General features: G+C 63.4%; 99 protein-coding genes, 1 tRNA gene and 1 pseudogene (1 of these 101 running past the window's edge). 42 read left to right on the plus strand and 59 right to left on the minus strand.

All coding sequences use genetic code 11. The features are described 5' to 3' along the window. Positions 1 to 111: 111 nt before the first annotated feature. The 4 genes from R2N16_RS13915 to polA form a co-directional block, all read right to left on the minus strand. Positions 112 to 918, minus strand: a complete 807-nt coding sequence (locus tag R2N16_RS13915; RefSeq protein WP_316666340.1) for a ZIP family metal transporter — start codon at positions 916 to 918, stop codon at positions 112 to 114. Between the two features lie 148 nt (positions 919 to 1066). Beyond that, entirely contained in the window at positions 1067 to 1945 is an 879-nt protein-coding gene (locus R2N16_RS13920; protein ID WP_316666341.1) for a dienelactone hydrolase family protein, read from the minus strand. 109 nt (positions 1946 to 2054) lie between these two features. After that, entirely contained in the window at positions 2055 to 3389 is a 1335-nt protein-coding gene (locus R2N16_RS13925) for an NAD(P)/FAD-dependent oxidoreductase (RefSeq protein ID WP_316666342.1), read from the minus strand. Positions 3390 to 3596: 207 nt separating this feature from the next. Further along, a complete protein-coding gene (gene polA, locus R2N16_RS13930) occupies positions 3597 to 6410 on the minus strand; it encodes a DNA polymerase I (protein ID WP_316666343.1) in 2814 nt (937 codons plus the stop codon). Between the two features lie 4 nt (positions 6411 to 6414). Between polA and R2N16_RS13935 the strand changes: the two genes are divergently transcribed. From R2N16_RS13935 to R2N16_RS13950, 4 genes are all read left to right on the plus strand, one after another. Continuing rightward, the gene (locus R2N16_RS13935; protein ID WP_316666344.1) at positions 6415 to 7368 is read left to right on the plus strand and encodes an LOG family protein; all 954 of its coding nucleotides are present in this window, start codon (positions 6415 to 6417) and stop codon (positions 7366 to 7368) included. A gap of 94 nt (positions 7369 to 7462) precedes the next feature. After that, positions 7463 to 7891 carry a hypothetical protein gene (locus tag R2N16_RS13940; protein ID WP_316666584.1) on the plus strand — a complete coding sequence of 143 codons (429 nt, stop codon included), beginning with the start codon at positions 7463 to 7465 and terminating at the stop codon, positions 7889 to 7891. Positions 7892 to 7976: 85 nt separating this feature from the next. After that, positions 7977 to 8981: a homoserine kinase gene (locus tag R2N16_RS13945; protein ID WP_316666345.1), complete on the plus strand. Its 1005-nt coding sequence runs from the start codon at positions 7977 to 7979 to the stop codon at positions 8979 to 8981. Continuing rightward, the gene (locus R2N16_RS13950; protein ID WP_316666346.1) at positions 8972 to 9769 is read left to right on the plus strand and encodes a BPSS1780 family membrane protein; all 798 of its coding nucleotides are present in this window, start codon (positions 8972 to 8974) and stop codon (positions 9767 to 9769) included. Before R2N16_RS13945 ends, R2N16_RS13950 begins: the two co-directional genes overlap by 10 nt. A 31-nt stretch (positions 9770 to 9800) precedes the next feature. Here the strand turns inward: R2N16_RS13950 and R2N16_RS13955 are convergent, their stop codons facing one another. Then, positions 9801 to 12161 (minus strand): UvrD-helicase domain-containing protein, encoded by a 2361-nt coding sequence (locus R2N16_RS13955; protein WP_316666347.1) that lies wholly within the window; start codon positions 12159 to 12161, stop codon positions 9801 to 9803. 151 nt (positions 12162 to 12312) lie between these two features. On the opposite strand from R2N16_RS13955, the gene R2N16_RS13960 reads away from it, so the two are divergent. Together R2N16_RS13960 and galU are read left to right on the plus strand one after the other, a co-directional pair. Then, complete coding sequence (locus R2N16_RS13960) at positions 12313 to 15189, plus strand: valine--tRNA ligase (RefSeq protein ID WP_316666348.1); 2877 nt, start codon at positions 12313 to 12315, stop codon at positions 15187 to 15189. Between the two features lie 36 nt (positions 15190 to 15225). Next, positions 15226 to 16098, plus strand: coding sequence for a UTP--glucose-1-phosphate uridylyltransferase GalU (galU, locus tag R2N16_RS13965; RefSeq protein WP_316666349.1), 873 nt, complete (start codon positions 15226 to 15228; stop codon positions 16096 to 16098). Positions 16099 to 16231: 133 nt separating this feature from the next. On the opposite strand, the gene R2N16_RS13970 is transcribed toward galU, so the two are convergent. From R2N16_RS13970 to R2N16_RS13980, 3 genes are all read right to left on the minus strand, one after another. Next, positions 16232 to 17227: a hypothetical protein gene (locus R2N16_RS13970; RefSeq protein ID WP_316666350.1), complete on the minus strand. Its 996-nt coding sequence runs from the start codon at positions 17225 to 17227 to the stop codon at positions 16232 to 16234. 473 nt (positions 17228 to 17700) lie between these two features. After that, a complete protein-coding gene (gene infA / locus R2N16_RS13975) occupies positions 17701 to 17919 on the minus strand; it encodes a translation initiation factor IF-1 (protein ID WP_004631109.1) in 219 nt (72 codons plus the stop codon). Positions 17920 to 18266: 347 nt separating this feature from the next. Then, positions 18267 to 18560 (minus strand): hypothetical protein, encoded by a 294-nt coding sequence (locus R2N16_RS13980; RefSeq protein ID WP_316666351.1) that lies wholly within the window; start codon positions 18558 to 18560, stop codon positions 18267 to 18269. Between the two features lie 307 nt (positions 18561 to 18867). On the opposite strand from R2N16_RS13980, the gene R2N16_RS13985 reads away from it, so the two are divergent. Continuing rightward, positions 18868 to 19977, plus strand: a complete 1110-nt coding sequence (locus R2N16_RS13985) for a glycoside hydrolase family 191 protein (RefSeq protein ID WP_316666352.1) — start codon at positions 18868 to 18870, stop codon at positions 19975 to 19977. Here R2N16_RS13985 and pobA read toward each other — a convergent pair. After that, the gene (gene pobA / locus R2N16_RS13990) at positions 19955 to 21181 is read right to left on the minus strand and encodes a 4-hydroxybenzoate 3-monooxygenase (protein ID WP_316666353.1); all 1227 of its coding nucleotides are present in this window, start codon (positions 21179 to 21181) and stop codon (positions 19955 to 19957) included. The genes R2N16_RS13985 and pobA overlap by 23 nt on opposite strands. Before the next feature lie 121 nt (positions 21182 to 21302). On the opposite strand from pobA, the gene R2N16_RS13995 reads away from it, so the two are divergent. From R2N16_RS13995 to R2N16_RS14020, 6 genes are all read left to right on the plus strand, one after another. Continuing rightward, on the plus strand, positions 21303 to 22280 hold the full coding sequence (locus R2N16_RS13995; RefSeq protein ID WP_316666354.1) for a LysR family transcriptional regulator: 978 nt from the start codon (positions 21303 to 21305) through the stop codon (positions 22278 to 22280). An 874-nt stretch (positions 22281 to 23154) separates the two neighbouring features. Further along, on the plus strand, positions 23155 to 23646 hold the full coding sequence (locus tag R2N16_RS14000; protein WP_316666355.1) for a fimbrial protein: 492 nt from the start codon (positions 23155 to 23157) through the stop codon (positions 23644 to 23646). Between the two features lie 51 nt (positions 23647 to 23697). Next, the gene (locus R2N16_RS14005) at positions 23698 to 24441 is read left to right on the plus strand and encodes a fimbrial biogenesis chaperone (RefSeq protein WP_316666356.1); all 744 of its coding nucleotides are present in this window, start codon (positions 23698 to 23700) and stop codon (positions 24439 to 24441) included. A 590-nt stretch (positions 24442 to 25031) separates the two neighbouring features. Beyond that, positions 25032 to 27749, plus strand: a complete 2718-nt coding sequence (locus R2N16_RS14010; protein ID WP_316666357.1) for a fimbria/pilus outer membrane usher protein — start codon at positions 25032 to 25034, stop codon at positions 27747 to 27749. 371 nt (positions 27750 to 28120) lie between these two features. Beyond that, a complete protein-coding gene (locus R2N16_RS14015; RefSeq protein WP_316666358.1) occupies positions 28121 to 28978 on the plus strand; it encodes a fimbrial protein in 858 nt (285 codons plus the stop codon). Between the two features lie 476 nt (positions 28979 to 29454). Further along, the gene (locus tag R2N16_RS14020) at positions 29455 to 30120 is read left to right on the plus strand and encodes a response regulator transcription factor (RefSeq protein WP_316666359.1); all 666 of its coding nucleotides are present in this window, start codon (positions 29455 to 29457) and stop codon (positions 30118 to 30120) included. 125 nt (positions 30121 to 30245) lie between these two features. On the opposite strand, the gene pcaC is transcribed toward R2N16_RS14020, so the two are convergent. Genes pcaC through R2N16_RS14050 form a run of 6 tightly spaced genes read right to left on the minus strand, consistent with a single transcriptional unit; the run spans position 30246 to position 35420 of the window. Then, entirely contained in the window at positions 30246 to 30644 is a 399-nt protein-coding gene (pcaC, locus tag R2N16_RS14025; protein WP_316666360.1) for a 4-carboxymuconolactone decarboxylase, read from the minus strand. Beyond that, entirely contained in the window at positions 30637 to 31449 is an 813-nt protein-coding gene (pcaD, locus tag R2N16_RS14030) for a 3-oxoadipate enol-lactonase (RefSeq protein WP_316666361.1), read from the minus strand. Before pcaD ends, pcaC begins: the two co-directional genes overlap by 8 nt. Positions 31450 to 31471: 22 nt before the next feature. Further along, positions 31472 to 32833 (minus strand): 3-carboxy-cis,cis-muconate cycloisomerase, encoded by a 1362-nt coding sequence (locus R2N16_RS14035; protein ID WP_316666362.1) that lies wholly within the window; start codon positions 32831 to 32833, stop codon positions 31472 to 31474. Positions 32834 to 32840: 7 nt separating this feature from the next. Then, complete coding sequence (gene pcaF / locus R2N16_RS14040; RefSeq protein ID WP_316666363.1) at positions 32841 to 34043, minus strand: 3-oxoadipyl-CoA thiolase; 1203 nt, start codon at positions 34041 to 34043, stop codon at positions 32841 to 32843. Positions 34044 to 34065: 22 nt separating this feature from the next. Further along, complete coding sequence (locus tag R2N16_RS14045) at positions 34066 to 34728, minus strand: CoA transferase subunit B (protein ID WP_316666364.1); 663 nt, start codon at positions 34726 to 34728, stop codon at positions 34066 to 34068. Continuing rightward, positions 34725 to 35420 carry a 3-oxoacid CoA-transferase subunit A gene (locus R2N16_RS14050; RefSeq protein ID WP_419177587.1) on the minus strand — a complete coding sequence of 232 codons (696 nt, stop codon included), beginning with the start codon at positions 35418 to 35420 and terminating at the stop codon, positions 34725 to 34727. The genes R2N16_RS14045 and R2N16_RS14050 overlap by 4 nt, the downstream gene beginning before the upstream one ends. A 321-nt stretch (positions 35421 to 35741) precedes the next feature. On the opposite strand from R2N16_RS14050, the gene R2N16_RS14055 reads away from it, so the two are divergent. From R2N16_RS14055 to R2N16_RS14080, 6 genes are all read left to right on the plus strand, one after another. Continuing rightward, positions 35742 to 36533 (plus strand): IclR family transcriptional regulator, encoded by a 792-nt coding sequence (locus R2N16_RS14055; protein WP_316666365.1) that lies wholly within the window; start codon positions 35742 to 35744, stop codon positions 36531 to 36533. 90 nt (positions 36534 to 36623) lie between these two features. Next, positions 36624 to 37202, plus strand: a complete 579-nt coding sequence (locus R2N16_RS14060) for a hypothetical protein (RefSeq protein WP_316666366.1) — start codon at positions 36624 to 36626, stop codon at positions 37200 to 37202. Between the two features lie 379 nt (positions 37203 to 37581). Next, positions 37582 to 38427 (plus strand): ABC transporter substrate-binding protein, encoded by an 846-nt coding sequence (locus R2N16_RS14065; protein WP_316666367.1) that lies wholly within the window; start codon positions 37582 to 37584, stop codon positions 38425 to 38427. 48 nt (positions 38428 to 38475) lie between these two features. Beyond that, entirely contained in the window at positions 38476 to 39171 is a 696-nt protein-coding gene (locus R2N16_RS14070; protein WP_045206031.1) for an amino acid ABC transporter permease, read from the plus strand. Positions 39172 to 39173: 2 nt separating this feature from the next. Beyond that, entirely contained in the window at positions 39174 to 39857 is a 684-nt protein-coding gene (locus R2N16_RS14075) for an amino acid ABC transporter permease (RefSeq protein WP_316666368.1), read from the plus strand. Between the two features lie 21 nt (positions 39858 to 39878). Further along, positions 39879 to 40628: an amino acid ABC transporter ATP-binding protein gene (locus tag R2N16_RS14080; protein ID WP_316666369.1), complete on the plus strand. Its 750-nt coding sequence runs from the start codon at positions 39879 to 39881 to the stop codon at positions 40626 to 40628. Positions 40629 to 40698: 70 nt separating this feature from the next. Here R2N16_RS14080 and R2N16_RS14085 read toward each other — a convergent pair whose 3' ends face one another. The 3 genes from R2N16_RS14085 to R2N16_RS14095 all read right to left on the minus strand — a co-directional run bounded on the left by R2N16_RS14085 (position 40699) and on the right by R2N16_RS14095 (position 43598). Further along, entirely contained in the window at positions 40699 to 41622 is a 924-nt protein-coding gene (locus R2N16_RS14085; protein ID WP_316666371.1) for a glutamate/aspartate ABC transporter substrate-binding protein, read from the minus strand. 112 nt (positions 41623 to 41734) lie between these two features. Further along, entirely contained in the window at positions 41735 to 43003 is a 1269-nt protein-coding gene (locus tag R2N16_RS14090) for a D-amino acid dehydrogenase (protein WP_316666372.1), read from the minus strand. A gap of 130 nt (positions 43004 to 43133) precedes the next feature. Further along, entirely contained in the window at positions 43134 to 43598 is a 465-nt protein-coding gene (locus R2N16_RS14095; protein ID WP_316666373.1) for an Lrp/AsnC family transcriptional regulator, read from the minus strand. Positions 43599 to 43783: 185 nt separating this feature from the next. On the opposite strand from R2N16_RS14095, the gene R2N16_RS14100 reads away from it, so the two are divergent. Further along, complete coding sequence (locus R2N16_RS14100; RefSeq protein WP_316666374.1) at positions 43784 to 44413, plus strand: LysE family translocator; 630 nt, start codon at positions 43784 to 43786, stop codon at positions 44411 to 44413. Between the two features lie 284 nt (positions 44414 to 44697). On the opposite strand, the gene pelG is transcribed toward R2N16_RS14100, so the two are convergent. The 7 genes from pelG to R2N16_RS14135 form a co-directional block, all read right to left on the minus strand. Next, the gene (gene pelG / locus R2N16_RS14105) at positions 44698 to 46068 is read right to left on the minus strand and encodes an exopolysaccharide Pel transporter PelG (protein ID WP_316666375.1); all 1371 of its coding nucleotides are present in this window, start codon (positions 46066 to 46068) and stop codon (positions 44698 to 44700) included. Continuing rightward, complete coding sequence (gene pelF, locus R2N16_RS14110) at positions 46068 to 47693, minus strand: GT4 family glycosyltransferase PelF (protein ID WP_316666376.1); 1626 nt, start codon at positions 47691 to 47693, stop codon at positions 46068 to 46070. The genes pelG and pelF overlap by 1 nt, the downstream gene beginning before the upstream one ends. Beyond that, positions 47690 to 48676: a tetratricopeptide repeat protein gene (locus R2N16_RS14115; protein ID WP_316666377.1), complete on the minus strand. Its 987-nt coding sequence runs from the start codon at positions 48674 to 48676 to the stop codon at positions 47690 to 47692. The genes pelF and R2N16_RS14115 overlap by 4 nt, the downstream gene beginning before the upstream one ends. 26 nt (positions 48677 to 48702) lie before the next feature. Continuing rightward, positions 48703 to 50148, minus strand: coding sequence for a PelD GGDEF domain-containing protein (locus tag R2N16_RS14120; protein WP_316666379.1), 1446 nt, complete (start codon positions 50146 to 50148; stop codon positions 48703 to 48705). Next, the gene (locus R2N16_RS14125; RefSeq protein ID WP_316666380.1) at positions 50148 to 50708 is read right to left on the minus strand and encodes a penicillin-binding protein activator LpoB; all 561 of its coding nucleotides are present in this window, start codon (positions 50706 to 50708) and stop codon (positions 50148 to 50150) included. Before R2N16_RS14125 ends, R2N16_RS14120 begins: the two co-directional genes overlap by 1 nt. Positions 50709 to 50788: 80 nt before the next feature. Beyond that, on the minus strand, positions 50789 to 54859 hold the full coding sequence (locus tag R2N16_RS14130) for a tetratricopeptide repeat protein (RefSeq protein WP_316666381.1): 4071 nt from the start codon (positions 54857 to 54859) through the stop codon (positions 50789 to 50791). Continuing rightward, complete coding sequence (locus R2N16_RS14135; protein WP_428984132.1) at positions 54846 to 57677, minus strand: bifunctional glycoside hydrolase/polysaccharide deacetylase family protein; 2832 nt, start codon at positions 57675 to 57677, stop codon at positions 54846 to 54848. The genes R2N16_RS14130 and R2N16_RS14135 overlap by 14 nt, the downstream gene beginning before the upstream one ends. A gap of 483 nt (positions 57678 to 58160) precedes the next feature. Between R2N16_RS14135 and paeA the strand changes: the two genes are divergently transcribed. Continuing rightward, a complete protein-coding gene (paeA, locus tag R2N16_RS14140; RefSeq protein ID WP_316666382.1) occupies positions 58161 to 59477 on the plus strand; it encodes a polyamine export protein PaeA in 1317 nt (438 codons plus the stop codon). Here paeA and R2N16_RS14145 read toward each other — a convergent pair. From R2N16_RS14145 to R2N16_RS14155, 3 genes are all read right to left on the minus strand, one after another. After that, entirely contained in the window at positions 59417 to 59887 is a 471-nt protein-coding gene (locus R2N16_RS14145) for a carboxymuconolactone decarboxylase family protein (protein ID WP_316666383.1), read from the minus strand. The two genes, paeA and R2N16_RS14145, sit on opposite strands and share 61 nt — an antisense overlap. Beyond that, positions 59790 to 60347 carry a MerR family transcriptional regulator gene (locus R2N16_RS14150; protein WP_316666384.1) on the minus strand — a complete coding sequence of 186 codons (558 nt, stop codon included), beginning with the start codon at positions 60345 to 60347 and terminating at the stop codon, positions 59790 to 59792. Before R2N16_RS14150 ends, R2N16_RS14145 begins: the two co-directional genes overlap by 98 nt. Before the next feature lie 139 nt (positions 60348 to 60486). Further along, entirely contained in the window at positions 60487 to 60717 is a 231-nt protein-coding gene (locus R2N16_RS14155; RefSeq protein WP_316666385.1) for a signal peptidase, read from the minus strand. A gap of 409 nt (positions 60718 to 61126) precedes the next feature. Here R2N16_RS14155 and R2N16_RS14160 point away from each other — a divergent pair, with 409 nt between their 5' ends. From R2N16_RS14160 to R2N16_RS14170, 3 genes are all read left to right on the plus strand, one after another. Continuing rightward, entirely contained in the window at positions 61127 to 61399 is a 273-nt protein-coding gene (locus tag R2N16_RS14160) for a hypothetical protein (RefSeq protein WP_316666386.1), read from the plus strand. Positions 61400 to 61592: 193 nt separating this feature from the next. Continuing rightward, on the plus strand, positions 61593 to 62420 hold the full coding sequence (locus R2N16_RS14165; protein ID WP_316666387.1) for a MipA/OmpV family protein: 828 nt from the start codon (positions 61593 to 61595) through the stop codon (positions 62418 to 62420). Between the two features lie 337 nt (positions 62421 to 62757). Next, entirely contained in the window at positions 62758 to 63198 is a 441-nt protein-coding gene (locus tag R2N16_RS14170) for a hypothetical protein (protein WP_316666388.1), read from the plus strand. A gap of 98 nt (positions 63199 to 63296) precedes the next feature. Here R2N16_RS14170 and R2N16_RS14175 read toward each other — a convergent pair whose 3' ends face one another. Next, positions 63297 to 64178, minus strand: coding sequence for a substrate-binding periplasmic protein (locus R2N16_RS14175; RefSeq protein ID WP_316666389.1), 882 nt, complete (start codon positions 64176 to 64178; stop codon positions 63297 to 63299). 97 nt (positions 64179 to 64275) lie between these two features. Further along, the gene (gene pedF / locus R2N16_RS14180; RefSeq protein WP_316666390.1) at positions 64276 to 64761 is read right to left on the minus strand and encodes a cytochrome c-550 PedF; all 486 of its coding nucleotides are present in this window, start codon (positions 64759 to 64761) and stop codon (positions 64276 to 64278) included. A 265-nt stretch (positions 64762 to 65026) separates the two neighbouring features. Between pedF and R2N16_RS14185 the strand changes: the two genes are divergently transcribed. Further along, complete coding sequence (locus R2N16_RS14185; RefSeq protein WP_316666391.1) at positions 65027 to 67039, plus strand: sigma-54-dependent Fis family transcriptional regulator; 2013 nt, start codon at positions 65027 to 65029, stop codon at positions 67037 to 67039. On the opposite strand, the gene R2N16_RS14190 is transcribed toward R2N16_RS14185, so the two are convergent. Next, a complete protein-coding gene (locus R2N16_RS14190) occupies positions 67025 to 67969 on the minus strand; it encodes an alpha/beta fold hydrolase (RefSeq protein ID WP_316666586.1) in 945 nt (314 codons plus the stop codon). The genes R2N16_RS14185 and R2N16_RS14190 overlap by 15 nt on opposite strands. A gap of 116 nt (positions 67970 to 68085) precedes the next feature. On the opposite strand from R2N16_RS14190, the gene pqqA reads away from it, so the two are divergent. The 5 genes from pqqA (at position 68086) to pqqE (ending at position 71355) form a co-directional block, all read left to right on the plus strand. Continuing rightward, positions 68086 to 68160, plus strand: coding sequence for a pyrroloquinoline quinone precursor peptide PqqA (pqqA, locus tag R2N16_RS14195; RefSeq protein ID WP_009277446.1), 75 nt, complete (start codon positions 68086 to 68088; stop codon positions 68158 to 68160). Positions 68161 to 68303: 143 nt separating this feature from the next. Beyond that, positions 68304 to 69221, plus strand: a complete 918-nt coding sequence (pqqB, locus tag R2N16_RS14200) for a pyrroloquinoline quinone biosynthesis protein PqqB (RefSeq protein ID WP_316666392.1) — start codon at positions 68304 to 68306, stop codon at positions 69219 to 69221. Next, positions 69218 to 69928 carry a pyrroloquinoline-quinone synthase PqqC gene (gene pqqC / locus R2N16_RS14205; RefSeq protein WP_316666393.1) on the plus strand — a complete coding sequence of 237 codons (711 nt, stop codon included), beginning with the start codon at positions 69218 to 69220 and terminating at the stop codon, positions 69926 to 69928. The genes pqqB and pqqC overlap by 4 nt, the downstream gene beginning before the upstream one ends. Further along, entirely contained in the window at positions 69909 to 70181 is a 273-nt protein-coding gene (gene pqqD / locus R2N16_RS14210; protein WP_316666394.1) for a pyrroloquinoline quinone biosynthesis peptide chaperone PqqD, read from the plus strand. The genes pqqC and pqqD overlap by 20 nt, the downstream gene beginning before the upstream one ends. Then, positions 70153 to 71355 carry a pyrroloquinoline quinone biosynthesis protein PqqE gene (gene pqqE / locus R2N16_RS14215; RefSeq protein WP_316666395.1) on the plus strand — a complete coding sequence of 401 codons (1203 nt, stop codon included), beginning with the start codon at positions 70153 to 70155 and terminating at the stop codon, positions 71353 to 71355. Before pqqD ends, pqqE begins: the two co-directional genes overlap by 29 nt. A 77-nt stretch (positions 71356 to 71432) precedes the next feature. On the opposite strand, the gene R2N16_RS14220 is transcribed toward pqqE, so the two are convergent. From R2N16_RS14220 to exaC, 6 genes are all read right to left on the minus strand, one after another. Continuing rightward, entirely contained in the window at positions 71433 to 71765 is a 333-nt protein-coding gene (locus R2N16_RS14220) for a c-type cytochrome (protein WP_316666587.1), read from the minus strand. A 71-nt stretch (positions 71766 to 71836) separates the two neighbouring features. Further along, on the minus strand, positions 71837 to 73591 hold the full coding sequence (locus R2N16_RS14225) for a PQQ-dependent methanol/ethanol family dehydrogenase (protein ID WP_316666396.1): 1755 nt from the start codon (positions 73589 to 73591) through the stop codon (positions 71837 to 71839). 217 nt (positions 73592 to 73808) lie between these two features. Then, positions 73809 to 74384 (minus strand): cytochrome b, encoded by a 576-nt coding sequence (locus R2N16_RS14230; RefSeq protein WP_316666397.1) that lies wholly within the window; start codon positions 74382 to 74384, stop codon positions 73809 to 73811. Then, the gene (locus tag R2N16_RS14235; RefSeq protein ID WP_316666398.1) at positions 74371 to 75453 is read right to left on the minus strand and encodes a beta-propeller fold lactonase family protein; all 1083 of its coding nucleotides are present in this window, start codon (positions 75451 to 75453) and stop codon (positions 74371 to 74373) included. Before R2N16_RS14235 ends, R2N16_RS14230 begins: the two co-directional genes overlap by 14 nt. 22 nt (positions 75454 to 75475) lie before the next feature. Then, complete coding sequence (locus R2N16_RS14240; protein WP_316666399.1) at positions 75476 to 78097, minus strand: TonB-dependent receptor; 2622 nt, start codon at positions 78095 to 78097, stop codon at positions 75476 to 75478. Positions 78098 to 78354: 257 nt separating this feature from the next. Then, complete coding sequence (gene exaC / locus R2N16_RS14245; RefSeq protein ID WP_024972380.1) at positions 78355 to 79875, minus strand: acetaldehyde dehydrogenase ExaC; 1521 nt, start codon at positions 79873 to 79875, stop codon at positions 78355 to 78357. 286 nt (positions 79876 to 80161) lie between these two features. Here exaC and R2N16_RS14250 point away from each other — a divergent pair, with 286 nt between their 5' ends. The 5 genes from R2N16_RS14250 (at position 80162) to yihG (ending at position 85338) form a co-directional block, all read left to right on the plus strand. Further along, on the plus strand, positions 80162 to 80935 hold the full coding sequence (locus tag R2N16_RS14250) for a quinoprotein dehydrogenase-associated SoxYZ-like carrier (protein ID WP_316666400.1): 774 nt from the start codon (positions 80162 to 80164) through the stop codon (positions 80933 to 80935). Further along, positions 80932 to 81879 (plus strand): quinoprotein relay system zinc metallohydrolase 1, encoded by a 948-nt coding sequence (locus tag R2N16_RS14255; protein ID WP_316666401.1) that lies wholly within the window; start codon positions 80932 to 80934, stop codon positions 81877 to 81879. Before R2N16_RS14250 ends, R2N16_RS14255 begins: the two co-directional genes overlap by 4 nt. 40 nt (positions 81880 to 81919) lie before the next feature. Then, on the plus strand, positions 81920 to 82849 hold the full coding sequence (locus R2N16_RS14260; RefSeq protein WP_316666402.1) for an MBL fold metallo-hydrolase: 930 nt from the start codon (positions 81920 to 81922) through the stop codon (positions 82847 to 82849). A 263-nt stretch (positions 82850 to 83112) separates the two neighbouring features. Then, positions 83113 to 84243: a porin gene (locus tag R2N16_RS14265; RefSeq protein WP_316666403.1), complete on the plus strand. Its 1131-nt coding sequence runs from the start codon at positions 83113 to 83115 to the stop codon at positions 84241 to 84243. Between the two features lie 183 nt (positions 84244 to 84426). Continuing rightward, positions 84427 to 85338, plus strand: coding sequence for a 1-acylglycerol-3-phosphate O-acyltransferase, YihG family (gene yihG / locus R2N16_RS14270; RefSeq protein WP_316666404.1), 912 nt, complete (start codon positions 84427 to 84429; stop codon positions 85336 to 85338). 306 nt (positions 85339 to 85644) lie between these two features. Here the strand turns inward: yihG and R2N16_RS14275 are convergent, their stop codons facing one another. The 14 genes and pseudogenes from R2N16_RS14275 to speB form a co-directional block, all read right to left on the minus strand. Beyond that, the gene (locus tag R2N16_RS14275) at positions 85645 to 86757 is read right to left on the minus strand and encodes an RHS repeat domain-containing protein (RefSeq protein WP_316666405.1); all 1113 of its coding nucleotides are present in this window, start codon (positions 86755 to 86757) and stop codon (positions 85645 to 85647) included. Positions 86758 to 86765: 8 nt separating this feature from the next. Beyond that, on the minus strand, positions 86766 to 87713 hold the full coding sequence (locus tag R2N16_RS14280) for a hypothetical protein (RefSeq protein ID WP_316666406.1): 948 nt from the start codon (positions 87711 to 87713) through the stop codon (positions 86766 to 86768). Continuing rightward, complete coding sequence (locus R2N16_RS14285) at positions 87707 to 88027, minus strand: hypothetical protein (protein WP_316666407.1); 321 nt, start codon at positions 88025 to 88027, stop codon at positions 87707 to 87709. The genes R2N16_RS14280 and R2N16_RS14285 overlap by 7 nt, the downstream gene beginning before the upstream one ends. 12 nt (positions 88028 to 88039) lie before the next feature. Further along, complete coding sequence (locus R2N16_RS14290; protein ID WP_316666408.1) at positions 88040 to 88711, minus strand: hypothetical protein; 672 nt, start codon at positions 88709 to 88711, stop codon at positions 88040 to 88042. Positions 88712 to 88738: 27 nt separating this feature from the next. Next, on the minus strand, positions 88739 to 89407 hold the full coding sequence (locus R2N16_RS14295; RefSeq protein WP_316666409.1) for a hypothetical protein: 669 nt from the start codon (positions 89405 to 89407) through the stop codon (positions 88739 to 88741). Between the two features lie 131 nt (positions 89408 to 89538). Further along, positions 89539 to 89808, minus strand: coding sequence for a hypothetical protein (locus tag R2N16_RS14300; protein ID WP_316666410.1), 270 nt, complete (start codon positions 89806 to 89808; stop codon positions 89539 to 89541). 508 nt (positions 89809 to 90316) lie between these two features. Beyond that, positions 90317 to 90877, minus strand: coding sequence for a hypothetical protein (locus R2N16_RS14305; RefSeq protein WP_316666411.1), 561 nt, complete (start codon positions 90875 to 90877; stop codon positions 90317 to 90319). A gap of 409 nt (positions 90878 to 91286) precedes the next feature. Further along, complete coding sequence (locus R2N16_RS14310) at positions 91287 to 94751, minus strand: ankyrin repeat domain-containing protein (RefSeq protein ID WP_316666412.1); 3465 nt, start codon at positions 94749 to 94751, stop codon at positions 91287 to 91289. Between the two features lie 398 nt (positions 94752 to 95149). Then, a pseudogene (locus R2N16_RS14315) lies at positions 95150 to 95299 on the minus strand (DUF6538 domain-containing protein); the annotation flags it as partial. A gap of 131 nt (positions 95300 to 95430) precedes the next feature. After that, a tRNA-Ser gene (locus R2N16_RS14320) sits at positions 95431 to 95520 on the minus strand. 80 nt (positions 95521 to 95600) lie between these two features. Further along, positions 95601 to 96914, minus strand: a complete 1314-nt coding sequence (gene serS, locus R2N16_RS14325) for a serine--tRNA ligase (RefSeq protein WP_316666413.1) — start codon at positions 96912 to 96914, stop codon at positions 95601 to 95603. A gap of 79 nt (positions 96915 to 96993) precedes the next feature. Continuing rightward, positions 96994 to 98301: a replication-associated recombination protein A gene (locus R2N16_RS14330; protein ID WP_316666588.1), complete on the minus strand. Its 1308-nt coding sequence runs from the start codon at positions 98299 to 98301 to the stop codon at positions 96994 to 96996. Positions 98302 to 98391: 90 nt separating this feature from the next. Beyond that, a complete protein-coding gene (locus R2N16_RS14335) occupies positions 98392 to 99696 on the minus strand; it encodes an MFS transporter (RefSeq protein WP_316666414.1) in 1305 nt (434 codons plus the stop codon). A 32-nt stretch (positions 99697 to 99728) separates the two neighbouring features. Then, a complete protein-coding gene (gene speB, locus R2N16_RS14340; protein ID WP_316666415.1) occupies positions 99729 to 100688 on the minus strand; it encodes an agmatinase in 960 nt (319 codons plus the stop codon). A gap of 133 nt (positions 100689 to 100821) precedes the next feature. On the opposite strand from speB, the gene R2N16_RS14345 reads away from it, so the two are divergent. Beyond that, entirely contained in the window at positions 100822 to 101718 is an 897-nt protein-coding gene (locus R2N16_RS14345) for a LysR family transcriptional regulator (protein ID WP_316666416.1), read from the plus strand. Between the two features lie 28 nt (positions 101719 to 101746). Here the strand turns inward: R2N16_RS14345 and R2N16_RS14350 are convergent, their stop codons facing one another. The 3 genes from R2N16_RS14350 to R2N16_RS14360 all read right to left on the minus strand — a co-directional run bounded on the left by R2N16_RS14350 (position 101747) and on the right by R2N16_RS14360 (position 105301). Beyond that, positions 101747 to 102172: a hypothetical protein gene (locus tag R2N16_RS14350; RefSeq protein WP_316666417.1), complete on the minus strand. Its 426-nt coding sequence runs from the start codon at positions 102170 to 102172 to the stop codon at positions 101747 to 101749. A gap of 35 nt (positions 102173 to 102207) precedes the next feature. Further along, complete coding sequence (gene lolA, locus R2N16_RS14355; RefSeq protein WP_316666418.1) at positions 102208 to 102855, minus strand: outer membrane lipoprotein chaperone LolA; 648 nt, start codon at positions 102853 to 102855, stop codon at positions 102208 to 102210. 100 nt (positions 102856 to 102955) lie between these two features. Then, positions 102956 to 105301 carry a DNA translocase FtsK gene (locus R2N16_RS14360; protein ID WP_316666419.1) on the minus strand — a complete coding sequence of 782 codons (2346 nt, stop codon included), beginning with the start codon at positions 105299 to 105301 and terminating at the stop codon, positions 102956 to 102958. Between the two features lie 209 nt (positions 105302 to 105510). Between R2N16_RS14360 and trxB the strand changes: the two genes are divergently transcribed. From trxB to R2N16_RS14375, 3 genes are all read left to right on the plus strand, one after another. Further along, on the plus strand, positions 105511 to 106467 hold the full coding sequence (trxB, locus tag R2N16_RS14365; RefSeq protein ID WP_316666420.1) for a thioredoxin-disulfide reductase: 957 nt from the start codon (positions 105511 to 105513) through the stop codon (positions 106465 to 106467). A gap of 128 nt (positions 106468 to 106595) precedes the next feature. After that, positions 106596 to 107261 carry a Smr/MutS family protein gene (locus R2N16_RS14370; RefSeq protein WP_316666421.1) on the plus strand — a complete coding sequence of 222 codons (666 nt, stop codon included), beginning with the start codon at positions 106596 to 106598 and terminating at the stop codon, positions 107259 to 107261. Between the two features lie 46 nt (positions 107262 to 107307). Beyond that, positions 107308 to 107931 carry a trimeric intracellular cation channel family protein gene (locus R2N16_RS14375; protein ID WP_316666422.1) on the plus strand — a complete coding sequence of 208 codons (624 nt, stop codon included), beginning with the start codon at positions 107308 to 107310 and terminating at the stop codon, positions 107929 to 107931. A 43-nt stretch (positions 107932 to 107974) separates the two neighbouring features. Here R2N16_RS14375 and R2N16_RS14380 read toward each other — a convergent pair whose 3' ends face one another. From R2N16_RS14380 to R2N16_RS14390, 3 genes are read right to left on the minus strand one after another with little or no spacing between them, the layout of a single operon-like run. Further along, complete coding sequence (locus R2N16_RS14380; protein ID WP_004631293.1) at positions 107975 to 108313, minus strand: P-II family nitrogen regulator; 339 nt, start codon at positions 108311 to 108313, stop codon at positions 107975 to 107977. Positions 108314 to 108324: 11 nt separating this feature from the next. Continuing rightward, a complete protein-coding gene (locus R2N16_RS14385; RefSeq protein WP_316666423.1) occupies positions 108325 to 108954 on the minus strand; it encodes a class I SAM-dependent methyltransferase in 630 nt (209 codons plus the stop codon). Between the two features lie 9 nt (positions 108955 to 108963). Beyond that, complete coding sequence (locus tag R2N16_RS14390) at positions 108964 to 110601, minus strand: NAD+ synthase (RefSeq protein WP_316666424.1); 1638 nt, start codon at positions 110599 to 110601, stop codon at positions 108964 to 108966. A 55-nt stretch (positions 110602 to 110656) separates the two neighbouring features. Between R2N16_RS14390 and R2N16_RS14395 the strand changes: the two genes are divergently transcribed. Continuing rightward, positions 110657 to 111889, plus strand: a complete 1233-nt coding sequence (locus tag R2N16_RS14395) for a GNAT family N-acetyltransferase (RefSeq protein WP_316666425.1) — start codon at positions 110657 to 110659, stop codon at positions 111887 to 111889. Between the two features lie 63 nt (positions 111890 to 111952). Here R2N16_RS14395 and R2N16_RS14400 read toward each other — a convergent pair whose 3' ends face one another. Beyond that, the gene (locus R2N16_RS14400; RefSeq protein WP_316666426.1) at positions 111953 to 112144 is read right to left on the minus strand and encodes a hypothetical protein; all 192 of its coding nucleotides are present in this window, start codon (positions 112142 to 112144) and stop codon (positions 111953 to 111955) included. Positions 112145 to 112445: 301 nt separating this feature from the next. Next, on the minus strand, positions 112446 to 112973 hold the full coding sequence (ppa, locus tag R2N16_RS14405; RefSeq protein WP_316666427.1) for an inorganic diphosphatase: 528 nt from the start codon (positions 112971 to 112973) through the stop codon (positions 112446 to 112448). Positions 112974 to 113131: 158 nt separating this feature from the next. Here ppa and R2N16_RS14410 point away from each other — a divergent pair, with 158 nt between their 5' ends. Together R2N16_RS14410 and R2N16_RS14415 are read left to right on the plus strand one after the other, a co-directional pair. Further along, the gene (locus tag R2N16_RS14410; RefSeq protein ID WP_316666429.1) at positions 113132 to 114568 is read left to right on the plus strand and encodes an aldehyde dehydrogenase family protein; all 1437 of its coding nucleotides are present in this window, start codon (positions 113132 to 113134) and stop codon (positions 114566 to 114568) included. A 40-nt stretch (positions 114569 to 114608) separates the two neighbouring features. After that, positions 114609 to 115343, plus strand: partial view of an SDR family oxidoreductase gene (locus R2N16_RS14415; protein WP_316666430.1) — the 5' portion only. The gene runs 24 nt beyond the window's last position; only the first 735 of its 759 coding nucleotides appear in the window; it begins with the start codon at positions 114609 to 114611; the stop codon falls past the right edge of the window.

Consider the following 115343-nt stretch of genomic DNA (forward strand, 5'->3'; position numbering starts at 1 on the left):
AGCATTCCGCCTCCGAACACTTGCCCTTGTCGGCGCCAGCATACGGAATGTGGAGATTCGGCCCACGGAATTCTTCGAAGAACCTTTTTTTCTTGAAGCGGATGCAGCACCTCAGTGCGCGTGGCCGTGCAAACCTTCGGTCAGCAAAAAGATCATCGCGATGCCCGCTGCGATCAACGCGACCTGCACCGCCGATTCTTGCCAGCGCGGCCGGCGCTTCATCTGCGGCATCAGATCGCACACCGCGATGTAAATGAAGCTGCTCGACGCCACCACCAGCACGTACGGAATCCACGACGTCAGGCGATCCAGCAGGTAGTAGCCCAGCACCGCGCCCACCAGCGCACAGACGCTGCAGATCAGGTTGTAGACAAAGGCGCGCGTCTTGGAGAATCCGGCGTTGAGCAGCACCATGAAATCGCCGATCTCTTGCGGGATTTCGTGCGCCGCAATCGCCAGCGCGGTGACGATGCCGACCCGGGTGTCCGCCAGAAACGCCGCGGCGATCACGATGCCATCGGAGAAGTTATGCAGGCCATCGCCCACCAGGATCATCAGGCCGCTACGGCCAGCTTCCTGTCGATCATGGCCATGGTGATGACCGTGCCCGTCGCCCTCGTGGTGGTGTGAATGGCGGATCAGCGAAATCTTTTCCAGCAGGAAGAAACCCAGCAGCCCGGCCAGCAACGTGGCGAACAGCGCGTGCGTATTGGGCTCGATGCCGCGATGCGCTTCGAACGCCTCCGGCAACGAATGGAGCAGCGACGTGGCCAGCAGCACGCCCACCGAAAAACTGACCATCCGATCGACCATGCGCGACAGCACCGTCAGTGACAGCACGGCAGCGCCTGCCATGCTGCCGATGCCAGACAGCGCGGTGGCCAGGAGAATGCCAAACAGGGTGGTATCGAAGGTCATGCGAAGGTGACGCAGCGGGAGCCAATAAACGCAACAGAGTTGCAAGAAGGGCGAATTGTATGCCGCTTTATCCACCTTTGCCAGTGCACGCAAAAGAAAAGGCCCCAGGGCAACTCCTGGGACCTGTTGTGTTCGACGTGCTGAGGGACTACACCACGCCGTGGTCCTTGAACCATGCCAGGCACTTCTTCCAACCATCTTCCGCGTCGGCCTTCACATAGCTCGGACGGTAATCCGCGTGAAATGCGTGGCCGGAATTCGGGTACACGATGATGCGCGATGCATGCGCCTTGGGATTCTTGGATTTTTCCAACGCGGTCTTCATTGTGTCGCGCACGTCTTCCGTAATCACAGTGTCCTTCGCGCCGTAGAGACCCAGCACGGGTGCCTTCAGTTCGTCCACCTTGTCGATAGGCGAAACCGGTTGCAGCGGATTCGGATTGCCCTTCAGCGGCCCGTACCACACCACTGCAGCCCGGATGCCGGGGTTGCGCTCCACGGCCAGCCAGACCTGGCGCCCACCCCAGCAAAAGCCGGTCATGCCGATACGCGCCGCGTCGCCACCGTTCTCCTTGGCCCACGCGATGGTGGCGTCAAGATCGCCCGCCACCTGCGAATCCGGCACTTTGGACACCACGTTGGCGACAGCTTCCTGCACCGTGCCGTACGCGCGCGGATCGCCTTGGCGCACAAACAACTCAGGCGCGATCGCCAGATAACCGAGCTTGGCAAAACGCCGGCAGATATCGGCAATGTATTCGTGTACGCCAAAGATCTCGCTGACGACGATCACCACCGGCAGGTGCGTCTTGCCTTCTGGCTGGGCGCGATAGGCCGGCATCTTGAAGTCGCCCACGGGCACGATCACCTCACCCGCCGTCAGCCCATTGAAATCGGTGTGGATGGTCTGCGCCGACACCGGCAGTACCGCTGCCGCAAAGGCCGAGCCCAGTGCCGTCTTCATGAAGCCGCGGCGGTCAAAGCTGCGGCCGGGTACCAGGCTCTCCACTTCTGCATCAAGCTGCATCGCACTCTCCTCGCGCCCACGGCGCGGTTACGGTGAACGAAGCGGCTAGTCTACCGAAGCGGATGCATTGCTGCCGAGCCAGGCATCCGGCACCCGTATCAAGAACGGCTTAGTGGAGCTTGACCCGCGGATTTGTCTTGCTGCGCAGCCAGTGCATGACCGTATCCACCGACATGCGCACCCAACCGTGCAGCGCCAGCACGTGCATGCGATACAGCGACGTGTACATCAGCCGCGCCATCAGACCTTCGATGAACATCGAGCCGCCAATCAGCCCACCCATCAGGCTGCCGACGGCGCTGAAATGACCGAGCGACACCAGCGAGCCAAGGTCCTTGAACGCGAACGGCTGGACCGGCTTGCCGTCCATGCGCTTGCGCAACGCGTCGAACAGATAGGTGGCCTGCTGATGCGCGGCCTGCGCACGCGGCGGCACGCTGGTCGAGGCCTCGGGCCACGGGCAGCTTGCACAATCGCCAAAGGCGTAGATCGAATCGTCGCCCTCGACCTGGAGCGTGCGCGAGACGACAACCTGGCCCAGCTTATTCACCGGCAGCCCCAACTCACCCAGCACCGACGGTGCACGGATGCCGGCGGCCCACACGGTCAGATCTGCCGGAATGGACTTGCCGCTGGCCGTGTTGACAGCACGGGCGGTGACTTCCGTCACGCGTTCGCTGGTAATGACGTCCACGTCGAGCTTTTCCAGCAGCTTGGTGGTCGCTGCTGAAATGCGCTCCTTGAGCACCGGCAAAATGCGCGGACCGCCTTCGATCAGGTGGATGCGGATGTCATGACGCGGGTCCAGCTTGTGCAGGCCATACGCGGCCAACACGTGGGCGGTATTGCGCAGTTCGGCCGATAGTTCCACGCCCGTGGCGCCCGCACCGACGATGGCGATGTCCACCTGCGGACGCGCATCGCCCACACCGTTCTGGGCGCGCATGCACGCCGCGATGAGCCTGCGGCGGAAGCGCTCGGCCTGCCATGCGGTGTCGAGGGCGATGGCATGCTCGGCCGTGCCCGGTACGCCGAAGAAATGCGTCACGCTGCCAATCGACAGCACCAGCGTGTCGTACGAAATGGCGCGCTCGGGCAGCACCTCGGTGCCGTCCGCGTCAACGCATCCGGACACGATGATGGATTTGGCGACGCGATCGAGGCCCTTCAGCTCGCCCTGCTGGAATTCGAAGCCATGCCAGCGCGCCTGCGCAGCGTATTCGAGCTGGTGAGTGTTCGGATCCATGCTGCCGGCGGCAACTTCATGCAGCAGCGGTTTCCAGATGTGTGTTGGGTTGCGATCAACCAGAATGACCTGCGCCGCGCCGCGCTTGCCGAGCTTGTCACCCAGCCGCGTTGCGAGTTCCAACCCGCCAGCGCCTCCACCGACCACCACAATGCGTGGTCCGTTCGTACTCCCCGCGCCATCCATCTGCCCTGCCATGTGCCTCTCCTGGAGCCGTTGAATCTTTTCGATCACGTGATCTGTCAGGTGCAGTCTGCTGCAACGCAAAATTCGCCGCAACCCCAGATACAGGGATATGGCGAATCATGACAACCGCATGCCCACGCCATCCATAGACTGCCTTGGCAGACAAACTCGCGCCACACCTTGTTTTATGGCGTGGCGCTCGCGCGGCAAGCGATTGCGTCAGTGCGCCTCTTCCCAGTTGGCACCCACGCCAACTTCGGCCACCAGAGGCACCCGCAGCGTTGCGACGCTGCACATCAGTTCGGGCAGGCGCTCGCGTACGACCGCCAGTTCGTCCTGCGGGACTTCGAGCACCAGCTCATCGTGCACCTGCATGACCAGGCGCGAGCGCATCGCTTCGGCTTCGAGCCAGCCTTGCACAGCCAGCATCGACAGCTTGATCAGGTCAGCCGCTGTTCCTTGCATCGGCGCGTTAATGGCGGCGCGCTCGGCAGCCTGACGGCGCGGGCCGTTGCCGCCATTGATGTCCGGTAGCCACAGGCGACGACCGAAGACCGTCTCCACGTAGCCTTTCTCGCGCGCGGTCTGCCGGGTCTCGTCCATGTAGCTCGCGGCGCCGGGGTAGCGGGCGAAGTACCGGTCGATATACAGCTTGGCAGCGTCGCGCCCAATGCCCAAGTTGCTGGCCAGCCCGAACGCGCTCATACCGTAGATCAGGCCGAAGTTGATGACCTTCGCCACACGGCGCTGGTCGGGTGACACTTCCAGCGGCGTCACGTTGAACACTTCCGCAGCCGTGGCGCGATGCACGTCCTGGCCCTCACGGAATGCACGCATCAGGCCTTCGTCCTGCGACAGATGCGCCATGATGCGCAGTTCGATCTGCGAGTAGTCGGCCGACACAATCACGCTGCCCTCCGGCGCGATAAACGCTTCGCGGATGCGCCGCCCTTCTTCGGTGCGTACCGGAATGTTCTGCAGGTTCGGATCGGTAGAGGCCAGGCGTCCCGTCACCGCCGTCGCCTGGCCGTAGGTGGTGTGGACCCGGCCAGTGCGCGGGTTGACCATCTTCGGCAACTTGTCGGTGTAGGTGGACTTGAGCTTGGCCAGACCCCGGTAATCCAGCAGCAACTTCGGCAGCGGGTAGTCTTCGGCCAGCTTCTGCAGCACCTCTTCGTCGGTCGACGGTGCACCGCTCGCGGTCTTCTTGATGACCGGCAACTTCATCTGGTTGAAGAAGATGTCGCCGATCTGCTTGGGTGAGCCGAGGTTGAACGGCTGACCCGCAAGCTTGTGCGCCTCGGCTTCCAGATCGATCAGACGCAAGCCCAGCTCGTTGCCCTGTTTGGCCAGACGATCAGCATCGATCAGCACGCCGTTGCGCTCCATCTTCTGCAGCACGATGGAGGTCGGCATTTCGATCTGCTCGTAGACGTAGCGCAGTTTGTCGTCTTCGGTCACCTTGGGGAACAGCGCGCGATGCAGGCGTAGCGTGATGTCAGCATCCTCCGCCGCGTACTCGGTCGCGCGATCGAGCGGCACCTCGTCAAAGCCGATCTGCGATGCCCCCTTGCCGCACACGGCTTCGTAGGTGATCGTCTGCAAGTGCAGCACGCGTTCGGCCAGTGCGTCCATGCCGTGATTGCGGTGCGATTCGAGCACGTACGATTCGAGCATCGTGTCGTGCTCGATGCCGCGCAGCGCGATGCCATGGTTGGCAAACACATGCGCGTCGTACTTCAGATGCTGGCCGACTTTCTTGCGCGACTCGTCTTCGAGCCACAGCTTCATGCGCGCGAGCACGGTGTCGCGCGAGAGCTGCGCCGCTGCATCAAAGCCGGCCACATCCGGGCCGCGATGGGCCACCGGGATGTAGCAAGCCTCCCCCGGCTTGACCGAGAGCGAAATGCCAACCAACTGCGCGAGCATCGGGTCAAGGGACGTGGTCTCGGTATCGATGCAGGCAAGGTCCACTTCGTCCAGGCGCTGCATCCACGACTCGAGCTGTCCTTCGGTCGTCACCGTCTCATACTTGATCTCGTCGGGCGGCGCTTCCACGTCGAACAGGTTGGCCTGGGCTTGCAGTTGTGCAGCCTCGCCGGCGTAATTTTTCACGGGCGTCGCGGCCTTGCGCGCGGCACCCACGCTGCGCGTATCGGGCAAGGCGTCGCCGGAAGCCTCGCGCAGCCACGTCTTGAAGCCGTAGCGGGAGAAGAAATCGACGAGCTTGGATTTATCTTCGCCGCCGTCGATCAGCGCATCGAATGTCGGCACTTCTTTGCTGAGATCGCAGTCGAGCTTCACTGTCAGCAGTTCGCGGCCCTTGGGCAGCCACTCGAGCGTGTTGCGCAGGTTGTCGCCCACCACGCCCTTGATCTCGCCCGCACGCGCCATGACGTTGTCGAGCGTGCCGAATTCGGTCAACCATTTCACCGCGGTTTTCGGGCCCACCTTGGGCACGCCGGGCACGTTGTCCACGGTGTCGCCAATCAGCGAAAGATAATCGACGATGCGTTCGGGCGGCACGCCAAACTTGGCTTGCACACCAGGCGGGTCGAGCGTTTCGTTGGTCATGGTGTTGACCAGCGTGACGTGGTCATTCACCAGTTGGGCGAGGTCTTTATCACCCGTTGAGACGATGGTCCGAACGCCTTCGCGGGCCGCCCGCTCGGCCAGGGTGCCAATCACATCGTCGGCCTCTACACCTTCGACCACCAAGATGGGCCAGCCCAATGCCCGCACGGCTTCGTGGATGGGTTCGATCTGCGCGCGCAGGTCGTCCGGCATGGGCGCGCGGTGCTCCTTGTAGGCCGGATAGAGGTCGTCGCGAAAGGTCTTGCCTTTGGCGTCGAAAATGCAAGCGCTATACTTGGCCGGGTAGTCGTTGCGCAGTTTGCGCAGCATGTTCACGATGCCGTAGATGGCCCCCGTAGGAAACCCTTCTCCGTTTCGCAAGTCGGGCAGTGCGTGATAGGCACGGTACAGATAACTCGAGCCATCGACGAGCAACAGCGTTTCTTGACTTTCCGACATTCCCATGGACTCTAAAGTGACTGGAACGCCAAAAGGCGTTTCCGATAATGGCGCTTCCGCTGAAGGCGGCGTGGCAAAGCAGGCTTCTGGTGCTTCCTCGGCGGAGGTTTCCGCGGCTGAACTGACGGGGGTGAGCCCCGCGCGCCAGGCCACCACGGCCGACATGGACGTCAACGTGACAGTGGGCGTTGAACACGAGCCCAAAGCTGACGTGTCACATGGCCGTACCGATCGCAAAATGATCCCCAGCCTGCGGGCACTCGCCGACGAAGAACGCGCCACCGCAAAGAAAGCGCGCGCCTCCTGGCAGATGTTCACGATTATGGCAGAGTTCATCGAGGCGACCGAGTACCTCTCGGAGATCCGCCCGGCCGTCTCGATCTACGGCAGCGCGCGCCTGCGCGAGGATTCGCCGTACTACGAACGCACCATCGAAATCGCCCGGTTGTTCTCGGATGCGGGCTTCGCCGTCATCTCCGGCGGCGGCCCCGGCATCATGGAAGCAGCCAACAAGGGGGCGCACGCCGGCAAGTCGGCCAGCGTCGGCCTGAACATCGAACTGCCGCACGAACAGCAAGGCAATCGGTACCAGGACATCTCGATGCGCTTCCGCCATTTCTTCACGCGCAAGGTCACCTTCGTGAAGAACTCGGATGCGTTCATCGTCATGCCTGGTGGTTTTGGCACGCTCGATGAACTGGCTGAAGTGCTCACGCTCGTCCAGACGGGCAAATCGCGCAGCGTGCCGGTGGTCATGTTCGGCAGCCATTTCTGGAAGGGCCTGCTGGATTGGTTCCGCTTTACGCTGCTGCCGATGGGCCTGATTGCCGAGCACGACCTCGACATCATGCGCATCGTCGACGAGCCCAAGGACGCGCTCGACGCCGTCTACGAGTTCTACGAAAAGCGCGAAGGCACCTCGCCGATTCCGCCCAAGGAAGAGATGTTCTACCTGTAACCCCGGGTGTGACATTCGGCGCCATGCGAACGGACGATGGCGGGTGGCTGGACTGCTAGAATGGAGGGTCCCAGATCACTCGCCGGAGTCCATGATGGATTCGCTGCTTCACCCGCCCGCCCCCGTCCACTCCGGCTATGCCAATGTCGCGCGCCTCATGCGCCACGCTGGGCTGCTGGCAGGCACCGTTTTCTGCCTCGCCCTGCCCGCGCACGCCGAGGTGACCTCCGACAGCGCCGGTCTGGACCTTCCCGACGTCAAGGCGATCAACAATCAGCCGATCTCCAAGCCAACCCGCGGCGCGATCCACAACGAGCGCGTCAAGCCGAGCTTCGACTACCGCGACAACGACGGTACGCAGGTCGAGGAATACCGCTTCCAGAAGGGCCAGGCGCCGGACATCCACGTCAAGTCGGGCATGGGCACGTCCTACAACCTGAGCAAGCCCGAAGACAGCTCGCCGCGTATCCGCGAGCGCGGTGATATCGACCGGGTGCCTTCGGTCAACGTCCTGAAGTTCTAAGCCTGTGCCGCAACTGCGGCGCCTGCCAGCCGGCGCCGCCGTGGGCAGGTTGCCTTTCCCTCCACCCGTTTCCCGTTCCTGAAGCATGGCTGTTTTCACCCCGGTCTCCGACGCAGAGATCGCTCTCTGGCTGGATCAATACGATGTGGGCGCGGTGCGCGCATTTCGCGGCATCCCCTCCGGGATCGAAAATTCCAACTTCTTCCTGACCACGGAAAAGGATGGGCAGACGCACGAATACGTCGTCACCCTGTTCGAACGGCTGGCGGTCGAGCAGCTGCCGTTCTACCTGTATTTGATGCAGCATCTGGCGCAGCACCACATCAGCGTACCGGCGCCGATTCCCGGCCGCGACGGCGAGATCCTGCGCACGCTCAACGGCAAGCCGGCGACCATCGTGACGCGCCTCCCGGGCCGCTCGAACCTGGCTCCCACGGTGTCGGAATGCGCTATCGTCGGCGACATGCTCGCGCGCATGCACCTGGCCGGCCGCGACTATCTGCGCCATCAGCCCAACCTGCGCAGCCTGCCGTGGTGGAACGAGGTGGTGCCCGAGGTGGTGCCCTTCGTGCATGGCGACACGCGCGCGCTGCTGGAAAACGAACTCGCGCATCAGCAACGCTTCTTCGCCAGCGCCGACTACGCCGCGCTGCCCGAAGGCCCGTGCCATTGCGACCTCTTCCGCGACAACGTGCTGTTCGAGCCGGCCGCCGATGGCCACCCGGAACGCCTGGGCGGGTTCTTCGACTTTTACTTTGCCGGTGTCGACAAGTGGCTCTTCGATGTGGCCGTCACCGTCAATGACTGGTGCATCGACCTGGCCACCGGCGTGCTGGATGCGGAGCGGGCCCGTGCGATGCTCCACGCCTATCACGCTGTACGCCCGTTCACCGATGCCGAAACGCGGCACTGGCAAGACATGCTGCGCGCTGCGGCGTACCGTTTCTGGGTCTCGCGCCTGTGGGATTTCTATCTACCGCGCGATGCCGAACTGCTCAAGCCGCATGACCCCACCCACTTCGAGCGCGTGCTGCGAGAGCGGGTTGGCGCGGGCGCCCTGACTCTGGATCTTCCCCAACCATGCAACTGATTGAAGTACCGGCCAAGCAAGGCTACGTCTGGCTGCGCCAGGGCGCGTGGCTGTTTCGCAAGAACCCGATCGGGTTCTTGCTGCTGCTGTTCATCTACCTCTTTGCGGTCAACCTGCTGATGCTGCTGGTGCCGCCGATTGGTGTTTTTGCCATCCTGCTGGTGAACCCGGCCATCTTCGTGGGCTTCATGTCGGCCTGCCGCGACACGGTGGCGGGCAAGCGAGTCGGGCCGGCATCGCTCATCGCGGGCTTTCGCGCGTACGGCAAGGATGCAATGCGCAGCCTGCTCAAGCTGGGCGGCATTTACGGCGCACTGGTACTGGTGGTCAGCGGCGTACTGATGACGATGGTGGACGTGGACACGCTCATGACCGTGGTCAGCGACAAGCCGCTCACCGCTGATGCCATCCGCGAGTTCTACCTTGCTATGGTGATGGGCTCGGTGCTGTACATCCCGGTGGCGGTGCTGTTCTGGTTTGCGCCGTTGCTGGTGGCATGGCACGGCATTCCGGTGGGCAAGGCGCTGTTCTTCAGCTGGATGTCCGTGTGGCGCAATCGTGCGGCGTTCATCCTCTACGGGACACTGGTGGCGATCCTGCTGATTGCCGTGCCGCTGTTCATCGATGCGCTGTTCGCGTCGAGCGGCGCCAACAACATCGCCCCGATCATCGCCACGCCGTACCGGATTCTGGTGATGGCCGTGCTGTACTGCTCGTTCTACGCCACCTACCGCGGCTGCTTCAACGTAACGCAAGCCGCCGGCCAGACGACCGATACGACGGCCTGATCGACAGGCCGTTCACTCACCCGACCGGCGCTCAGTTGATCGGGTCCAGCTTGGCGATGCCCAGCGCCAGCACCTTCACCCCGTGGCGGTTGAACTTGATGTGAGCGCGCGCCTCGGCGCCCTCGCCTTCCAGCGTCGTGATGACGCCTTCCCCGAACTTGTTGTGGAACACCGACTGGCCGACGCGGAAGCCCGTGGCCTCCGCGCGCTTGGCGTCGGCGTAGTTCTTGCCGGTGTCCATGCCGCCGGTCGGGCGGCCGGTGTAGGCATCGTCATCGCCGCGCTCGGGGCGCTTGAACCAATCCTTGCCCCAGGCGGAATCGCCTTGCGCACGGCGCGTGGCTTGGTAGCCAGAGTGTTGCGGCGTCAGCCACTTCAGCGTGTCTTCGGGCAGTTCGTCAAAGAAGCGGGAGCGGATGTGGTAGCGGATCTGACCGTGCAGCACGCGGCTTTGCGCAAACGACAGATACAACCGCTCGCGCGCACGGGTGATCGCCACGTACATCAGGCGGCGCTCTTCTTCCAGGCCGTCCTTCTCCATCTGGCTGTTTTCGTGCGGGAACAAACCCTCTTCCAGCCCGGTGATGAAGACGACGTGGAATTCAAGCCCCTTGGCCGCATGCACGGTCATCATCTGCACGGCATCCTGGCCGGCCTGGGCCTGGTTGTCGCCGGCCTCCAGCGAGGCGTGCGTGAGAAAGGCGACCAACGGCGTCATCTCCGTGGGCGTCTCGTCGGTCACGAGTTCAGAGGCGGTATCGGTCTCGCCGCCTTCGATGCGTAGCATGGCGTCGTGGCGCACGGGCAGCGCGGTCGCAATCGCGTCTACGCCGTAGCCTTCTTCGGCAACGAAGGCTTGGGCGGCGGTCACCAGTTCCTGCAAGTTCTCGATGCGGTCCTGGCCTTCCTTCTCACCTTGGTAATGCGTGATCAGGCCGCTGGCGTGAATGACGTGCTGGACGATTTCGGGCAGCGTCATCTGGCGCGTGTCGGCACGCATCTGTTCGATCAGACGCACAAACGCCGACAACTTGGTGCCCGCCGCCCCCGTGAGATACGGCACCGCCGCGGCGAGAGAAATGCCGTACAGTCGCGCCGCGTCCTGCAACAGCTCCAGCGAACGTGCCCCAATGCCACGCGCCGGGAAGTTCACCACACGGCCGAACGCGGCGTCGTTGTCCGAGTTTTCCAGCAACTGGATATACGCCAGCGCGTGTTTGATTTCCGCGCGCTCGAAAAAGCGCAGGCCGCCGTACACCTTGTAGGCGATGCCTGCCGAGAACAAGGCGTGCTCGATCACCCGCGACTGCGCGTTGCTGCGATAGAGGATGGCGATTTCCGAGCGCGACATGCCGGTGGCAATGCGGTCGCGGATCTCATCGACAATCCAACCCGCCTCTTGCCCGTCCGTCGCAGCCTGGTAGACACGCACCGGCTCGCCATGGCCGGCATCCGTGCGCAGGTTCTTGCCCAGCCGACGCGTGTTGTGCGAGATCAGATGGTTGGCGGTATCGAGAATGTGGCCATGCGAGCGGTAGTTCTGCTCCAGCTTGATCCGGTGCTCGACGCGGAATTCGCGTTCAAAGTCGACCATGTTGCCCACGTTGGCGCCGCGAAACGCGTAGATGCTCTGGTCATCATCGCCCACGGCAAAGATGGCATTGGGCGTGACACCGGGCTCGCCCAGGCCAGCCAGAATCTTCAGCCAGGCGTATTGCAGCTTGTTCGTATCCTGGAACTCATCCACCAGGATGTGCTTGAAGCGCCGTTGGTAGTGCGCGCGAATGGCGTCGTTGTAGCGCAGCAGCTCATAGCAGCGCAGCAGCAGCTCGGCAAAATCGACCACGCCTTCGCGCTGGCATTGCGCGTCGTAAGCGGCGTAGAGGTCGGCCATGCGGCGGTCGTACTCGTTGGCGATTTCCAGATCGCCCGCGCGCAAGCCTTGCTCCTTGGCCCCGTTGATGAAGTATTGGACGTTCTTGGGCGGGAATTTCTCGTCGTCGATATTGAGCGATTTGAGCAGGCGCTTGACGGCGGAGAGCTGGTCTTGCGTGTCCAGAATCTGGAACGTCTGCGGCAAACCGGCATCCCGGTAATGCGCGCGCAGCAACCGGTTGCACAGGCCGTGGAACGTGCCGATCCACATGGCGCGCGTGTTGATCGGGAGCATGGCCTGCAGGCGGGCCGTCATTTCCTTGGCCGCCTTGTTCGTAAACGTGACGGCCAGCACACCCGCCGGCGATACCCGCGCGCTTTGGATCAGCCACGCGATGCGGGTGGTCAAGACGCGCGTCTTGCCGCTGCCTGCCCCCGCCAGGATCAGCGCCGATTCATCGGGAAGCGTGATGGCAGCGCGTTGTTCGGGGTTCAGATTGGCGAGCAGGTCGGACATGCGGGAGGAGCCTCGGCAGAATCCTGAAATTATACCGGCCGCATTCGCCGCTTCACCCGTGCTGGGCATCGACACGCCGTATAATTCCAAGCTTTCGCCCGCCATTTTCCTGGGCCGAACGTCTTTTTTGCGCCCATTGCGCCCCGTCAGCATGACCGATCAAAACCAGTCCCTCGCCAAGAGTTTCGAACCCGCCACCATCGAGCAGAAGTGGAGCGCGGCGTGGGAAGCGATGGGCGTCTCCCGCGCGACGCTCGAAGCCGGCAAACCCGACTTCTGTATCCAGCTCCCGCCGCCGAACGTGACGGGCACGCTGCACATGGGCCACGCGTTCAACCAGACCATCATGGACGGCCTGACGCGCCACGCGCGCATGGCCGGCGCCAACACGCTGTGGGTGCCGGGCACCGACCACGCCGGCATCGCCACGCAGATCGTCGTCGAGCGCCAGCTGGATGCCCAAGGCGTCTCGCGCCACGACATGGGCCGCGAGAAATTCGTCGAGAAGGTGTGGGAATGGAAGGAGCAATCGGGCTCCACCATCACGCGCCAGGTGCGCCGCATGGGTGCCTCGATCGACTGGGAGCGTGAATACTTCACGATGGACCCGAAGATGTCGCGCGCTGTCAGCGACGTGTTCGTGCGTCTGTATGAGCAAGGCTTGATCTACCGCGGCAAGCGCCTCGTCAACTGGGACCCGGTGCTGGGCACCGCGGTGTCCGATCTGGAAGTGGTGAGCGAGGAAGAAGAAGGCTCGCTGTGGCACATCCGCTATCCGCTGGCCGAACCGGACGCCGTGCACGGCCTGACACACCTGACGGTGGCCACCACCCGCCCCGAGACGATGCTGGGCGACACGGCCGTGATGGTGCACCCCGAGGATGAGCGCTACGCCCACCTCATCGGCAAGTTCGTCCAACTGCCGCTGACCGATCGCAAGATTCCGGTGATTGCCGACGAGTATGTCGACCGCGAGTTCGGCACCGGCGTCGTCAAGGTGACCCCCGGCCACGACTTCAACGACTACGCGGTGGGCCAGCGCCACAAGCTGCCGCAGTTGTCGATCCTGACGCTCGACGCGAAGATCGTTGCCGATGCTCCGGCCGCCTATGCCGGCATGGACCGCTTCGACGCGCGTAAGAAGATGGTCGAGGATCTCGAAGCGCAAGGCCTGCTCGCCGAAGTCAAGAAACACACGCTGATGGTGCCGCGCGGTGACCGCACCGGCGTCGTCATTGAGCCGATGCTGACCGATCAGTGGTTCGTCGCCATGAGCAAGCCGGCGCCGGAAGGCACGCGCTTCCCGGGCCGCTCCATCGCTGAAGTGGCGCTGGACGCCGTGCGGAGCGGCAAGATCAAGCTGGTGCCCGAGCAGTGGGTTAATACGTACAACCAGTGGCTGAACAACATCCAGGACTGGTGCATCTCGCGCCAACTGTGGTGGGGCCACCAGATTCCGGCGTGGTACGACGAAGCCGGCAATGTGTACGTCGGCCGCACGGAAGAAGAAGCCAAGGCCCAAGCGGCCGCCAAGGGCTATACCGGCGCGCTCACGCGTGACGACGACGTGCTCGACACGTGGTTCTCGTCCGCGCTGGTGCCGTTCTCGTCGCTGGGCTGGCCGGCCGATACGCCGGAGCTGAAGCACTTCCTGCCCTCGACCGTGCTGGTCACGGGCTACGACATCATCTTCTTCTGGGTGGCGCGCATGGTCATGATGACCCTGCACTTTACCGGTGAAGTGCCCTTCCACACCGTCTACGTGCACGGGCTGGTGCGCGATTCGGAAGGCAAGAAGATGAGCAAGTCCGAGGGCAACACGCTCGACCCGGTGGACCTGATCGACGGTATCGCGCTGGAGCCGCTGCTCGCCAAGCGCACTACCGGCCTGCGCCGCCCGAAGGACGCGCCCAAGGTCGAGAAGCGCACGCGCAAGGAATTCCCTGAAGGCATTCCCGCATTCGGTGCCGACGCGCTGCGCTTCACGTTCGCCTCGCTCGCCACGCTCGGCCGCAGCATCAACTTTGACCCTGGCCGCTGCGAGGGCTATCGCAACTTCTGCAACAAGCTCTGGAACGCCACGCGCTTCGTGCTGATGAACACCGAAGGCCAGGACTGCGGCATGCAGGAATGCGTCGGTGATTGCGGCCCCGAAGGCTATCTGCACTTCTCGCAGGCCGACCGCTGGATTGTCTCGCTGCTGCAGCGCGTGGAAACCGAAGTGGAAAAAGGCTTTGCCGACTACCGCTTCGACAACATCGCCAACGCCATCTACAAGTTCGTCTGGGACGAGTACTGCGACTGGTACCTGGAACTGGCCAAGGTGCAGATCCAGACCGGCACGCCCGCGCAACAGCGCGCCACGCGCCGCACGCTGCTGCGCGTACTGGAAACCGTGCTGCGCCTTGCGCATCCGATCATTCCGTTCATTACCGAAGAACTCTGGCAGAAGGTTGCGCCGATGGCCGGCCGCGCCAAGGGCGATGGCACCGAAAGCCTCGCGCTGCAGGAATACCCGCGTGCCGCGCTCACCAAGATCGACGAGCAGGCCGAGCAATGGGTGCAACAGCTGAAGGCACTGGTGGACGCCTGCCGCAACCTTCGCGGCGAGATGAACATCTCCCCCGCGCAACGCGTGCCGCTGTACGCCAATGGCGAAGCCGAGTTCCTGCAGGTGGCGGCGCCGTACGTACAAGCGCTGGGCAAGCTCTCTGAAGTGAAGGTCTACACGGATGCTGCCGCCATGGAGCAGGACGGCGCGGGCGCACCGGTCGCCATCGTCGGCGAGAACAAGCTGCTGCTGAAAATCGAGATCGACGTGGCCGCCGAACAGGCGCGCCTGTCGAAGGAAATCGACCGCCTGCGCGGCGAGATCACCAAGTGCGAAGCCAAGCTCGGCAACGAATCCTTCGTCGCCCGCGCTCCGGCCGCCGTGGTGGAACAGGAACAAAAGCGAGTGACGGATTTCAAAGCCACGCTGGCTAAGCTGGAAGCCCAGATTGCACGGCTGCCGGTGCAAGCTGCCTGAACGACGCCCCGAACAATCGATAGCAAGGAAACCACGATGCAACGCGTCACCAAAGCCGTTTTCCCCGTCGCGGGGCTCGGAACCCGCTTTTTGCCGGCCACCAAGGCCAGTCCGAAGGAAATGCTGCCGGTGGTGGACAAGCCGCTGATCCAGTACGCCGTGGAAGAAGCCATGGCCGCCGGCATCACCGAGATGATCTTCGTGACCGGCCGCAGCAAGCGCGCGATTGAAGACCACTTTGACAAGGCCTACGAGCTGGAAGCCGAACTCGAAGCCAAGCAAAAGACCGCGCTGCTTGAGGTTGTGCGCTCGATCAAGCCATCGCATGTGGATTGCTTCTACGTGCGCCAGCCTGAAGCGCTGGGCCTGGGCCACGCAGTGCAATGCGCCGAGAAGCTCGTCGGCGATGCGCCTTTCGCCGTCATTCTGGCGGACGACCTGCTGGACGGCACGCCGCCCGTCATGAAACAGATGGTCGACCTGTACGAACACTACAACTGCTCGGTGATCGGCGTGGAAGAGATCGACCCCGAACAGAGCCGTTCGTACGGCGTGGTCGATGGCCGCCCGTGGGAAGAAGACGGCAGCGTCATCAAGATGTCGGGGATTGTCGAGAAGCCGGCACCGGAAAATGCGCCGTCCAACCTCGGCGTGGTCGGCCGTTACATCCTCACGCCGCGCATTTTCGATCACATCCGCAACCTCAAGCCGGGCGCCGGCGGCGAACTGCAACTGACGGACGCCATCCAGTCGCTGCTGTCGGCCGAACAGGTGCTGGCCTATCGCTACAAGGGCGTGCGCTACGACTGCGGCAGCAAGCTGGGCTACCTGAAGGCAACGGTGGAACTGGCGCTCAAGCACAAGGAAGTCGCTGACGATTTCCGCGCCTATCTCGCTGCACGCGGCTGAGCCCCCACGCGCACGTCGCCATAGAAAAAACCCGCGCAGCGCGAGCTGACGCGGGTTTTTTGTTGCCGGATCGTGTCCCGTCCGTCCGGCGCGGCGTCCCACCCTTTTTGCGAGGAGAGGCTGCAGCCTCTTCTTATTGCGGTGCGGCCAGCGGCTTGATGGTGTTGTTCAGCAGGCTCCAATACGAACTGGTGCTGTACGGCAGCATCTGCTCAGCGTAGTTCCACCAGAAGTAACCACCAATGAAGCGCGGATCCGCTGCCATCGTGGTGGTCCCCATCGGGTAGTACGACTTGATCAGGTTCTGCTGCACCGACAGCGGCGCCGACGTACTGGACGTACCGATCTCACCAAAACCCACCTTCGCGACCGGGAAGATGCTTTCGAGCAACTTGAAATCGTTTGCCCACGACGGATTCAAACCTGGGCAGTCCTGGTACGGGTAGTAGCTGAACAGTGCGTAGTCCGCACCCTGGCGCACACGGGAGGGCAGGAAGTTGGTCGCCCAGGTACGCCACGAGTCCATCGGCAGCTCGTAGCAGTTGGTGCCCTTGCCATCGTCGTTGTAGTACATCGTCACCGACACCAGGCCACCCGCACCCTTCACGATGTCGTAGGCGTTGCCGACCATCTGACCGATCGCCTGTTCCTGCGACGTTGCCGTCGTGGTCGGTCCGCTCGGGTTAGCACGCAGCCATTCGCCGTTGATCTCATTGGCGATTTCCCATACGTCCACGACATTCTTCAGCGTGCTCACCAACTCGTTGGTGCGTGCGCTGTAGGTCGTCGCGTCGACCGGGAAATAGTACGAATCCATCACTTCACCCATCACATAGGCGACTTGATGAAGCTTGACCAGCGGTGCGTAGTAGTCGGCAGCCGATGTACCCGGGTCAAAGACCACGCGCACGGTCGGCTTGTACGGCAGGTGTGTGAGCGAGGCCACGATCGCGTTGATGCTGCTGACGTCATCAAGCGTGACGCCATACATGGGTGCCTTCGGACGCGTGGCCTGCGCCGCGGCGGTTTGTATTCCCAGGCCTGTCAGCGTTGCCGCCGCTGTCAGACCCACCAAAGCGCGCAGGCTCATGCGCGCCGCCCTCTGTGCTGCTTTTTTGGTTTCCAACATTGTGGTTTTCTATTCCCTCGGACGCAAAACGTTACGCCCAGTACTTCGATGGACAAGCGCCGTCCTACCTGTCCGGTATCCCGATGTGGTGTGACTCCGTTGACACACTGAACACCGAACGGGTGCGAGCGTCAGATGACGCCCCGGTCGGCGAATGGATGCGCGATTAGAGGTCCTGCTGAGTCGATGGATCGATCAGCGGCCGTGCGCTTATTGAGTGGACTGGTACAGCTGGCGCGGGCTCACCCGAGGGCAGCACGCGGCTTGACAAATGTGACAAGCCCTGCACTTCAGTTGACTGCCAACTACGTTCCCCCCGTTGGCAGCCAGGGCGGATGATACCGGATGTTGCCGTAAGATCAACGAAATTTAACGCTGCTTACGCAGCAATAATAAAAAAACCGCGGGTCGGGCAGACACGCGGTTTCTTTGAAACGCCCACGGGGTGGACGTCTTGGGGGCACAGCCGTTTTTTACTTGTGCCGGTAGTTGATGCGACCCTTGGTGAGGTCGTACGGCGACATTTCCAGCTTCACGCGGTCGCCCGCGAGAATGCGGATGCGGTGCTTCTGCATCTTGCCCGATGCGTAAGCCCAGATTTCCACGCCGTTTTCCAGTTGCACGCGAAAACGATTATCGGGCAGTGCTTCAGACACCACCCCTTCAAATTCAATCAGTTCTTCCTTGGCCAAACTCGTTCCTTTGTATGCAGCACGCGGCTGCGCCGATGGTTGCAATGATGTGATGACCCACCCGAGCCACGCCACACGCCTCGAGGGGCATGCAGCGGTACGCCGCGATCATCTGCCCGGACAGCGGGCTTGGGGGGTACCGAGTTGCACGGAACACAGATCGCGCCCGCCAATGGCGTGCGCAGTTCCGTGCAAGCGAGAGCGAGGGTGGGTGGCGGTCGCAGATGCGTGCCGCCCGACTCGGCGCGGGGTATTCCCCGGTGCTGGACTCAGCCGCCACCGGCCATGTTTGGCCCGGCGGCGTGCCGGATTCACCCGCTATTCTACCACGGGCGAATTCCGCGGTTTCAGGTGCCGTCGACGGGAAGCGACAGTTCAGGCACGTCGCCATCGATGATGCTCTCCGCAAAGCGTAGTGCTGCAATGCGCGCAGCCCCCACATTGCTGAATTGCCTGTCCCCCGAGAGGCGAAAGACCTGGGTCTGCCCGGGCTCGGGCGACTCCCCCGCCCGACAGATCATCACGGCTGCGTTGTAGCTGCGGTCTTCCCTGGCTTCGGGCCAGCGTGCCGTGCGTTCATGTTGGAAAGCCAACGGATAAATGTCGAAGCCTTTGTATTGGCCCGCCGGCGAAGTGTCCATCTGAAATGCCCCCTTCTTGAACGTCGAGTGCTGTCCGACTATACACCCGTGCGTTTTGCATGGCGATGAAAGCGACGGCGACGTCTGACTTCAGGCACAGCGCAACATGCGCGGGCCGATCGGGGCCCTGGCAAAGCCTTCGAAGCGATCACGAATGCTGGTCTAAAGAAGTTTCACGACGTGCCCCTCCCCAGCGGGGTGCGGCTCGATCCGATTGTGCTAGCTTGGATTAGTGCTTGCCATGGCATTCAACCGGACGCGCACGTGCTGCACAAGACTCCAACTCCAAACTCCCTCAAGAAAGAAAATGCGCCTGATCTCCTCGATTACCCTGGCGGGTGCCGGGCTGATGCTGTCTGCCTGCGGTGGCGGTGATGGTGGTTCGTCATTGAGCCCGCAGACCAGCACTGCTTCCAATGCGGCGAACGCCGGGTCAAAAACCGTGGCCGCAGCTGCCCCAACCACCACACCCGCTTGCGGAGTCAACGGCACCTCCCCGCTGGCAGGCGTGCAGACGTGGATGTATCAGTTGCAGGGAATGACGACCAGCGCGCAAATCGATGCGCTAGACACGCAGCCGTACGACATGCTGGTAATCGAGGCCAACAACACCATCAAGGGGCAGGAGAACTTCAACACCGTCGACATGGTGGCACGCTTGCACACCAAACCCGACGGCTCCGCGCGAAAGGTGATCGCCTACATCGATATTGGCGAGGCCGAAGACTTCCGCACCTATTGGACGTCCAGCTGGAAGGCGCCCACCGCCGACGGCCCCGGCACGCCCGATTTCATCATCAAGGCCGACCCGGATGGCTGGGCCGGCGACTACCCCGTCGCGTTCTGGGACCCGCGCTGGCAAGCGCTCTGGCTTGGGCCGAACGGCGCCGTCGCGCAACTGGCGCGTGAAGGGTTCGATGGCGTCTATCTGGATTGGGTCGAAGCGTACGCCGAGCCTTCCGTAGCAGAGGCGGCTCAGGCCGCTGGCGTCGATCCGGCGCAGGCCATGGTGGATTTCATCGCCAAGCTCCGGGCGGCGGGCCGCGCGATCAACCCGCAGTTCGCGGTGATCCAGCAAAACGCGCCCTCGTTGATCGACGATGGCGGTGGATCAACGCTGCTGGCAACGATTGATGGCATCTCGCAGGAAGACACGTGGTTCGGCGGCACTGCCGGCGCCGCGTGGGGTAGCGCCTCCGGCGGCGACAGGGCCGCGAGCGCCGATGACACGCAATGGACGATCGACCAGCTGCAGAAATACTGCACCGGCAACGTGCCCGTCTTCACGATCGACTACGCGTTGAAGACCGCCAACGCGCAGAAGGTCTACACGGCTTCACGCGGGCAAGGCTTTCACCCTCTGGTCTCCCGCATCGCACTGTCCAAGCCGACGACTACGCCGCCTTGGAACTACTGACCACGCTCAACGATGCACCGCCCGGCGCATCGGCAAACGGCAGGCCGACGTAGTTTTCCGCCAGCACGCGGGCGCCGGCCTGGGAGCTGGTGACGTAGTCCAGCTCGGCGCGCTGCAACCGTTGCATGAATGGCGTATGGTCGTCAAAGCGATGCAGCATCGACGTCATCCACCACGAGAAATGCTCGGCGCGCCAGACGCGTTGCAGGCAGCGATCAGAGTAGCTTGCGAGCTGGACGGTGTCGTTCTCCTTGTAGCGTGCGGTGAGCGCCTGCGCCAGCACGCGCACGTCTGCCACGGCCAGGTTCATGCCTTTAGCGCCAGTGGGCGGCACGATGTGCGCGGCGTCACCCGCCAGGAAGAGGCGCCCGTACTGCATCGTCTCGCAGACAAAGCTGCGCATCGGCGTGACGCTCTTCTGCAGGATGGGGCCTTCCTTCAGGCGCCAGCCGTCGTTGTTTTCGAGGCGCGTGTGGAGTTCATCCCAGATGCGCGCATCGGACCATTCGGCGAGGTTCTCATCCGGCTTGCATTGCAGGTAAAGCCGCGTGATCTTGGGTGAGCGCATGCTGAACAGCGCAAAGCCACGGTCATGGCTCGCGTAGATCAGCTCTTCCGCCGCCGGCTCGGCTTGCGCCAGGATGCCAAGCCAGGCAAACGGGTACACCCGTTCGAACACCGCTTGCCGCCGTGCCGGAATCGCCTGCCGGCAAATGCCGTGAAAGCCGTCGCATCCGGCGATGTAATCGCATTGCAATGTCTGCGGCACGCCGTCGTGGACGAACTGCACCGAAGGCGTAGCCGACTCGATGTCGTGCACCGATACATCATTCACATCGAACAACAGTGGTGCGCCTTGCTCCACGCGCGCCGCAATCAGATCCTTCACCACTTCGTGCTGCCCATACACGGTGATCGAGCGGCCGCCCGACATCGCCGTCAGGTCGATGCGATGACGCTTACCGCCAAACAGCAAGTCGATGCCGTGGTGCACAAGCCCTTCGCGGCGCATGCGCTCCCCCACGCCCGCTTCGTTGAGCACGTCGACCGTGCCTTGCTCCAGCACGCCGGCGCGGATGCGCTCCTCAACGTACGCGCGGCTTTTTGTTTCGAGGATGACGGCGTCGATGCCGTTGCGGTGCAGAAGTTGCCCGAGCAAAAGGCCCGCCGGGCCCGCGCCAATGATGGCGACCTGGGTGCGCATGATGGTTTGTCTCCAGATGGATGTGGAATCGTTCTGGCAACCATTGTTGGCGTGCACCTTGATATCGCACAATGCAATATTGGCGATAAACTTTATCGCTGATTCAGATAGTGCGTTCGCCATGTCCACCCTGCCCGACTTTGATCTGAACCTGTTGCCGATCCTGCTGGCGCTGCACGACGCACGCAGCGTGAGCATGGCCGCGCAACAACTCGGCATGAGCCAGCCGGGCGTGAGCACTGCCCTGGGCAAGCTGCGTGCTGCGTTTGACGACCCGCTGTTCGTGCGCACCTCGCGCGGCATGGAGCCGACGCCGCGGGCGCTGGCGCTCATTCCTGCTGCACGCGATGTGCTGGCGCGTGTGCAGCAGGGCATTCTGGAAACCGGCGCGTTTGATCCGGCCACGACCACGCACACCTTCTCGATCTCGCTGTCGGACGTGGGCGAGATGGTCTTCTTGCCGCGCATTGTCGAGGCGATGGCCCGGCAGGCGCCGAGGGCGTCGGTGCAATCCGTATCGCTGCCGCCGGCGCAGATCGAGCGCGCACTGGAGACCGGCTCGCTCGACTTGGCGGTCGGTTACTTTCCCGATCTGAAGAAGAACAACTTCTTCCAGCAGCGGCTGTTTACGCACTACTTCACATGCATCGTGCGCGCCGATCATCCCGTCACGCGTGACGGCAACACGAAGCTGTCGATGGCGCAGTTTCTGGAATACGGCCACGCCGTGGTGCGTGCAGAGGGGCGCAGCCAGGAGCTGTATGAGCGCTTTCTGGAACGCAAGCGCATCCGCCGCACGCCCGCTCTGCTGACGCCGCATTTCATGAGCATCCCGTTCATCCTTGCGCGCACCGACCTGATTGCGACGGTGCCGCACGCGGTGGGGCTGTCGTTCATGCAATCGCACGCCAACATCTGCGTGATGGAGCCACCGCTGGAACTGCCCAGCTTCGACCTCAAGCAGCACTGGCACCGCAAGTTCCACAATGACGCGCGCAGCCAGTGGTTCCGCGCGCTGGTGTCGTCACTGTTCAACGACGAAGCGGACGAATGGCGCGAACCCGATCATCGGCCTGCCAAGCGCAAACACACCAGGTAAACCGAAACGTACGGTCCGGGCAACGTGTTCACAACACGAACATTCGACGCCTTTTGCAGTCGCTCGTGGAGGTGAAGTCGTACGCCGTCACCTCGGAACCTTTACCCACTTTACCCAGCCACATTGCACTGGGCACGCTCTGAACCGGTCGATCAAACGGCTCTGCGCATGGCCAGACGCACTTCCGGTTCCACTACCACCCATCCACCACGCCCCCTGGAAGCACTTCCAGAAGCCCTTAGAACTGTTGCATTGACCCACGCCATTCAAGGCGCCTAGCAGCCCGCCATCATGAGCCGGCCGATCAGTCGGCGCCCGGCCTAGTGCGACAGCGACATTCCATGCCAGATCAGCACCACCGCAAGAAGCCATAGGTCAGGCGTTCGTCCCATCGAAACAGCCATAAGTTTGGCACTCGTCCTATAGAGAAAGTCTCAGGATAGGCGCTCGTCCTATATCTCAACTTTCAAGTTATTTATAACATCGTCAGCTCACCACTATTGAAAATCCATAGGTGATTGTCGCTCACCCTATGGAGATAGCCCCAGGTTAGGCACTCACTCTATATGCGCACTTCTTGCTCGCACGCTCCACCCTGAAAGGTCGAGATTTTTCACCCTGAGCGTGGGCCCCGCTCTACGAACTTCTTTCTATGAAGGCCTCAACGATCGACGGCTACCGAGCAATATGAATCAGCATTTTATTGGAGGGCAACCAAGAACCCCAAAATCAGATAATACATTTACCCGAATGGCCAACTCTACGGCACCAAGCACGATAAAAATGTCGCGCTTGAACGCGTTAAATTTATTTACAAAGACAAATCAAAATGAAACTGGCAAAATTCTCGCTCTCCATCGCCGCTGCTCTCGGTATGGCGCTCACCTCGGCTCAAGCCTCGGCCACTGACGGCACCATCAGCTTCACCGGCCAATTGGTCGGGTCCACCTGCAAGATCAATGGCAACGAAAACGGCACACGCACCAATGTCAACGTCGCGCTGCCGACCCTGTCGGTCAGCTCACTGCCCGCAGCAGGCGCGACTGCAGGTGTTACGCCGTTCCAGCTGAATCTGACGGCCTGCTCGGGAGCGTCTGCGCAAACGCGCTTCGAGATCGGCTCGACCGTCGATTCGAGCACCGGTGCGCTGATCAACCAGACCGCCGGTGGATCGAACGCACAGATTCAGTTGCTGAACGACAAATACCAGCCGATCAACATCACCACCAACGCGAATTCACAAACGGTAGCGATCACGGCGGGTACTGCGACGATGCAATATTACGCGCAGTATTTGGCCGCCAATGCGCCCGCGAACGCTGGTCAAGTCACGTCGCTAGTCACCTTCTCGATGAACTACAACTAAGCCTCAAATGGCCGCGCTCTTGCGCGGCCATTTGCAGAAGGATTTCAGACCATGACTTTATTAGCTCGCTCGTGTCTCGCGGCCCTCTCTCTAACGGGTGCATTGTTTGCAGCCAGCGTTCACGCCAATGTCGTCATTTCCGGGACTCGAGTCATCTATCCCGCCGAGCAGCGTGAAGTGAGCGTCAAACTCACCAACGAAGGAGATGGTCCCGCACTCGTGCAAGCTTGGATCGACAGCGGCAATGCCAACGAGTCGCCCGAGGAGAGTGTCGCGCCGTTTATGCTGACGCCACCGCTTGCACGCGTCGAAGCGCGCAAGGGCCAGACGCTTCGGCTGGTTTATCTGAAAGAGCCCTTGCCGACTGAACGCGAATCCGTGTTCTATTTGAATATTCTGGATATCCCGCCCAGTGCACGCCCTGGCGATGAGCGCAATCAGTTGCAAGTGGCGTTCCGCACGCGCATCAAGGTCTTCTTCCGGCCCAGCGGTCTGCCCGGTGACCCAGACAGCGCCGCAGAGCAACTCACATGGAAGCTAGTACGTGAAAGCTCCGGCGCGTATGCGCTCGAGTGCCAAAACAACAGCGCTTACAACGTGTCGCTCACCGACGTCCATTTGCCGCACGCCGGACAATCCGAGGAAGCCGGCGTTGGAATGGTTGCGCCTAACGGCACGTGGCGGTTCGTCCTGAAGAGCCTCACAACATTGCCCGCGGGCCCGCTGGAACTGCGTTACACGTCAATCAACGACTACGGTGCCAGTGTCGTACATCAGAAGCAGATCACACCTTAAAGGGCTCGAACAAGATATGGGCGAAGCCCGCAGCGCCACATCGTACGCCGTCAGCCACCTCGCCGAGGAGGAGACCATATCAAGACGATATTCGATCGGCAACTTTGGTAGCTGACGGCATCGCTTCTACCAACGCCAGCCCTCCTTTTGAAATAACCGGGAAGCAGGAATCCCGCCCGAAAATCGCGCACCCCTGACAGGTGACCGGCCGACCCAGGCTGGGCGAACGATCGAAGGCCGGCATCCGGCGTCGGTTGCGCTAGGCACTTCTGACAAACCATCGGGTAGAGACTTTTCTCGAATGATCGCGTACGGCTGCAAGCTTATTTGGCGTTCGTGCGGAACCCGGCATAACTCCAGAGTCTTCCGCTCTTGTGTAGCAGGCTCACAGGCCTTCTGCCGCACACCCCGATCGCTGTGAAACATAACCGATGACGCAAAACTTTATTCACACCTATCAAAATTCATTGATTTGTTTTTAATAATTTTTTTATCCAGAGTTTGATTTGCATCGCCACCGGCGATGAGCGCGCGAATAGATTCCATCTAACACGAATCATCTCGACAAATCTTTAGAAAAGAGAGCTTTCATGCCCGCAACCCGTACCGTCCGTCATCATCCGACTTCCGCACATGGGGTACCTGTCCGCCCTGTAAGCGCGTTTGTCGCGGTGCTACTGATGGGCGGCTTTGCGGCCACGTCGAGTGCGAAGGAGCTATCGATAGCGAGCCGCCCGACGGATTCCGAGGATGGCAAAGCATCGGCTCACCTTGACGGCGCCACCCACGAGTCGGACTTTCCGTCAGACGGCGAAGTGATCTTCAATCCGACGTTCCTGAGAGGTCGACGCGACAACGCCGTCGATCTCTCCCGTTTCGAGCGTAGCGGCCAGACGCTGCCCGGCGTCTACCGCGCCGACATCTACGTCAACGAAAACTGGACATCCAGCGAGGACATCACGCTGCGTGCCCATGCCGGCGAGCCGGCTCAACCGTGCTTTACGCGGGCGATGTTGGAACGTTATGGGGTCAACCTGGCAGGTCTCTCTCCGGAGGCACTCAACCGACTAGCCGCCGCCAACGCATGCGAACGTTTGGAAGAACTCTTGCCAAATGCCACCGCCAGCTTCGATGCAGCGGATCTTCGCCTGATCGTTAACGTACCGCAAGCTGCCATGCGCCGAAACCCGCGCGGGTACGTCGATCCCAAATTCTGGGATCGTGGTGTGAACGCAGGCTTTGTCGATTACAACGCGAACCTGTATAGCACCGACTCGTACGGTACCGCGCAGACCCAAGGCTTCCTGGGCTTGAATGCCGGCGTCAACCTGGCCGGCTGGCAGTTGCGCTCCAACTCGTCACTGAGCTGGCAGACCTCCGGCAGCAGCGATAGCCGCATGCAGTGGCAAAACGTAGCCACCTACGTCCAGCGCGACCTTAAAAGCATGCGATCGCGTATCACGCTCGGCGAAAGCTTTACCAGCGGCGAGTTGTTCGACAGCGTGGGTTTCCGTGGCGCACAGATCACTACCGATGACCGCATGCTGCCCGAATCTCAGCGCGGCTATGCGCCCACCGTGCGCGGTGTGGCGCAGACCAACGCAAAGGTAACGGTGCGCCAGAACGGCAACATCATTTATCAGACAACTGTTGCGCCCGGGCCTTTTGTCCTCGACGACCTGTACGCCACCGGATATGGCGGCAACCTGGATGTGACCGTCCTGGAAGCCAATGGCAGCCGGAGCACATTCAGTGTGCCGTACGCATCCGTTTCTCAGTTACTGCGCCCAGGAGTAGCGCGTTACGCCTTCACGGTCGGTCAGTTGCGTGACTCGAGCCTGCGTGGCAGGGCCCCGTATTTTGCGCAGGGCATCATGCAGCGCGGCATCACCGATCAGATAACACTGTACGGGGGGCTGATTGGCGCCCAAGGCTATGGTGCAACGCAGGCTGGTGTCGCAATCAACACGAAGGTGGGCGCGATTTCGGCCGATGCCACTGCAGCGCAGACTTCCGTACCAGGTGCGTCTTCGATGCGGGGGCAAAGCTATCGTGTCGGTTATAGCAAGCTGCTCGAACGGACCAGCACCAACCTGACGGTGGCCGCCTATCGCTATTCGACCAGCGGATACCTGAGCTTGCAGGACTCCGCGCGCCTGCGCAGCTACGCACGCGCCGGCGAGGACACGAGCGCGGTTTGGCAATCACGCAGCCGGTTCCTGCTGTCGGCCAACCAGCCGCTTGGCGAGCAGCGCGGCAACCTGTATGTGAGCGCTTCCGCGCAGAACTACTGGAATCGCCCCAGCAGAGACGTCCAGTTTCAGATCGGCTACACCAACAGTTGGCGCAGCATCTCGTACAACCTTAGCGTGTCACGCATGCGCAACGGCAATGACGGGCGACAGTATTCGCAGTTCTATGTCGGTGTGACGATACCGCTCGGCCGCGTCAGCCGTAGCGTCGCCACCGTATCGACCAACATGACGCACGATACGCGGGGCAACACACAAGCGCAAACCAGCTTTAACGGCACGGCCGGCGATCTCAATCAGCTCAGCTACAACGTCCACGTTGATGCCAACAAGAGCGCCAACACCGGCAGCGCCGCTAGCGGCGGTGTGAACCTTCAGTATCGCGCGCCGTTCACTCAACTGCATGCCGGCGCCAGCGCAGGCTCGAATTTCCGACAAATGTCGGTCGGCGCGACAGGCTCGATCGTGGCGCACCCCGGCGGCATCACGCTGGGCCAGTCGCTGGGCGACACGATCGCCGTAGTTGAAGCGCCAGATGCCAAGGGCGCCTCGCTGACCAATGCGCCAGGTTTGCGCGTTGACAGGCAAGGCTATGCAATCGTCCCATACCTGACGCCATATAGCCTAAACACCGTCGAAATCGATCCGAAGGGTTCGTCGGCGGACGTCGAAATTAAGGAAACCTCGCAGCAGGTGGCGCCGCACCTCGGCGCTGTAGTGATGCTGCACTATCAAACTGTCAGAGGGCGTGCCCTGCTGGCGCATGCAACCTTACCTGATGGCAAGCCGCTGCCGTTTGGTGCTGAAGTGACTGACCCCAGCGGCAAAAGCGTTGGTGCGGTCGGTCAGGGCGGGCAGATTTACGCCCGCGTGGCTGCCGACACCGGCACGCTCACGGCCAAATGGGGCGAGCGAACCCACCAGCGCTGCAGCTTTGGCTACGCGCTTCCGGCCGCCCCACTTGCGAACGGACTGCCTGCTCGCCTGAGGGTCAGATGCGAGCTGCCAACAATTGCAGCGGCGGCCATCAAATCGGGGACCAAGAACAGAAGATGAGCACCTGATGCCGTTCGGGTTGGCAAAGCGCATCGTCCGCCTTGATGCAAACATCAGAAGTGAGCGGTTTGCGAATACGCTCGCCCCGGGCACTTAGCTTCTATTTTAAAGAAATATAAATTCAATTGAAAATGACTTTTCAAATATCTCGTGATTCGCATCCTAATAAAATTCATAAAGAGCGACCCAACTGGGCAAGTGGATTCCATGCCGCAATTGGGATAGCTCTGGCTTTCGCGAGCCTAACCGCACAAGCGGCAGCGACATGTAGCGGTGGCGGCGCCTTTAGGATGGTGAGTATGCCAGCTACGCTTTCAGTACCTCGTGACGCCTTGTCCGGTGCAAACTTGACCGGGTGGATATTGGGCCCCGTGGACTCCGATGCCTTTAAATGCAATACGACGGACATTAACTCCGCGGGGGCCGGTGTGATGTACGTTGGCTCCGGAACAGACGCAGGCATAAGAATAGTCGGCCCTGGAGGGGGAGCGGCAGACGCCCAAGTTTTTACAACAAACATACAGGGCATCGGATTGGCCGTAGCCGGACGCATCTATAGCAATACCTGCGGCTGGTCCGCATGGACACCCAATAAGCCTGTGTATCCCAACATCATCACAAAAGTCTCATGCAATGGAAGGATTCAACCGAATGGCGGCCAGATAGCCTTTGCCTACGTCAAGATAAACAATTCCATTCCGGCCGGTGGAAATGTTACGTCCGAGACAGCACTGAGTCTGTATCCGCAACATATGGGAAACCAACTAGGTGGAACATGGTCACCTAACTATTACCAGGCCAGCAGCACGCAGATCATTCCGCAAACGTGTCTGACGCCGAACGTCAATGTAGATATGGGTACGGTTCGGACCAATGTCTTTGCTGGCATCGGCACTAAGGCAACATTAAAACCCTTTATCATATCGCTGCTCAACTGCCCAAGCGGAATCAAAACCGTTTCGTATCAGATCGACCCCGTGACTTCGATTTTGGATTCCTCCAATTCCGTGGTGGCCTTGGCATCGGCCGGTGCCACCGGCGTCGGACTACAGTTGATGACCAGCTCAGGCACGCGGCTTCCGCTTCGTCAGCCCATTGCATTCAGTGGCTATAATTGGACCGGTGGCAATTTTTCCATCCCGATGCTAGCCGCGTATTATCAGACTGGCAGTGTTGTGACCCCGGGACCGGCTAATACTTTCTTGCTATTTACAATGACGTATCAGTAGCGCCTAAAAAAAGCGCGGAGATATTTTTACCTGAAAGGTTAAAAGCAAAGGTGGCACGGATACGGCATTGAAACTGGAGCAGGCGACTTGCAAGGGCGTTTGCAACTGACCAGGCAGGGCGTGCCCGTCGAGAGCGTCCGGTTCCGGCGGCAGACCGACTATGACGCGAGGCCGACAACATGCGCGCCACCAGGCCGGCGCGGGCCATGCGACCGGACAGCCTTCCTCGACTGTGATCCAACTGCGGCGTCGCCAGATTGACACTACTGCCATCGGGCCATCCGTGGCGCCAAGCGCTCCGTCCCAACACGAATCGCGGACGCGATGTGTTGCGAAACAGTGGCGGAATGGTGGGATCGGCGCCGAGCCTGAAATGGCCGCAACTTCCGGATGGACGAATCCGTGGAGATATAATCCGTACGCATCAAACACGAGAAGGCGCCTGTTGGGCCCATGCTTCGAGGGGCGGAGATGCGATGGATGAATTTTCGGTTCGAGTAATCGTCGCAGACGACCATCCCGTCACGGGGCACGGCGTAGCGCAGGGTTTGAGCCGCATGCCGACGATCAATGTCGTAGCGGTCGTGTCGGACGCCGACGCCCTGATCGACCGGCTGGACACGACACCGTGCGACGTGCTTACGCTCGACTATGTGATGCCGGCCGCAGGGCAATACGGCGACGGTCAAGCGCTGATCGCATTCCTGATGCGGCGCTATCCGCAATTGCGGATCGTCACGGTCACCATGCTCAGCTCTCCCCCCGTCTTTCGCGCGCTACAGCAGCTCGGCGTGCACTGTATCGCGAGCAAAGCCGACTCGATTTCGCACATCGTCACCGCCGTGCACGCGGCTTACGCGAATGGCAGCTATCTGTCGCCAACGATCGCGTCGCTCCTCGCGCAGGCGGATAGCGGCCCAGGCAGCGCGCTGTCGAAACGAGAAACAGAGATCGTTCGGCTCTTCCGCGAAGGCTACAAGGTGACCGAAATCGCCGAGAAACTGCATCGAAGCAAGAAGACCATCAGCGCGCAAAAACTGGCCGCGATGCGCAAGCTTGGCATCACCCGCGATGCCGACCTGATTAAATATGCGGATTCGCTTGAACCGCTTGAAAGCGGCGAGCTTCCGGCGAGCCACTGAGCCACGCCGACATGTGCAGGTTCCCGCAGATGGCAGCACTGCCCCAATCGTCATGCGCGCCATAGGCAATCCAATCCCAGGCTGATTGGACTGGACTGCCCTCCCCCCTCCCCTTACGAACCCCATCACTTACTGGCTGCGCCCTCCGCGTCCATCTCGGCAAACACCGTCTGCGCCAGATGGAAGGCATGGTTAGCCGCGGGCACGCCGCAATAGATCGCGGTTTGCAGCAGCGTCTCTTGAATCTCGTCGCGCGTCACGCCGTTGTTGGCCGCCGCGCGCAGGTGCAGGCGCAACTCGCCATCGCGGCCTAGCGCGACCATCATGGCGATCGTCAACAGGCTGCGCGTGTGACGCGGCAAGCCGGGGCGCGTCCAGATCTCGCCCCAGGCATAGCGCGTGATGAGATCCTGGAATGGGGCAGTCAGCTCGGTTTGCGCGGCGTTGGCGCGGTCGACGTGGGCGTCACCCAGCACAGCGCGCCGCACCTGCATGCCGGCAGCGTAGCGTTCGCGGTCATCCATAAGCCGCCTCACGCGCAATGCCCGTCGTCAGGAAGCTCACCAGTGCATCGGTGTAGGCGTCGGCCTGTTCCCAATTCGCAAGATGGCCAGCGGAAAGCTCTACGTACTGCGCGCCCGGCACCCCATCCGCGATGAGCTTCGTCTGCGCCGCCGGTGTGGAGATGTCGTGCGAGCCGCCAATCACCAGCATCGGCACACGGATGTTCGGCAGTTGCGCGCGCAAATCCGCATCGCGAATCGCGCCGCAGTTGCCGTTGTAGCCGGCGTCGGGCGTGGACAGCAACATGGCCTTGACGATGTCGACGCGGCTTGTGTTGGCATCGCGGTAGCCCTGCGTGAACCAGCGCTCGAGCACCGTTTCCGTAATGCTGGCCATACCGCCTTGCTCGACCTGCGCGATGCGCGTATTCCAGCTCTGCTGCGTGCCGATCAGCGCGGCGGTATTGCTGACGACCATGCGCGGGAAACGCTCGCCGTGGTACGCGGCCAGCCACAGGCCAGTCAGGCCGCCCATCGACAGGCCGCAGAACAGCGCAACCTCGATGTTGTAGTAGTCCAGCAGCGCGAGCACATCACCGCCGAGCTGTGCGACGCCAAACGGCGCATCTGGCACGCTGGACTGGCCGTGGCCACGCTGGTCATAGCGCAACAGGCGGAAGTGCTGGCGCAGCGCTTCGAGCTGCGGCTCCCACATGCCCAGGTTGGTGCCCAACGAGTTCGACAGCACCAGCACCGGCTTACCCGTGGCGGGCCCATCATCGAATTCGTGATACAGGCGGACGTTGTCGTGTTCAAGCCAGGGCATGGTGTCTCCGTGGAATGCGTGTTCAGGGGTGGCGGCGGGCGTGTTCCGCAAGCACGCGGTCGACAGCGGCGCCCGCATCGCCAAGGTAATGGGTGAGCTCGAGCAGCGTGCTCAGCCGTTGCGGCGCGGCGGCGCCCCAGATGCGCAGGACATCGGCGTCTTGCGCCAGCACGTCATGCAGCGTCTTGTTCTCTTGCACGGCTTTGCGGCTGGCAGCTTCGACCACATGGTGCGCATGCAGGCGACCAAGGTCTGCGCCCAGCGCCAGCATCACGGCTTCGCCGAGGATCAGGCCGCGCGTGAAGTTGAGATTCTCGCGCATGCGAGCCGCATCGACCTGCAAGCCTTCAACAATTTCGCGCATGCGATCGAGCGCGCCGGCCGCTAGGCAGGCCATCTCACGCAACGTCGCCCACTGCGCCTGCCAACCACCGAGGGCGCGTTCGTGCTCCTGGGGCAGCGCAGACAGCAGCGTGCTCGCCAAACCGGGCATGCGCGTGGCCGCAGCCAGCACCGTCGCGCAACCCACCGGGTTGCGCTTGTGCGGCATGGTGGAAGAACCGCCCTTGCCCGCGCCGGAAGGCTCAGCAACTTCGCCCACTTCTGTCTGCATCATCAGCGAGAGATCCCGCGCGAAGTGGCCCAGCGTGCCGGCCAGCAACGCGAGCGTCGTGCCGATGTCGGCGATTCGATCTTGCTCGCCGTGCCACGAGAGCGTCGGCAGCGGCAGATCAAGCTCGTGCGCCAGCGTTTGAGCGACGGCGCGTGCGTGTTCGCCCAGGCTGGCAAGCGTGCCCGCCGCGCCGCCAAACTGCAGCGCAGGCACATGCGCGCGCAGCGCGGCAAAGCGATCCTGCGCGCGATGCGTCGCTTCCAGCCAGCCCGCAACCTTGCGGCCGAACGTTGTCGGCAAGGCCTGCTGCAACCACGTGCGCGCCACCATCGGGGTATTGCGATGACGCTGCGCCAGTGCAGCCAGCGCGTCGGCCAGTTTCTGCAGATCCGCTTCGATCAACGCAGCCGATTGCCGCCACTGCAGCATCAAACCGGTGTCGATGATGTCCTGGCTGGTCGCGCCCCAATGCACGTAGCGCGCGGCGTTTTCATCGTGCTGCGCGACGGCGGCAGTCAGTTGCTTAACCAGTGGAATCGCCAAATTGCCCGCGCTGGCAGCGGCGTTGCCCAGCGCGTCCAAGTCCAGCGTCACCTTGGCGCACACCGCGCGAATCGGCGCGACGGCTTCTGCCGGAATCACGCCAACCGCACCCTCGGCCTGCGCAAGGGCGGCCTCCACATCGAGCATCGCGCGCACCGTGGCCGCATCGGACCACACCGCCAGCATGGCCGGCGTGGAGAATGCGCGATCGAGCAGTCCGCTGGTCATGGCCGTATCAAACGCGTTCGATCACCAGCGCAATGCCCTGGCCTACGCCGATGCACATCGTGCACAGCGCATAGCGTCCGCCGGTGCGTTGCAACTGATACATCGCCGTCGTCACCAGGCGCGCGCCGCTCATGCCGAGCGGGTGACCCAGTGCGATGGCGCCACCGTTCGGGTTGACGCGCGGGTCGTCATCACGCAGGCCCAGCTGACGCGTCACTGCCAAACCCTGCGCGGCAAACGCTTCGTTCAGCTCGATCACGTCCATCTGATCGATCGTCAAGCCCAGTTGCTTGAGCAGCTTTTGCGACGCCGGCGCCGGGCCAATGCCCATCACGCGCGGCGGCACGCCGGCAGTCGCCATCCCGACAATGCGCGCACGCGGGGTCAGGCCAAAGCGCTTGGCGGAATCTTCATTGGCGAGGAGCAGCGCGCAGGCGCCATCGTTCACGCCCGAAGCATTGCCGGCGGTAACGGTGCCGTCCGGACGCACCACGCCCTTGAGCTTGGCGAGTGCCTCCATGCTGGTCGCGCGCGGATGCTCGTCGCGGTCCACGACGATGGCATCGCCCTTCTTCTGCGGAATCGTCACGGGCGTGATTTCCTGCGCGAGCGTGCCGTCTTCCTGCGCACGCGCGGCGCTGGCCTGGCTGCGCAGTGCGAAGCGGTCCTGGTCTTCGCGGTTGACCTTGTAGTCTGTGGCGACGTTCTCGGCGGTTTCGGGCATCGAGTCGACGCCGTATTGCGCCTTCATCAACGGGTTGACGAAGCGCCAGCCGATGGTGGTGTCGTAGATGGCAGCATCGCGCGAGAAGGCGCTGGCGGCCTTGCCCATCACGAACGGCGCGCGGCTCATGCTCTCGACGCCGCCCGCGATCATCAGCGCGGTTTCACCCGAGCGGATGGCGCGCGCGGCGGTGCCGGTGGCGTCCATGCCCGAGCCGCACAGGCGGTTGATGGTCGAACCCGGCACGCTGTCAGGCAGCCCGGCCAGCAACGATGACATGCGCGCCACGTTGCGGTTATCTTCGCCCGCCTGGTTGGCGCAGCCGAAGATCACGTCATCGATGGCCGACCAGTCGACCTGCGGGTTGCGCGCCATCAGCGCCTTGAGCGGCACCGCGCCCAAATCATCCGCGCGCACGGCGGACAGGCTGCCGCCGTAACGGCCGATGGGGGTCCGGATGGCGTCGCAGATAAAGGCTTCCGTCATGATTGTTCTGTCTCCAATAGTTCTAAACACGACGCAACGGCGCCGCCGTCATCGTCTGCAGCGTATCGAAATCGAGGCCGTCGGCCATCTCGCGCACCACCAGCCCCTCGGGGGTGATGTCGATCACGGCAAGGTCGGTGTAGATGGTATCGACACAGCCGATGCCCGTCAGCGGGTACGTGCACGCCGGCACGATCTTGCTTTCGCCCTGCTTGGTCTGGTGCTCCATCATGACAAAGACGCGCTTGGCACCGATGGCCAGATCCATCGCACCGCCCACGGCGGGGATCGCATCCGGCGCTCCGGTGTGCCAGTTGGCCAGGTCGCCCGTGGCCGACACCTGGAAGGCGCCGAGCACGCAATAGTCGAGATGGCCACCTCGCATCATGGCAAACGAATCGGCGTGATGGAAGAACGATGCACCGGGCTTGATGGTGACTGGCTGCTTGCCGGCGTTGATGAGGTCTTCGTCTTCTTGTCCGGGTGCGGGCGCGGGGCCCATGCCGAGCAGGCCGTTCTCGGTGTGCAGAATGATTTCGCGATCGGCCGGCAACTGGTTGGCCACCAGCGTCGGCAACCCAATGCCCAGGTTGACGACCGAGCCATCGGGAATATCACGCGCCACACGCGTAGCGATCTGATCGCGGGTCCAGCGTTGAATCTTGGTGGTGGCTTCGGCGCTCATGCGGCCTCCTTGGCTTGCGCAGCGTTGCCGAGTTGCACGACGCGCTTCACAAAAATGCCCGGCGTGACGATGTGCTCGGGGTCCAGCTCGCCAAGCTCCACCGTCTCGCTGACTTGCGCGATGGTGCACTTGGCTGCCATCGCCATCACCGGCCCGAAGTTGCGCGCGGTCTTGCGATACACGAGGTTGCCCCAGCGATCTGCGCGCAGGGCTTTGATGAGGGCGTAGTCGGCAGTCAGCGGCAGCTCGAACACGTACGGCTTGCCGTCGATGATGCGCGTTTCCTTGCCTTCGGCCAATTGCGTGCCATATGCAGTCGGGCAGAAAAAGCCGCCAATGCCGGCACCTGCGGCGCGGATGCGCTCGGCCAGGTTGCCTTGCGGCACCAGTTCCAGTTCGATCTCGCCGGCACGGTAGAGCGCATCGAACACATACGAATCGGCCTGGCGCGGGAACGAGCAGACGATCTTGCGTACGCGGCGCGCCTTGAGCAGCGCGGCCAGGCCCGTCTCGCCATTGCCGGCGTTGTTGTTGATGATGGTCAGCTCACGCGCGCCATGCGCGATCAGCCCGTCGATGAGTTCCGAGGGCATGCCGGCGGTACCGAACCCGCCGATCATGATGGTGGCACCGTCCGGGATATCGGCCAGAGCGGCCTCCACAGACGGACAAAGCTTGTTGATCACGTGCATTCTCCGGCAAGGGCGCCGCACATTCTCGATGGCTGGCGCGGGGCGGAGCATCGCGGGGGCCGGACATGGCCGAGCCGCAACCGAGCGGCCTGCGAGTCTCCTGTTTGACGATCGGATCGACACAGGCCTTTGCTGTCCGGCCCACGCTTGCTTTTCCCTCATTTGTTCGATATACGAACTCACGTTCGATCCAAGAACTAATCTACGCCTCCCGCAGCAGGGGTGTCAAGGACGTACGCATATCGATCAGCCGTTCGAGTAGCGAAACCGGGGCAATGTCAGTAGTCTTGAGGTCACTCCATTGCTTTCGCCTGTCTTTGCATGTCTGCTGCCGAACTGCCCGCCGAAAAACCCAGCGATTCCTACGTCCAGTCTTTTGCGCGGGGGTTGTCGGTCATCCGCGCGTTCAATGCCGAACGCCCCGAGCAAACGCTCTCTGAAGTCGCCGAGGCCACGGGCCTGACCCGCGCCGGTGCCCGCCGCATCCTGCTCACGCTGGTCAGCCTGGGCTATGTCAGCTTTGAAGGCCGCCTCTTTCGCCTCACGCCCAAGATTCTCGATCTCGGGTTCGCCTACCTCACCTCAATGCCGTTCTGGAACCTCGCCGAGCCGGTGATGGAAGAACTCGTGCAGACGGTGCATGAAAGTTGCTCTGCCTCGGTGTTGGATGGCACGGAAATCGTCTACGTTCTGCGCGTGCCCACGCAGAAGATCATCGCGCTGAACCTGTCGGTCGGCAGCCGCCTGCCGGCCTTCTGTACGTCGATGGGCCGCGTACTGCTGTCGGGGTTGCCCGAGGATCAGCTCGACATCGCACTGCGCGAGTCGGACCGGCGCGCACGCACGCAGCGCACCATTACAGAAGTCGACGCACTGAAGGAGGTCATTGCCGGCGTACGCCAACAGGGTTGGGCGCTGGTCGACCAGGAGCTTGAGGAAGGGCTGATTTCGCTGTCGGCGCCGATCCGCAACCGCGCGGGCGATATCATCGCCGCCATGAACATCAGCGGACAGGCCAACCGAACTTCTGGCAAACAGATGACAAAACAGTTTCTCGGTCCGCTGCAGCAGGCGGCCGAGCGCATTTCTGCCATGGTGCGGGTACGGACCTGACCTGAGTTAAAAGCGGCAGCGCCCAGTGCGCTGCGCGCCTCGCATCCCGACAGTTTTTTCAATAAAATTGTGGCTCCGTGGGCAAAGAGGATGTCTGTGACTCAACACACCGCCATTCACACCGGTCTGGATGTGAAAGGCCGCCAACGCCGGGCGCGTGCTTCGTGCATCCTGGCGCTTGCCCTGCCGTTGCTGTCCAGCCCCGTGTGGGCACAATCGACGTCGCTGGCGACGGCCATGCAGGAATTGACGCCCCTGGCTCGCATGCTGGTGGGCGCCGCCACGGGTCGCAGCACGGCCGCTGCCGGTGTGCCGGCCCTCACGGGCCCCGCCCGCAATGCAGACCGTGCCCTCGCCCAGGCCTGCGCCGAAATCAACCGCTTCACCCCCGTCCCGCTCGACCGCGAGACCGCGCTGGCGCAATGCTCGCTGGCGCAGAAGAAGAACCTCGTCTTCGTCATCACGCTGACCAACTACGCGGCACACTCAGCCGCATCGCAGGGCTTTCGGCTGAATTTCGTGCCGATCCTGCAGAAGAACATCTGCAACAACGGCGACGTGCGCATCCTCACGCGCCTGGGCTTGAGCCTGGTCTATCGCTACCGCGGCAACGACCATGAGACCGTGGGCGACGTGCCCATCAACGAATCGATCTGCGGCACGCTATAAGCCCGCGCTCTGCCCCGGGAATCCCCTGATGGAGCGCAGTCGGCTGCCATGTCATTAATGGCAGACAAAGTCTCAGTTCACCCAACGCCTGCCGGGCCCTGCCTTGCCGCGCCAGCCTTACCGGGCTGCACGCGCGCACCCCGGCAACCCCAACATCCCGCCTGTGCACTGCACCCCCGCCCTGCTTGCCATCCGTCATCTGTGCCGCTTCGGCATGGACTATAGTTGGGCGTCCCGCGCGGGCCTGGGGCAGGCGTTGCGCTCGCCGTCATATGGTTATCCGAAGTCCGCGCATCCAAACCGCGCATACGCCGGTATGCTCGCGGGCGATCCCGATTCGCACGCTGTCCACCACCCAAGTCGTCAAGGAGGAAATCCGATGAAAACACACCGACGTCTGACGCAATTTGCGGGTGCCGCCATCCTGGCCGCCGCAACCCTGGTCGCCACCACCGCCCACGCCGATCAAGTTTCCGACATCAAGAAGAAAGGCGAGCTTGTCTGCGGCGTGCTCGGCACCGACGAGCCGTTCAGCTTCCTGAAAGACCCGATGAGCCGCGAGATCGTCGGCTATGACGTCGACATGTGCGACGCCGTCGCGAAGAGCCTGGGCGTCAAGCCCGTGCTCAAGCAACTAGCCGTGGCCGCGCGACTGCCCGAGCTGCAGCAAGGCCGCGTGGATCTGCTTGCCGCCTCGCTCACGCACAACAAGGAGCGCGAAGCGCAGATCGACTTCTCGGTGTCGACCTTCATCACCGGCCAGAAGGCCATGGTGAAGAAGAGCAGCGGCATCACGTCGCTCTCCCAGCTTGATGGCAAGAAGCTCCTGACGGTCAAGGGTTCGACCATGGAAGCCAACATTGCCAAGACCATCAAGAACGCCGATGTTGTCTCGTTCGACAACAGCCCGCAGGCGCTGCTGGCCCTGCAGCAGGGCAAAGGCGTCGCCTACGTGAACGACGAAACCACGCTGATCGGCAACATGGCCAAGATGGGTCCGGCTGCGAAGGACTATGCGCTGCTGCCGCAAAACCTGTCGACCGAACACCTCGCGCTGGGCATCCGCAAGGGCGAGCCGGCCTTCAAGAAGCAGGTCGACGACGTGCTGCTTGGCATGGAAAAGAGCGGCGAAGCGCAGAAGCTGTTCGACAAGTGGTTCGGCCCGAACACGAAGATGGCCTTCCCGCAGCGCACCTTCAAGATTTCTACCGACAAGATCGATTAATCGCTAAAGGTCGGGCCGCCCGGACGCCGTTCCGGGCGGTGAATCTCCATGCCCCATTTTGATTTGTCGATGCTGCTCTCGGGGCAGTATCACCAGTGGCTCGTCAGCGGTTTCTTTCTGTCGATCAAGCTCTCTGTGCTGGCCTTCGTCCTGGCGCTGCCGCTTGCCATCGTGGTGGCGCTGCTGCGCCTGGCGCCGGCCGCACCGCTGCGCGGCATCGGCCAGACCTTCGTCGAAGCCATCCGCAACGTGCCGCTGCTCGCCCATATGCTGTTCTGGTATTTCGGCGCGCCGCAGATCCTGCCGGAATTCATCCGGGACTGGCTCTACAGCATGAACTACGAGGCCGCGAGTGCTGTCATTGCGCTCGTGCTCTACACGGCCGCGTACATGGCGGAGGATATCCGCAGCGGCATCCGCTCAATCCCGAAGGAACAGCTTGAGGCCAGCCGCGCGCTCGGGCTCTCGTTCTTGCAGGCGATGCGGCTGGTGGTGCTGCCGCAATCGTTGCGTGTGACGGTTCCGCCGCTGGTCAGCCAAACGTTGAACCTGTGGAAGAACTCGAGCATCGCCATGGTGATTGGCGTGGCCGAACTGATGTACCAGGCGCAGCAGGTGGAGAGCGCCACCTTCCGCGGCTTTGAGGCGTTTGCGTTTGCCACCGCCGCCTATCTGACCATCTCGATTGCGATCACGGTGTTCTCGGCCTGGTATCAGCATCGCTACCCTGTCCGGACGCTGTAGCCATGCTCGATCTCATCCAAACCTACGGCATCTACTACCTGATCGGCCAGTACCCGAATGGGCCGCTGGGTGGTCTGGCGCTGACGTTCCTGCTGGCGTCCGCCGGCCTCCTGCTCGCGCTGCCGGCGGGCATCATCCTGGGCCTGTGCCGCGTGAGCCCGATTGCCGCGCTGCGCTGGCCTGCCACGGCGCTCGTCTATATCGTGCGTGGCACACCGCTGCTGATGGTGATCTTCTGGGCGTATTTCCTGCTGCCCTCCGTCACCGGCCAGCGCACGGATCAGTTCAGCACCATGTTGACTGCACTGGTGATTTTCGACGGTGCATATCTGGCGGAGATCGTGCGCGCGGGCATCCAGGCGTTGCCGCGCGGACAGATGGAAAGCGCCCGCTCGCTCGGCCTGTCATACATGCAGGCGATGCGCCGGGTGATCCTGCCGCAGGCACTGCGCAACATGCTGCCGTCGCTGGTCAATCAGCTTGTATCGACCATCAAGGAAACCTCGCTGGGCTACATCATCAGCCTGCCCGAGGTGTCATTCGTGGCGGGGCAGATCAGCACCGCCGTGATGGTCAAGTCCGCCGAGGTGTACGGCCTGCTCGGCATCAGCTACTTCATCATGTGCTTCAGCCTGACGCGCGTGGCGTTCTATCTGGAGCGCCGCCTCGCAGCGCGTGCTCATTAGGGTCTGACGGCACACAAAACCATGAACATGATCACGATCGAACACGTCGACAAGTGGTATGGCGATTACCACGCGCTGGTCGACATCAACGAAACCGTTGCCAAGGGCGAAGTGGTGGTGGTGTGCGGGCCGTCGGGCTCTGGCAAATCGACGCTCATCCGCACGCTGAACCGGCTCGAAGCCATTCAGAAAGGCCGCATCGTGGTGAACGGACACGACGTGCATGCGCCGGGCGTGGACGTCAACGTCCTGCGCAGCGGCATCGGCTTCGTGTTCCAGCAGTTCAACCTGTTCCCGCACCTGACCGTCATGCAGAACTGCACGCTCGCGCCGGTGCAGCTCAAGCGCATGCGGCCGCAGGAAGCGAAAGACTTTGCGATGAGCCTGCTCGAGCGCGTGGGTCTGCCGCACAAAGCCGGCGCCTACCCCGGCGAGCTGTCGGGCGGCCAGCAGCAGCGCGTGGCCATCGCGCGCGCCCTGGCCATGAAGCCGCCCGTCATGCTGTTCGACGAGCCGACCTCCGCGCTGGACCCCGAGATGGTGAACGAGGTGTTGCTGGTGATGAAGGACCTCGCCCGCGACGGCATGACCATGGTGTGCGTCACGCACGAGATGGGCTTCGCACGCGAGGTGGCCGACCGCGTTTTGTTCATGGACCAAGGCCAGGTGCTGGAGCGCGCCACGCCCGAAGATTTTTTCCAGCGCCCGCAACACCCGCGTGCGCAGCGCTTCCTGGCCGACATCCGCTCGCCGTGGAGCGAACCCGCCTGAACCCACGCACCGGGCAAATAAAAACGGGGGACACTGTCCCCCGTTTGCTTTGCATGCGCGACGACGCGGCTTATTGAATCGCCTTGTCGTTCGGGTGCGCGTACAAGTCCTTCATGCCCGCCGTCATCGGGTAGTTCAGGTTCAGGCCCTTGGGCGGAATCGGCGACAGGAACCACTTTTTGTACAGATCGTTCGCCTTGCCCGACTTCATCAAGTCGGCAATCACGTCGTCGGCCACTTTCTTGAACGCCGGATCCTCCTTGCGCATCATGCACGCGTAGGTTTCGGTCTGCAGCGGCGTGCCTGCGACGACCCAGTCGGCCTGGTTCTTGGCCTTGGTACGCTCGCCATACAGCAACGGCTCGTCCATCACGAACGCCACGGCGCGACCCGATTCCAGCGTCAGGAACGCCTGGCCGTGATCCTTCGCTAGGATCAGGTTCATCTTGTCGGCGTCCTTGGCTTCACCGTTCATCTTTTGCAGGATGCGGTCTTCGGTGGTGCCGGCGGTGGTCACAACGGTCTTGCCCTTCAGGTCCGGGAAGTCCTTGATGCCCGAGTCCTTCTTCACCAGCATCAGCATGCCGTAGATGAAGATGTTGTTCGAAAAGGCGACCTGCTTCTGGCGCTCAAGGTTGTTGGTCGTCGAGCCGCACTCGAAGTCGATCGTGCCGTTCTGTAGCAGCGAGATACGGTTCTGCGACGTAATGGGGGTGAGCTTGACCTGCAGCTTCTTGCCCACCGCCTTCTCCACGCCGGCGACGATCATGTTGGAGATCTCTTGCGAATAGCCGGTGATCGTGTTGGCGTCAGCCTGGTACGAAAACGGAATCGACGACTCGCGATAGCCCACCGAAATCACGCCCGACTGCTTGATCTTGGCCAGCGTGTCGTTCGACTGCGCCTGCGCGCCCGTCGACAGCACTGCCAGCGCACCGGCCGCAGCCAGCGTCAGGCCACACAGAATACGTTTGGTCGAATGCAAGGTCTTCATGCTTCCCCTCCTATGGGTGTGTTCGCTCCAGACTACTATGGTTACCAATTGGCGCGGGCCAGATGCAGATCATCAAGCCTGCGCGCTCGGTCTTCTGACTCTCATTCTTGTGTCACGCGGCCAGCGCATACGGCACTGGGGAAATCGCGGGCTTGCGCCCGGCAATCAGGTCGGCCAGCAAGCCTGCACTGCCGAGCGCCAACGTAAAGCCCAGCGCGCCGTGGCCCACGTTCAACCACAACCCTTGCACCGGCGATGCACCCACCACAGGCACGCCCGTTGGGGTTGCGGGCCGCATGCCAGCCCACGGCGCCGCATCGGCACCCGCGTCATTGGCACGCATGGCGCCCGGAAACAGCGCACGGGTTTCCTCATACAGCGTCTGTGCGCGGCGCGTATCAAGCGCCGATGACCAGCCCACCAGATCGGCCATACCCGCCACACGCAGCGTCTGCCCGATGCGGGCATAGACGATCTTGCGCGCAGCATCCGTCACGCTGATCACCGGGGCCACATCGCCCGCCTCCAGCGGCAGGCTGATGCTGTAACCCTTCAGCGGATACAGGCCCGGGTCGATGCGCAATGGGCGGAGCAGCCTGGCGCTGGTCACGCCCGCGGCCATCACCACCGCATCGGCGGCAACGTGTTCGCCATGGGCGAGTTTGAGACCGCGCACGCGACGGCCTTCAGTCCACAGCGCATCCACGCCGGTATTGGTGCGCAGCGTCACGTTCGACATCTCGCGTAACCGGTTGAACAAGCCGACGCAGAGTTGATGGCAATCGGCCACGTCTTCATCAGGCGTGTAGATGGCGCCGACGATCTGGTCGCGCACGCCGGCAAGCGCGGGCTCGTGGGCGATCGTCTCGTTGGCGGACAGCGCATGCTGCTCGCAGCCCAGCGTAGCCTGATAGCCGACCTGCGCGCGGGCAGATTCAAACGCCGCAGCATCGCGATGCACCACCAGCTTGCCGCGCCGGGCGAAGCTGAATGCCAGATCGGGCAACGCCTCCCGCAGGGCTTCCATGCGAGCGCGGCTGTAGAACGACAGCGCAAGCAGCTCACGCGTGGTGCGATCGGCACGATCACGATTGCAGGCCGCGAAAAAGCGCAGCCCCCAGCGCAGCAATGCCGGGTCCAGGGACGGCTTCAGGCGCAGCGGCGAATCGCGGCGCAGCAGCCAGCCCGGCACATGCGAGAGCACGCCGGGGCCGGCCAACGGCGCCACATAGCTGTAGCTCAATTGGCCGCCATTGGCGTAACTGGTGCCCTCGCCCGGGCCCGGATGACGCTCGACCAGGGTGACCTGATGGCCTTCCTGAGCCAGCGCATGGGCCGTGCTGATGCCGATGATGCCGGCGCCGACTACTGCTATTTGCATGAAGAAGCTGCGAGTTTTGGGATGTCGGGTGCAGCTTAAGGAGGCCGGCAGTGCTTGGGCAAATGCGGAGTTGTTGGGGGGGATGTTGTTGGGCTATGGGTTCGAGCACAGGAGCGAAGATCCACGGCGTCTAGATCGGCAGGTGCGTCGTCTGCTTGATTCGCTTGAGCGGAATCTCGGTTTCCACGTTGCGCACCCCTTTTATCTTCGTCAGCGTCTCCATCTGGAAGCGCTGATAGTCATCGAGATCCCGGGCGATCACGCGCAAGAGATAGTCATAGCTGCCGGCCATCAAATGGCATTCGAGCACCTCAGACGCCTTCTCGATCTCGCGCGCGAAATGCTCGACCGTCGCCTTGTCCTGGCGCTCCAGGGTGACTCTGACAAACGCCGTGAACTTCAGATCGACGGCTGCGGGGTTCAGCAGTGCAACGTAGCCATCGATGACACCGCGCTGTTCCAGCAGATGAACCCGCCGCAGGCAGGGCGTAGCCGAGAGCCCGACCTTCTCGGCGAGCTGGGCATTCGTCTGGTTCGAATCGCGTTGCAGGGATCGGAGAATGCGCTTGTCGATCGCATCAAGCTTGGCTTCCATATTTTGCTAGTTATGACCTGTTTTATAGAAATTTGCTCCAATTCTGTGGACGATCATAGCCAAATATGCAGCCAATCTCTACCGCGATGTCCCCATAATTTGAGGGCGCGGACGGCCTGCAAGCGGTGCCATGTTGCAGACATGCGCGGCTCAACGTCTGCCCATTTCACTCAGGAGTTCTGCTTATGTCGCATCTGTCATGGCTGCCGTTCGTGGCAACCTCCCTGCTCATCATCCTGACGCCGGGGCAGGATATGGTGCTCGTGATGTCGCGCACGCTCACCCACGGAACACGGTCCGGCCTTGTCACTGCAGCGGGTGTCAGCGTCGGGCTGACGGTGCACACCGTGCTGGCCACGCTCGGCTTGGGTGCCCTGCTCCAGGCATCCGAATGGGTGTTCACCGCATTGAAGCTGGTCGGCGCTCTCTACCTGCTCTATCTGGGTATCTCGCTGTTCCGTTCATCGGGCAAGCTTGCGCTTGCGCACAGCCACGGTGCGCCGGAATCGGCAGTGCGCGCGTTCTCTCAAGGCGCGCTATCCAACATGTCGAATCCCAAGATCGCGCTTTTCTATCTCGCCTTCCTGCCGCAGTTCGTTCCCGCCGATGCGGCGCATCCAACGCTTTCCGTCTTCACGCTGGGGCTTGCGTTTGCGTGCCTGACATTCCTCGTCAAGGGTCCGGTGGCGATATTCGCGGGCCTGCTCTCGAACTGGCTTCGCCAAAATCCGCGCTTCCTTGCACGGATGCACCGGACGAGCGGCATCGTCATGATCGGATTGGGGCTGAAACTCGCGTTTGAGCCACGCCACTGAGTGCGGCTGCCGACCGCCGGGTCCAGAGCCCCATCGCCCGAGTAAAAGGCTCGGGCTGTCGAGCTCAAAGCTCCATTCGCCGAGCAAAAAGCTCGGGCCGCCGAGCTCGGAGGTCCATCCGCCGAGCAAAAAGCCCGGCGCGCCGGCCTCCGAGCCTCGATGGCGGAGCAAAAAGCCTCGCGGCTGGCGCTTGGAGCGCGGTGCGCGAGGCTTGAACGGTCATGAACGGAGGTTGATGCATCGTCGGCGGGGTTCCGGACGACAGCGGAGGCTGTCAGCCAGCCTTACTGCAACATAAACGTCTCGTACTCCAGCCGATCCAGTTTCCGATCGAGGATCACAAGGCTGGCCATCACGACCAGCAACAGCGACACGGCAAATCCGTATCCGTACCAGGCCGGCCCGAGCTGCAGCGTTATCCACGTCAACACGCCGTTGAGCGCCACGAACGCCGCCGTCAGCGCCAGCACCACGCGGCGCCGGTCCAGATAGAAGAAGATGTTCACCACGCCCAGAAACACCACCTGCAGGCTGGCGGCAATGGTGTCGACATACAGCAGCGGCAGATACAGCTCGGAGATCTGCAGCACGCGCAACACCGAAGCGCCAACGGCAAACAGCACCAACGCCGCCATCGCCTGAATCTTCACGATCTCGTACAGGCCCGCGCGAATGGTCTGCACCATCGTGTTGCGCATGTCTTCGATGTGCTCAAGCGATGCCCCGCCCCGCACGGCGTCGTAAAACGCGTCGTAGTACTCGACGAAATCCGTCTCGATGCGCACCAGGAACACGGCCATGCCGGGAATGATGCCCAGGTATGCAAGAAACACAGGAATGTCATAGATGACCGACGCATTCAGCGGACCGATCACCCGCTGCCCCGTGCCCGGCGCATACCAGAACATGAACTTGTCGAGCCAGATGCCGAGGTTGTACAGCAGCCCGATCAGCATGAGCGACGGATACGCGAACCGCTTGTCGAACACCTCGAACGACAGGAAGCGCCGGCCGCTGAAGTTGCGGTAGATGAGCGCGGCCATACCGATGAGCAGGCACAGCTGCCCCGTCACGAACCCCAGCAGCAGCCCTTCCAGCCCGAGACGGTTGAACAGCAGCGCCAGCAGCACCGTGAGCGTGTAGCCGATCAGGAAGATCCACACGATCGCCTTGTACTGCTTCATGCCCGACAGGAAGATCACCGCGATCCAGATATTGGCCATGACCACGAAACCGGCCAGCATCAGCAGCCGATAGATGGCCGATTGCTGAGGAAATGCGATCAGGATGACGAGCAGCCCCAACCCGCCCGCAACCAGCGTCATCACGAGTGACACGGCGTGGTAGTTGGGCAGGATCAGGTCGTCGCGCTTCTCGAACAGGCGGTCGGACGTGAAGCGCGTGAAGGCGAGTTGCAGCGGGCCGGTCAAGATCAGGCTGACCGCAATCAGGTAGGTGACCGACACCTGGAACTGCGTGATGAGCGAGCCGGGAACCACGAACGGCAGGCTCAGGATACCGATCAGCAGAATCCCGACGATGGAGAGAATCCACGGCCCGGAGCTGATGATGCCGGCGTAGGTGTAGGCGCGCAGCAGCCCGAGCAGGCTGTCGCGCTTGAGCATCTTGCGCAGCTCGAAACCAATGCCGGCCATCAGCGGGCTCCCTTTTGCGGCTTGTTCTGCTGCTGGTTCTGCTGGGTGTGGTGCGGGCAGGCCGCGGTGGCGGCCCTGGCACCGTGCTCGGTACTCAGATCGGGCAACGTCTGCAGGCGTGTGTACAGCTCGCGGTAGCTGCCGACCATCATCTCCTGCGTGTAGTAGCGCTCGACACGGGCGATGCCGGCGGCCTGGGCTGCATGCCAGCGCGTTTCATCGCGCAGCAGCGCGAGCACTTCGGCGGCCAGCGCGGCGGGGTCGGCAATGCGCACCACGGCGCCGGCTGCGCCCAATGCAGCGTCTTCACCTTCCAGGCCGAAAAGCAATTGCCGGCACGAACCCACATCCGTCGTCACGGACGGCACGCCCGCAGCAAACCCCTCGAGCACCACCAGCGGCAACGCCTCGCTGATGGAACTCAGTACCAGCACGCCCACCTTCGGCAGGATGTCGTCAATCTTCTGGAAGCCCAGGAACTTGATGCGGTCGCCCAGGCCCAGGCTTTCGGCCAGGCTGTGGCATTCCTGCGCGTATTCCGGATCTTCGTCTTCCGGGCCGGCAATCCAGCCTTCAGCATCCGGCATCTCGCGCGTGATGGTCAGCATGGCGCGGATGAATGTCTTCACGTCCTTGATGGGCACCACCCGGCCGATCAGGCACATCACGCGCGGCACGTTGGCCGGCCGCTTCTCGCGCAGCGGCGCCAGGCGCGGCAGATTGATGCCGTTCGGAATGCTGCGTGTCTTCTCGGCCGGCGCACCGTCGATGACCTGCCGCTGCCGATTGCCTTCGTATAGCGCGACGATGTCTTCGGCAGCGTCATAACAGACCCGGCCCATGGTTTCGAAAAAGCGCACCCACAGATCGCGGAAGTAGCTGATCTGCGCGATGTCCTTCTCGAAGATGCTGCGGTTGTCACGAATCCACTGACTCTGGAACAGGTCGATCTTGCGTTCCTTGGTGTAGATACCGTGCTCGGACACCAGCAGCGGACGCCCACGCTTGTAGCGCAGCAGCGCGCCCAGGAAACCGGCATAGCCGGTCGAGATGGTGTGGAACACCTTCACCGGGATGAGGTTTTCGGCAATGCGCACAAGCTGCCACAGCGGCTTGTGCATGATGCGCACGGTCCAGAAGTAGTCCGTGAACGACGGGTCGGTGCAGTAGCGCCGGTAGTAGTCCGTCATCATGTTCCACGCGCGGTGGCTGTAGAGGAACTGTTCCTCGGCAAGCGGGCCATCGTCGCGCAAGTCGGCAATGGAGGCGCGAATCAAATCGGCCGTCTCTTCCTTGTTTGCTGGATTGCGCAGCGCGTCGTGCAGCTTGCGCGAGCGCTCGAACGCCGCGGCGTCGCCACCGCTGGCTTGCACCAGCGGCGGTGGTGGAAAGTCGTACAGGTAGTGGCACTCCAGGTGCACCACGTTGTCGGGAATGGCGTAGACGGGCTTGCCATAGTCTTCGCGACGGCTGCCGATAAAGACGACGGCAAACCGGATGTCCGGAAACGCCCGGATCATCTGGTTGACCCAGCTCGACACCCCGCCGCTCACGTAGGGAAAGGTCCCTTCGAGCAGCAGCGCAACGTCGGCAGACTGGGCGCGAGGAAAGTTGTCGTTGCTCATGATGTCCAGTAGCGCAACAGCGGGCGCAGCAACGGCAGCGGCGAACGGCTGGAGAACTGCGCCAGCGCCGCGCGCGCGCCGGCATAGTCGCGCCGCAGGTAGCAGGCTTCGGCCAGCGGGGGCAGCAGGCGGTCGCGGGGAAAGCCGAGGGATTCAGCACGGCGCAGGTGGGACTCGGCCACATCGGGCTCGCGGCGCGACAGGGCAAGCCGGCCGCGCATGTACCAGAGCGCGGCGTTGTCGGGCTGGATGTCGAGCGCCGCGCTGGCGTAGCGCTCGACCTGTTCGGCGGTGTAGCGATACACGTCACCCTGCACGAGGTTCTGGTAGATCAGTTCCCAGTACAGGTCGGCCAGGCGCTTATTGATGTCGTAGCGTGCCTCGGGTGTGGTGGCTTCTTCCAGGCGCGGCAGCTCAGCCAGGATCTTTTGCGTGAGCACCTTCTCGGCGTTGTCGAGCATGCCGTAGGCCAGCAGGCGGATATCGTCCACCGGGTCGGCCAGCAGGTCGCGCAGCACAGGGCTGGCGGTGCGCGTGGGCATCGACTGCATGGCCACCAGCGCAGTCATGCGGCTTTGCACCGGCGCGCGCTCGTTGCTGAGCTGCGCGCGCAGCCGCGCACCGCCGCCGTGCGTGACGCGCGAGATCAAATGTGCCACGAACACCGGCAGGCCGATATCGGCGATGTCCTTGTCGTCTTCGGGCTTGGGGAACAGCTTGCCCAGCAGCAAGCTGCCAAGCACCAGCAGCCCGCCCGCCACCGGCACGAAAAAGCACAGCGCGGTCAGGTAGCCATACGTCCACACGAACGGCACGCGATAACGACGCGGCAGCAAGCGCCACGCGGCAAGGCCGATCAGCGCGGCGGCGGTGCCCTGCAGCATCAGGCACGACAGCAGCAGCGCAAGGCTGTTGCCGGCATGCAATGCCATCGCCACTGCCGCGATCTGGGCCGAGATGCCGCCGAGCGTGAGCTTAAACATGGTCAATCCGCATGGCCTATCCGCCCCTATGCATCGAGGTGGCAGCGCGAGAGGAACCGCTGCAGCGCTTCGCCCGGATGCTCGCCGGTCACATGCAACGTCTGCGCGCTGATGCGCCCGCCCTCGAAATCCACGCCGAACTGCGCGCGCAGGCTGTCTTCGATACGCACCAGATAGGCCGACACCGCACCCGCGCCCGACAGCGGCATCAGCGTGACGATGGCGCGCCGGCCCTTGCCGCTCGCTTGCCAGACCACGTCCAGCGCACGGCGGCTGCGCAGCACGCTCTCGAACAGCGCATCGCTCGTTTCATCCTGATCGAAGATGAGTGCCACCACCGACGAATCGATGCCCGTATCGCGATGCAGGCGCGCCAATCGACCAAGGTCGAGCGCGAACTCGTACGGCGCGTCGGGCACGAGATCCAGAATCTCGGAGCTGACGGTGAGGTGGCGCACGCCGTCGGCGTAGTAGCCGAGCAGCACCAGCAGGAATTGCAGGTTCTCGTACGACAGCGAGAGGAACGGCATCTGATGCACAACCACCAGGCCGATCAGCTCATCCGCACCCGACAGCACCGGCGCGCACGCCACGTAGCGCGAGCTGTCTTCCGTGCGCAGCTCGGGCGCCTGCGGGTGGCCCAGCGTGTGGGTGTCGATGCAATGGCGGATCAACGGATCATCGGCGACGATGTCGAACGGCGTGCCCACGCGGGCCACCGGTTCGGTATCGATGCGGTTGCCCGTCACGCGCACCATGGCCGCCACTTCCAGTTGACAGGCCTGCGCCGCCCATTGCAGGAACGGCTCGGCGCCGGGCAGTTGCGCCACGTCAGGCTGGTTGTCGCCCGTGCCATGCTCACGCGCGGCCAGTGCGATATTGCGCAGCTGCGTGAGCGTGTCGCGCAGCGTGGTCGGCTTGGCCAGCAGGTCGTTCTCCAGGCGCTCGTGCGACAGCCGCAGCAGGAAGTGGTTTTTGGTGAGCGCTGCCAGACGGTCGTTCAGATAACCGTTGACGGTGCGGGCGCGTGACAACCGCGCGCCCCAGATGTCACCGAACTGCCCGCCGATCAGCACCAGCATCAGCCCCCCAAGAAAGTACATGCGCGGGAAGCTGCCGGCGGCGGCCGTCTGTCCGTAGAACACCGCCCAGGCGCCCAGCACCACCAGCGCCGCAAGCGCGCCGAGCAGCGTGCCGTAGCGCAGCGCCAGGATGAGCGGCACCAGCCAGATCCACGGAAAGCCATAGCCGAGCAGCAGCGGATTGTCCGGGGCGAACAGCCAGACGACACCGATGGCCACCACCACCGCACCCAGCGTTTCGAGCACCGCGGTCGGGCTCGAAACCGCAGGGGCAATCAGGCGCCCGTACCGAGTCGACGCGCCAATGCCCTGCGCGTTGCGCCGACGCTCATTTCGTCCACCCTGCCCACGCGCTGCCGATTGCATGGATTCTGCCGAACCGGTTTTCATCAGCCCCGGCCCAGCGGCGAGAGCAGCTCGCGCAGCAGCTTCTGCGCCACCGCCGACACGGCATCGCGGCTCCAGCCGGTGCGGCTGCCGGCCGCGCTCCAGATCACGTTGCCGGTCTGCACGTCAATCACCTGCAGTGTGATGCCGACGGCGGGCTCGCCATCCACGCCGACCTTGTAGCGCCATTCATCCACGGCGCCGGTCAGGGCATAGCGCGCCTTCTCGCCGCGCGCCCAATCCAGTGCACGGGCCACGGCCTCGCGCTCGGCGGGCTCGAACAGCGATTCGCTGTTCAGGTTGGCCGGATACTGCTTGAGGTTGGAGAAGCCGCGCGCCTTGAGGATGCTTGCCGCGATCGTTTCTGCACGCAGGCCCGCCTGCGGCGTTTCGGTGTAGTTGACGATGGGCAGCACGACCCACGCGTCAGACGCGCTGGTGGCCGGCGCACGCGCGCTGTCGACCACCGCGCAGGCCGACAACGCAAGCGCCGCACCGACGCCCGCTGCCAGGGCCAGCCAGCGGCGGCGGCCCGCCTTCATCGTGTTGAGCAAGGGTGTCATCGCGTTCTCCCTGGAGTCTTCCGTTATGTGCTTCATGTCGTTCGTTCCCCGTTGCATTGTTCTTGCTTGTCTCTTGCTTGTCAGTAGAGCCAGCGGTAGCGCAAGCCGATCTCGGTCATCGGCGCGGTACCGGCGCGCGTGATGGAGGCATGGTTGAACACCAGCGCCAGATGGTCGTTGCCGAACACGCTGCCCGCCACCCCGAGCTGGATTTGCGTGCCCCACCCCTCGCGGTTGTCGTGCAGCAGCCCGACATCCATGAACGGGCGCCACGCACGCGTATAGCGATCAAGATAGTCCGTGCCAAAGCCGAACAGCAGGCCGAACTGCGTGAACGACTGCGGCATGAAGGCGCTGGCATCGGGCGCCGTATCCGCCGTGGCCACCGAAGGCAAGAGCCGCCCCAGCAACGCGCTTGGCGTGCCGGAGGCGCTGTAGTTCGCCCGCGTGCCGACCACACGGATCGTGTAGTCGGGGTACTCCACGCGCAAGCGGTAGCCGGCCTCGGCGTCAAACACCATGCCGCTGCCGAGGAATGCACGGTCCTGGCCGTAGAAGCGGTTGCCCTCGATGCGCGCGCGGATGTACTCGCGCTGCGTCAGGCGCCAGTTGCCGCCAATCGACACCAGATCCTTCACGCCACCCACGCGCAGTTGCGTGGTCTCGTCGGCGGGCTGGTTGCGGCCGACCGACAGCTCGGTACCGAACGGGCCGACCTGCCCCAGCAAGCCATCCAGCCTGAATGCGTAGAACGACGCCAGCCCCTGGCGCCAGCCAACCGTGCCTTTCCACTGGCTGTCTTGCGTCTGGTACTGCGAGATCCAGTCGACGCGGCGGTCCTGCGCCGGCACACCGGTCAGTTGCGTCTCGTCGGTCGAGCGCTGGTTACGCTGGGTGGCGCGCACCAGCATGCTGTAGTGATCGGTCAGGCGGATGCCGGCGGCGGCACTGCTTTCAAAGTACGTGAGCGGCGCCTGCTTGAACCACGTTTCGCGCGGCTCCAGCGCCTGCGCGTTCGTCAGCAGGGTCTCTTGCACGCGCTGGTGGAGCTGCTCGTCGTCAGGCGCGGTGGTCAGGCCTTCGAAAGACAGGCGCTGCGCCTCGCCCAGGCGGTCCGTGAGTGTGTTCGCGTCGATGCGGTTGTAGAGCGGAATGCGGTCAGGCGTGTCATCCAGCAGGCGGTTGAGCGTTTGCAGATCGCGCTCGGCCAGCGCGATAGAGATCTCGGCATAGGCGGGGCGCGTCATCCGGCGAGCGTATTGCTGCAGCAGCCACGCGCGCGCCAGATCGTTCGCCTCCTGCGACAGCGCCCAGCCAAGCGCGGCCTCCTTGGCCACGGCCGAGACGAGCTGGTCGCTCACGCGGGCGTTCTTGCGCTTGTCCGCGGGGGCCTCGGGTGGCTCCGGCGGCAACGTATCGATGTCGCCCAGCTCGGATTTCTGCACCGTGGCCCTGCCGCCTTCGCGGGCCTGCTGCGTGGCGCGGCGGTCATCGCGCAACAGCTCGATCAGTAAGCGCTGCGCAAGGTCGCCTGAGCCAAACGTCTGCGCCAGCGCGATGCGGCGGGCGCGCAGTTCGGTACGGGCGCCGTCTTCAAGCGGGACGACATCGTTGCCGTCAGCGTGACTGCCCACGACGACACGCGTGCCGACGCGGCGGTTGGCGGGGGCCTTGTCCTTGGTGTCCTTGGTGTTCGTGGCATCGGCACCCTCGCCACCATCGGCACGCCACAGCAGCCACCACGCCTCGCGGCGCAGGCGCCAGGCGGCGTCGGCTTGCCCAGCCATTTCACGCGCATCGGCATAGGCCAACAGCCAGAGCGGATCGTTGCGCATGGATTTGCCCTGGCGGCCGAGGAAGCGCAACGCGAGATTGGCATCGAACAGTTGCAGACCGGCGGCGGCATAAGCGCCCCAGTAGGCGGAATCGTTTTCGGCCTCGCCGCGCCACAGGGTCAGCGCGCGTTTCAGTTCGTCGTTCTGGCCGGAATCGAGCAGGCCCCACAGGAAGGCGGCTTTCACGTCGCTGCCGGCATCCGGCAGCGAGACGGCACGGCGCAGATCGCGCATGGCGAGATCCCACTGGCCGCTCTGGCGGTAGTACTCGGCGCGGGCGCCGAGCACGCCAGGAGATTGCTCGGCGGCGCGCCGCTGTTCCTGCGTCAGCGACGCCAGCAGCCCGTCGATGCGGCGAATTGCGCGGGCGCGCGTGTAGTAGTAGATGGCCTGCTGCAACGAGGCCATCGTCCCGCCCTTATGGAAGGCCAGTTCGGCCAGGCGGCCGGCATCGATGGGGCTGGCATCGTAGAAATCGATCATCGCCGACAAATCGTCCGGCTGCGCATTGCCGCCGATCAGCAACTGGCGATAGGCTTCGCGCGACAGGTCATCGCGCTGGTTCAAGCGTGCTAGCTGGGCGAACGTGCGCCAGTAGAGATCGTCCGTGGGCGACGCCACTTTGCTGGCGACTTCCATGACTGACAGCGCCTGCTCGAACTGCGCCCGCACGTACAGCATGTTGGCGAGCTTGAGCGCGTAGCGCGCATTCGGGCCGAACTCTTTCTGCAGGCGCACGTAGGTGTCGTAGGCCTGATCGTCCTTGCCGGCACGCTCGGCCAACATGGCGTAGCGCTCCAGAATCGCCTGGCGATGCGGGCCACGCGCAATGCCATTCAGGTAGGCCAGGCCTTCCACCGGCTCGCCCAAGCGCTCGTACGCGGCAATGACCTGATCGAGCAATTTCATGTCGCCGGGCTGGCGGCTGGCCTGGTAGCGCAGGCCGGCCAGATAGGCGTGGTCTTCGTTGAGCGCGGGCGCCAGGCGCAGCACGTTCTGCCAGGCCGCGTCGTCGCCGGTCGCCTGCGCATAGGCCAGCCAGTACTTCAGCGCAGACATCGGCTGGCGGTTCCACTCGGATACCTGGGCGGCGCGCTCGGTCCAGATCTTCAGGTCCGGGCGCTGGCGCACGGCGGCCTGGGCCACGCGCATGGCGTCGTTCAGATTGCCGCTGCTCATGAAGACGCGGTACGCGAGGTCGTAATCGTCGGCATTGAACGGCGCGATACCGCGTGCGATGGCCTCGGTGCCGGTGGGCTGGGCGGCGGGTGCGCCGACATCGTTCACCTTGTCCGCCACGCGGCGGATACGCGCCGCATAACGCTGACGCCGAGCGAGCCCTTCCGGCCCATCCATGAACACCGCGTCCGAGGAGGCTGGCAACGGCTCCGGCCGCCCCGCGAATGTCCAGTCATGCCGGACCGCGCCCGCCGCCAGGGCAATGCCCTCTTCCGATTGCCGCCACGACAGATGCAGCAGGCGGCGCGCATACTGATCGGCCAGATCCGGCCGGTTGCACGCCAGGGCCAGTCGCGTGAGGAAGCGCAGCGTTTCGGTGTCGTCGAGGAGCGGGCCCGCGCGGCGCGGCGCTTCGGCCATGGCTTCGTCGAGCAGGTTGCCACCTTGCAGCGCCTTGAGCCCGGCGATGAAGTAGCGGCGCTGTTCGTCGAGCGATTTGGCGCTGGCCTGCGCGGCAAAGTTGGCCGCGGCGGCGGCGCGGTATTCGCCCACGCCCAGCGCAATCTCGGCTGTGCGCGCCTGCCATTGCGCGGCGCGTGCGACGTCCTGCTTGGCCAGGCGCTGATAGAACTGCACGGCAATCGCGCCCTGATCCAGCGCACGCGCCTTGCCGGCCAGGATCTCCAGCTCGGCGGCAGTCCAGCGGTAGTCGAGCGCCTGCTTGAGCAGGCCACGCAAGTCATTCAGGATCGACGCCCGGCGCGGGTCGTTCGGCTGCAGCGCATAGGCGCGCTGCTCGCGAATGGCGATATCAAGCAACAGCGCTTCGCGTTCGAGCGACTTGTCATGCAGCGCGCGCATGCGGTTGAGCATGGCTTCGGCTTCGTCCAGGCGGCCGGTGCGCACGTACTGCGCGGCCAGCACGCTCAGGAATTCGCCATCGTTGGGGCGCACGCGCAACCAGGCTTCCAGGTATGCCACCGACAGCGCATCAACCTTGCCGCCTTCCAACAGGCGCGCTTCCAGCCGCTCGCGCGGGAACATGAGCGCGAGCGCCAGCCCGATCAGCGCGCCAAGCGTGCCGATGAGCCAGGGCGGAAGCAGCCGTTCGCGCGGCGTCAGGTCAGCAGACCACATCGATACGTTGGTAGGTCACGGATTGGGCGGCAACGCCATTCAAGTCCACACGCACCGTATCGCCTTGCGCACGGGTCGTGTGGGCCGGCGCGCCGTTGACCTTCACGCGGCACGCGCCAACGTTGGCCAGGCGGACAAACGGCTTGTAATAGCCGCCAGCTTCGAACGACAGGCCGTTGCCGCTACGCGTGAAATCACGCACAAAGGCCGCGGCTTCAGCAATGTAGGCAGGCTTGGCCGGCTCGCCGGCGGGCGCCATGGCAAAGCGTGCGGCGCCGTCGCCCAGGTGGATGTAGATGCCGCCTGCGGCCTTGTCGTAGCCGGCCACGCCCAGGGCATCGGCCAGACGCGGCGTGCCGGGCGCCATCCAGCGCAGTTCGCGCAAGTCGCCGTTGCCGCGCACGACCCAGGTGTCATCATCGCGGGCGATGGCCATATCGCGGAAGTCCATCACCTTCGCGACGTATTCCGTGGAGTAGATGGGAAACACCGGTTGCGAGAGCGCGTAGTCATAGTCCTTCTTCAGGGCCTTGAGCGACGCAAGCTTGGTGCCCGAATACATGTGGTAGTAGATGTTGATCGGCTTGAAGCGGTACGGCGTGTCCGTCATCTGCATCGTTTCAATCAGGCGTTCAAAGCCGTAGTACGGCCCCGTCCAGTCATTGGTATAGACGTTTTCGTTCTGATTGGGCGCAAATACCTGGTACGCGCCGGGGCCCTTGTCGATGCCGATGGAGGCAATGTCCGTCCACGAGGGCGAGCTGCGCGTGATGACGGTATCGCCCCCGTTGATGTTGACCACACCGGCCTGCCATGCCATGCGCACGGCCACTTCGGGCGGACGGCAGTCGCCCGACCACTGCAGGACCTTCACGCGCTTGCCCGGCGGCGCCAGACGTTCGTCGATGTAGCGGATGGAGCCGGCGATCTCGCGGTCGAGGCTGAACTTGTAGCCGGGAATAGTTAGCGTGAAGGCGGTATCGCCGCCGCCCGCATCCTTGCCGGGGCCCGCCGTCGGGCTTTGCACCGTGCGGCTCCAGTCGAACGGGTGCGAATACGTATGGGAGCCCAGTTCGACATACGGCAGCGCAAACATCTTGCGGGCAATGCCTTCCAGGCGCGGCGAAATCTTCGGATACAGGCCCGTCGGGCCTACCTCGCCTTCAATGACGGAAAGCGTGGTCGGAACGCGGTACTTGTCCCACACCTCCTGTTGCAGCACCTCGCCGGAATATTCGGGGCCCGGGAATTCCGCACGCGAGGCAAACCCGTCGCCGTCAACATGCACAAGCATCAGCCGGCGGCCGTTTTCGCTGGTCACGTCAGGGATGGGCATGTCGGGCAGCGCCAGCGCGCGGCGCAGAAACTCGATGGGTTGCACCACCCAGCGCGCCTGGTCGATGGTCTCCAGCGAAAACACCGCGAACGGGTACATCACGTAGCCGCCCCAATCTGTGATGGCTGCGGCGTCAAACTCCTGGCTGCCGGACTTCAGGCGCAGCAACGATTGCGCGGATGCGCCGGCACGGATGGGCACCGTCTCGCGCGCCAGCGGCCGGGGCGGCATCTCGAAGCCCATGATCTTGTCTTGCGACACCACCGAAACCGGCCCGCCATTGCCGGTGCCGGCATTGGCCATGCCGCGCACGTATTGCAGATGCAGCATGTCGGCCAGGCTGCCGTCCACCGGCATGCCGAAGCGGTTCATGAAGGCAATGCGCACGCCGTCGCGCATGCGGGCCCGCACCCACGCATTGAGCGCCGCGACCTGCTTGACGGGACTCGTATTCACCCACACCACCACCCCGGCATAGCGGTCGGGCGGCACGTCGGCGGGCAGCGGTTGATTGATGTCGGCGTATTCGACGTCGTAGCCGAGAAAATTGAGCGGCATGGCGACAAAGCGCACGCCCTCGCTGGTCTCGATGGTGGTGCGCGGGGCGCGTTCCTGCAGGATCAGCACCTTGCGCGGCATCACCTCGATCCGGCCCACGCCGATGGTCGACAACGCCGGATCGGTCACATAGGGGACCAGCCCCTGAGCCTTGATGCGCTTGGCGGTGTCGCGCGCGCAGGCACGGTCAGCCGGCGGGCAATAGTCGATCGAGATGACCGGCAGGTGGTATTCGTCGCGGATCCTGCGCGCCTGGCCCATCAGCCATGCGCGGTCGGCGTCGTTCACCTCTTTGTATTGCTTGGCGCCCTGGTCCCAGCCGCGATACAGCGATTCAAACGCCACCGCATACACCTGGTCATGCACCTGCGGCAGGATTTCAAAGCCACGGTTGAAGATCAGCTTGGCGTCCGGATAGCGCGCCTTGATCGCGCGAATCACGCGCACCATGCCGGCTTCCTGCGCCGCGCGCGAAGCATCGTCCTTGGCAACAAGCTGGTACGAGTCGAGCGTATCGAGGAAAAAGCCGCGGTAGCCCTTGTCCCACAGCGGCTTGATGACGTGGTCGACATAGAACGCCGGCCACTCGGGCTGGGCCTGGTCGACCACGCGGGAGGCCCATGCGGCGTTGTCGCCGAGCAACCACGCCTTGGGCAATGCCTTGAACCAGCCGCGCTCGGGCGTGACCTCGCCCAGGCTCACGTAGGCGAGCCACTGCGTGCTGGGCGTCTTGAATTGCGTTGGGTCGAAGCCATGGCCCGGCTCGACGACGACGGCATCGAAGGCGCGCAACTGGCCCACCGGCGGTTTGTCGCCGTAGTACCACGCGATGTTCGGCGCGCTGGCCGAGACCGAAGATGCAACCGCAGACGCACCGGACCCGGTGGTGGCAGACGTTTGCTGCGCAAACGTCATCCAGGGCATCGATACGGTGGCTGCGACAAAAAGCCCTGCCAACCGTGCGATCGTCCCCGCCGTATTCCCCCGTTTCCCCCCGGTGCGCCGCTGTAAACGGCTGAGAACCCACATGAACTGGCACTCCGCTATGCAACTATGTGCATCAATTAGGCCGATCTGCGCCGGCACTGAAGATCGGCGCCTGTGCTTGCGCCGTCCGGAACCGCTGTTTTTCTTCCCGGTCACCGCCCGCAAACGCAGGCCCCGCAAGGCATACCGAGACAATGTGTCCGAAGGTGGAGTATCGCCGATGCCGTGGGTACACGGCAAACCACATTTTTGATGGCCGCATACCCTCCTCGGACATAAACAATTGTTTGAGATCGCCAGCGCACGCCGTGGTTTGACAAAGCGATCGGGGCTGCACCATGATCAGCCGAAGCCACATTTCACGCGACCGTGCAGTTGTCGCTGCGCAACGACGCGACTTGCCCGGACGGCTCCGCCCCCATGTCCGCCCTCATCCTTGCCCTGCTGATCCTGATCAGCGCCTTTTTTTCCGCTTCCGAAATCGCCCTCACGGCGTCGCGGCGCACGCGCCTGCAAACCCTGGCCGACGACGGCGACACCCGCGCCCTGCGCGTCCTGCAGCTCAAGGACATGCCCGGCAACTTCTTCACGGTGGTGCAGATCGGGGTGAATGCGGTGGCCATCCTGGCCGGTGTCATCGGCGACAGCCAGATCTCCGGGCCGCTGGCCGCGTGGCTGAGTGACTGGCTGCCGGCCGCCCGCGCCGAACGCATCGCAAGCATCGTCGGCTTCATCATCGTGACGGGGCTGTTCATTCTCTTTGCCGACCTGCTGCCCAAGCGCCTGGCCGTGCTTTACCCCGAGCGCTGCGCAATGTCGATCATCGGCCCGATGCAGTCGTGCCTGCGCGCGCTGCGGCCGGTGGTGTGGCTGTTCAATGGGGCGGCCGACATATTCCTCAAGCTGTTTGGCGTGCCAACGCACCGCGTCGACCAGATCACCACCGAAGACATCGCCGCCATGATGGGCGCGGGCGCCGAAGCCGGTGTGCTGCGCAAGCACGAGCTGGCCATGATCGAAAACGTGTTCGAGCTGGAATCGCGCACCATCGCTTCAGTGATGACCGTGCGCGACGAGGTGATCTACTTCACGGTGGACGAGTCGGTGGAGTCGATCAAGATGAAGATCATTGCCCAGCCGCACGCCGAATACCTCGTCTGCCGCGAAGGCATCGACTCGGTGCTCGGCTTCATCGCGTCCAAGGACATCCTGCAGCAGATCCTGTCGGAAGAGTCCTCCGCCGTGATCCGCAACATCAGCAAGCACTACGACAAGAACCTGCTGGTGCTGCCCGATACGCTCAACCTGTCACAGGCGCTCACGCGCTTTCGCGAGATGCACGAGCGCTTTGGCGCGGTGGTCAACGAATATGGGCTGGTGGTCGGTGTAGTGACCCTGGACGACATTGTCGGCGCGGTAATGGGCGACATCCTGTACCTTGGCGAAGACGAGCAGATCGTGCGCCGCGATGACGGCTCGTGCCTGATCGACGGTGTCACGCCGCTGGGCGACGTCAAGCGCGCCTTCGACCTCGATGACCTCCCCGGCGAGCACCACGTCGAAACCCTCGCCGGGCTGGTCATCTACGCGCTCAAGCGCATTCCCAAGAAGAGCGAAAGCGTCGATATCGGGCCGCTGCATATTGAAGTGCTCGACATCGACAACCACCGCGTCGATCAGTTGCTGGTTTCGCGACGCATCGATCCGCCGGCCGCGGCATCGCCTTCCGCCTCGTGAGCGGCAAACACTTCCTTGGCGGCGAACATGCCGTTGAGCGCTGCCGGAAAACCCGCGTATAGCGCCATCTGCAGGATCGTCTCGGTGATCTCCGTGCGCGTGAGCCCCACGTTGAGCCCCGCCGCAATGTGCACCTTCAACTGCGGTGCGGCGTTGCCCAGGGCCGTGAGCGCGGCAATGGTGGCGATCTCGCGCTCGCGCAGCGCCAGGCCCGGGCGGCAATAGACATCCCCAAACCCGAACTCGACGATGTAGCGGCCGAGGTCGGGCGAGATGTCGGCCATGGCCTCGACCACGCGCTCGCCGGCCACATCATCGACTTCCTTCAGCTTTTGCCAGCCCCGTGCGTAGCGGTCGTCCTGCAGGTTGGCGTGGTTTGCGGCTTGTGCGGTGTGCGTGGTCGGGGTCATGCGCGTCCTCATTCGGTTGGCGTTTCGGCTGGTGTTTCGATTTGGGAGATGAGGAAGCAGAGCCCTTCGCGCCTTCCACGGCTTCAATCTGTGCCCGGATGCCGTCGTAGACGACGAGTTTGGCGCGCAGCACGGCCAGCGTTTCGGCCCGCGCGCGCAGCTCCGCTTCCAGCGCCGCAGCATGCAACTCCAGCAGGCGTTGGCGCGCCGACACACTCTCCAGACTGTCGCCCTGCCGCCGCAACGCGGCGTACTGCTGCATCTGCGCGATCGGCATGCCGGTATCGCGCAGGCGCAGCAGGAAGGCCAGCCACGCCATGTCTTCGGCACGGAAGACGCGATGGCCGTTATCGCGCCGCTGCACGCTGTCGAGCAGGCCGATGCGCTCGTAATAGCGCAGCGTATGCGTCGACAGGCCGGTGGCTTCTGCAACCTGGGCGATGGTCAGGAATGTGGTCATGAACGGAGCTTAGAAGTTAGAGCGCACTCTAAGTCAAGCGACTTTACGCGAATTTTTCTGACCCGCACAAAACAAAACGCCGACCTCCTGTGAGAGGTCGGCGCCTTGGTGTGCAGAGAAACTGGCGGGCCGCCGTGGATCAACCGCCCACGCCGTACGCGCTCTTGTCCTGCTGCTTCGGACGATGGTCGCGCTTCTTTTTCTTCTTGTGATGGTGTGCCTTCTTCTCGCCTGCGGCCGGTGCCGATGCCGCAGGTGCGGGCGCGGCGGCGGCAGGTGCAGCGGGTGCCGGTGCTGCCGGTGCGGATGCCTGCGCAAATGCGCCGGCGCTGAAGACTGCAGCCACGAGGGCAGCCAGGAGCTTGTTCATCGTGTTGTCCTTACAGAAGAGACTGGTTAGTGGCGCGTTCCGGTTATCGGAGGGAGCGTGACCCAATGCGCTCCCGCGCCTGCTCTGCAATGCGCGAACCCACATCGAAATGACCCGCGCATCAGCACGCAGTGTGGTGTAGACGCCAGCGGTTGTCCACCTGAAGCCTGACGGTACGCCGATGCGCGGGGCGGTGCCTTGATGTGTCTCAACCCATCGCAACAGCCCCCGGAGGCAGCGAAACCTGCCTTGTTACGCGCGCTTACACCGTGGGCAGAACGCTTACAAACGGCAGTCATCGCGCGCTCTATGTCAGGCGTTTTTGGAGGCATGGATCGCAAATGGGACGAGATCCATGTATCTGGAGTCCCAATATCCCGCTTGTACCTGATTGATTAAGGAGTCTCACATGAAAGTCGCTCAATCCCTGGCCGCTCTGATCGTTGCTGGTGCCTTCGCAGCCCCCGTGTTCGCCGCTGGCACCGCCTCCGCACCGGCTGCCGCACCTGCACCGGCCGCGACCGCTGCAGCGACGACCACCGATGCCGCTTCGGCACCGAAGGCTGAAGCCAAGCACGAGAAGAAGCACGCCCACAAGAAGGCCCACAAGGCTGCAGCCAAGTCGGAAGCCAAGACTGACGACGCTTCGGCACCGAAGGCTGCTGCGCCTGCCAAGCAATAAGGCAGTCGCGCCATGAAAAACGCCGGGACATTCCCGGCGTTTTTTTTATTGGAACCGCATCCATGCAGATGCGGCAGACGCTCCGCGCCTTCGATCTGCGCCGCCTTGCAGTTCGTGCGGTTCGACCGGTTCCACTAAAATGGCGTGCCCGCCGTTTCCTTCAATCACGTTCCTTTCGAATTTCCGCTCTCTCATGCCGCTGTCTTCGCGTGCCCTGCCCGGTTTTGCGCTTTTCCTCCTGATGGCCTTCGGAGCATTGAGCGGCACCGCCCGGGCACAGACGGCAGCTGTCGCCAACACAGAAAGCAGCGCGAAGAACAGCACAGAAGCCAGCGACTGGAGCATCGCGGTTGGCCCGGCGATTTACGTGTCGCCCAAGTATCCGGGCGCGAAATCGAGCTTCGTGTTTCCGTGGATCGATCAGGAAATCGAATACAAGCGCCGGTTCTTTTCCAAAGGGATGGACTTTGCCGGCGTATACCTGGCCAACGACGACACGTGGCAGGTGGGTGGCAACTTCCAGTTTGACCCGACATGGCGCCATGCGCACGACGACGCGCGCCTGAATGGTCTGGGCAATGTCAACGCCACGGTGCGCGCAAAGGCGTTCGCGCAGTACACGGTGTCGTTCCTCACGCTGTCCACCGATGCCGAGCAGGACATCCTCGGCAACCGCCAGGGGTTGATCGCCAATGCCGATGCCTACGCGAGCGCGCCGGTCGGCCGCTGGCTATTCAGCCTTGGCACCGGCGTGTCGTGGACGAACGGCCAGTACATGCGTACGTTCTTTGGCGTGGACGATGGGCAGAGCGCGCGTTCGGGCCTGCCGGTATTCGCCACCCATGGGGGGCTGCGCGACATCCACTTCAACGCCATCGTCACATGCAAGCTCGATGACCGATGGACGGCCAATGGGTCGCTCACGGTTGCGCGGTTGCGCGGGGATGCCGCAGACAGCCCGGTCACGCAGCGCCGCCAGCAGACCACGGCTATGGCCTCGCTCACGTACCGATTCCGCTGACTCCGCTGACATTGCCGCCAACATCGGGCGCCAGGCGGTGCGCAATCGCTTGCGCAGGTTAGGTGACGTCTGCCTCGCAAAGCTATGTACACGAGGCAATCAGATGATGAAACCAGAACTTGACCCGCGCGCCTCTCACCCAAACGGATCATGCTTCCTTTTCACAACAGGCATGCACGTGGACTAGCGCAACCGCCCCACTTTTTTTGCTAGTCTGTTTGGCAAGCGGCGATCACTTCCGATCAATGCGCGGGCAGTGAACGGTGTCTTCCCACCGGTGGCGGACACCGCAAGACAGGAGGGCTTGACCATGTTGCGGTGGATTGCAAACTGGGCTTTGAGCCACGCACCCTCTCCCGAGAAGCAGGCCGAACGCGCGCTAAGCGAATTGCGCATGGAGCTGTACCAGGCAGAGCAGCGCGTGATGGATGCACAAATGCACGCGGACTATTACCGCGCCCGTCTCATATTCCTGGAAGACGTCGTCAAGAAAGGCATCGAGCGCGTCTCCGACCAGCGCAAGGGCAAGCAGGAAAGCGCCCACGCATTGCGCGCCGGTCTCAAGTTCACGGCCGAGCTGTGGCGCGAATCGCAATCGCGCGACTCACACATGCTCAAGCGCCGCACGGCGATGTCGTTCATCGACCCGCACGACGCACAGGCCGACGACTCGCACGCGCCGAAGATCCACCACTTCTCGAAAATCCCCGTGGATTCGCAGTTCGACGACAACGTGAGTGCGCTGCCCTCCAAGCACGCCGCGGCGGAGAAGGCGTAGCGCGTGAGCTGGCCGGGGTGGCCAGCCCGCAGCGCCAGCGCATCAGGTACATCGACACGTTCGGCTCCGTGCACGGGTGGTAGCAGTGGCGGTGGCGCCTACGGTGCCACCATCGACACGCCGTACTGCGCAAAGATGCGCTGCAGCTCGCCGCTGGCGCGCAGTGCATTGAGCGCGGCCTCCAGCGCCTGCGCCAGTTCACGCTGATCCGCCTTGACGGCCATGCCGATCGCCCAGCCACGTGCGGGCAACAGCGGCGACTGCAGTTCGGTCGCCACAAAGCGTGTGGCAGATTGATTCTGCGTCTTCAGCGCACTTTCGTATTGCGCCCGCGTCACCATTGCCGCGGCAATCTGGCCAGAGAACAGCGCACGTAAGGCCTCGTTGGCCTCCGGATAGATCTTCACCTTGTTGCGCAAGGCGCCGTTGGCGCTGGACAGCAGCGCGCTCGCGCCGCCCGATCCTTGCTCGGCGCCGGTCGCCTGGCCGGCCAGGTCTTCGAAACTGCTGACCCTGTGGACGCGCTCGCTGTCGTACACCAGCACATAGCCTTCGCGAAGGTAGGGCGCGAAGATCAGCACCTGGCCGTTCTGGCGAATGAAATTCGGGTCGACCGGCACATGCAGCATCACGTCGGCCGGGCCATACCCCAGGTAGTGCCCCTTCCAGACCATGTTGCGCAGGTCACCCGACATGCCGTCGTCATCCGCATCAAACGGCAGCAACGACGCCGACAGCCCCATCTGCTTGCCGAGCGCATTGGCGAGCGCCACGTCGATGCCGCTGAATTGCCCCCCGACGTTGTCGGAGAACGGCGGCAGGCCCTTGTACAGCGCGACCTTCAGGGCGCCGCTCTGGCGGATCTTCGCCATGTCGGCATGTGCCGGTGCGGCGCTCGCCACCACGGCTGCCGCAGCAAGCAGAAGGCTGGCAAGGCGACGAAAAACCCCGACCGCGGCCAACCGAAAACGGGCGTTCATGAGACATCTCCTGGCGGAAAAAAATGAGCAAGCCGATGCACACGAAGGCAGGGACAGCATCGGCTCGCAAAGCTGCCAACAGGGGCAGGCCGACCTACTACTCCTGTACGCGGCGCGATTCCAGATACGTCTTGATCGACCAGACCGCTTCCTGGCTCAGCACACCGTCAAACGGCGGCATGTAGACACGGCCGTCGCGGGTGCGGCCGTGGCGGACCGTGGCGGTGAAGTACTGCGACACCTCGCCGTAGCAGGCCTCCTTCTTCTTGGCGTCGGCCAGCGACATGCAGTCGGTGTCGAGCTTGCGCAGGTCGGGCGCGATCCCACCGGAGATAGCCTCCAGCCCATGGCAGCGCGCGCAGTTCTGGTTGAACGCCGAGGAGCCGATACGCAGGGCTTCGTCGTGTGCGGGGCTCGTCCGGTATGGATTGTCCTGACGCCAATCGGCCCCGAGTTGCGGTAAGGTGTGCGTGTCTACGGCCTGTGGCGTGACATCGCCGTGAGCGGATGCGGCTGCGGGCAATCCCCCGGCCAGAAGTGCGCAGACAGAGAGCAGCGCGAGCAAGTTGCGAGGCGTTTTCAAGAGTGTCTCCTTGGTGTCGTTGAAACGATTTTTGGAGGCATTTCTGCAAGAGCCATACCAAGGCGCAAACCTGCCGGCAAACCCGGCCAACATCCGCCAAGCGCTCCGGATATTCGATGCGCCGGTTGGCACAGGTGCTCAGGAATGCAACACCCTGGCAAGGGTCTTGCTTCATGGCGCAACACTTCCGGTTCGCACCCGAGTTAAATGAGGCGATCCGGGCGACCCGCACACAGATTGCGGGCGAGGTTTAAGGAGACACACCATGACCCCTCACGCGGCAGCCGACCCGCGCGCTTCCGAGATCGCCCCAGCCACACTCGGCGACGCCCCGAACGATCAGCCCGAACTGATCGCGCAGTCCCACGAGCGATCCAAGTCTTATGGCTTGCGGCCTTATGAGTCACCCGACTTCTGCCCGGTGCTGCATAACGAGCTGAAGACCGAGATCGAGCGCAGTCAGTCGCTGTTCACGCACGCGCTGCCCGTGATGGAGACGCTCTACAGCCAGATCGTCAACACGCAGAGCATGGTGATCCTGACCGACACGTCGGGCCTGATCCTGCATTCGCTGGGGGATGACGACTTCCTGGCTCAGGCCAGCAAGGTGGCCCTTCAGCCCGGTGCGCTGTGGTCGGAAGCGAGCCGGGGCACCAACGCCATCGGCACAGCGCTGGCCGACGGCAAACCGACGCTGGTTCACGGCTCCGAGCACTACCTGCAGGCCAACCAGTTCCTCACCTGTTCGTGTGCGCCGATCTTCGATCCGTACGGCGCCACGGTGGGTGCGCTCGATGTGACGGGCGACCATCGCGGCTTTCACAAGCACACCATGGCGCTGGTGCGCATGTCGGCGCAAATGATCGAGAACCAATTGTTTGCCAACACGTTCCAGGACGTGGTGTGCATCCACTTCCACTCGCGCCCGGAATTCATCGGCACGCTGGTCGAGGGCATTGCGGCCTTTACGCCGGCGGGGCGCTTCCTGTCGGCCAACCGCAGTGGTGAATTCCAGCTCGGGCTGTCGATCCGCGCGCTGCATGCGCATACTTTTTCGTCGCTGTTCGGGCTGTCGATGTCGCAGTTGATCGACCGTGAGCGCAGCGCCGCAGCAGGCATCATGCAGTTGCAGTTGCCCAGCGGCGTGAAGGTGTTTGCGCGCGTCGAATGGAAGCGGCCGGCCAACCGCATGGTGGGCGGCGCGATGGGCACCGATCTCTCGGCCGAGCGCGACACGGCACCGCGCCGGGCCTACATCGAGCCCTCCCGGCAGCCGGCAAGCCTGGAGGCGTTGGATACTGGCGACGCGCAGATCCAGACTGTGATCGGCAAGCTGCGCAAGGTCATCGGCAAGGACATCCCTGTCATGGTCCTGGGCGAAACCGGCACCGGCAAGGAGCTGCTCGCGCGTGCCATCCATGCCGACAGCCCGCGCCACGCCGGCCCCTTCATCGCCGTGAATTGCGCATCGATTCCGGAAGCGCTCATTGAGTCTGAACTGTTCGGCTACGAAGAAGGCGCCTTTACCGGCGCGCGCAAGAAAGGCGGCATCGGCAAGATGGTGCTGGCTAACGGCGGCACGCTCTTCCTCGACGAGATCGGCGACATGCCGCTGCACCTGCAGGCCCGCCTGCTGCGCGCGCTGCAAGAGCGGGCGGTCTCGCCCCTGGGCAGCAACAAGCTGATCCAGGTGGATGTGACGGTCGTGTGCGCGACGCACCGCAACATGCGAGAAATGGTGGCCAGCGGGCAGTTCCGCGAAGATCTGTATTACCGCCTCAACGGCCTGGTCGTGCGCCTGCCGGCGTTGCGCGAGCGCAGCGACCTCGACGTGGTGGCCAACAAGCTGCTGAAGCTCGAACAGGCCGACGCGCCCCCCATCAGCGAAGCTGTGATGCAGATGTTCCGCAGCTACCATTGGCCCGGCAACATCCGCCAGCTCGGCAATCTGCTGCGCACTGCCCGGCTGATGGCCGAAGGCGCTCCGGAAATCACCGAAGACCATCTGCCCGACGATTTTCTTGAAGACTGGCAGGCGCGCCATGGCGGCCAGCCGGCTGCGGACAATGCAACGGCAGCGGCTGCACCGCCTGTCACCCAAAACGTGGGCGGCACCCACCCCAAGCGCCTTGCCGATGTGGAGAGCATGACCATCATGGCGGCTGTGAAGGCCCACAACGGCAACATCTCCGCCGCTGCGAAGGCGCTCGGCATTTCACGCAACACGATCTACCGCAGGATCGACGAGGCCGGCGGCTTGCCCTCAGACACCGACTGACCACGCTGACGCACGGATGGCGGTGCCCAGCGCTTTCGCCATCTCCCCCACCGCCAGGTGCCCGCCCGGCACCCACACCAACCGCGCATGCGGTATCGCTGCAGACAAGCGCAGCGCATTCCCGGGTCGGCAAACGTTGTCTTCCCGCCCATGCAGCAGCGTCACGGGTAATCCCCTGGCGCCGATACGCGCAGCCGCGCGCAACAACGCGGATTTCCCGAGTCCCGCCCGCCGATAGAGGTAGTGCGCCTGTAACCGGTACTTGCGCACCAGGGCCACGTGCTGTTGCCGGGATGGGCGTCGCGCCTGCGGCCGCAGCCCCAACAACCGATGCTCCGCACGCTGCCACGCCCGGGCAATGCTCAATTTCTGAACAGTTGTACCAAGCTGCAACATGTCTGTTGCAATGAGAAGGCGACCACGGGCCGCGGGAAAACCCTCGCCTCGCCGATCAATGCCTCGCAAGAGATCACGACCGGCACCGCGCGCGTTGAACAGCGCCTGCACATCGTCGAAACCCGTCAGGAAGGTGCCGCGCAGCACCAGCGCCGATATGGCATCGGGAAAGCGATCGGCGTAGGCCAGCGCCAGCGCCGCGCCCCATGATCCGCCGACCACGCCCCAGCGCTCAATGCCGAGCACGACGCGCAGTTGCTCAAGATCGGCCAGCAGCGCCGTCACCGTATTGCGCCGTAGCGTACCGGCCGGGCGCGAGCGCCCGGCGCCGCGCTGGTCTGGCAGCACAGCGCGATGCCGCAGCGGATCGAACCACGCGGCCATCGAAGGCGCGCACCCGCTGCCCGGGCCGCCGTGCAGCACCACCCACGGTTCGCCGCTGTCAGGCCCGCATTGGCACACATGCAGGCAGTGGCCATCGGGCGTGCGCAGATTGAAGCGGGCGGACGTGGCTGGCCAGTCGGAAATGGAAATGGAAATAGGCATGGATGTTGCCTTGATGACGGTGCGGCTGCGTTCGGCACACGCCTGCGTCAGCCGCAGAACACCGCAGTGCACTCACTAACTATGCCAACCCTCAAGGAGGAGACATGAACTGGACGACGCCCGCCTACACCGAACTGCGACTCGGGTTCGAGATCACCATGTACATCGCCAACCGCTGATGTTGCGCGGCTGAGCACGCAAGGCTTGGCAAGCCCGCCGGTTCTTCACGGCGGGCTTTTCTTTTGCCTCGAGGCTCGCCTGCCTTCTTGCCATCTCCTGGCCGACTTCTTGCTCAATCCGCCCGACACATTGGATTCGCATCATGACGATACTCAGGGTTCTCGGCTCGGCTGCCGGCGGCGGTTTTCCACAGTGGAACTGCAACTGCCGCAACTGCGACGGCGTGCGGCGCGGCACGGTGCGCGCCACCCCGCGCACGCAGTCTTCCATCGCGCTGGGCGATGGCCAATGCAACTGGATCGTGGTGAATGCCTCGCCAGACATCCTCGCGCAGCTGCGCAACTCGCCGGCGCTGCAACCGGCGCGCACGCCGCGTGATACGGGCATCGTGGGCGTTGTGCTGATGGATGCGCAGATCGATCACGTGACCGGCCTGCTGATGCTGCGCGAGCACCGGCAAGCACTGCCTGTCTATGCCAGCGCGGCAGTCATTAGCGATCTGTCCACCGCCTTCCCGCTCACGCGCATCCTGTCGCACTACTGCGGGCTCGACACGCGCGCGCTGGCACTGGACGGCACAGCGTTCTCGGTACCTCCGCTCGACGATTTGGCGTTGACGGCGATCCCGCTGGAGAGCAAGGCGCCGCCCTACTCACCCAGCCGCAACGCGCGCCGCGTGGGCGACAACATCGGCTTGCGCATCGTCGACCGAAGGAGCGGCCGGCGGGCGTTCTACGCACCCGGTCTCGCTCGCGTCGAACCGCATGTGTTCGACGAAATGGGCGCGGCAGACGTGGTGCTGGTGGACGGCACCTGCTGGCGCAACGACGAGATGCTCACCCTTGGTTTCTCCACCAAGACGGCAGCCGACATGGGCCACCTCGCGCAATCCGGCCCGGGCGGCATGATGGAAGTGCTCGACCAGTTGCCGGCAACGCGCAAGGTGCTCATCCACATCAACAACACCAACCCGATCCTCGATGAAGACTCGCCGCAGCGGCGGGAGTTGGAGGCGCACGGCATCGAGGTGGCTTACGACGGCATGGAAATTTCGCTATGACACACCCTGTTGCCTGGACTGCCGAAGACTTTGAAGCACGGCTGCGCGCGAAGCAGGCGGGCTATCACATCCATCATCCGTTCAACCTGCGCATGCGCGCCGGTGAATGCACGCCGGAAGAGATCCGCACATGGGTTGCGAACCGCTTCTATTACCAGGTCAACATCCCGCTCAAGGATGCGGCCATCCTGTCCAACTGCCCTAACCGCGCAACGCGCCGCGAGTGGATCGTCCGCATCCACGACCACGACGGCAACGAAGCGCAGCCCGGCGGCATCGAGAGCTGGGTGCGGCTGGGCGAAGCCGTGGGCCTGACGCGCGACGCACTGTGGTCTCACCGGCATCTGCTGCCGGGCGTGCGCTTTGCGGTGGATGCGTATGTGAACTTCGCGCGCCGCGCGCCGTGGCAGGAAGCGGTGTGCTCCTCGCTCACGGAGATGTTCGCGCCGGACATTCACAAGGAACGGCTGGCCGGCTGGCCCGAGCACTATCCGTGGGTGCAGCCGGAGGGGCTGGCGTACTTCCGCTCGCGCATTCCCCTGGCCTCGCGCGACGTCGAGCACGGCCTGCGCGTGACGCTCGACTACTTCCGCACGCCCGAGCAGCAACAGCGTGCGCTGGACATCCTGCAGTTCAAGCTCGACATCCTCTGGTCGATGCTCGATGCCATCCAACAGGCCCACGCCCATGACCCCGCCCTTGCCTGATCCCGCCCACCCCATGCTGCACCGGACCTTCCGGCTGCAATGGGAAGACATGCAGCAGAGCTGGGTGCTGCTGTACCCCGAGGGCATGGTCACGCTCAATGACAGCGCCGCCGCAATCCTGCAGCGCTGCGACGGTGCCCATACCCTCGACATGCTGATCGACGACCTGCAATCTGCCTTTGGCGTGCAGGGCATCGCTCCGGAGGTCCACGCCTTTGTCAAACATGCATTTGAACGCGGCTGGCTCGTTTGAAGCCGAATCGCTGCAACTGCCGGCGGCCGCGCCGATACCCGGCCCGCCGCTCTGGCTGCTGGCCGAGCTGACCTATCGCTGCCCGCTGCATTGCGCTTTCTGCTCCAACCCGGTCGACTACACACGGCACGATCTGGAACTCACTACAGAGCAGTGGTGCGATGTGTTCACCCAGGCGCGGGCGCTGGGCGCGGTGCAGCTCGGCCTGTCGGGCGGCGAGCCGCTGTTGCGCAAGGATCTCGAAACGCTGGTCGCGCATGCCCATGGGCTCGGGTTCTACGTGAACCTCGTCACATCGGGGGTGGGCCTGACCGATGCGCGCCTTGGGGCGTTGCGCGCTGCGGGGCTCGACCATATCCAATTGTCGTTCCAGGATTCCACGCGTGAGCTGAATGACTTTCTCTCGAGCACGCGCACCTTTGACCTGAAACGCCGGGTGGCGGATCTGATCAAGGCCCACGGGTATCCGATGGTGATGAACTGCGTGATGCACCGGCACAACCTGCCGCACGTGGGAGCCATCATCGACATGGCGCTGGAGATCGGTGCCGAATACCTGGAACTCGCTAACACGCAGTACTACGGCTGGGCATGGGAGAACCGCCAGGCGCTGATGCCGACCCTGGAGCAACTGCGCGACGCTGAGGCCGTGGTGAACGACTACCGCAAGCGCATCGGCAACCGATGCCAATTGCTTTACGTCGTGCCCGACTACTTCGAGCAACGCCCGAAGAAGTGCATGAACGGCTGGGGCACCACATTCCTCGGCATTGCGCCGGATGGCGTTGCGCTGCCCTGCCACTCTGCACGCATGCTCCCGGGGCTGGAGCTGCCCAACGTGCTCAGCCAGCCGCTGCGCGACATCTGGCGAAGCAGCGACGCCTTTCAACGCTTTCGCGGCACACATTGGATGCCGGAACCGTGCCAGTCATGCGAGTCGCGCGAGGAAGATGCGGGCGGCTGCCGCTGTCAGGCGTATCTGTTAACGGGCGATGCGACGCGCACGGACCCGGTTTGTGGAAAATCGGCAGATCACGGCGCGCTGCAGAAGGTGGTGCTACAAGGTCGGATGGCTGCGATGAACGGGTTCGGGCAGATGCGCGACACCCGCACCGGTGAAGTGCCCATCGTGTTCCGGACCGATGCCAATTCGCGCTGGCTCACGCGGCCATAGAACGCAGTCATAGAACACCGTCATTGAAAGAGGGCCGGACAATGCCGGCCCTCTTCCCTTGCGAGCGACGCGGAAGCTCAGGAGCCTGAACTCAACACCCAGGCCACCAGTTGCTTCGCTTCGTCTTCCTTGAGGTTGGGATGCGCAGGCATCGGAATGCGGCCCCACGCACCCTTGCCGCCATCGCGCACCTTCTGTGCCAGCTTGGCCGCCGCGTCTGCATCGCCCTTGTACTTGGCGGCCACATCGGCGAAGGCCGGCCCGACGATCTTGGCATGCATGCTGTGGCACGAGAAGCAGCCGCTCTTCTCGGCCAGGGCCTGCATGTCGGGCGTGGCGTGGGCGGGCGCCGCCCCGATTGCTGCGGACGCGACGGCCAGCAGCGAGAACACTCCATTGCGCATGATCACGATCTGAAACTCCATGAAGCTGTACAAGAGGCTGCGCGCCGCAAAGGGCGCACAGCACTCAACCACGCAGGTCAGTTCCTGTGCAGTTTGAACACCCAAACCGAACCGCCCTGCTCCAGGAAGTTCACGCGCTTGGCCACTTCACCGCCCCACAGCGGCACTGCACCACCCCAGCCCGACACCACGGCCACGAACTGCTCACCGTTGTCTTCCCAGGTGACCGGCGGCGCGACGATGCCGCTGCCGGTCTGGAATTCCCACAGCTCCTTGCCGGTCTTGGCATCGGCTGCCTTCAGATAGCCCTCGGGCGTGCCCCAGAACACCAGGCCGCCGGCAGTCGTCATCACACCACCCCACAGCGGCGCGTTGTTCTTGATCTGCCATTCGATCTTGCCGGTCTTCGGGTTGATCGCGCGCAGTGCGCCGATGTAATCCTCATTGAGCGGCTTGATGGTGAAGCCTGCACCCAGATAGGCCGCACCCTTCTTGTAGCTGACGGGCTCGTTCCAGATGTCCATGCCCCACTCGTTGGCGGGCACGTAGAACAGGCCGGTTTGCGGGCTGTATGCCATCGGCATCTGGTTCTTGCCGCCCAGGAAGCCCGGCTCGGCAAACACCGCCTTGCCCTTCTTGTCTTCACCCGTGGCCTGGGCCGGATCGCCTGGACGGTGGTCCGCTGTGTAGTTCGGGCGGCCGGTCTTGAGATCAATGCTGGTGGCCCAGTTGACCTTCACGAACGGGAACGCGTTGAGCAGCTTGCCGGTCTTCGCGTCGTTCACGTAGAAGAAGCCGTTGCGGTCAGCCTTGCCGCCGACGCGCTTGCCGTCCATGTCGAACGTCACGAACTCGTTCACGCCGTCGAAATCCCAGCCGTCGTTCGGGGTGTTCTGGTAGTGCCAGACGATCTTACCGGTGTCCGGATCGATGGCCAGCGTCGACGACGAATACAGGTTGTCGCCCTTGCGCAGGTGGCTGTTCCACGGCCCCGGGTTGCCAGTGCCGAAGTAGACCAGGTTGGTCTGCGCGTCATAGGTGCCGCCCAGCCACGTCGATGCGCCACCGGTCTTCCAGGTCTCGCCGGGCCAACTGGCGTTGAGCGTGCCCGTCATGCCGTTCTCGGTCTTGTTGCCGTCCTTGTCGTACTTGTAGCCCATGTGGCCTTCGACCGTCGGGCGGGACCAGATCAGCTGGCCGGTCTTGGCATCGCGCGCTTCCACACGGCCCACCACGCCAAACTCGCCGCCAGACACGCCAGTCAGCACCATGCCCTTCACGATCAGCGGTGCGGCGGTCGTGGAGTAGCCGGCGGCGTAGTCTTCGATCTTGTCTTTCCAGACGATCTTGCCGGTGTCCTGATTGAGTGCGATCAGTTGCGCATCGAGCGTGGAGAAGATGACCAAGTTGTCGTACAGCGCAGCGCCGCGGTTGACGACGTCGCAGCAGGGCATGATGCCTTCGGGCAGACGCTGCTCGTACTTCCACAGCTTCTTGCCGGTCTTCAGGTCGATCGCGTAGATGCGCGAGTACGACGCCGTGACGAACATCTTGCCGTTGTAGATCAGCGGCTGGGCCTCCTGCCCGCGCTGCTTCTCACCGCCAAACGAGAACGACCATGCCGGCACGAGCTGGCTGACATTCTTCGTGTTGATCTTGGTGAGCGACGAGAAGCGCTGCCCTTGCGTACCCATGCCCCAGGTCAGCACGTCGTTCGACGATTTCGCGTCGTTCTCGATCATGGCATCGGTAACGGGGGGCGTTGCAGCGTGCACGGCAACACTTGCAGCCGCCATGGCAGCCGCAAATGCAATCACTCGTAGTGTCCTCATTCTTATCTCCTCTACCTCTCTTTATGGTCCGGGTCCGGCAGTGTGATGTCACACCGGTCGGACTCAGGGCAAATCCCGTGCCATCAAAAAACACCGAGAAATCGCGGTTTCAAGAGCGTTCCGGCGCCATCTTGCGTGCCATACCGGAACACATCGTTTGTTCTGTTGCGAAATGGAGCAACGCATTGGACGCAGCCCGAGCGAATATCGCGCCGGCTCAGAGCGCGCGCGTGCGCCGGCCCGGCAACATGCGCTGTACGCACCGCTGTGCATCGAACCACTGGTGCTTGATCACCCCGGCAACGTGCAGCGCAACCAGGCAGAGCAGCAGATCGGCCGTCGTGCCGTGCACCGTGTAGAACATGTGCTGCAGTGCGTTGTCGACCCAACCCCAGCGCGGCAGCGGAACGCCCCAGAAGCGCGTTCCGTATTGATTGAACGAAGACCCGAGGTAGCCCGACAGCGGCATAACGACCATGCACATGTAGAGCAGCCGGTGGGTGACGCGCGCCAGCTCTGTCTCCCAGCAATGCAGCCCCGGGATCGACGGTGGCGCAGCTTGGCGGACACGCACAACCACGCGCCACGCAATCACCAACGCCGCTGTCAGGCCGAGCGATTTATGCAGGTTCACCCAGGCAGCCTTTCCGGGCGCTCCCTTGGCCAGACCGGTCATGTAGTAGCCCAGCGCAAACAGGCCGCATAGCAGCAAGGCGCTCACCCAATGCAATGCGATGGGCAGGCCCGCATAGGTCGACGCGGGTGCGCGGAGGATTCGATCAGCGCGGCGCATCGAGGCTGCCCACCGAGGTTGGATAGGTCACGACGCCCCAGGGCAGCTTGTAGCCCCGGAGCGTATCGACGACCTCGCGCTTCTGCGCGTCGATCACCTGCACACTGTTCGAGCGGCCGCAGGCCAGCAGCAGCTTCTGTTCGCCGGGCGTGAAGCTGAAATGCCAGCAACGCTTGCCGACCGGAATGGCGGCCACCGGCGCAAGGGTGTGTGCATCAAACACCTGCAGTTGATTTGCGCGGCTGGCTGCCACCCAGAGGTACCGGCCCTCGCGGTCGAACGCGATGCCGTACGGCCCCTGCCCGGTCGGCACGGTCTTGATCGGCTTGAACCCGGCATCCAGCAGCAATAGGTTGTTCGAATTCTCCAGCGTCACCGCATAAACTTTTCCGTCGGGAAATATCTTGATGCCGCGCGGCCGATTGCCGAACGGCGCGACATCCACCAGCCGGATCTGCTTGAGCGTGGACAGGTCGTAGACGCCGACCGTGTTGTCACCCTCGTTGGCCACCAGCAGCAACTTGCCGTCCGATGAAAACTCGATGGCTTCGGTCTCGCGTGCGGCCTTGATGCGGCCGACCACGGCCCATTGCGTGAGATCGATGATGGCGACTTCGGCGGGCGCTTCATCTTTCTCGCCCTTCTCGTCTTTCTCGTCTTTTCCGGCGCGGTCGTTCTTGCCCGGCTGCCCGCCTTCCGACGCAGGTTCGTAAGTGACGAACGCCCGGCGGCCATCCGGCGCGATGCGCATGAATTCGACATTCCTGCCGACCGCGATGCGCTTGACCTCTTTACGCGTACCCGTATCGACCACCGACACATCCGCGCTGCCCTGGTTGGCCGTCAGCAGCCAGCGGCCATCGGGGGTGACGGCAAGGCCGCGCGGGTCCTTGCCCACGGCAATCTCGTCAATCTGCTTGAGCGTGCGTGCATTCAGCACGGTCACGCCACCGCCTTGGTTCGTGACATACGCGATGGGGTCCGGCACCTCGGCAACCGCCTGGAGGGTGGCTACCAAACCCACGCAGATCAACGTGGCAATCCGGGTGTAGTAGGTCAAAGCATTCATGATCGTCTCTTCTGCGGTGGGCTCAATCCTTGTCGGGGCCGGAGGCCTTGCCTCCAAACGAATACGTCAGGCCAATCCAGATCGCGCGCGACGGAGCGGGTGTCATGAACTGCTGCTGCGTCAGCGAGTAGATGCTCCTCACGCCCGACAGGCCGTACGTGGAATAGCGCTTGTTGAACAGGTTGCTGATGTAGGCCGAGATCTCGAGGTTCTTTGTCGGCTTGTAGTGCAGGTTCAGATTGACGAGGCCGTAGCCGGCCACCACGCCGTTCGGGTCGGCATTGTTTTCATTGCCGTGGGCGATCTGCTTGCTGACCAGGATCACGTTCCCGCCCATCGACAGGTTCGGGCTGAAGGCGTACGACGCGCCGAGCTTGAGCGTCTTCGCGGGGATACCCGGGATCTTGTTGCCGCTGACCACGTTCTGCCCGCTGGCCGTGGTGAATGCCGACTTGTAGATCGCATCGACATAGCCAAAGTTGGCCGACAACGACCACTTGTCGATCTTCGTGCTTGCGCCCAGCTCAATGCCGCGCCGTTCGGTCTTGCCAACGTTGGCGAAGTAGCCGTACGTGTTTGAAGTGGCGATGAACTGGATGTCATTGCTGAGCCGCGCGTCGTAGACAGACGCGCTCCAGTAGGTGGACTTGCCCAGCTTTCCACGGCCGCCGAACTCGATGGTTTTGGCCACCACCGCTTTCAGGTCAGGGTCGCCGTTGAACCCCGTGGGGAGCGAGCACGGGCTGTTCGGATCGGCGCAAGACAACTCGATCGATGTCGGTGCGCGCATCGATTCGCTATAGCTGCCGAAGATGCCCTGCCCGCCACCTAGGTCGTAGTTGAACCCGAGTGCCGGGTTGAACCGGTGGTAGTGGTGCGAGCCCGCCAGGCTGTTGGTTTCGGGCCCCGCCACGGCCCCTGCCGGAACGCCGTTCGCGACGGATGCGGCGCCCGATCCGGAGTTCGAATACCGATAGGCGTTCGCGTAGTCGGGGTTGTAGTACGACACGCCGGATACGTCATCCGTCCAGGAATAGCCGCCGTCTTCGTTCAGGTGCTTCTTGTTGGCGCCGCCCTGGTTGAGCGTGGTGTAGTTGAAGCTGCCGGATGCCGTCACGCTCAGCTTTTCCGTCACGCTGAACGTATCGGTGAAATACGCGCTGAAGTTGTTGACGTAGGACGACAGGTTAACCGCGCCGATGACGTTGCTGCCCGTAAACGAAGCGGAATTCGATGTCGACGGCGCCAATCCATTCGCGGTGAATCCGTACGTCTGATTGGGGATCACCACCGTCTGGTAATTGATCAACCGGGCCAGGTAGGTGGTCTGGTCATACGTAATGCGCGAATGGTCGAACGTCCCCCCGAACGTGAACGTATTGTTGTGCCCCGCGAGCTGGCTGAAGTTGGACCACTGCAGGGACGAGCCCACCGTGTCTTCATGCGTGGCGGAATCGACGACACTGGTATTGATGGCGTTGGTCCACCGGCCGTAGCCCAGTGCCAGCGCATTGGCACCGGTGACGGCATTCACTGCCGTGCCGTTCGGCGCCTTGTTCGCGCATTTGTAGGCGGTGACGCCACCTGCGGTGGTCGTTGCCAGCGAGCCGTCGTCGTTCAAGCAACCGTCATCCAGCTGCGCGTTACTGTTGACGTTGTGCAGGTTGGCCTTGCGGTAGTAGACGCTGGCGGCCAGTTGATTGGTGTCGTTCAACCAATGGCTGCCTTTCAGGTTCAGCAGCGCCATCCGGTTTGAGATCGTGTCGGGCCACGTATAGGCGGCGCTGCGGGTGGCCATCATGTCCATCGGCAGCGACTGCGTACCACTGAGCGAGGTATCTGCGAGTGCGGCCGACAGCTCCAGTTGGGTCGCGCCGTCGTTGCCGTGCCACCGCGCCTTTCCATACAGTTGCTTGACCTGGGAACCCGAGTGGTCTCGAAAGCCGTCCTGCCGATCGAAGTTGCCGGCGACGAAGTAGTCGGTGCCGTGTGCCTTGTCGACGATGCCGGTCTCGAAGCTCAGGGCGCGGCGGCCCAACGACCCGCCCAGGGCTTCGACCGACGTGCCCGCATTGTCCTTTCCGTTCTTGGTGTTGACGACGAGCGCGCCGCCCAGGGTGTTGAGGCCGAACATCGGGTTGGAGCCCGGCAGGATGTTGACACTGGACATGGCGTTCATGGGAATGAGATCCCAGTTGACGATGGAGCCGAAGGGCTCATTCATCCGCACGCCATCAAAGTAGACCGACACCCCAATGGGCACGCCCAGCAACGAAGACACCTGAAACCCGCGGTAGTTGATGTCGCTCTGGTACGGATTGCCCGACCCGTTGCTGATGCTGACCTGGCCAAGGTTGTCGTTCAGCAGGTCGGCCAGGTTCGCACTGCGTTGCTCGCGGGCATCCTTTGCGCTGATGCGCTGCGCATTGGCAGGAAACTGAGACAGCGGCACGCCAATGCTGTCGATCGGGGTGGAAGCGACGACCTGCGCGGTGGGCAACGCCACCGCAACGATCTGGTCCTCGGCAAACGCCGGCGCGTACAGCCCTGCGGCAGCAAGCGCAGCCGCTCCACCGGCAAGACACGGTGTGGCGTTGCGCAGACAGCTGGCGCGCTTCCGCGAAGGACTGATATTGAAATGCACAACGTGTCTCCCTGGTGTTTCTCGCTCGCCGTGCCGGGGTGCGTCAATGGCGCATCCCAAGGAACAGGCATGGCGATGCCTAATCCCGGCAGGAAATCAGCGGCAATGGGGTGGACACCTGCGCGCGTCGCGGCAGTGCATATGGTGGGCGCATGGTCATGTCTCCTCTTCTTTTTCGCCCGCGGGGTCTTTGCCTCGCAGGTCAGCGGCTGGCGCACGGGTGTCGATGACCATGCGCCAGCCGTCCTGCTACACCATCAGAAGAAGCCCAGCGGCTTGGTGTCGTAGCTCACCAGCAGGTTCTTGGTCTGCTGATAGTGGTCGAGCATCATCTTGTGGGTCTCGCGGCCCACGCCCGACTTCTTGTAGCCGCCAAACGCCGCATGCGCCGGATACAGGTGGTAGCAGTTCGTCCACACACGCCCCGCCTTGATGGCACGGCCAACGCGGTAGGCGCGGTTGATGTCGCGCGTCCACAGACCGGCGCCCAGGCCGAAATCGGTGTCGTTCGCGATCTGCAGGGCCTGCGCTTCGTCCTTGAAGGTCGTCACGGCAATCACCGGGCCGAAGATCTCTTCCTGGAACACGCGCATGCTGTTGTCGCCCTTGAGCAGCGTCGGCTTGATGTAGTAACCCTTCGACAGATTGCCGGGCAGCACTTCAACATCACCGCCGACCAGGCATTCGGCACCTTCCTCCTGCGCGATCTCCAGGTAGCTGCGGATCTTGTAGAACTGCTGCTCCGAAGCCTGCGCGCCGACCATGGTGTCGGTGTCGAGCGGGTCTCCGCGCTTGATGGCGGCCACCTTGGTCATCACCGCATCCATGAAGCGGCTGTAGATGGATTCCTGAACCAGCGCTCGCGACGGGCACGTGCACACTTCACCCTGATTGAAGAAGCCCAGCACCAGGCCTTCGGCGGCCTTCTCGATGAAGCTAGGCTCGGCCTGCATGATGTCTTCGAAATAGATGTTGGGCGACTTGCCGCCCAGCTCCACCGTCGACGGGATGATGTTTTCGGCCGCGCACTTCATGATGTGCGAACCCACCGGCGTCGAGCCCGTGAAGGCAATCTTGGCGATGCGCTTGCTTGTGGCCAGTGCCTCGCCGGCTTCCTTGCCATAGCCGTGCACGACGTTGAGCACGCCTGCCGGCAGCAGGTCACCAATCAGCTCCATCAGCACGCAGATGCCCAGCGGCGTCTGCTCGGCCGGCTTGAGCACCACGCAGTTGCCGGCAGCCAGCGCAGGCGCCAGCTTCCATGCCGCCATCAGCAGCGGGAAATTCCACGGGATGATCTGGCCGACCACGCCCAGCGGCTCGTGGATGTGATACGCCACGGTGTGCTCGTTGATCTCGGCGGCGGAACCCTCCTGCGCGCGAATGCAGCCGGCGAAGTAGCGGAAGTGGTCTACGGCCAGCGGGATGTCGGCGTTCAGCGTTTCACGCACGGGCTTACCGTTGTCCCACGTTTCGGTTACGGCCAGCAGTTCGAGGTTCTGTTCGATGCGGTCGGCGATCTTCAGCAGGATCAGCGAGCGGTCCTGCACCGAGGTGCGGCCCCAGGCGTCAGCGGCAGCATGCGCGGCGTCGAGCGCGCGGTCGATGTCTTCAGCGGTCGAGCGCGGGAACTCGCCGATCACCTCGCCCGTCACCGGGGTGGTGTTCGTGAAGTACTGGCCCTTGACCGGCGATACGAATTCGCCACCGATGAAATTGCCGTAGCGCGGCTTGAACGAAACGATGGCGCCGGGAGTGCCGGGATGGGCGTAACGCATGGGTTGTCTCCTGATGTTTGAGTGATGACCTCAGCGTCGTGGTCTGCGCTGTGTCCGGTCGTCATCTGCAAAACCCGGGCCATCCCTCGTGGCGGATGGCGCATCCCCTTCGGATCGGCTGTTCAGCCTAATCGGCCTGCGAAACTGCTCCAGAATGGAACAACAGGTGTTGCAAAGCTCAACGCCCCGTCGCCTGAACACCGGATGGACGCGCCTGCGCGCACACAACTTGCATGGCACGACTTTCGCAACGCCGGCCTTTCATCCGAACCCGCCAAGGCACACGATGAGAACGGCCCCACTCCATGCTGCTGCCGCGCTGGCCGTTGCGTGCCTATCCTGGCCGGCCTGCGCCGATACGAACATCGACCCTGCTGGCTCGCCGCTCTGGCCGACGATTCGTGAGGAGGTATTTGGCGCGGCACGAACAACGTTCGACAGCCGCATCAGGATCACCGGGCCGGCGTTTGCGGAAGACCCGATGCAGGTGCCGATTGCGTTTGATGCGTCGGCGCTCGGCAAGGTGGAACGCATCATCGTCGTGGTCGATCGCAACCCGATCCGCAAGGTACTGGAATTCGCGCCGACGCACGTGCGCCCGGCGCTGTCGTTCCGCTTCAAGCTGCAGGAGGCCTCTGCCGTGCGCGTGGCGGCCCGTACGCAGGATGGTGTATGGCATGTTGGTACGTTGCAGGTGGATGCCACCGGCGGCGGCTGCACGCTGCCGGGCGCCACACGCCAGGACGCCACGTGGAGCACCACACTGAACCAGGTGGAGTCGCGCGTGTTTCCGGGCTTCAACGGCGCGGGCAGTCGCATCCGCCTGCGCGTGATGCACCCGATGGACACCGGCCTGGTGGCGGGCATTCCGTCTTTCCATATCGAGCAGCTCAACCTGCTCGATGCCCGGCGTCTGCCGATGCTTGAACTGGCGCTGTACGAGCCCGTGGCCGAGAACCCGATCTTCTCGTTCGATCTGGACGGCCCTGTTGAAGGCGGCATCAGCGTGGCCGGCGTCGACAACAACGGCAACCGCATCCGCGCACAGGTGACACGATGAGCCGACAGCACCAGCGGTTCTGCCTTCTCGTATGCCTTGCGGTGTTGACCGCCATCGCACGCGCGCAAGGCCCCGACTACCACCTCGTACCGCACGCGGTTGCGCCCGACGTCTGGGTGCTGGAAGGCGCCAACGCGGATTTCTCTTCACGCAACGGCTGCAACATCATCAACACCGGCTTCATCGATACCGGCGACGGTGTGCTCGTCATCAACACGGGGCCGTCGATGCTGTACGGCGCGCAGCAGCGCCAGGCCATCCGCACGGTCACATCGGCGCCGGTGCGCTGGGTGTTCAACCTCAACCTGCATCCCGACTACTTCTTCGGCAACCAGGCCTACGCGGATATCGGTGCCCAGGCGCTGCCGGGCACTATTGCCGGTGCGCAACGCGAGGGCGCGGCCTATGCCGACAATCTCTACCGCATCTGCGGCGTGTGGATGCAGAACACGGTATCGACACCGCCCGGCGCGCCGTTGACGCCTGGCGCACGCACCATGGGGCATCACCACATCGACCTCATCCGCCTCGACGGGCATACCGATGACGATCTCGTAGTCGTGGACCGGACCAGCGGTGTGGTCTTCGCCGGCGGCATTGCCTTTCGCGACCGGATTCCCACGACGCCGCACGCCAACCTTGCGCATTGGCTGGCCAGTCTCGATCAGTTGCAGAAGATCGTTGCCGACAGCGGCGCGCGCGTGTTGATCCCCAGCCATGGGCCCGCACTCGGCAAGGCCGATGCCATCGCACAGACACGTGCGTACCTGCAGTGGCTCGATGCGCGCATGCGCCGCGCGGCGGCAGAAGGACGCGATCTGGCCGAGGTGATTGCGATGCCGGTGGACGCACCCTACGCGCAGTGGGGCGGAATGCCCGCGGAGTACGTGCGCAACGTGACCCGCTTCTATCCACGCTACGAGCACGCCGCGCTGGTGCCCTGACATGGCGCCAGACCCCGCCCGGCGACGCTGGATGCGCATCATGCTCGCGACCCTGATCAACCCGGCCCCAACGGTGTCTGCGGCACCCGCACGCGTCACGCTGTTGCGCCTGCAGGACGGCCTGTACGCTGCGCACGCCGCCAACGCAGAAGCCTCACGCGCGAATGCCGGAGAAGTCGTGCCCACGCTGGTACACACGACCGGCAACGGCGTGCTCGTGGTGGACCCCGGCCCGCACGCACGATGGGGCAACCGTCTGATCGCGGCCATCCGGCACATCACCGTCGAGCCGATCCGCTGGGTGGTCAACACGCACGCGCACCCAGAGCATGTGCTGGCCAACGCAGCGTTCGCGCAACTGCAGCCGCGTCCGGCCTTCCTAGCCTCGGCTGCCACCGCCGACCTGATGCGCCAGCGTTGCGAAACCTGTCTGGCGAGGCTGACCGCCATGCTGGGTGCGCGCGTCATGCATGAAACGCAGATCGTCTATCCCGAGCCCGCATTGCGCGATGGCGATTGGCTGCACACCGGCAAGACAGCGTGGCAAGTCCACGTTTGCACGGCTGCGCACAGCGCATCCGACACGGTGCTATACGCGCCGCAGCGGGGGGTGCTGTACGCGGGTGGCCTGGCATATCGGCAGCGCATTCCAGACCTGCAGGACGGCTCGCTGGTTGGGTGGCAGCAAGCGCTTCATGCGCTGGTGCAACTGCCCACCAACCTCGTCGTCGGCACCGCAATCGGCACGCCGGCGCAGATGCTGCGCCCGACGCTGTCCTATCTCGACATGCTCGACAGCGCAATCACGCACGCCATTGAATCCGGCGGCGACGCAGCCCGCGCGCTCGACTACGTTCCTGGCGACGCTTATCGCGACTGGCGCAACTTCCATCCTCGCCATGCGCTGAACGTCGGACGTGCATGGCGCGAGCTGGAAGATCGCTGGATGCAAAGCGCGCCGACAGCCTGATCGCCCCGCTGCTCCATCGCTGAACAGACGGCGGACATGTGTTGCATCGACTGTCTCGCCTCGCCACATCGGTGGCGCACGCGCTGGTGTCCGCAAACGTTAATCAACAGACTGCAACTCCGTGCAATGCACTGCGAACGTCGTGGTACGCATATTGCAATGTCCCGCCGACGTTGAGTGCGCCCCCGCGTGTTCAGCGCCAACACCGCATGCGTTCGAGCCAATTCACTGGACGCATCACACAACGACAATACGGAGACAACATGCAGAACACACGCCTTCGACCCTGCGTCCTGACCGCCATTGCAGCCACCCTTGGCTGCGCAGCGAGTGGCGCCATCGGGCAATCGTCGGTCACGATCTACGGCACCGTCGATGCCGGAGTCCAGTATCAAAACCGCAGCGCAGCCGGCGGCAGCATCACCGAGCTGCACTCGGGCGGCATCAGCCCAAGCATCTGGGGCCTCAAGGGAGCGGAGGACCTGGGCAGCGGCCTGAAGGCCAACTTCAACCTCGAAGGGCATTTCAGCAGCGACACTGGCACGCTCACCACCGGCCCCGGCTTCAGCTCGGAGCTGTTCCGCCGGCAGGCGAACGTCGGCCTCAGCGGCAACTGGGGGGCAATCACGCTGGGGCGCCAGTACAGCCCAGCGCTGCTCGGCACGATCGGCACGGAAGCGCGCGGCTTCAAGGAGCAGTTCTCGAACCTGTACGGCTGGGCCTACAACCAACTCCCCGCACCGGGCAACGCAATGGGTGCCGGTTCCAACCCCGGCAACGACGTGGGCGTGTTCGTGGGCAATGCAGTGCAGTACTCCAACAACTTCGGCCCTGTGTGGCTGGGCGTCGCGTATTCATTTGGAGAGACCGCCGGCAGCTTCAAGCGCGGCAACGAACTCTCGCTGGGTGCCACGTACACGGGCCCGGTCACGGTCGGCCTTGGCTATCAATCGACGGCGGACAGCGGCACGGGCGAGACCCTCAGCCGCTTGTGGAGCGCGGGTGTGGCCGTACCCTTCGGCGCCTTCGCGGGCAGGGTGAACTACATCGGCGTCACCAACAACGCCCCGAGTGGCCAACGCGTATCGGATGTCAAATCGATTGGCGCAGGGCTCGACTACAAGTGGAGCCCCGCCAATACCGCCACGCTGGCCGGCTACTACAGCAAGTACGAAAGCAGCGCGCACGACAGCACTACCAAGTCAGTCGTGCTCAGCAACGACTACGCATTCTCCAAACGCACCACGCTGTATGCGCAGCTCGTGTATGTGAATGCGGGCGCAGTGGGTACGGCCGATCCGCTGGAAAGTCTCAAGACCTCCATCGTTGCAGGCGGTACGGCGCCGGGTGCGAAGACCGTGCTGGCGGGTGTGGGGCTGAAGCATTCGTTCTGAGTGGTACTTGAGCAAAAAAGCCCTTGGCCAACACCGAGGGCTTTTTTTCGCCCCGCAGATACGAAGCATGAATCCTGACGTAGCGCATGGTCTCGGCGGGCGATCCGCGCTACGCTCGGGTATCCTCAACATCACGATTCCTGCCTGCCGAAGCCACCTTGGCGGGCGCTCATTGGAGGTGCCTTGATTCGCGTCCTGCCTGCCTTTGTACTGGGCACGCTTAGCTCAATCTTGCTGGCGGTGAACACGCTGTTCTGGAGCGTGCCGCTGTTCGCGCTCTCGGCGTTCAAGCTGCTGGTGCCGGCCGCGGCAGTCCGCCGCCGGATCGATCCCATGCTCAATTGGGTCGCCACGTGCTGGATCGGTTGCAACAATGCCTGGATCGGCGTGCTGCAACACGAACCGTGGAACGTGGAAGGCGCCGACAACCTGCGCTACGCGGGCTGGTACCTGGTCAATTGCAACCATCGGTCGTGGGTGGACATCTTTGTTCTGCAGCGGGTGTTGAACCGGCGCATCCCACTGCTGAAGTTCTTCCTCAAGCAACAGTTGATCTACGTGCCGGTCATCGGCCTGGCTTGGTGGGCGCTGGATTTTCCGTTCATGCGGCGGCACTCCAAGGCGGCGCTGCGCAAGCACCCCGAGCTGCGCAACCAGGACCGCGAAACCACGCGTCGCGCCTGCGCCAAGTTCGCCCACGTGCCGACGAGCGTCATGAACTTTGCCGAAGGCACGCGATACACCCCCGCGAAGCACCAGACGCAGTCGTCCCCCTATCGCCATCTGCTCAAGCCCAAAGCCGGCGCCCTGGCCTTGACGCTCAACGCGATGGGCGAACGGTTCCAGTCACTACTCGATGTCAGCATTGCCTATCCGGACGGCACACCAAGCTTCTGGCAACTGGCCAGTGGCCGCGCGGGCCGCGTCATGGTGCATATCCGCGAGCTGCCGATCCCGCCCGATTTCTGCACGCACGACTACTCAACCGACTCCGTTTTCCGCAGCGATTTCCACCGCTGGCTCGCCCAGCTCTGGCAAGAGAAAGACCAGCAGATCGAAAACATGCTGGCGCAGGCGGCACACCGCGTGCCGTAGCCCGCACGCCGGTGCTTTTCTTGCGGCGCAGAGCAATCCAGAGCGAAGGGACACAATGCGACATCGCCCGAAGAAAGTCTCTGGGTTGACTTTTACTACTCCGTAGCCGAATAGCTACCGAACACATGGAGTTCGTCGATACCGGAACTACCGAGGGGCGTGGCAGGAGGTGTCGACGCGGTGACCTGTGCCGACGCCTAGTAGCATTTGACACACGCCGTGCCGGATAGACAGCACGGGCATGTCCGGGCTCGGGACTGCCGGCCCGCGCCCACAGCAAAAAGCGATGCGAGGTGGGCTCCGGCTTCAGTGCAACCGGTAGTCGATCTCCTGCCTTTGATCGCCCTGGGTCAGGGTGACATGCGTGATCGCGATGCGGGGGTCGTCAGGGTCCTTACGGTACGCGAAGGTGGCAACCGGGCGGTTGCGCGGGGCCGATAGCGTCACGCGATTTTTGTCGTCGTAGGTCATCCGGCTCCTGGAGTCATCGATATAGATGATGGCCGTCATGTTGTCGCGTTCGTCGTATTCGAAGCCATACGCGTTCCCCTTGGGATTGGACTCGCGTACAAGCCGTCCTTTCGCGTCGTACTGGAACCGGACCACCCCGCCCTTTTCATCCTGAACGGTAGTCACCAGCCCCGTGGCGGGATCCCGGGTCGTCGTCAGGGCGCCGCCTGCCCGGCCGTCCACGCGGATGCACACACCGTTGAGGGTGTAGGTTTCACGGGCGATGCCGCAACCTTCTGGGTAGGTGCGTACCAGGTTGTTGCCCTGGCGCACGATCCGGCTTTTCCCGCGGCAAGCATCGCCCTGGAACGTGTTTTTGACAACGAACACCGCGCCGTCAGGAATCACCGGCGCCATCGATGGGTAGGCCGGATCGCGCAGTGAACTCTCGCTGAACGGCTCCACCTCGCGTCGCTTCACCGCTTCCTTGTAAAGGTCCGTCTCGACGATTTTCCTGCGCTTGGCAACGCGGTCGTATTGAAATCTGTATTCCATCTGGATATCGATGCGGCCCTTCTCCATCGTCTTGCTTCGCTCGCTGCCAGGTCCCCCCGGTTGGACGACATACTGCGTGGTCGCAGCGACGCCGTTCTCCTTCAGGTCGAGAGCAAGATCCTCGCTATATTCCGCGAGCTTGATCCGGCTATCCATCACCGTCGACCAGCCCAGGCCGTAAGCGCTCTGATAATCGGAGAAGGAGTTGTAGACGCGACGGAAGGGTTCACCTGCGGGATCGTCCGCGTCCCTCAGCGTGCTGAAGGTGGTGGAGTAATTGCCATTGCGCACATTTACGCCGTTGACGACGTAGAAGCTGCCATCGGGCACGTCGACCACGCGTGTTGCCTGGGCCTGAGCGTTGCCGAGCATGGCGAGGGACAGGCAGCCAAGAAGAAGAGAAGGTCTGAGCATGGTCGGATTTATCCGGTAGCAGTTGAAAAATTGGATCGGGTTACGGCTCGCGACGGTCGCGAGCACAGAATGAACATGAGCAGCGGCCACTCCAGCCACGCATGGAAGCCTGCCGCCACCCCATACAGCTGGCGCGCGTCGCCAAAGCGCTGCACGAAATAGATAGCCAGGCCAGCAGTCAGCAGCACGGTGCACGCACGCAGCCAATACGGCACGGGCGCCCGGCCGGTGCGTTGCTCCTCGGCGCGCGGCAACACCTTCAGCACGTAGTAGTAGTGCAGACACTGCGCCAGCACCGCCGCGCTGAGCAACGCAGCGCGCAGCGTGCCGCCAGCGGTGCCAGAAAGGCCGGGGACCTGCCCATCCAGCCAGCCCAGACCCAGTCCAGTCAAGGACGCTGGCCACCCACCCACGGCTCCCAGCGCAACCACTGCCAGTGGCAGCATGAAAACGAGGCCCGCCACCTGGGCTTGCGGGCGATAGTGCTGGTCGTCGCGGGCCATGTCCCAGGCAAAGGCCATGGGCGTGAAATTGTGCAGCAGCGCCAGCACCAGCAGCACATCTCCGATGCGCCCCCATTCCAGCGCCGCCCACACTGAGCCAGAAGCCAGTAGTGCCACCAACCGAACTGGCCAGCCCGCTCCCTTGGGCGCGGCAGCCACCGCCAGCATCAGCGCTGCAAGGGCCAGCAAGTCCAGCACCTGCTGGGCTTCCATTGACACCTTGCCCAACCAGGCCAATGCCCGGAGTGCAGCGTGCGCCAGCAGCACCAGCATCAACACTCCCCACCAGCCCACAGGCCAGCGAGCGAAATACCGGCTGCGCAGAAAGCCCAATTCCCAGATCACGTGGGGCAGCCCGAATACCGCCAGCGCGCACACATACAGCGGCCCTGGCGCCACAATCGCCAGCGCGGTGACAAGCACCACGAAGCCACCCAGCGAGCGGCTCACCATAGCAGCCACCCTGCCGTGAACGACCCCAGATTGGCCACAGCCGATGCCCCCAACGCTGGCCTCCATGCCCTTGTAACACCTAGCCGCAGCACCCACGCTTCCAGCAGCACGACGCCCAGTTCGATCGTCCACAACCCCTGCGTGTAGTCGTGCGGCGACAAGTAGCTAACTGCCCGCCATGCGACCGGGTGGCTCAGTCCCGTGGCCAGCAGGCCGAACAGGCACACGCGCCCCACGCCCCGGCGCCACAGCAACGCTAGCAGCAACGGCAGTTCCACCAGCCAGGACAGCCCCATCGCCTGCCATTGCGACACACCACGCTCCGCTTATTGCCACAGCTTGTCCAGCCAGCTGGCCGGACTGAACTGGCGTTCGAACGCCTGCGGCGACGCGCAGGTCATGACCTGCCGCAGGGCCTCCCGGGAACCCCTGTAATAGAAGCGCTGGCTCTGCCACTCACTTGTGCAAGCGCCCGGAAATTGCTCCGCCTTTCCGTCCACCCGCATCTCTACGGCGCAGGCATCTCCGGCGGCCTTGCCTTTGCAGAAACGGTCGGCAAGCGGCTGAGCCGGAGGCTTGCAGTCAAAGGGCAGCTCGGGCGCGGGTTCGGCAGGGTCGTTGCGCTGTACCCAATCGATATAGGGCTTGCACAATGCCGGGCTGGCCACGAACCCACCAGACGGAACGCCGTTGTCGATCTCCACGCGTGTGGTGCGGACACAGGCTCGCTCGATTTCGCCTCGGGCATTGACCGACGATCGGCACACACCTGCCCCGCCGCCCTGCAACGGGTTACCCGGCAATTCGCAGGCGTCATCCAACCGCTTGCCACGGCAGAACTGGTCTGCCTGGTCGTAGGTTTTCGGGTTGTTCCGCAGTCGAGTCCATGCATCTGCAATGTGGGGTGGCGTCACATCGGCATGCGCCGTGGCGAACGCCAGCACGCCCCACGCCAGAATCAATACGAACCCACGCCCCACGCTCAACGTTTTCTGCATTCTCATCACCTTGCAACCCGGCTTCACTCAGCAAGCCGGCACGGGCCGCGCATCCACCTTGAAGCGGTAGGTCTTGCGGGCGGCGAACAGGCCCGCCGGCACAGACTGGAGTTCAATCACCCCGCTGTGCACCGATCGCCCAGCCTCCAGAAACAACCCAACCCTGGGGTCATCGCCATCCGGCATGGCCAGTTGTTCCACCCGGATCAATGAGAAGGTGGTCTCATCGCCCGAAGTCATGCGCCATCCGTCACCCACCTGGCCTGGCAGGCTCAGCCACAAAGTGTTGTTGTTGGCATCGACGGTAAAACTCGGCTCGCTGCCGCTGCTGGCGACCTCTAGCCGCTGGGGCTCACCCACAGGTTGCTCGTGCGGATAGATCATGCCCAACACCACGGCATAGGTCTTGCCAGAAGGCGTGTTCAGGCGCAATTCGGCCTTGCCGTAACTGGCAGCGTGCACATAGACCCACCGCTGTGCGAGCGGCCCATTTTTTTCCACCGGATAGCCCAGGCGCTCGACCGTCTCCTGCGTCAGCACCTCCAACGGAGGGCTTATGCCTTGCCGGATCACTCGGACGCTGGCGACTGCCCCTTCAGGTGCCAGATAGGCAAAAACCGCCCCGACGGGCATACGTTGCTCCAAAGGCGCTGGCTGGGCCGCCAGCTCAACCAGCGGCGGCTGGATGCGCGGCACTGGGGGCTCCTTCACTCGATTCGGGTCAATGCAAGCCAGGGCACTGATGTGCCCCATGATCAACAATCCGGCAATGGGCCATTGGATTCGAGGGCGGCAGATCATGCGCATCTTTTTTCCCACTTGCGCTCCTATTTTGAGGTGGTGGTGCTGACTTTTGTAGGCGTTGTGGTGTCGTGAAGCGTCCCGCCGTTCTTCACATATTCTTGCCTTCTGGCCTCACCCTCTTTTTGAGCCTGCTTCGAAGCGTTTTGAACATCCTGGCATCTTTTCTCGTTTGCTGAACCGAAGCATCCCGCGTAAGTCCCCGTTGCACTGAGCGCCAAAATGCAGCCTAGGCAAACGCTCATCACATTTTTGATCAGCACCAGATGCCGCGCTTCTGTTTTGAATCCGTTCATGATTCCCTTCTTAAAAAGATTGGGAAATTTTATTATTACGCGTCGCATACAAGTCCATACCCTACAAGAGGGGGATAGGGGAGATTCCCCTTGCGGACAACTTCAAAAACCTGCATGCACAGGAGCACCGACTTCATCGTGCTGCGCCGCGCCCATGCATGGACTCAGCCTCCATGGCAGCCCGCGCTTCGGCTTCAGCTTTGCGCTGTGCAGCCACACGCGCAGCCTCGTACGCAGGATCCGGCCGGGCGTACCGTGCCCAGACAGCCGCGCGACAACGCTCTTCTTCGTGCCGGGCGCGTTGCTGACACGCGTTGTTGTGTGCCGAGGTCTGCTGCCCCAGACAGGCGTGCAACGACGCCTTCTCCATTTGGCTGCATATCTCGAATTCGTCGGAGGTCGGCGATGCCACGGCCATTGAGCCGCCGCACAGCAACGCCATGCACAACAAGATGTCTCGCATCGACAGAAAAGTCGTCGGCGTCATGATCGACTCAATGCTCCGCTATTATTTGGATTGAATCGGCGGCTTGCCGCCCAGAACTTCACCCAACGCTTGCACGTGCAGCAGGGAAATGTTGTGATGATTGCCCCGCGTCAATTGCAGGGTCAGCGTGCCATCCTTGGGAATGACGTTGAGGGTGTCATAGCCGGTCAACTGTCCGGTGTACACCCACAGAACCACCCCACTGCTAACGACCTCGCCGTCGATTGAGAGCACGAAACAATGGCCGCTCAAACGGCCCATCATGTTCGATTCGTTATACCGCGTCGGGTCTAGCATCCAGCGCGCGCCGTAGGGTTCCCAGGCTGCCACGTCGTTTTCCGTCAGCGTAAGGCTTGCCTGCCGCCGTGTAGCGGACACATCGTTCAGATCGCACTGACTGCCATTTGAGGTACCGAAGGATTCCGTGACGGCGAGTGTCAGGCGCGGTTGGCTGGCAAACTTGCGGGGCGCGGCTTCTGCTGCCAGTTGCTGCTCGTAGTGGACGCTGGCGCAGCCTTGCAGTATGGGAAACACGACCGCGAAGTACAGCAATCGGAGGGCAGTCCAGCTCAATGCCTTCATCCAAAGGTTCCTTCTCTCTTGACAAAAGCGCTATCCAACGAGATCTCCACGGAGTCGAAAGCCGCGAAGAAATATATTAATTCACCAGAGTGGCGTTATTGAGTCAGGCCTGCAGAATTATTGATCCGAGGCGGGTTCCAATACGAAATGCAACCCCGCCTGTTATTGAACAAGAAACTGATCTGAGGGGTAAGGCAGGATCTCCGATACCTTCTCAACAGTGTGAAAGGAAGTTGCCAGAGTACTCCCCACCAACAAGTAGTGGGGGCCCCACTAGCAGCAGAAGTACCGAAGAGAAATTTACACAAAAACACCCCGAATCACCCCCTCCGAATTCCGAGGGTAGTGAGCCAATTAATCCAACCGACAGCGGCGCGAGATGAATGAGCCGTCGATGTATGGGCGGGTATCAGCGAGGACTCGTGCACGTTTCAACACGGTTATCGCACGGTGGGTGATCCCTTCGCCATTTCTCGTCTGCTTCCTTCTGTTTTTTCTGGCGATCCGCCTCCACCGCTTCAGCGGCCGCCTGTGCCTTCTTGTTGCGCGCCTCAGCCTCGGCCTGGCCTCGCTTCATCTCGGCATCGGCTTTTTCCTGTGCTTGCCGTCTCGCTGTGTCATCGGTATGCAGCACGATGCCCTCCATACTGCTGCTCGTCGAAAACGGTTTTTGCGCAGCGCCGGAAGGCTTGCTGCTGTCGGTAAGTTTTCGTTCGGATGCGGATTTGTTTGTCGACGACGCTGAGGCATTGGTTGTATCCGCCGCACCCGCCTTACCTGCGTCACGGGCCCGATCGGACGTACCGCGGTTGACCGCCGCATTGCCGGATGGATCGTTCGCACTATTGGTGCCATTCGCCGCGCTTGCGTTCGTCTTCGTCCCATTGCCACCGGCGCTCGATGCAGCTGTGCCTTCGGATTTCGTGCCTGCCGTCGGGCTGCCGCTCTGGTTGCTACGGCCACCTGATCCACCGCCGTCGCGCCGCTCATTCTCGGCGACGATGCGATCGAACTCCGCGCGATCAGGCAAAGGCGGCGGACGCATCTGAACGGCTATTGTGTTCAACGACTGGCTGATGCTCTGAACCCACGCGCTGTTTTCCGCCGCTGCGCGTCGTGACGCTTCAGTTGCTCCCTGCATCCGCTGTTGCGACGCCCTGACGCGCTCCATTTCCGACTCGATACGCGACTGCCCCATCTGCACCAGCTCCCTGAGGCCGTCGAGGCTTGCCAGGTATTTCGTGTTGACGCGCTGTCGTTCGTCCCACGTCAACAAGGAGTAGACCGGGACGAGTTTGGCAAAGTCCACCGGACGTGCGGCAAAGTCATGTACGCAGTTGCGGAAGCGCGTTGCGATGCCGTATGCCTGCGCCCAATTGCTGCGGGCGTTTGCCGGATTCGACAGATCGTCGTATCGATCGGGGAAGTTGAATAGCTCGCCATTGCACTTGTAACCGAGTTCTTCTGCGGAAAAACCGCTATTCACGGCGCGCTCGATCTCGGTACGGCGGTTGTAGCGTTCCGCACTCAACTTCGCCTGCGCCACCTGTGCTGGAGTGGCACCGGCCAGCAACACCTTCTCAACGTCAAGCGACTCACGCGAGGTCGCGACATCGATGGGTCGAGCGCCGTCCTTCGCGACGATAGCCCTCGACGCACCGGCGCTCAGTAGCGCAGTCGCAATACCCGGACTGTTGACGCGCGCGGCATAGTGAAGCGGCGTGCTTCCGTATTTGTCCTGAGCGTTAACATCAGCGCCCGCCGCCAACAGCATATTGACCACATTCAAGCTGCGATAGAACGTCGCCAGGTGTAACGATTGGCGGCCGTCGCCGCAGTCCGTGGCCACGCGTGCGCCGGCATCCAGCAACGCCTTGGTTTCCTGGCCGGAATTGGACCACTCGATCGACTGGCAGATGAGTGCCTCCGCGCCTGGTTTGCCTTCGCTTTTAGGAATGGCCTCGAGCGACGCGCCCGCGTTGACGAGCAGCTTCAACACGGCGACATCACCACGCCGTGCTGCGACATCAATGACGCGCTTGCCATACTTGTCGCTTGCGTCCGCTCGTGCGCCTAGCGTGAGCAGGCGTTTGACCTCGGCCGCGTCGCGCTCTCGAACGGCATCGAACAGTGCGGCATTTCTTTGCTCTGGCGACGACAGCGGCTGTCCCGTGGTGGCGGCTTGCAGCAGCGACTGCGACTGAGTGGATTTGCTCGCGATAGCGTAGTCCATCGCTGTATGGCCGTCAGGCGTGACGGCTGCCGGGTTGGCGCCGGCCTCGAGTAGCCGCTTGACTGTGCGTGTCGCACCACGTTGTGCCGCATAGTGAAGCGGCTCCCAGCCCTTTGCATCCCGCACGTCCACGCGTGCGCCACCCGCCAACAGCGCAGCGACGACAGGTTCGGAGTCATAGAAATTGCGCCGGTCCGATATCAGATGCAGAGGACGCAAGCCGTTAGCGAGCGCGGCATTGGGATCCGCTTTCGCGGCGATCAGCGCGGCGATCCCTTCGGACCTACCAGTGGCCGCGGCAAAGTGAATCGGAAGCCAGCCATCCTTGCCCGGCGCATCGACCTTGGCGCCAGCGGCAAGCAACATGTTGATGATGGCACTCTGCTTGTAGAGGTTTTCGTGCAAGTACGGGAGTCCCCGTTGCGCAGCGTAGTGCAGGGGCTGATTACCCTCTGACGACACGACATCGGCTTTCGCGCCGTGCGCCAGCAGGATCTGCATGACGCTTGTCATTCCGTTTTCAGCGGCGAGGTGGATCGGCTGCTTGCCGTCGCCGGTCTTGGCATCAACCTTGGCGCCTGTCGCAAGCAGCAGCTGCGCAGCTTCGATATAGCCCGCATCCTTCATGCGCCGCTGGTCTCCGCTATAGTGGGCTCCCTGGCCGCGTGCGACCAGATGCAACGGCTGGAATTGCCCCTCCTTGCCACTCGACAGCGCGTCGACCTTGGCACCGCTGGCGAGAAGTACCTTGAGCATTACCGCATCCCCGTTGTTCGCGGCGTAATGGATCGCCTGCCAACCGTTCTTGGCGACGGCGTTGGGCGGCGTGCCGGCCGCGATTTGTGCCTTGACGACATCGGTATTGCCTTTCTCGGCCGCTGCCACCAATAGTTCGGCACCGGCGTTGGAACTGGTCGGGCGTACACCGGCATCCATCAACACCTGGACGTTTGCCAGGCGATTCGCTTCGATGGCGATCGTCAACGGGGTTCTTCCGTCTGAGGCAGGCGCATCGAGCTTCGCCCCGGCGGCGATCAGGCGCTTGAGCGATTCGGTGCTGTCAGTTCCCGCCGCGATATGGATCGCTTGTGCGCCGTGGCTATTGGCCTCATCGATCTTTGCTCCCTTGGCCAGCAGGAACTGAACCATTTCGGGCTTCCCCCCCTCGACCGCCATCATCAAAGGAGTATGTTCACGCGGCGTTGTCGTAGCCAGGCCGGCCCCTGCATCTAGAAGCGCCTGCACCGCCTCGGGCTCGCCGCCGCCTGCGGCAAAATCAATCGGACGCAAGCCGTCCTCAGAAGGGGCATCGATCGTTGCACCTGCCGCTATAAGCGACTTCATGAGTGGAACGTTACCCACCAACGCAGCGACGTGAAGCGGCCGCATGCCATGTTCGCTGGCCTGAGCGTTGGCACTAACACCCGCGTCACGCAGACGTTGAACAGCAACAGTGTCGCCGTTGGCTATGGCCTTGATAAGCGCATCTGTCTTTTGGTTGCTCGACATGCCAGCAATAGCCGCAGCCGTCACCGTGGACGTGTCGCCGCCGCTCGTCTGTGCAGCTGTTTGACCGACACAGATCACGCCGGCAGCCAGCACGCCAGCTAACGCTCTTATTTTGTTCTTCTTGTCACGCATATTCGTGGCTGCCAACGAATGGCGCCCCTCCTCTGTGGAAATTACTGCAACCTAGCCATCAACGTCCTGCCGGACGAGCGCGTGCTTCTCGGCCAACTGTTGCAGCGCGGTGGCCTGCTTCGCGTCTTTCAGACTGGGAATAGTGGGATTTTCCTGCGCATACGTGCCGACCGCTACCGACAGTAGCGAAGCGAGAATCCGGCTGCCAATAGCCGGTTTGATGGATGGCAGAAATCTCCGAATGCAGTGAAGCAAAGGGAGGCATTCGCGCTTGCCAGCATATCAGCCCTTGCTAGCGCGGTGTTGCCGCCAGCATTCAAGGTCAGGTGTTGCCGGCTTGTGCCGGGCCGCCGACGTCCACATCTCCATTCGCGGAGACGGAAACGTCCTGCTGGGCTTTAACGGTATGCTTTTTTCTTCTTCCGCGCCTCAAGCTTCGCGTTGGCCTCGGCACGATCTTTAGCCTTGAGACTGAGCTTGATTTCAGCCTTGCCGATCTGCTCGCGAAGGCTTTTAGGAACGCGCAGGCGCGCATAGTAGGTGCCGTTACGGCGAACAAGCCCAGGCTTGTTTTTTCATGGTCTCCATGACCCCCTGTGTACCACATCATGAGGAACAAGGGCAGCTAGACCATTGATGCAAAAGAAAACCCCAGTTGCTACAAGCAACTGGGGCTGTCTGGCGGAGAGGGTGGGATTCGAACCCACGGTACCGTCGCCGGTACGCCTGATTTCGAGTCAGGTACATTCGACCACTCTGCCACCTCTCCGGTAACTGGGTCGCTGAATCGCGAAACCGCGAGTATAACAAAACTTTTCCGGCCCGATCAAGGGGGTCGGCGCAACTCCATCAAACTGCCGGCTTCAGCACTTCCTGGCCGCCCAGATACGGGCGCAGAACCGTCGGCACCGTGACCGAGCCATCCGCGTTCTGGTAGTTCTCCAGTACGGCCACTAACGTGCGGCCCACCGCGAGGCCCGAACCGTTGAGCGTGTGCACCAGCTCCGGCTTGCCCTGCGCGTTGCGGAAGCGCGCTTGCATGCGGCGCGCCTGGAAGTCGCCCATGTTCGAGCACGAACTGATTTCGCGGTACGTGTTCTGCGCCGGAATCCACACCTCGATGTCGTACGTCTTGGTGCTGCCGAAGCCCATGTCGCCCGTGCACAGCACGACGGTGCGGAACGGCAGTTCCAGCTTGCGCAGGATGTTCTCGGCGCAGTTGGTCATGGCGTCCAGCGCGGCGGCCGAGGCTTCGGGCTGCACGATCTGCACCATCTCAACCTTGTCGAACTGATGCTGGCGGATCATGCCGCGCGTGTCCTTGCCGTACGAACCGGCTTCAGAACGGAAACACGGGGAATGCGCCGCGAACATCATCGGCAGCGCGTCAGCGGCAACGATCTCATCGCGCACGAGGTTCGTGAGCGGCACTTCGGCGGTCGGGATCAGGTAGAAGTTTTCGACGCGCTCGCCCTCCTCTTCTGCGCTGTGCCCCATCTTGCGCGGCACACGGAACAGGTCTTCCTCGAACTTCGGCAACTGGCCGGTGCCACGCATCGACGCGGCGTTGACGATGTAGGGCACGTACGCCTCGGTGTAGCCGTGCTCCAGCGTGTGCGTGTCGAGCATGAACTGCGCGAGGGCGCGGTGCAGCCGCGCCACCTGGCCCTTGAGCACAGTAAAGCGCGCGCCCGACAGCTTGGCGCCCGCGTCAAAATCCAGCCCCAGCGCGGCGCCCAGATCCACGTGGTCCTTGACCGGGAAATCGAATGTGCGCGGCGTGCCTTCGCGGCGCACTTCCACATTCTGCGTTTCGTCGCGGCCGGCCGGCACGCTTTCGTGCGGCAGGTTCGGGATCGACAGCATCAGCTCCTGCACCTTAGCCTGCACCACGTCGAGTTGCGCGGCAGACGCCTTCAGCTCGTCGCCGATGCCCGACACCTCGGCCATCACGCCCGATGCATCCTCGCCCTTCCCCTTGAGCATGCCGATCTGCTTGGACAGGCTATTGCGGCGCGCCTGCAGCTCTTCGGTGCGGGTCTGGATGGCCTTGCGTTCCGCTTCGAGCGCGGCAAAGCCGGCCACGTCGAGCACGTAGCCGCGATCTTTGAGGCGCGCGGCGACGGCGTCGATGTCTTTGCGCAGCAGTTGGATATCAAGCATGGTGGGAAAAAAGAAAACCGAAGATTGCGAGCGATCTGAATGATCGAAAAACCGATTTTATCGTACCGGCCCGCGGGGATTATTTGTTGCGAGAGGATTTGTCCCGCTCGGCATGCCATTGCGCATCCAGCTCGCGCAGGTGCCGCAGCTTCTCGCCGATCTTGCCTTCCAGGCCGCGCGGCGTCGGCACGTACCAGTTCTGCGCGGGCAGATCGTCCGGGAAGTAGGTTTCGCCGGCGGCGTAGGCCTCGGGCTCGTCATGCGCGTAGCGGTAAGCGTGGCCGTAACCGAGTTCCTTCATCAGCTTGGTCGGCGCATTGCGCAGGTGCACGGGCACGTTGCGCGACTTGTCCTGACTAACGAAGGCGCGCGCCGCGTTGTAGGCGTTGTAGCCGGCATTCGACTTCGGCGCGATGGCCAGGTAAATCACCGCCTGGGCCAGCGCCAGCTCCCCTTCCGGCGAGCCCAGGCGTTCGTACGTTTCTGCTGCGTCCAGTGTGATGCGCCCGGCGCGCGGGTCGGCCAGGCCGATGTCTTCCCACGCCATGCGCACGATGCGGCGCGCGAGATAGCGCGGGTCAGCGCCGCCGTCGAGCATGCGGCAGAACCAGTACAGCGCACCGTCCGGATCGGAGCCGCGCACGGATTTATGCAGCGCGCTGATCTGGTCGTAGAACGCGTCGCCGCCCTTGTCGAAGCGGCGCAGGTTTTCCGACAGCGCAGATGCCAGCAGTGCCTCGTCGACCACCGGAACGGTATCGCCCTCGGTCTGCGAACGCGCGGCTCGGGTGACGATCTCCACGTTGTTGAGCAGCTTGCGCCCATCGCCATCGGCCGACGCAACGATGGCGTCGAGTGCGGCCGGCGTCCACTCCAGCCCCCCCAACTCTTGGCGCGCCCGCTCGGCCAACTGCTTCAACTCGTCGTCCGACAGGCTCTTGAGCACGTACACCGCGGCACGTGAGAGCAATGCGCCGTTGACCTCGAATGAGGGGTTTTCCGTCGTCGCGCCGATGAAGGTAAACAGGCCGCTTTCCACGTGCGGCAGAAATGCGTCTTGCTGGCTCTTGTTGAAGCGATGCACCTCATCGACGAACACCAGCGTGCGACGGCCATGCGCACGAAACTGCTCTGCGCGCTCCACCGCCTCGCGGATGTCCTTGACGCCCGACAGCACGGCGGACAGCGCGATGAATTCTGCGTCAAACGCGTTGGCCATCAGCCGCGCCAGCGTGGTCTTCCCAACACCCGGCGGGCCCCAGAGGATCATCGAATGCGGCTCGCCGGAGGCAAAGGCTACGCGCAGCGGCTTGCCCGGCCCCAGCAAGTGCTGCTGGCCGATCACATCCTCAGCGGAATGTGGGCGAAGGCGCTCGGCCAGCGGCATGTGGGCGGGCGCGTCCGGGAAGAGAGATGCGGAAGCGTTCATGCGGGGATTGTCGCAGAAACCGCCCGCCTCCCGCACCCGACGGCGGTCTCAGGCGGCGGGTGCCCCCAGCGCCGGTTCCGCAGCCATCGGCCGGCGCCAGCCGATGCCGATGACACATAGAAGCGACAGCGCTGCAAAGCAGGCATAGAAGACGGCCATCGGCCACCACTGCGGGAAGAACCGGTCCGCGAGCACGGTGGCAAGCAGCGGTGTCAGGCCGCCCGCAAACGCTCCACATACCTGGTACGCCAACGAGATGGCCGTATAGCGGATGCGGGCAGCGAACATGCCGCTGACGAAGCCGGCGATGATCGCGTAGTAGCCGGATTCGGCCAGCGTCGCGATCGCCACCCCGGCAAACACCGTATGCGGCTGGCCCGCACGCACCAGCGGCAGCATGATGAACGGCACGGCGACGGCGAACGCCACGAGGACAATCAGCAAGCGGCGCGTGCCGAAACGGTCGGCCAGTGCCGCCGCACCCAGTTGCACGAAGAACTGCAGCACGGCCACCCAGAACATGCAGTCGAGGATCATCGCGCGGTCCAGCTGCAGGTACTGCGTCGCGTACGAAATCATGAAGATGTTGCTGAAGTACACGCCCGCAATGCCATACACATTGGCGCCGATGGCCAGCACGATGAGGGGCCACGCCTTGAGTGCCTCGGTCAGCGGCTGCTTCGCCACGTCGCCCGAGGCCTGCATGGCTTCGAACTCGGGCGATTCGTTGACCGACATGCGGATCACAAAGCCCACCGCCAGCAACACCGCACTCGCCAGGAACGGCAAGCGCCAGCCCCAGGCCAGAAAGGCTTCGGGCTCCAGACGGCTGACCGCCGAAAACGCCAGCATCGACAGGATCAGCCCGCCCGCACTGCCGAGCTGGGCAAATGAGGCAAAAAAGGTGCGCCGCCCCTTCGGCGCGTGCTCGCCGGCCAGCAGCACCGCGCCGCCCCACTCGCCACCAACGGCGATGCCTTGCAGCACGCGCAACACCACGAGCGCGACCGGCGCGATCCATCCGGCCTGCGCATATGTCGGCAGGCAGCCGATTAGCACAGTGGCGACCGCCATCAAGGTCAGCGTGCCCATCAGCGCACGCTTACGGCCGAGCCGGTCGCCAATGCGGCCAAACAGCACGCCGCCGATGGGCCGTGCGAGGAAGCCGATAGCAAAGGAACCGAACGACGCCAGCAGCCCCAGCAAACGGTTCTCGCCGGGGAAGAACAGCGGCCCGAAGACCAGCGCGGCCGCCGTAGCGTAGCTGTAGAAGTCGTACCACTCGATCGTGGTCCCGATGAACGACGCCATCGCGGCACGGCGTGGCTGCGCAGTCGATTGGGCTGCTCGCATGAAGTCTCCTCTCTGTTCTTATGGGCGCGGTGTCACGCGCGGTATTCGACGCCGGGCAGCACGCACAGCAGTTCGAACGCCAGGTTGGCACCGAGTAGCGCGGTGGTTCCGAACGGGTCGTATGGCGGCGAGACCTCGACGAGATCCGCACCAACGATGTCGAGACCTTGTGCGCCACGCACGATCTCCAGCGCCTGGGGCACGGTCAGGCCGCCGATCTCAGGCGTGCCCGTGCCGGGCGCATAGGCGGGGTCGATGCCGTCGATGTCGAAGCTGACGTAGACCGGACCACCCTGCACGCGGGCGCGCACCTCTTCCATGAGTGGCACGAGCGAGCGGTGCCAGCATTCCTCGGCCGTCACGACACGAAAACCCTGCTGGCGGCACCAGTCGAAATCCTCGGCCTCGTAGCCGGTGCCGCGCAGCCCGATCTGCACGACACGGTTGCAATCCAACAGCCCCTCCTCCACCGCACGGCGAAACGGCGTGCCATGCGCGATCTTCTCGCCGAACATGGTGTCGTTCACGTCGGCGTGCGCATCCACGTGAATCAACCCAATGCGGCCGTACCGCGCGTGCATCGCACGCAGAATGGGCAGCGTGACGGTGTGGTCGCCGCCCAGGCCGATCGGCCGGCAGCCGCCCGCGATGATGTCGCGGTAGGCCGCTTCGATGCGATCGATCGAATCGTGCAGGTTGTACGGGTTCGTCGGAACGTCGCCGATGTCGGCCACGCGCAGCGAGTCGAACGGCGCGGCGCGCGTGGCCATGTTGTAGGGGCGCAAGAGGACGGATTCGGCGCGGATCTGCCGCGGCCCGAGGCGCGCGCCGTTCCGGTTGGATGTGCCCAGGTCGAACGGCACGCCGACGAAGCAGGCGTCCAGCCCGGCGGCTGACTCGGCGGCAGGCAGCCGCATCATGGTGGCGATACCGCCAAAGCGCGGCATGGCATTGCCCGAGACAGGGTGGAGGAAGTCGGCGCGATCGTTCATGGTGGCAGGAGCATCACATCGCACGGCAGCAATGCAATCAGTGGAGATGGCATGGATTTTTGCCGATGGTCTCCGTGCGTAAAATGCGAAATATCCAAATCAAACATCGATTTCAATCGATGTAACGATCACCGTGCTGGGACAACCCTCCGATCTCGACTTGCGGCTGATCCGCGTGTTCCTCGCTGTGGTGGACGCGGGCGGCATCACGCCTGCCCAGGCCACGCTCAATGTCGGCCAGTCGACCATCAGCACGCAGCTTTCCACCCTGGAGACGCGCCTCGGCTACCGACTGTGCGAACGCGGCCGCAGCGGCTTCCGGCTCACCGCGCGCGGTGAACGGTTCGTCGATTCCGCGCGCAAGCTGCTTGGCGCGCTGGACACCTTCAGCGCGGAGGCCCGCAAGGTGGGCCGCACGCTGGTCGGCACGTTGTGCCTAGGGTTGATCGGACATGCGCCCGTGAATGCGAACGCGCGCATCAGCCAGGCGATCGAGCGCTTCCGGCAGCGCGATGAATCGGTTCATTTCACAGTGTCGGTACGCCCGCCCGGCGAATTGGAGGGATTGCTGCTCGACGGCAAGATCCACATGGCCATCGGCTATTTCTGGCACCGCGTACCGGCGTTGGACTACACGACGATTTTCCACGAGACACAGCTGGCCTATGCGGGGCGTGGGCATCCGCTGTTCAGGAGGGCCGGGAAGGTGACGCCTGCGGAAGCCCTGACGCATGCGTGGGCCTGGCGCAGCTATCCGCTGCCCGAGGCGGCAGGCTCGCCGGCAGAGCGGCCCGTAACGGCCGTGGCCGACAACATGGAAGCCGTGGCCATGCTGGTCCTGTCGGGCCGGCACCTCGGTTATCTCCCGGAGCACTTTGCGGCGCCGTACGTGGCGCAGGGCCTCCTGACGCCGCTGGCGCCGGCTGCCATGCGCTACGAAGTGCCGTTCGACATGGTGGTGCGCCGCGCCGCACGGCGTAACGACCTGCTGGCCGCCTTCATTGCGGACATGAAAGCGGCCCACGCCTGAAGCGGCGGCCGATCCGGCAATCAGTCAGTCAATTTGACGCGCGCTGCACCAGCCCCATGAACGCCTTGGCGGGCAGCGGTCCATGGCATGACTGCGTGCCGTTGGACGCGCGCAGCAGCAACCAGACGCTCTCGCTCGCCGGCGGCTGAATCACGAACGGCTGGCGCGTCGAAGCTTCGGGCAGGCGCGGATCGGCCGGCGCCTGGATCGGCACAACCTGCCCGGCATGCCCCTTCACCAATGCGCTGCATTCGGCGCTGGGCAGCTCGGTTGCGTGCAGGAAGTCCTTGTTGACCAGGGCTTCGGCCAGCACGGTGTCGGGCGCGGCGAGGAAGGAATCGACGTCAAAACGGGATGCACCGCTGGAGGCGCATCCCGCGAAGATGGCCGCCGCTGATGCTACGACGGCAACAGCGGCTGCACGGTGCAGCGGCGTGGTGAACGGCAAAGGCACGGTCGGTCTCCTTGTCGAAAACCGGCCTGCACGCGTCATTGCTTGATTACGTCGGCCCCTTTGGGCGGCGTAAAGCGGAACACGTTGGCCGGCAGTTGCGGATTCTTCTGGATGTTCGAGAACGTCAGCAAAGTGGTGTTCCCGAAGGCGTCGCGCAGCTCCATCCCCTGCAGTTCGCCGCTGCGAAAGCCGATGGCAATGCGCTCGAACTGGGTGTCCTTGGCCTTGGGCGTGAGTTCGGCCCAGTCGATGCCGTCCTTGGTACCGCCTTCCTTGAGCGTGAAGTTTTTGGCCAGATCGTTGCTGCCGAACAGGATGGCGGCGGGGCTGGAGCCCAGCGACGCATCGAGCTTGCGTTCCGTGATCTGGTTCAGGTCCTTGTCGAAGATGTAGAGCATCTGGCCATCGGCAGAGAGCTGCTGTTCGTACGGCTTCACATAGCGCCAGACGAAGCGGCCCGGGCGCGAGAAGACGAAGTCCCCGCTGGACGTGCCCGCCACGCGCAGCGGGTTGCCATTGGTACCGCCCTTCACTTGACGCTGCACGAACTCGCCGCGCGCGGTGCTGACGTTGGTCACGAAGGCATTGAGCTGTTCGACCGCACCTGCATGGGCCCCGGCAGACCATGCCGCCAGCGAGACCAGCCCGGTGGCCATCAGGTGACGTGCTTTCAACACAAACATAGGAATCCCGGTTTTCAGTTGATCTTGTTGTTAGTGGCCGGCCGCGCCGGAACATTCCGCCCGCGCGGTAACCCGATGTAACCGCAGCATGCGGGCAGCATCATTCCTCTTCGACGACGTTGCCGTTGCGGTTGGGCGCCAGAATTTCGCGGTTGCCGTTGCCGGACATGGCGGATACGAGCCCCGCCTTTTCCATGTCTTCGAGCAGGCGTGCGGCGCGGTTGTAGCCAATGCGCAGATGACGCTGCACCAGTGAGATCGACGCGCGGCGATTCTTCAGCACCACATCGACGGCCTGGTCGTACAGCGGATCGGCCTCGCCGCCACCGGCACCGACAAGGCCCGCGCCGCCACCAAAGCCATCGCCGCCGCCCTCGCCATCGGCCACGCCGCCTTCGAGAATGCCTTCGATGTAGTTCGGCTCGCCTTGCGCCTTGAGGTTGTCCACCACGCGATGCACTTCGTCGTCCGACACGAACGCGCCGTGCACGCGCACCGGCAAACCGGTGCCGGGCGCGAGGTAGAGCATATCGCCCATGCCCAGCAGCGCTTCGGCGCCCTGCTGGTCGAGAATCGTGCGCGAGTCGATCTTGCTGCTGACCTGGAACGCAATCCGCGTCGGCACGTTGGCCTTGATCAGGCCCGTAATCACATCCACCGACGGACGCTGCGTCGCCAGCACCAGGTGGATACCGGCGGCACGCGCCTTCTGCGCGATCCGTGCGATCAGCTCTTCGACCTTCTTGCCGACCACCATCATCAGGTCGGCAAGCTCGTCGATCACGATGACGATCATCGGCAGCTTGTCCAGCGGCTCCGGCGCGTCGGGCGTCAGGCTGAACGGGTTGGGAATCTTCTCTTCGCGCGCGGCGGCCTCTTCGATCTTCTTGTTGAAGCCGGCCAGGTTGCGCACGCCCATCTTGCTCATGAGCTTGTAGCGGCGCTCCATTTCGCCCACGGCCCAGTTCAGGGCGTGGCCGGCCTGGCGCATGTCGGTCACGACCGGGCACAGCAGGTGCGGAATGCCTTCGTAGATGCTCAGTTCCAGCATCTTCGGGTCGATCAGGATCAGGCGCACGGCGTCGGCCTTGGCCTTGTACAGCAGCGACAGGATCATCGCGTTGATCCCGACCGACTTACCCGAGCCCGTAGTGCCGGCCACCATGCAGTGCGGCATCTTGGCGAGATCGGCCACCACCGGCTTGCCGGCGATGTCCTTGCCCAGCGCCATCGTGAGCTGCGAGGCGCTCTCGTTGTAGACCTGCGAGCCGAGAATCTCGGACAGGCGCACCGACTGGCGCTTCGGGTTCGGCAGCTCCAGGCCCATGTAATTCTTGCCCGGAATCGTCTCCACCACGCGGATCGACACCAGCGACAGCGAACGCGCCAAGTCCTTGGCCAGGTTGACGATCTGGCTGCCCTTCACGCCCGTGGCGGGTTCGATTTCGTAGCGCGTGATGACCGGGCCCGGATAGGCCGCCACCACCTGTACGTCCACGCCGAAATCCTTGAGCTTCTTCTCGATCAGGCGCGAGGTGAATTCCAGTGTCTCGGCGCTCACGGTTTCCACAACCGGCGGAATCGGATCGAGCAGCGCGAGCGGCGGCAGGTCCGAATCGTGAATGTCGACAAACAGCGGCTGCTGCTTCTCGCGCTCCACGCGTTCGCTCTTGACCACGGCTGTCGGGCGCACGATCTGCACCGGTGGCGATTCTTCAATCCGCACACGGCGGGTTTCGACCACTTCCTCGCGCTCGACCTTGGCAGCCTCGCCAATCGCGCGATCCTGTTTGCTCTCGCGGCGCGTCTTGAAGCCGAGGAACAGCATTTCGACGCCCGCGCCGATCTGCTCGGCCAGGTTCAGCCACGAAAAATGGAAAAACAGCGACAGCCCGACCAGAAACGTGAACAGCAGCGCCAGCGTGCCGCCGGTAAAGCCCAGCGAATGCTGCATCGCCCCGCCAATCACATCGCCCAGCACGCCGCCAGGCGCACGCGGCAGCTTCATGTGCAGCGAGTACATGCGGATGGCTTCCAGACCCATGCTGGAGGCAAGGATGAGTGCAAAACCGATCCACGTGACACTGGCGTCAACACGCGGCATGGCCGTGCGCGGCAGGCGTTCGTCCGACATCAGATCACGCCAGCCGCGCCAGACCTTGCGCACCAGCAGCACCGCCCACCAATAGGCGGACGCGCCAAAGACAAACAGCAGCAGATCGGCCAGCCAAGCACCCACGCGGCCGCCCAGGTTGCGGATCTCGTCGACCTGGCTGGCGTGGGTGAAACCGGGATCGGCCCGGTTGTATGACAGAAGAATGATCAGGAAGGCGATGGTCACCGCCAGCAACAGGAACCAGCGGACCTCCCCCAGCAGCCGCCCAATGCGGGACGGCAGTGCGGAGGGATCGGTACGGGTTGTCGGAGTGGTGGAAGCTCGAGCCATGCGGGAGACGGGTGCGCCGCTTGGGCAAGGCCACGCGGCTTGGGACAGCACAAATACGATGCCAACGATTGTAACGCGGCCCTATCATCGCCATTGGAATTTACAACCGGGCGGACGAGGGGGTGCCACTTTATAATGGCGCCCGTCACCCTCACCTAGCCTGCACGGCGGCGCTCCACCCCTCGTGCCGCGCACATACAGAACGCATCATGGCAAAACACGCAAAAGTGCTGATCCTCGGCTCCGGCCCCTCCGGCTACACAGCCGCGATTTACGCTGCCCGGGCCAACCTGAACCCTGTGCTGGTCACCGGCTTGGCGCAGGGCGGCCAGCTCATGACCACCACCGACGTGGAAAACTGGCCCGCTGACAAGGAACACCTGCAAGGGCCCGAGCTGATGCAGCGCTTCCTGGAGCACGCCGAGCGCTTCAAGACCGAAGTGCTGTTCGACCACATCCACACCGCGCACCTGAATGAAAAGCCGATCCGCCTGGTGGGCGATTCGGGTGAATACACCTGCGACGCGCTGATCGTCTCCACGGGCGCTTCGGCCCAATACCTGGGCCTGCCGTCGGAAGAAACCTTTGCCGGCCGCGGCGTGTCTGCCTGCGCCACGTGCGACGGCTTCTTCTACAAAGGCCAGGAAGTGGCCGTGGTGGGCGGCGGCAACACCGCCGTGGAAGAAGCGCTGTACCTGGCCAACATCGCCAGCAAGGTCACGCTCATCCACCGCCGCGACAAGTTCCGCGCCGAACCCATCCTGATCGACCGTCTGCATGAGCAGGAGAAGAAAGGCAAGATCGAGATCAAGACGAACATGGTGCTCGACGAGATCCTGGGCGATGACTCCGGTGTGACGGGTGCCCGCCTGAAAGGCACGCACGAGAACGAAGGCAAGACCGAAGAGGTCAAGCTGGCAGGCGTGTTCATCGCCATCGGCCACAAGCCGAACACCGACATCTTCCGCGGCCAGCTCGACATGAACGACACGGGCTACATCCGCACGAAGAGCGGCCTGGATGGCATGGCCACCGCCACCAACATCCCGGGCGTGTTCGCCGCGGGCGATGTGCAGGACCACATCTACCGCCAGGCCATCACCAGCGCCGGCACCGGCTGCATGGCCGCGCTGGACGCCCAGCGCTACCTGGAAAGCCTGGAGTAAGCATCATCGCCCCGGGTTTCCGGGCGCAAACAACGCGGCCGATGGGTGACCATCGGCCGTTTTGCCATGTGCGGCACCTTCGTATAATCGACACACGCTCCACCCGATGTGCTCGCCTGCCCTTCACCATGAAACGCGCCCCTTCCCACGCCAACAAGCTCAGCCTGACCGATCTGGCCAGCCTGCGTGACCAGCTCAAGCACGAGACGCAGGCACGCGAAGCGGAGCGCCAGCGCGCCGAAGCTGCTGCCCGCCAAGCTGCAGAAGAAGCCAACGTGTTCCGTGCCAGCATCGGCGAGGTGAGCGCGCTGCGCCAGAACAAGCGCGTCGAGCACCCGCGCAATCCCCCGTCGCCGGACCCGGTGCATTCCCGCGCCGAAGAGCAAACCGTTCTGCGCGATTCGCTGTCGGACGACTTCGACATCGACAATCTGCTGGAAACCGACGACACGCTGTCCTACCGTCGCCCCGGCATCGGCGCCGACGTGCTCAAGAAACTGCGCCGCGGCGAGTGGGCTACGCAAGACCAGATCGACCTGCACGGCATGCGCCGCGAAGAAGCCCGCGAGGCGCTGGCCGCCTTCCTGCGCCGCGCCGTACAGCGCGGCATCCGCTGTGTGCGCGTGATCCACGGCAAGGGTCTCGGCTCGCCCGACAAAACGCCCGTGCTCAAGGGCAAGGTGCGTTCGTGGCTGGTGCAGAAGGAAGAAGTAATCGCTTTCGTCGAACCGCGCAACACGGCCGGCGGCGCCGGTGCGGTGCTGGTACTGCTGCGCCAGCCGCACAGCGCCTGACGCGCCCCACTCCCATTCACCTGCTCACAACAAGAACAACACGCTCATGCACGTGACCCGCCTGCAGTTGGTGATGCACTGGGTGGAGATCCTCGCGGTCTTCTCGTTTGCCATCTCGGGGCTGGCCGAGGCCAAACGGCGCCGGCTCGATGCGGTGGGCGCATTCATCGTCGCGTTCCTGACCGCGTTTGGCGGCGGCACGCTACGCGATCTGCTGCTGGATCGACGGCCCTTCTACTGGATCGAGCACGAGCATTACCTGCTCGCGCTGTTCGTCATGAGCCTGTTTGCCAACTGGGTGATCCGGCTGGTGAGCCAACTGGTGTCCGACCGCGTGTTGATCGTGGCCGACGCAATCGGCATGGGGCTCTTTGGCGTGCTGGGCACGCAACTGTCGCTCGATGCGGGCGTGCCGATCTTCGTGTCGGTGATGATGGGCGTCATCACGGCGGCCTTTGGCGGCCTGCTCCGCGATGTGGTCTGCAATGAAGTCCCCATGCTGCTGCGGGACAATCACCCGTACGCGACATGCGCGTTTCTTGGATGCTTCCTCTACGTCGGGCTGACGCACACGGACTTGCTGCCGAGCGTGTCCGTGGTGATCGCCACGCTGGCGATCGTGATCGGGCGGCTGGTGACACTGCGCTGGAACATCACCCTGCCGCGTTGATCAGCGCTGACCGGCGCGAGCGCTCCGGCCACAGGCTACGGCATTAGACCGCTGCTTCGTCCTTCTCGCCGGTGCGGATGCGGATCACCTGCTCCACCGGCATCACGAAGATCTTGCCGTCGCCGATCTTGCCGGTCTTGGCAGCCTTGACAATGGTGTCGATCACATTTTCGACCTGGCTTTCGGCCACCACCACCTCGATCTTGATCTTCGGCAGGAAGTCGACCACGTATTCCGCACCGCGATACAGCTCGGTGTGGCCCTTCTGGCGGCCAAAGCCCTTGACCTCGGTGACGGTCAGGCCGGTCACCCCCACGTCGGCGAGCGACTCGCGCACTTCGTCCAGTTTGAAGGGCTTGATGATGGCGGTGATCTGTTTCATGGGTGTCTCGCTCACGAGTTGGTGAAGTATTCAAGCGTCCAATAATACTGGAGCCGGTTAATGCGCACATCCTGGGCGATGCCGGCCACTGTCTGCAGCAGCGTCGGATCGTCGGGAAAGTTCTTCAGCACATCGTGCTCGCTGCCGTCGCGCAGGGGGCGACGCTGCCACGTGTTGCCATGTTCGTCGTTGTAGGCAATGGGCGTGCTGGAGCCGAACACATACTGATTATCAAACCACAGCACACGCACGCCGGGCCCCAGCCCGCGGTGCAGTCCTTCAATATGCTGGCGCAAGTGCTGCAGCGGCACGTGCGACCACCAGCAGCCCGCCGTCATCACGTCAAACGTGCCGGGCGCGAACGGCAGCGCATCGTTGTCGGCGCGCACAAACGACGCCCCGGCGATGCCCTTGCCGTGTGCAATACGCAGCACGGTGTCGTTGTAATCAGCGCCGACGATGCTGCACGCGTCCGTCATTGTCTCGGTCCAGAAACCGGTGCCGCATGCCAGATCCAATACCCGCGCGCCGCGCGTCATGTCCCGCACGCGCGCCTTCAACCACGCCAAATCGCCCTGCCGCTCGGGCTTCGCATAGATGCGCTCGTATTCGGGAGCGCGCTTGGCGTAGTAGTCGAGCATGGCGGTGACTTACTCCTTGAAGCGCGACGTAATCGGATACCGCCAGTCGCGCCCGAACGCGCGCTGCGTCACGCGAACGCCCACCGGGGCCTGACGGCGCTTGTACTCGTTGATCCTGATGAGGCGCACGATCTTCTGCACATCGGCCTCGGCAAACCCGGCAGCGATGATATCGGCCACCGGCTGGTTCTGCTCCATGTAGCGCTGCACGATGGCGTCGAGCGCATCGTATTCGGGCAGGCTGTCCTGGTCGGTCTGGTTCTCGCGCAGCTCGGCCGACGGCGCACGGGTCAGGATGCGCTCCGGAATCACTTCCGACAACGAATTGCGGTACCGGCACAGCCGGTAGACCAGCGTCTTGAAGATGTCCTTGATGACGGCAAAACCGCCGGCCATGTCCCCGTACAGCGTGCAGTAGCCGACCGCCATTTCGCTCTTGTTGCCGGTCGTCAGCACGATGCGGCCGCTCTTGTTGGACAGCGCCATCAGCAGCGTGCCGCGAATGCGCGCCTGGATGTTCTCTTCCGTCGCATCTTCGGGCAGCCCGCGGAACTCTTCCGCCAACGCACCCTTGAACGCGTCGAACATCGGGCTGATGGCGATTTCGTCGTACTGCACGCCCAGGCGGGCCGCCATGTCACGCGCGTCCACCCACGAGATATCCGCCGTGTAACGCGAGGGCATCATCACCGCGCGCACGCGATCGGCGCCCAGCGCATCGACGGCAATCGCCAGCACCAAAGCCGAATCGACGCCGCCCGACAAGCCGATGATCGCGCCCGGGAAGCCGTTCTTGCCGAGGTAATCGCGCACGCCCAGCTTGAGCGCCTCGTACACGCGCGCTTCCAGCGGAGCGTCCGGCACGATCGTGCCCGGCAGCGCGCGTCCGCCGTCGAACTGCGCATAGCCGACGCCCTCGACAAACTGCCCCATCTGCACGACAACGCTGCCTTCGGCATCCAGGACAAACGAGCCACCATCGAACACAAGCTCATCCTGCCCGCCGACCAGGTTTGCATACACATGCGGCAAGCCCGATTCCTTCACGCGCGCACGGATGATCCGCTCGCGCAGGTCCTCCTTGTCGAGGTGGTACGGCGAGGCGTTGGGAATCAGCACAACCTGCGCGCCAGCCGCCTTGGCATAGGCAGTGGCCGTGGCATACCAGGCGTCTTCGCAGATGACGATGCCGAAGCGCGTGCCGTCCACTTCGAACACAAAGGGCTCGGTGCCGGGCTGGAAGTAGCGCTTCTCGTCGAAGACCTCGTTATTGGGCAGTTCAAGCTTGTTGTATCGGCCGACCACGCCACCGTCCACGGCCACTGTGGCGCTGTTGGTAGGCTTGGGCAGCACGCCGGGCGCCGGGGCTTCCAGCGAGAGCTGCGGGTGCCCGATCAGCACGTGCAAACCCGGGAAGGCAGCCAGCTCGGTGATGAGCGCGTCGAGCGCGCGCGCGCTGGCATCGATAAAAGCCGGGCGCAGCAGCAGGTCTTCAGGCGGATAGCCCGTGAGCGACAGTTCCGGCGTGAGGAGAATGCGCGCACCGGCCTGGTGCGCTTCGCGCGCGGCGGCGACGATGCGGGCAGCATTGCCGGCGAAATCGCCGACGGTGCAGTTGATCTGGGCGAGAGCGACAGAGACGGTCATGGGGGCAATATGGATTGCAAGCGCGGCATTCGAAGCTGGAATTAGAATCGGCGGCATGACCTCTCGCCCCCTTGCTCCCGAGCCTCAAGCGCGCGCTGGTTCGCGACACGAATTGACCGATTATCGCACGCGACTTGTGACCGATCTGCGCGACATCGGCCGCGATGCGTGGGACGCCCTGCTCGCCCTGCAGCCCGAGGCAACGCCTTTTCTGCGCTTCGCTTTCCTGCACGCCCTGCATGAAAGCGGCAGCGCGTCGCCCGACACCGGCTGGTCGCCGCAATACCTGACGCTGTGGCAAGACGGCCTTGGGGGCGAAGTGCTCGCGGCGGCCGCGCCGCTGTACGTGAAGGGTCACTCCTATGGCGAGTACGTCTTCGACTGGGCGTGGGCCAATGCGTACGCGCAGCACGGGCTGGAGTACTACCCGAAATGGCTGTCGGCTGTGCCTTTTACGCCGGTGCAGGGTGCGCGGTTGCTGGCGCGGGATGCAGCTGCGCGCGCGGCGCTGGTCGACACGTTGCTGGCGGTTGCGCGGCAGAGCGAATTGTCATCGCTGCATGTGCTCTTTCCCACCGCCAGCGAGGCTGAGCAACTGCGTGCCGCCGGCATGCTGCTGCGGCAAGGGGTGCAGTTCCACTGGTGCAATCCTGGCTTTGCCAGCTTCGACGACTTTCTGGCCGCTCTGGAACAGAAGAAGCGCAAGAACATCCGCGCAGAGCGCCGTCGCGTGCACGACGCCGGTATCACCTTCCGCCACGTGCCCGGCGCAGCCGCGACAGATGCGGACTGGCGTTTCTTCCACCGCTGCTACCGCACCACCTACCGCGAGCATCACTCGTCGCCGTATCTGAATCTGGAGTTCTTCCGCCAGATCGGCCAGACGATGCCGGAGAACCTGCTGCTGGTGATCGCCTCGCGCGACGGCAACGACATCGCCAGTGCGCTGCTGGTAATCGACACGCGGCCCGAGGTGTCTGTCATGTACGGCCGCTACTGGGGCGCGATCGAGCATCACCCCTGCCTGCACTTTGAGACGGCGTATTACCAGCCGCTGACGTACTGCATCGCGCACGGCATCCGCACGTTCGAAGGCGGCGCGCAAGGCGAACACAAGATGGCGCGCGGCTTCGAACCCGTGGCGACGCTGTCGGCACACTGGCTGGCGCACCCCGCATTTGCCGATGCAGTAGGCAGGTTCCTCGACCGCGAGACGGCCGGCATGGAAGCGTATCTGGACGAACTGACGGAACGCTCACCGTTCAGGCAGCGGCTGGAATCGGACTAGCGGGGAAACAGCGGAGGACGCGAAAGACAGCGTCCGCACGAGCGGCGGACGCGGAGGTCAAGCTTAGTGCGCGGCAGGCTTCTGCTGGGCGATCACGCAGTGTGCCGCGCTCGAATCAACAGTCACGGACGCCGACGCAACGGCACGCTCGCCAGCGTGAGCCGCGTCCGGCGGCCCTACCAGCAGTGCCCACACGGTGAATGCGGCCATGGCCACAGCGGAAAGCACGGGAACGACAACGGTCTTGTTCAACATCGCAGTACCAAGGGTTGGAGTCAAACTTGACGGGGAGTCTAGAGGCGTCGTTTCCGGTGGGCAAATGAGCGTTTCTTAAATCTCTGTGTAGCAGAACTACCGGGCGGTAAGTATGCAAAATGCATGAAAACCATCATGAAATGCATACAACGTCCCCCGCCTGGCGCAGATGGCGACGTGACGCGCGTCCATGCATCTCGGTGCGTGATGCCGATGACCGCGTCGCAAAGAAAAAATCCCGGCGCTCCATCCGGAGGCCGGGATTTGTCGGACATGCCGTACGGCGAAATCCTGAAATTGCTTACTTCTTATAGTTGGCAACGCCGTCAACGATTTCCTTGTGGGCTTCTTCAATGCCGCCCCAGCCTTCGACCTTGACCCACTTGCCAGCTTCCAGCGCCTTATAGTGCTCGAAGAAATGCTTGATCTGATCCAGCAGATTCTGGCCGACGTCCGACAGGTCGGTCATGTGGGCCGTCGCCGGGCTCAGCTTGTTGACAGGCACGGCAACCAGCTTGGCATCCACGCCGGATTCGTCCGTCATCTTGAGCATGCCCAAGGCACGGCAGCGCACCACGCAACCGTGGATGAGCGGGAACGGCGTGACGACCAGCACGTCGACCGGATCACCGTCGCCCGAGAGCGTCTGCGGGATGAAGCCGTAATTGGCCGGGTAGCGCATGCCGGTCCCAACGAAGCGGTCCACGAACAGCAGGCCGGTTTCCTTGTCGGCTTCGTACTTGACCGGGTCGCTCTGCGCCGAGATCTCGATGATGACGTTGAAGTCGTTGGGGATGTCCTTGCCCGGCGAGACGTTGTTGAAGCTCATGGAAATGCTCCGGAATGCGCGAAAACGACGCGAATGGTTGAAAAGAAGCGTGAAAAACTGTCGGCGGGCATTATAGCCCCTCACACCAGGCCGCTTGCCCTACCCGCGCCGCGCCCGTGCGAAAACCGCGCGTTGCCGATCTTTTGCAGGAACCCCCCATGCATGCCCAGCACTTCATCGCCAACCGTCTGATGTCACCCGATTCGGGGATGCGTATCAAGGTGTTCGATCCGTCCGACGGCCAATCCTTTGCCGAGATTGCACGCGGCAACGCCACCGACATCAGCGTGGCCGTGCACGCCGCACGGCGTGCGTTCGAGGGCGTCTGGGGCCAGTTGGCGCCGGCCGAACGCGGCCGTGTGCTCATGCGAGTGGCCCTGCGCCTGGCCGATCACGAAGAAGAACTCGCGCGCCTGGAAGCCCGCGACACCGGCAAGCCCATGCGCCAGGCGCGCGCCGATGCCCGCGCCGTGGCCCGCTACTTCGAGTTCTACGCCGGCGCGGCCGACAAGCTGCACGGGCAAACCATCCCCTATCCGGCCGATACCACCGTGCTGACGGTGCGCGAGCCGCATGGCGTGACAGCACACATCATCCCGTGGAACTACCCGATGCAGATCTTCGGGCGCAGCGTAGGTGCCGCACTGGCAGCGGGCAACGCGTGCGTGGTCAAACCGGCGGAAGACGCGTGCCTGTCGGTCCTGCGCGTGGCCGAGCTGGCGGCCGAGGCCGGGCTGCCGGATGGCGCACTCAACGTCGTGACCGGCTATGGCCACGAAGCAGGTGCGGCACTGGCGGCGCACCCCGGGATCAACCATGTGTCGTTCACGGGGTCACCGGAAACGGGCAAGGCCATTGTGCGAGCGGCCGCGGAAAACCATGTGCCCGTCACGCTGGAACTGGGCGGCAAATCTCCGCAGATCGTGTTTGCCGATGCTGATCCGGAAGCGGCCATTCCGGCCGTGGTGAACGGCATCATCCAGAACGCCGGACAGACGTGCTCCGCCGGCAGCCGCGTGCTGATCGAGCGCAGCGTGTACGAGGCGATACTGGACCGGTTGGCCACGGTGTTCGAATCCATCCGGGTCGGGCCGTCGTCGCTGGACCTGGATTGCGGCCCGCTCATCAACCCCAAGCAGCAACAGCGCGTGTGGGATTTCGTCTCGGATGCGCAGCACGCCAACATCCCGGTGATGGCGCAGGGCCAGGTGGTGCCCGAGGCGCCCGAGACCGGCTACTACCAGGCGCCGATGCTGCTGCGCGATGTACCGCACACGCACCGCCTTGCACAGCAGGAAGTGTTCGGCCCGCTGCTGGCCGCCATGCCGTTCGACACCGAAGCCGAAGCGCTGGCCCTGGCCAACGGCACACCATACGGCCTGGTGGCCGGCGTGTGGACAAACGACGGTGGCCGCCAGATGCGCCTTGCGCGCAAACTCAAGGCCGGTCAGGTCTTCATCAACAACTACGGCGCGGGCGGCGGCGTTGAACTGCCCTTCGGCGGGACGGGTCAATCGGGCCACGGGCGTGAGAAGGGCTTTGAAGCGCTCTACGGCTTTACCACGCTCAAGACCATCGCCATCCGTCACGGTTAAAAGCGCAACGCAACATCCACCCACAACACGAGGAGGCACCATGCGGCTTGCCGGCAAAATCGCCATCGTCACGGGCGCGGGTTCAGGTTTTGGAGAGGGCATCGCGAACACCTTCGCCCGCGAGGGCGCACGCGTCGTCGTCAACGACTTGAATGCAGAGGCGGGGGAACGCGTGGCCAGCGCCATTCGCGTGGCCGGCGGCGATGCGCATTTCGTGCAGGGCGACGTGTCGAACGGTGATTCCGTCGCCAAGCTGCTGGGTGCCACGCTGGCGCGCTATGGCGATCTGCACATCGTCGTGAACAACGCCGGCACCACGCACAAGAACAAGCCGCTGCTGCAGATCACCGAAGACGAGTTCGACCGCGTGATGGCCGTCAACGTGAAGAGCATTTACTGGACGGCGCATCACATCGTCCCGCACTTCCGGGAGCGCGGTGGCGGCGTGTTCGTCAATGTCGCATCCACTGCGGGCATCCGGCCGCGGCCCGGGCTGGTCTGGTACAACGCCAGCAAGGGCGCCGTCATCACGGCCAGCAAGGCGATGGCGGCGGAGCTGGGCCCGGACAAGATCCGCGTGAACTGCGTGAACCCGGTGATGGGTGCCACGGGCCTCATTGAGCAGTTCATGGGCGTACCCGACACCCCCGAGAACCGCGCACGCTTCCTGGCGACGATTCCGATGGGGCGGCTCTCCACGCCGCAGGATGTGGCCAACGCATGCCTGTATCTGGCGTCGGACGAAGCGGAGTTCATCACCGGCACGTGTCTGGAA

Origin of the sequence: Ralstonia psammae, assembly GCF_958405935.1 — a bacterium.
Taxonomy (GTDB): Bacteria; Pseudomonadota; Gammaproteobacteria; order Burkholderiales; family Burkholderiaceae; genus Ralstonia; species Ralstonia psammae.

Bases quoted from the DNA above. Each gene is read 5' to 3' on its own strand.
- R2N16_RS13915 (WP_316666340.1), bottom strand. From the start codon at position 918: ATGACCTTCGATACCACCCTGTTTGGCATTCTCCTGGCCACCGCGCTG.
- pqqC (WP_316666393.1), top strand. From the start codon at position 69,218: ATGACACACCCTGTTGCCTGGACTGCCGAAGACTTTGAAGCACGGCTG.
- R2N16_RS14085 (WP_316666371.1), bottom strand. From the start codon at position 41,622: ATGAAGACCTTGCATTCGACCAAACGTATTCTGTGTGGCCTGACGCTG.
- R2N16_RS14390 (WP_316666424.1), bottom strand. From the start codon at position 110,601: ATGACCGTCTCTGTCGCTCTCGCCCAGATCAACTGCACCGTCGGCGAT.
- R2N16_RS14100 (WP_316666374.1), top strand. From the start codon at position 43,784: ATGTCGCATCTGTCATGGCTGCCGTTCGTGGCAACCTCCCTGCTCATC.
- R2N16_RS14155 (WP_316666385.1), bottom strand. From the start codon at position 60,717: ATGAACAAGCTCCTGGCTGCCCTCGTGGCTGCAGTCTTCAGCGCCGGC.
- R2N16_RS13935 (WP_316666344.1), top strand. From the start codon at position 6,415: ATGGACTCTAAAGTGACTGGAACGCCAAAAGGCGTTTCCGATAATGGC.
- pelG (WP_316666375.1), bottom strand. From the start codon at position 46,068: ATGGCCGGCATTGGTTTCGAGCTGCGCAAGATGCTCAAGCGCGACAGC.
- R2N16_RS14255 (WP_316666401.1), top strand. From the start codon at position 80,932: ATGAGCCGACAGCACCAGCGGTTCTGCCTTCTCGTATGCCTTGCGGTG.
- pqqB (WP_316666392.1), top strand. From the start codon at position 68,304: ATGACGATACTCAGGGTTCTCGGCTCGGCTGCCGGCGGCGGTTTTCCA.
- R2N16_RS13985 (WP_316666352.1), top strand. From the start codon at position 18,868: ATGCGCCTGATCTCCTCGATTACCCTGGCGGGTGCCGGGCTGATGCTG.
- R2N16_RS14230 (WP_316666397.1), bottom strand. From the start codon at position 74,384: ATGCGCCGCGCTGATCGAATCCTCCGCGCACCCGCGTCGACCTATGCG.
- R2N16_RS13980 (WP_316666351.1), bottom strand. From the start codon at position 18,560: ATGGACACTTCGCCGGCGGGCCAATACAAAGGCTTCGACATTTATCCG.
- R2N16_RS14280 (WP_316666406.1), bottom strand. From the start codon at position 87,713: ATGGTGAGCCGCTCGCTGGGTGGCTTCGTGGTGCTTGTCACCGCGCTG.
- R2N16_RS14075 (WP_316666368.1), top strand. From the start codon at position 39,174: ATGCTCGATCTCATCCAAACCTACGGCATCTACTACCTGATCGGCCAG.
- R2N16_RS14400 (WP_316666426.1), bottom strand. From the start codon at position 112,144: ATGTTGAACAAGACCGTTGTCGTTCCCGTGCTTTCCGCTGTGGCCATG.
- R2N16_RS14410 (WP_316666429.1), top strand. From the start codon at position 113,132: ATGCATGCCCAGCACTTCATCGCCAACCGTCTGATGTCACCCGATTCG.
- R2N16_RS14080 (WP_316666369.1), top strand. From the start codon at position 39,879: ATGAACATGATCACGATCGAACACGTCGACAAGTGGTATGGCGATTAC.
- R2N16_RS14135 (WP_428984132.1), bottom strand. From the start codon at position 57,677: ATGCCCTGGATGACGTTTGCGCAGCAAACGTCTGCCACCACCGGGTCC.
- R2N16_RS14235 (WP_316666398.1), bottom strand. From the start codon at position 75,453: ATGAATGCTTTGACCTACTACACCCGGATTGCCACGTTGATCTGCGTG.
- R2N16_RS14330 (WP_316666588.1), bottom strand. From the start codon at position 98,301: ATGCCGCTGGCCGAGCGCCTTCGCCCACATTCCGCTGAGGATGTGATC.
- R2N16_RS14150 (WP_316666384.1), bottom strand. From the start codon at position 60,347: ATGACCACATTCCTGACCATCGCCCAGGTTGCAGAAGCCACCGGCCTG.
- R2N16_RS14115 (WP_316666377.1), bottom strand. From the start codon at position 48,676: ATGTTTAAGCTCACGCTCGGCGGCATCTCGGCCCAGATCGCGGCAGTG.
- R2N16_RS14055 (WP_316666365.1), top strand. From the start codon at position 35,742: ATGTCTGCTGCCGAACTGCCCGCCGAAAAACCCAGCGATTCCTACGTC.
- R2N16_RS13940 (WP_316666584.1), top strand. From the start codon at position 7,463: ATGGATTCGCTGCTTCACCCGCCCGCCCCCGTCCACTCCGGCTATGCC.
- R2N16_RS14145 (WP_316666383.1), bottom strand. From the start codon at position 59,887: ATGACCCCGACCACGCACACCGCACAAGCCGCAAACCACGCCAACCTG.
- R2N16_RS14130 (WP_316666381.1), bottom strand. From the start codon at position 54,859: ATGTGGTCTGCTGACCTGACGCCGCGCGAACGGCTGCTTCCGCCCTGG.
- R2N16_RS14165 (WP_316666387.1), top strand. From the start codon at position 61,593: ATGCCGCTGTCTTCGCGTGCCCTGCCCGGTTTTGCGCTTTTCCTCCTG.
- pcaF (WP_316666363.1), bottom strand. From the start codon at position 34,043: ATGACGGAAGCCTTTATCTGCGACGCCATCCGGACCCCCATCGGCCGT.
- R2N16_RS14090 (WP_316666372.1), bottom strand. From the start codon at position 43,003: ATGCAAATAGCAGTAGTCGGCGCCGGCATCATCGGCATCAGCACGGCC.
- exaC (WP_024972380.1), bottom strand. From the start codon at position 79,875: ATGCGTTACGCCCATCCCGGCACTCCCGGCGCCATCGTTTCGTTCAAG.
- R2N16_RS14380 (WP_004631293.1), bottom strand. From the start codon at position 108,313: ATGAAACAGATCACCGCCATCATCAAGCCCTTCAAACTGGACGAAGTG.
- R2N16_RS14045 (WP_316666364.1), bottom strand. From the start codon at position 34,728: ATGAGCGCCGAAGCCACCACCAAGATTCAACGCTGGACCCGCGATCAG.
- speB (WP_316666415.1), bottom strand. From the start codon at position 100,688: ATGAACGATCGCGCCGACTTCCTCCACCCTGTCTCGGGCAATGCCATG.
- R2N16_RS14175 (WP_316666389.1), bottom strand. From the start codon at position 64,178: ATGAACGCCCGTTTTCGGTTGGCCGCGGTCGGGGTTTTTCGTCGCCTT.
- ppa (WP_316666427.1), bottom strand. From the start codon at position 112,973: ATGAGCTTCAACAACGTCTCGCCGGGCAAGGACATCCCCAACGACTTC.
- R2N16_RS14310 (WP_316666412.1), bottom strand. From the start codon at position 94,751: ATGCGTGACAAGAAGAACAAAATAAGAGCGTTAGCTGGCGTGCTGGCT.
- R2N16_RS14000 (WP_316666355.1), top strand. From the start codon at position 23,155: ATGGCGCTCACCTCGGCTCAAGCCTCGGCCACTGACGGCACCATCAGC.
- paeA (WP_316666382.1), top strand. From the start codon at position 58,161: ATGTCCGCCCTCATCCTTGCCCTGCTGATCCTGATCAGCGCCTTTTTT.
- R2N16_RS14395 (WP_316666425.1), top strand. From the start codon at position 110,657: ATGACCTCTCGCCCCCTTGCTCCCGAGCCTCAAGCGCGCGCTGGTTCG.
- galU (WP_316666349.1), top strand. From the start codon at position 15,226: ATGCAACGCGTCACCAAAGCCGTTTTCCCCGTCGCGGGGCTCGGAACC.
- R2N16_RS14385 (WP_316666423.1), bottom strand. From the start codon at position 108,954: ATGCTCGACTACTACGCCAAGCGCGCTCCCGAATACGAGCGCATCTAT.
- R2N16_RS14020 (WP_316666359.1), top strand. From the start codon at position 29,455: ATGGATGAATTTTCGGTTCGAGTAATCGTCGCAGACGACCATCCCGTC.
- R2N16_RS13960 (WP_316666348.1), top strand. From the start codon at position 12,313: ATGACCGATCAAAACCAGTCCCTCGCCAAGAGTTTCGAACCCGCCACC.
- R2N16_RS14005 (WP_316666356.1), top strand. From the start codon at position 23,698: ATGACTTTATTAGCTCGCTCGTGTCTCGCGGCCCTCTCTCTAACGGGT.
- R2N16_RS13970 (WP_316666350.1), bottom strand. From the start codon at position 17,227: ATGTTGGAAACCAAAAAAGCAGCACAGAGGGCGGCGCGCATGAGCCTG.
- pobA (WP_316666353.1), bottom strand. From the start codon at position 21,181: ATGCGCACCCAGGTCGCCATCATTGGCGCGGGCCCGGCGGGCCTTTTG.
- R2N16_RS14335 (WP_316666414.1), bottom strand. From the start codon at position 99,696: ATGCGAGCAGCCCAATCGACTGCGCAGCCACGCCGTGCCGCGATGGCG.
- R2N16_RS13920 (WP_316666341.1), bottom strand. From the start codon at position 1,945: ATGCAGCTTGATGCAGAAGTGGAGAGCCTGGTACCCGGCCGCAGCTTT.
- R2N16_RS13950 (WP_316666346.1), top strand. From the start codon at position 8,972: ATGCAACTGATTGAAGTACCGGCCAAGCAAGGCTACGTCTGGCTGCGC.
- R2N16_RS14305 (WP_316666411.1), bottom strand. From the start codon at position 90,877: ATGAAGGCATTGAGCTGGACTGCCCTCCGATTGCTGTACTTCGCGGTC.
- R2N16_RS14370 (WP_316666421.1), top strand. From the start codon at position 106,596: ATGAAACGCGCCCCTTCCCACGCCAACAAGCTCAGCCTGACCGATCTG.
- R2N16_RS13945 (WP_316666345.1), top strand. From the start codon at position 7,977: ATGGCTGTTTTCACCCCGGTCTCCGACGCAGAGATCGCTCTCTGGCTG.
- pcaD (WP_316666361.1), bottom strand. From the start codon at position 31,449: ATGCCCTGGCTTGAACACGACAACGTCCGCCTGTATCACGAATTCGAT.
- R2N16_RS14035 (WP_316666362.1), bottom strand. From the start codon at position 32,833: ATGACCAGCGGACTGCTCGATCGCGCATTCTCCACGCCGGCCATGCTG.
- R2N16_RS14065 (WP_316666367.1), top strand. From the start codon at position 37,582: ATGAAAACACACCGACGTCTGACGCAATTTGCGGGTGCCGCCATCCTG.
- pelF (WP_316666376.1), bottom strand. From the start codon at position 47,693: ATGAGCAACGACAACTTTCCTCGCGCCCAGTCTGCCGACGTTGCGCTG.
- R2N16_RS14360 (WP_316666419.1), bottom strand. From the start codon at position 105,301: ATGGCTCGAGCTTCCACCACTCCGACAACCCGTACCGATCCCTCCGCA.
- R2N16_RS14050 (WP_419177587.1), bottom strand. From the start codon at position 35,420: ATGCACGTGATCAACAAGCTTTGTCCGTCTGTGGAGGCCGCTCTGGCC.
- R2N16_RS14260 (WP_316666402.1), top strand. From the start codon at position 81,920: ATGCTCGCGACCCTGATCAACCCGGCCCCAACGGTGTCTGCGGCACCC.
- R2N16_RS14060 (WP_316666366.1), top strand. From the start codon at position 36,624: ATGTCTGTGACTCAACACACCGCCATTCACACCGGTCTGGATGTGAAA.
- polA (WP_316666343.1), bottom strand. From the start codon at position 6,410: ATGTCGGAAAGTCAAGAAACGCTGTTGCTCGTCGATGGCTCGAGTTAT.
- R2N16_RS14095 (WP_316666373.1), bottom strand. From the start codon at position 43,598: ATGGAAGCCAAGCTTGATGCGATCGACAAGCGCATTCTCCGATCCCTG.
- pcaC (WP_316666360.1), bottom strand. From the start codon at position 30,644: ATGGATGACCGCGAACGCTACGCTGCCGGCATGCAGGTGCGGCGCGCT.
- R2N16_RS14010 (WP_316666357.1), top strand. From the start codon at position 25,032: ATGCCCGCAACCCGTACCGTCCGTCATCATCCGACTTCCGCACATGGG.
- R2N16_RS14300 (WP_316666410.1), bottom strand. From the start codon at position 89,808: ATGAACGGATTCAAAACAGAAGCGCGGCATCTGGTGCTGATCAAAAAT.
- R2N16_RS14375 (WP_316666422.1), top strand. From the start codon at position 107,308: ATGCACGTGACCCGCCTGCAGTTGGTGATGCACTGGGTGGAGATCCTC.
- R2N16_RS13955 (WP_316666347.1), bottom strand. From the start codon at position 12,161: ATGTCCGACCTGCTCGCCAATCTGAACCCCGAACAACGCGCTGCCATC.
- R2N16_RS14120 (WP_316666379.1), bottom strand. From the start codon at position 50,148: ATGAAAACCGGTTCGGCAGAATCCATGCAATCGGCAGCGCGTGGGCAG.
- pqqD (WP_316666394.1), top strand. From the start codon at position 69,909: ATGACCCCGCCCTTGCCTGATCCCGCCCACCCCATGCTGCACCGGACC.
- R2N16_RS14070 (WP_045206031.1), top strand. From the start codon at position 38,476: ATGCCCCATTTTGATTTGTCGATGCTGCTCTCGGGGCAGTATCACCAG.
- R2N16_RS14225 (WP_316666396.1), bottom strand. From the start codon at position 73,591: ATGAGGACACTACGAGTGATTGCATTTGCGGCTGCCATGGCGGCTGCA.
- R2N16_RS14185 (WP_316666391.1), top strand. From the start codon at position 65,027: ATGACCCCTCACGCGGCAGCCGACCCGCGCGCTTCCGAGATCGCCCCA.
- R2N16_RS14265 (WP_316666403.1), top strand. From the start codon at position 83,113: ATGCAGAACACACGCCTTCGACCCTGCGTCCTGACCGCCATTGCAGCC.
- R2N16_RS14125 (WP_316666380.1), bottom strand. From the start codon at position 50,708: ATGACACCCTTGCTCAACACGATGAAGGCGGGCCGCCGCCGCTGGCTG.
- R2N16_RS13995 (WP_316666354.1), top strand. From the start codon at position 21,303: ATGTCCACCCTGCCCGACTTTGATCTGAACCTGTTGCCGATCCTGCTG.
- pqqE (WP_316666395.1), top strand. From the start codon at position 70,153: ATGCATTTGAACGCGGCTGGCTCGTTTGAAGCCGAATCGCTGCAACTG.
- trxB (WP_316666420.1), top strand. From the start codon at position 105,511: ATGGCAAAACACGCAAAAGTGCTGATCCTCGGCTCCGGCCCCTCCGGC.
- R2N16_RS13925 (WP_316666342.1), bottom strand. From the start codon at position 3,389: ATGGCAGGGCAGATGGATGGCGCGGGGAGTACGAACGGACCACGCATT.
- lolA (WP_316666418.1), bottom strand. From the start codon at position 102,855: ATGTTTGTGTTGAAAGCACGTCACCTGATGGCCACCGGGCTGGTCTCG.
- R2N16_RS14290 (WP_316666408.1), bottom strand. From the start codon at position 88,711: ATGCAGAAAACGTTGAGCGTGGGGCGTGGGTTCGTATTGATTCTGGCG.
- R2N16_RS14275 (WP_316666405.1), bottom strand. From the start codon at position 86,757: ATGCTCAGACCTTCTCTTCTTCTTGGCTGCCTGTCCCTCGCCATGCTC.
- R2N16_RS14160 (WP_316666386.1), top strand. From the start codon at position 61,127: ATGAAAGTCGCTCAATCCCTGGCCGCTCTGATCGTTGCTGGTGCCTTC.
- serS (WP_316666413.1), bottom strand. From the start codon at position 96,914: ATGCTTGATATCCAACTGCTGCGCAAAGACATCGACGCCGTCGCCGCG.
- R2N16_RS14250 (WP_316666400.1), top strand. From the start codon at position 80,162: ATGAGAACGGCCCCACTCCATGCTGCTGCCGCGCTGGCCGTTGCGTGC.